Below are 88,122 nucleotides of genomic sequence, written 5' to 3' on the forward strand. Positions count from 1 at the left end.
GTAAGTCAGCAGTACCGGCATTACCCGACAACGGGCAATAAATCTCTGGAAAACAGCAGTACCTGTCACGGCCTTCAAGAATAAAAAACGCTAGCAAGCCCTTCCTGGCCGGGATGGATACCTCAAGGACCACCAACATGAACATGAAAATCACTCTCGCTGCGGTCAGCCTGCTCTCAGCCGTCAGTTTCGGTGCCAGCGCCGCTACGCTGGTGGACAATGCACAAGCCAGCAACATGCAGACCATCGGTACCATTACTGCCAGCGGTGTGACCGGCTCCCCTTCCGACATTCGTCAGGCGCTGTCTGACAAAGCCGACAAGCAAGGCGCCAAAGCCTATCGCGTTATCGAAGCCTACGAAAATGGCAACTGGCACGCGACGGCCGAAATTTACAAATAACAATTCAGAGAACGCGTTACCGAACTGATTACCCTCGTCACTGCCACTGCCGAGTTTGACGTCAACGCGAATTCTTTGAAGAAACCCCTCGTCGTCCTATCCGACGAACCCCATTGCCCCCGCTCGCGGGGGCTTTTTTATGGGTGTAAAAAAGGGCCGCAAGCGGCCCTGTCATTACGATCGTCGGGGTGACGGCGCCCCCCGATTGTCTGTCAGTAACCTTGCGGTGCGGCCGGCTTGTTGGCCAGTGCCGTCAACAGCTTGTCGTGAATACCGCCGAAACCGCCGTTGCTCATCACCAGAATATGGTCGCCCGGCTGTGCCGTTTTCACCACCATCTCTACCAGCGTATCCACATCGGCGCTCCAATGGGCCGGCTGTACACAGGCTTCGGCCACTTCCGCCACCTGCCAGGGAATATGGTGTGGCTGGAACAGGAACACTTCGTCGGCCCGCCCCAGCGACGGCGCCAGTTCGTTCTTGTTGATACCCATTTTCATGGTGTTGGAGCGCGGTTCCAGCACCGCCAGGATGCGTGCGGTACCGCCGACCTTGCCGCGCAACGCCGCCAGCGTTGCCAGGATCGCCGTCGGGTGATGGGCGAAATCGTCATACACCGTGACGCCATTGGCTTCGCCGCGCAGTTCCAGACGGCGACGCGCGTTGATAAAATCATTCAACGCGCGGCAGGCGTCTGCCGGCAGCACACCAACGTGACGCGCCGCAGCGATGGCCATCAGGCCATTATGCATATTGTGTTCACCCACCAGCGTCCAGTTGACCTCGCCCACCGTTTCGCCGTTGAGCTGCACCTCATAACGGCTGGCATCGGCGGTCAGTTTATTGGCGCGCCAGACGCCTTCTTCGCCTACCAGCTCCTGTTCGCTCCAGCATCCCATCGCCATCACCTGTTTGAGGTGCGGATCGTTGTCCGGCAGAATGATCTTGCCTTTGCCCGGTACCAGGCGTACCAGATGGTGGAACTGCTTCTGAATCGCCTTCAGATCGTCAAAGATATCGGCGTGATCGAACTCCAGATTGTTCATGATCAGCGTTCGCGGACTGTAGTGCACGAACTTCGAGCGCTTGTCAAAGAAGGCGCAGTCGTATTCATCCGCTTCAATCACGAAGAACGGGCTGCCGCCCAGGCGAGCAGACACCTCAAAGTTGCCCGGTACGCCGCCGATGACGAAGCCCGGTTGATAACCACAGGCTTCAAGGATCCAGGTGGCCATACCGGCGGTGGTGGTCTTGCCATGGGTGCCAGCGACGGCCAGTACCCAGCGATCGCGCAGCACATGATCGTGCAGCCACTGCGGGCCGGATACATAGGGGATCCCCTGTTCCAGCACCGCTTCCACGCACGGGTTGCCGCGCGTCATGGCATTGCCGATGATCACCATGTCCGGCGCCGGATCCAACTGTGCCGGATCGTACCCCTGGATCAAATCGATCCCCTGGTTTTCCAACAGCGTGCTCATCGGAGGATAGACATTAGCATCGGAACCGGTAACCTCGTGTCCAAGCGACCGAGCCAACATGGCCAGCCCACCCATAAAGGTGCCGCAGATGCCAAGAATGTGAATGCGCATAGGTTTCTCATTTGAGTACGTCGAATGTGCGCTTATTCTAACGCTCAGAATCGTCCAGAAGAAATGGATTTGCCTATGAATGGCGCAATGCTTTGGGCTACACTGCTGAGCGAAAACGTTGGCGGTTTGTTAACAAACCGCTATCCATCCGTAGATTCAGGGATTGTGTCATGAAAACGTTAGGCGAATTTATCGTCGAGAAACAGCACGACTTCTCTCACGCCACCGGCGAACTGACTGCATTGCTTTCCGCAATCAAGCTGGGCGCTAAAATCATCCACCGCGACATCAATAAAGCGGGTCTGGTGGATATTCTAGGCACCAGCGGCGTTTCCAACGTACAGGGCGAAGTTCAGATGAAACTGGACCTGTACGCGAACGAAAAACTGAAAGCCGCATTGAAAGCGCGCGGTGAAGTTGCCGGGATTGCGTCCGAAGAAGAAGACGAAATCGTGATTTTCGACGGCGAGCGTGCTGAAAATGCCAAATATGTGGTGCTGATGGATCCGTTGGACGGTTCGTCCAACATTGATGTCAACGTCTCTGTCGGTACTATTTTCTCTATCTATCGTCGCATCACCCCCGTCGGTACGCCTGTTACCGAAGAAGATTTCCTGCAACCGGGCAGCGCCCAGGTCGCAGCCGGTTATGTGGTTTATGGCTCCTCCACCATGCTGGTGTACACCACCGGTTATGGCGTACACGCCTTTACCTACGATCCGTCTCTCGGCGTATTCTGCCTTTCTCACGAGAAAGTGTGCTTCCCGGAATCCGGCAATATGTATTCGATCAACGAAGGTAACTACATCAAGTTCCCGCTCGGAGTGAAGAAGTACATCAAATACTGCCAGGAGCAGGATGAAGCCACTCAGCGCCCGTATACCTCACGCTATATCGGTTCACTGGTTGCCGACTTCCACCGCAACCTGCTGAAAGGCGGCATTTATATCTACCCAAGCACCGCCAGTCACCCGCAAGGCAAACTGCGCCTGCTGTATGAATGCAACCCGATGGCGTTCCTGGCCGAGCAGGCCGGCGGTAAAGCCAGCGACGGTAAAAACCGTATTCTGGATATTACCCCGCAGAAACTGCACCAGCGCGCACCATTCTTCGTCGGCACCAAATCCATGGTGGAAGACGCGGAACGCTTTATCGCCGAATACCCGGACGAATAAAGCCCCATTCAGGGCCGGCTCGTCCGGCCCGATATTCTCCCTGACGATCATGTCAAGCCGCGCTACCGCACGCCGCCGTCAACGCCGAACGGCCCTGCGCGAATGCCCAATTACACCTTGAACACCGACATGCTCTGCGCCAGCGCCTGCGCCTGTTCTTCCAGTGAACGCGTTGCCGCGGCGGATTCCTCCACCAGTGCAGCATTCTGTTGCGCCACCTGATCCATCTGCGCCACCGCGACGTTGACCTGCTCGATACCGCTGCTCTGCTCGCGGGTCGCCGCTGAAATCTCGCGCATCAAGGCCGTAACCCGTCCGACCTCATCGGCAATGCCGTTCATGGTTTTTGCGGCAGACTCGGCCATTTGCTCGCCTTCCTGCACCCGATTTTGCGATGCTTCAATCAGCCCCTTGATCTCTTTGGCCGACTGCGCGCTGCGCTGCGCCAGGCTGCGCACTTCGCCGGCCACCACGGCAAAACCACGGCCCTGCTCGCCGGCACGCGCGGCTTCCACCGCCGCATTCAGCGCCAGGATATTGGTCTGAAACGCGATACCGTCCATCACACTGATGATATCGGCAATGCGGCGCGAACTGTCGGTAATCGCCTGCATTTTATCTTTGACCTGACCGACCACCTGGCTGCCGCGATCGGCAATGTCAGACACGCTCAGCGCCAACTGGTTAGCCTGCTGGGCATTTTCAGCGTTCATTCTGACCGTCGAGGTCAGCTGTTCCATACTGGCGGCGGTTTCCTCCAGCGACGCGGCAGACTCTTCGGTACGTTGCGCCAAATGCACGTTACCGGCAGCCAATTCACGCGATCCAATATCAATCTGACTACTGGCGTCACGCACTTTGCTCACCGACAGCGCCAGCGATTGCTGCATGCGCTGCATGGCATGCGCCAGGCGCCCCATTTCAGTGGTGCCGCCGCCGTGAATGTTGCGAGTCAGATCGCCATTGGCAATCTGTTCCAGCTCGGCGATCGACACATCCAGCGGCCGCAGAATGATCACCCGCAGGGCGAACCAGGCCACTATTGCCAGCAGTACGCTGAGTACGCCGGCCGCCACGATCAACACAATTTGCGTACTGGCATTGCCTTCTGCCTCGTCCACCCGCTGCTGGCCGACCTGCATGGCAAAGCTGCGAAACTCGCCAAGATCGTTTTCAAACGCAATGCTCAACGTTGAGATGCGCGTTTCCTGAATGGCATAATAACCGGCGATATCACCGGCCTTGATGGCGTCTGCCATTGGCCTCACGCCCTGTTCCTGATAGGCCTGATAGCTGGCCTGCAGGCGTTTGGATAACGCTTTACCCCGTTCGGTCACCGTACCAACGCGGATAAAGCGCGCCATCTCCTGCTGCGACTGGTTCAGATAACCGTAGATACGGCCTACCGTAGCGTCAGACACCTCAATCTGGCCGGTTTCGCGCTGGCGCACCGCCAACGATGCTGCGGTACGTGCACGCAGCGTCAGGTTGGAACTGTTGGCCAGCGACCCCAGCTCTTCCCCCAGGATCTGGTTCAGCGTATGCAATGAACGCGAGCCCTGATTAATGGCGTTTACGCCGATCACGCTGACCATAATCAGCAATACCGTCATCAGTCCCAGCAAGGCAATCAGCCCGGCCTTGACCGTAATCTTGTTTAACATGTGTTCTTCCCGGCTTTAGACAATAGGTGTGGTAGAGGCAGAGGCAAGACACGGCGCACGCACCGTTATTATTTATTGGTTTTATCGGCGCCAAAGGGAAAAACTTGACGGCAACGGCGGATTATTCTGGAAATTCATGCTAGAGGAGGCGCGCGCGGTTACGCTGATGAAAAGGGCAGGAAATCGCAAAAGAGTCCGCTATAATACCCGGCACTCCATTTCTGGTTTGATTAAAGGAAACCGACATGAGCTTGAATCTGGTCCCTGCTGGCAAAGACCTGCCGGAAGACATCTACGTTGTTATCGAAATCCCGGCCAACGCCGATCCGATCAAATATGAAATCGACAAGGAAACCGGCGCACTGTTCGTTGACCGTTTCATGTCTACCGCGATGTTCTATCCGTGCAACTACGGTTACATCAACCACACTCTGTCACTGGACGGCGATCCGGTTGACGTCCTGGTGCCAACCCCGTACCCGCTGCAGCCTGGTTCCGTGATCCGCTGCCGTCCGGTTGGCGTGCTGAAGATGACCGACGAAGCCGGTGAAGATGCCAAACTGGTTGCGGTACCGCACAGCAAGTTGACCAAGGAATACGATCACGTAAAAGACGTGAACGACCTGCCAGAACTGCTGAAAGCCCAGATCGCTCACTTCTTCGAGCACTACAAGGATCTGGAAAAAGGCAAATGGGTGAAAGTGGAAGGCTGGGCCGATGCCGCCGCCGCCAAAGCCGAGATCGTTGCCTCCTTCGAGCGTGCCAAGAAGTAATTCTTCGCCCTGCCGATAGATGAAAAAACACCGCTCAATGAGCGGTGTTTTTTTATTACGCTTCGTCGTGACGCTTCAGCCAGTCACCGCTTTCAATCAGCGGATATCCCTCTACGCTGTGTCGATACAGGTAGATCCACGCAGTGCCATAAGGCGTCTGAATCAGCTCGCGCTTATAGTCCTTGGTGTTGCTTTTCAGTTCGTCAAGCTCTGCCAGAATCGATGAGTTGATACGATACACCTCACAATGTATCGTGCCCTCTCCAGGGATCGCCGCCGGGTAATGGCCCAGATTATAAATCTGATAACCGTCGAGCTCATGCTCGCCTAACCATTGGGCGTTAGTCATCCAATGGCTGTTTCCCTGTTTGCGTCGTAAACTGCCGTAGACAATTATTCGCATCGCTAAAACTCAAACTGATAGAGCAAATCTAGTGCCTGGTCGAGACCGGACACCGCTTCCAGATACAACTTAGGCATCAGGCGGTAACGCAACGTCAGCGTGGCCAGCGAATCGAAAATGCCCACCCCATATTTTACTTGTAAGCCAGGGAGGACATAGCCGCTCACGACAACCTGGGAGCTATCACCCACTCCCGCAGTATCAAGGGCCAAATTACTTACGCCAAACGCCTCGCCGATTTTACCCACAAGTTGACCACTTTGTGCAACCCCCAGACCCACTAACATTGACGTCATGGCGTTGCCGTCGGCACCGGAACTGCTCAAACCCTGGCCGCGCAGCAGATAAGACAATGCTTCCTGTTGCGATTTGGCCGGATCGGAGAATACCTCCAGCTTGGGCGCATCCGCCAGCCCGGTGACGCGCACGCCGGCGGTAACGCCGTCTTCGGTGGCTTCCGGGTTACGAATCGCTTCCATGTTGAGCAGCGGCTGGTCCGGGGGCCCGGAGAACATCAGTTGCCCTTTGCGGATGATCAGATCCTGACCATAAGCATGGAAGCGGCCTGCCGGGATGTCAATCTGGCCATTCAGCCCCAGCCCGCGCTTGTCCTGCACCACTTTCAAATCGCCTTTCAGCCGCGCTTTCAGGCCAAAGGCGTCCAACCGAACATCATCACCGACGTGAATCATCAGGTTGCTGTTAATCGGTATCGACGCGGTTTTCGGCTGAATCGGCTTCAGCTGCCGATCCAGCATCACTTCGTCAGACGAAACGCCCACCGCGCTTTCCGGCAGTTCCTGCACCGTAATGCGCGCCCAGGGAATATCGACGTTGCCGTTGAGCGAGAACAATTGCGGCGTCGCTTCGAACACCAGATCGGGAGACACGTCGAGACGGACCATCGGCGGTACCGTCACCCGTAACTTGTTGCCCTTGGCGGCAATGCGTGCGCGCCAGGCGTTGATATCGCTCCAGTCGGCATCGCCGGTCATGTTCAACTGGCCCTGAGTGGTGGTGATCAAGCCGTCTAGCGTCGAATTCATGCCGTTAAAGTTGATCGCCAGGCGGCCGTCAGTCATGTCGAACGGCATCCAGCTACCGTCAATATCCACCTTGTCCAGCGCCAACCGGCCAAACACCAGCGGTTTTTGCGCATTGCCACCCAGCCGCAGATTGGCGTTCAACATACCGGCGGCTTTCTCGCCCTGCATCAGCGCCGGGTTAATCAGCGCCAACGAGATATTGGTGATATTGACGTTGCCACTGAGATTGCGTCGCGTCTGCGGGTCGGTGACCTGCACATTGCCGTCAAACTGGCCGTTATTGTTCAACTTGATGCGCCAGTCGGCCTGCGCCCGGCCATTGGTGATGCCAGCATTAAGATTGAGCGTATCAAAGGCGATCGGCAGCGGGTTACCCTGCACCTGCTGCACCACTTTCACCCCGTTGCCCACCAGCGCCACCTTGGCCTGTGGCAGCGCAGCGCCCGGCTGCCAGCTAACGTCGGCGCGGCCGGTAAACACGCCGCTCAGCGCGGTGTCCGGGCCGAGGAACGGTTTGATCATTTTCAGATCGAACCGGTTGAGCACCACGCTGGCCTGGCCACTGGCGCCGGCCTCAATGGTTTTCGGCACGCACAGCTCGGCATCCGGATTTTGCCAGCAGTGTGGCCCGACGCTGATTTTTTGCTGCGTATTGAGGTAGTCGAGCGCAATAGCCCGCGTCAGACGCCATTCACCAACCGGCGTATCAAAGCGGGTATTGTTCATGGTGCCACGCCAGCGTTGCTGCTGGCGATCAAAACTGCCGGAAAGTGCCAGTTGGCCAGATACCGGTTTGCCGTCGATCTTCAACTGCAACGCATGCTGTTTTTCGCTGCCTTTGGCATCCAGCGTCAGCAGGTTTACTTCCAGCGCGTCCTGCTTGAGCTGCTCTACCCGCACCGCCAGCTGCCCCTGGATCTGATCGGTGGAACGCACATCGCCGTCCACCTTCACCCGCCGGATATGCAGTGCCTGCCATTGCAGGCCGGAGGCGGTCAAATCCGCCAATAGCTGTGGCGCCTGCAGATTACCACGCAGTTTCAGCTGGCCTTTTGCGGTACCACCGAGCCCCGGCAGCGCGCCGTCCAACTGAGGTGCGTCAATATCGGCATCCAGATTCCAGCTTTTCTCATCCAGTTGCCCTTTCACATTCAGTCTGTTACGCCCTAACGCCAGATCGACTGCGGGGATTTTCCATTGCCCGGCGGCGTTGCCGCTGAGTGAGCCGCGTGCCGATACCTTGTTTTGCTTGACGTTGCCGTCCAGTTGCAACGTCGGCACCTGCAGTTGCCAACTGCCGCCGTACAGGCTACCGCGAGTGGTGATTTTGCCGTCGAGCTTCGCCGGCCACTCCGGCCACTGCTTGGCGGTATTGATGCCGCTCAACTGCAACTGTGACGTCCAGCTGATGGCCTTGCTCCAGTCCACCAGCGCGGTCAGATCGGCATGGCCCTGCAACGCCGCCAGTCGCAGACGTTGTAGTTTGAACTGCTCGACGTTACCTTTACCGTCCAGTGTCAGCACTGCCGGTGGCAGATCCTGGCCTTTGATATTGGCACGCGTCGACAGTGCATAATCGGTGGCCTTGCCGTTGAAACGCAGGCGTAAACCATCAACCTGGTACTGCGCTTCACCGCTAAGCGGCCATCTCAGCCGTTTGCCTTCCAGCGTCAGCGCCAGCGGTAAACCGGCCTCCGCCAGTTGCGTTTGCAGATCCAGCTGCGCCCCCACCGGTCCGGACAGATTCATCGCCACGCTTAACGCCTCACGCAACGCGCCACTGACGTTCAGCTTCACTTTTTCGCCCTTAAGCGGCTCCACGTTTAGCGTGCCGTTGGCGACCATCTCCACCGGCCACTGGTCTTTCAACGTCGCCTGCCCGTGGGCGAACAGCGTGCCCTGCGGGGATTTGACGTCGAACTTATCCAGTTGCAAATGGTGATCCAGCGTGCTGGCCTGCAACAGCAGGCTGGTGATCAGCACGTCGGTATCGCCGGTCAGGCGCAGCTGCTCGCCGCGGATCTCCTTCACCGTGATATCCAGCGGCAGGCGAACCTCCGGCAAATCCGGCAACAGCGGCTTGGCAAACAGCGCCTTCAGCGTTTCCCCCAGCGGGGTTTCCTCTGGCTTTGGTGCCGGTTTCTCTGTCTCAAGCGCACGATCGCCGACCTGCCTGGCTACCTCAACCGCCGGTTGCATCGCCTCCGGCAACGGGTTTTGCGGCGTTTTTGGCAGCGCGATCAGCAAGGCACCGATCCGGGTCGGCATCAGGGTCAATGCGCGCTCCTGCCATTGCGCACCGGTGCTGAATTCACCCAGCGAAATGGCGGTGTCGTCAACGCTGACCTTGACATTGTTCAGCGCCAGTTTGCGCAGGGTAATCGGGTACGGCGTACTGAGATTGGCGGCCGGCTCGTCACTGTCGGCGACCGGCTCCGATGGCGTCATTTCGCTGGTCTTCACCACCACGTCAACGTCGTCGGCGGTCAGCGCATTAACGCACAGCGAGCTACGCTTGAAACAGGACAGATCGAGCGAAAGGTGGAATTGACCGACGTTGACCGTCACCCCAGGCATCTGATACTTGACGCCCTTCAGCGTCAGATCGCGCCAGCCGCCGGTGACGCTGGCAATGTCCAGCCCCGGCACCCAGCGCGCCGCCGCGTTCAGGGTCATATGCAAACCGCTGGTGGTGCCCAACAGGAACGCCACGCCACCCACCAGCAACAGCAGCACAATCAGAAATCCAAGACAGATCTTTTTTACCAGGCTCATAGTTCAGGCCCCAAACCGATATAAAACTGCATCCCGTGGGTTTCCTTATCCCCGACCGGGGCGGCAATATCCAGTTTCACCGGGCCAACCGGCGATTGCCAACGTACGCCGACGCCAGCGCCGGTTTTGAAGTTGCTCTGTTTGATGTCGTTCACCGCTTCGCCGGAGTCTACGAACACCGCGCCCCACCACTTGCCGGTAACGTTATATTGATATTCCACCGAGCCGGTCAGCATTTTTGACGCGCCGGAGAGTTTGCCGTCCTCGTCACGCGGGGAGATGTTCTTGTATTTGTAGCCGCGAATGCTGCGGTCGCCACCGGCGAAGAAACGCAGATCGGGCGGGACCTTGTCAAAGTCGTTGGTTTCGATCCAACCGACCTGGCCGCGCAGTACAAAGCGATGCTTGTCAGCCAGCGTGCGGATCCATACGTTTTGCGCCTGCATCAGCGCAAAATCGACGCCCGATCCCCAGGTGGTGTCGGAAACGTCGATCGAGTAACGCTGTGAATCTCCCCAGGTCGGCATCAGGCCGCCGCGCGAGCGGGTGCGGCTGACGCTGACGCCCGGATAAAGCAGCGCAGTGGTGTTGGTGACGTTACCCTGGGTAAAGTGGTCGAGCCGCCCGGTCAGGTTAATGGCATGCTGCCAGCCGCTGGACAGATCCCAGTTGCGCGATACCACGACCTTGGTACTGTCGGATTTGGTGTCGTTCCAGTCTTCGTGCTTATAACCGCCCTGTAACAGGTAATACTGTTCCAGCGGATTTTTCAGCAACGGGATTTTGTACGACAGATCCAGCTGCTGCTCCGGGCCGGACAGATACAGGCTGGTTTCCAGGCTGTGGCCGCGATCGTTGAGCCAGGGCTTCTTCCAGGTACCTTTAATACGTGGCCCGACGTCGGTGGAATAACCGACGCCGGCTTCGATGATATTGCGTTTGCGCGGCGTGACCAGCGCATCTAGCGGCAAAATCTTGTTCTCTTTGGCGTTGTCGAAATCTGGGGAAACCACCACCGAATTAAACCAGTTGGTCGCCGACAAACGGCGGTTCAGCTCGGCCAGATCCTGCGAACTGTAATAGTCTCCCTGATGAAAGGGCACCAGATTTTGCAGATAGTCTTCGCGGATTTGCGCGCCCTGAAAGCTCACTTTGCCAAAGCGATAGCGTTCGCCGCTGTTAAAATCAATGTCCCAAAACGCTTTATGCAGCTCTTCAGAAACGCCGAGCTGGCTTTTGGTCAATTCCGCGTCGAAGTAGCCCTTGCGCAGGGCCAGGCCGGTAAGCGAACCTTTGAAGCCGTCATACTTGCCGTGGTTAAGAATTTCACCGATGGTCGGCCGGCCTTTTTTGACCAACGCCAGATAGTCTTCGTCTTCCCTGGCGCCGCCTTGCAACGTGATGTCGGCACCGGCGATGCGCACCGGTTCGCCCGGGCTTACCTTGGCGTGCAGCACCGGGCGCGAAAGTTTGGGGTTGTTGTCGAGGGTAAAATCAATGGTCGGTTCATAATAGCCGAGCGCACGCAGCCCCTGCTTGATGGCATCCGCCACGCGAGCGCGGAAACGCCCGCCGTCGCTCACCTCTTCCGGGGTGATCGATGACAAACGAACGCGAACGTTTTTTTCCAGCTCCCCACTAAGGCCTTCCACCTGCAACCGGATATTGGCCGACAACGCCGCTGGTGCGACAAACAGCGCGCATAAAACGCAAAGGGCACGATATCGTGGCACGCGTTCTCCTTAATTATTTTACTTTCCTGTCAATGTCGCCGTGCTGACGCCGACGCATTATTGGCTTTTTGCGCTCAAAATACTGCGTTAAGCTTATACATAATCGCAACATGGGGCTTATTGTGAGCAAAGAAGCGGCGAGTTACAACTCACACAGCCCGTGTTGGGTAAATTCTTACTGTGACAATAGGAGTCAACCGTGGTGCCTTATACCGATCAATCCAATATCCTCAATAAAGCCGATGCGCTGCCTGGCCGCACCACACCGATGCCGGTGGCCCCGCTCAATATTGTTACCCAGCACTCGATGACCCAGGTGCCGGAAGGCATGGAAGTGGCCATTTTCGCCATGGGCTGCTTCTGGGGCGTCGAGCGCCTGTTCTGGCAGCAACCCGGTGTTTACAGCACCGCAGCCGGCTACAGCGGCGGATATACCCCCAATCCAACCTACCGCGAAGTGTGCAGCGGCCAGACCGGCCATGCCGAAGTGGTGCGGGTGGTGTTCGATCCCGCCGTTGTCAGCTACCGCCAATTATTGCAGGTATTCTGGGAAAACCACGATCCGGCACAGGGAATGCGTCAGGGTGGTGATATCGGCACCCAATACCGTTCGGCGATCTACACCCTGTCGCCAGAACAGCAGGCACAGGCGGAAAGCAGCATGGTGCGCTTCCAGCAGGCGATGGACGCCAGCGGCGACCGGCGCACCATCACCACGGAAATTACGCCGGCGCTGCCGTTCTACTATGCAGAAGACGATCACCAGCAGTATCTAGAAAAGAATCCAGGCGGTTACTGCGGGCTGGGCGGCATCGGCGTCTGCCTGCCGCCACAGGGCTAAAGCGTTAATTTTTAACCGCTGGCGGGCTTCATCGGGCTACTGCTATACTATCCAGGCCGCGCTTGCGGCCTGTTTTTTCGCGAGGCATAACAGATAGCCGATGCGGTTGAACCGGCGCAGCATGCCGCGCTGCAACAATTCTTTTGACAATGTATTACCCTTCCTCAAGAGCGCCGTCATCCCGTCGGCACGTATGGATAGATTATGTTAAACAGTATTTTACTGATTCTTTTTCTGATCGCCGTGAGCGCATTTTTCTCACTGTCGGAAATTTCTCTGGCTGCGTCGCGCAAGATCAAACTCAAGTTGATGGCCGACGAAGGTAATATCAATGCCGCCAAGGTGCTCAAGCTGCAAGAAACGCCGGGGCTGTTCTTTACCGTGGTACAAATTGGCCTGAATGCGGTCGCCATTCTCGGCGGTATCGTCGGCGATGCGGCGTTTTCACCGTCCTTCCAGGTGCTGTTCGATCGTTTCCTGCCGCCAGAGATGTCTGAGCAGGTCAGCTTTATCTGCTCGTTCGTCCTGGTCACCAGCCTGTTTATTCTTTTCGCGGATCTCACCCCGAAGCGCATCGGTATGATTGCACCAGAGACGGTTGCCGTCCGGATCATCAACCCGATGCGTTTCTCCATCGCCATTTTCCGACCGCTGGTATGGTTCTTCAACGGCATGGCGAACCTGATCTTCCGCCTGTTCAAACTGCCAATGGTGCGTAAAGACGACATCACTTCTGACGACATCTATGCCGTGGTTGAGGCCGGCGCACTGGCCGGCGTATTGCGTAAACAGGAACACGAGCTGATAGAAAACGTGTTCGAGCTGGAATCGCGTACCGTGCCGTCATCAATGACTTCGCGTGAAAGCGTGGTCTACTTCGATCTGCGCGAAAGCGAAGAAAGCATCATCGCGAAAGTGTCGACGCATCCGCATTCCAAGTTCCTGGTATGTGACGGCCACATCGATCAGGTGGTGGGCTATGTGGATTCGAAGGACCTGCTGAACCGTGTACTGGGTAATCAAAGCCTGGTATTGAGCAGCGGCGTACAGATTCGTTCGGCGCTGATCGTGCCGGATACGCTGACGCTGTCCGAAGCGCTGGAAAGCTTCAAGGCCGCCGGCGAAGACTTCGCGGTGATCCTCAACGAATACGCGCTGGTGGTGGGTATCATCACGCTTAATGACGTCATGACCACGCTGATGGGCGATCTGGTCGGCCAGGGGCAGGAAGAGCAGATCGTGGCGCGCGACGAGAGTTCATGGCTGATTGAAGGCGGTACGCCGATCGACGACGTGATGCGCGTGCTGGATATCGACGAGTTCCCACAGGCCGGCAACTACGAAACCATCGGCGGCTTTATGATGTATATGCTGCGCAAGATCCCGAAACGCACCGATTTCGTCAAATACGCCGGCTACAAGTTTGAAGTGGTGGATATCGACAGTTACAAGATTGACCAGCTGCTGGTCACCAAGTTGAGTGATAAGCCGGCGGCGGTACTGCCGAAGGCGCCGGACGAAAACCTGACGGCCTGAGTCGGACGGAAACATCAGCGGCCCCGTTGGGGGCCGCAATTACATCTGTTTTTACTGCAACTTACCGCAACGACTGGCGTTTCAACCCATTTCAGATTGCAGCAACAATACCTGTCGGTTAACTTCGGACATCACGCTGAGATGGCGTTTGTCGCGAACCTTCGGCACCAGGATTTTACCCTTGTCGAACTCAAATGCGCCGACATCCTTGATATACAGCCTTCCGCGGAACAGGGTTTTCACGTACTTTGCAACTTTCAATGGGTTATAACGCTGGAAGATTCTCATTCTTTTACTCTCCTCCCGTTGGACCATGCGCTCCGCGAGCCGCTAAAGTGGCAGCCTCTAACCAGAGAGCGCAACATGATTGCATGGGTGTAGACCTAGTTAAGACCATTTTGTTCACTTTCGCTTGGGCATCTTCACTGGATTTACACTTTTTGACAGAATTGTATATGATAATTTATAACCTTTTCAGAATATCCCTTCAAAATACAGGCATTAAGCGTCTGAAGGGAAAACTGAGAACCCGCTAACAGGACAGACCTCCGATCACCACCTATGCTTTAGGCTCTGGAGACTGTCTTCATCGTTCCCCCTACAAGGAGAAAGCATGAAAAAAAGTAACATGCTAATTGTATCCCTGCTGTTTGCTCCCTTATTGGCCTGCGCGCACAACTTTCAAATCCAGCAGCGCGTTGCGCCAGTCGGCGTCAGCGATCGGGGAGAGTTAAACTACGCCAATGATGATTTTAGCTACAAAAACTGGAATAGCGGGCAGCTCAGTGGAAAAGTGCGAGTGATCCAGCATATTGCCGGCCGCAGCTCCGCCAAGGAAATGAACGATCCGCTGATTGAAGCCATCAAGCAGGCTAAGCTACCACGCGATCGTTACCAAACGACGACAATCGTCAATACCGATGACGCCATGGTCGGCACCGCGATGTTTGTGCGCAGCAGCATTGAAGACAACAAGAAAGAATTCCCGTGGTCGCAGTTCATCGTCGACAGTAACGGCAACGTACGTAAAGCCTGGGATCTGCAAGCGGGCGGTTCAGCGATTATCGTGCTGGATAAACAAGGCAAGATTCAATTTGCCAAAGACGGCAAACTGACGGCAGAAGAAGTGCAGCAAGTGATGAACAAGCTGCACCAACTGTTGGCTGACTGATCAGAACAGCGAAACCCGGAAGCCGGGGTTGAGGAATGATTCACGCGGGGTATAAAGCAACGGCTTGCCCTGCCAATCATGAATCTGCGCCCCGGCGGCCACCGCCACCGCATGCCCGGCCGCGGTGTCCCAGATATTGGTCGGCCCGAAACGCGGGTAGAGCTGCGCCTTCCCTTCAGCCACCAGGCAGAACTTCAGCGAGGAGCCGACCGCCACCGTCTGGTGCACGCCGAGCTGCTTTAAATAATCCTTCAGCTCGTTGTCGCTGTGCGAACGGCTGACCACCACCAGCGGCGGCGTCCCCTCTTTGACGCGAATGGCCTGGCGTTGCCCGTTCTCTTCCTTCCACGCCTTGCCGCGTTCGGCCAGGTACAGTACCTCCAGCGCCGGCGCGTAGACCACGCCCATCACCGCCTGGCCATCTTCGATCAACGCAATATTGACGGTGAACTCGCCGTTGCGCTGTAAAAACTCCTTGGTGCCATCGAGCGGGTCAACCAGCCAGTAACGCGTCCAGCTTTGCCGCTGTTCCCAAGCGGGAGGATCTTCTTCCGACAACAGCGGAATGTCCGGCGTCAGCGCCGCAAGGCCGCTCTTGATGATATGATGCGCCGCCAAATCGGCTGCCGTCACCGGTGAGTCGTCTTTTTTCTGGGCGACATCAAGCGGTTGCTCGCCGTTATACACCGCCATGATCGCCGCGCCCGCATCGCGGGATAGCTGGCAAATTTGCTCTAACATCATGCACCTCTGTTTATACTTCCGTGGGAAATTTTCCCCTGTCATAGCTAGCAGACTAGTTTTTTTTACGTGGAATATCCATCCCCACCGCTTAACCCACGGTAATTCCTCGCATCTTGTTCCGCCCAACTGTGAACTTCCCCGCGTTACTGCCGTTGATTTTCTGCCACACTTCACAGTTTATTGAGAACACCTAACGTGATTGCATCAACCTCTGCGATAACAAACTAAAAATGGCATGGAGAACCGTCATCATGATCAAGCGACCACTGTCGTTGTCCGCCCTCGCCCTGTTGGTCTGCGCCTCGGCGCAGGCGGCTACGGTCGATTTGCGCGTGCTGGAAACCAGTGACCTGCACAGCAATATGATGGACTTTGATTACTACAAGGATAAACCCACCGAGAAATTCGGCCTGGTTCGCACCGCCAGCCTGATCCAACAGGCGCGTCAGCAGGTCACCAACAGCGTGCTGGTCGACAACGGCGACATTATTCAAGGCAGTCCGCTGGGGGATTACATGGCGGCCAAGGGGCTGAAGGCCGGCGACGTTCATCCGGTCTATAAGGCGATGAATACGCTGGACTACGCGGTAGGCAATATCGGCAATCACGAATTCAACTACGGCCTGGATTATCTGAAAACCGCCATCGCCGGCGCCAGATTCCCGTACGTCAATGCCAACGTCATCGATGCAACAACTCAAAAGCCGCTGTTCACCCCGTACATCATCGTCGATACGCCGGTGACCGACCGCGATGGCCAAAACCATACCCTGCGCATCGGCTATATCGGTTTTGTACCGCCGCAGATCCTGGTGTGGGACAAAGCCAATCTGCAAGGCAAGGTGACGGTTAACGACATTACCGAAACCGCCAGGCGCTACGTGCCGGAAATGCGCCGACAAGGGGCCGATCTGGTGATCGCCATTGCGCACTCCGGTCTGTCCAGCGAGCCGTACAAAGCCATGGCGGAAAACTCGGTATATTATCTCAGCCAGGTGCAAGGCATCGACGCCATTATGTTCGGCCATGCGCACGCGGTGTTTCCTAGCCAGGACTTTGCCGCCATCAAAGGTGCCGACATTGAGAAAGGCCTGCTGAACGGCGTACCGGCGGTCATGCCCGGCCAGTGGGGCGATCACCTCGGCGTGGTCGATTTACAGCTGAATAACCACGGCGGCGCCTGGAAAGTGACGCAGGCCAGCGCGCAGGCCCGGCCGATTTACGACAATCAGGCTAAAAAATCGCTGGCGGCGGAAGACAGCACACTGTTGAAAGTACTGGCACAGGATCATCAGGGCACCCGCGAGTTCGTCAGTCAGCCGATCGGCAACGCCGACGGCAATATGTACAGCTATCTGGCATTGGTACAAGACGATCCGACGGTTCAGATCGTCAATAACGCGCAGAAGGCCTATGTCGAGCACTACATTCAAGGCGATCCGGATCTGGCAGACTTACCGGTGCTCTCCGCAGCGGCACCGTTCAAGGTCGGCGGACGCAAGAACGATCCGGCCAGTTTCGTTGAAGTGGAACAAGGCCGGCTGACCTTCCGCAACGCCGCCGATCTGTACCTGTATCCGAATACGCTGGTGGTGGTCAAGGCCAGCGGAAAAGAGGTCAAGGAATGGCTGGAATGTTCTGCCGGACAGTTTAACCGCATTGACGTCAACAACCGCCAACCGCAGTCGTTAATCAACTGGGACGGCTTTCGCAGCTACAACTTCGACGTTATCGACGGCGTTGACTATCAGATCGATGTCAGCCAACCGGCGCGCTACGACGGCGAATGTCAACCGATCAATCCGCAGGCCGAACGCATCAAACAGCTGACGTTTAACGGCAAGCCAATCGATCCGAACGCCATGTTCCTGGTGGCGACCAACAATTACCGTGCCTACGGCGGCAAGTTTGCCGGCACCGGTGACCGGCACATCGCCTTTGCCTCACCGGATGAGAATCGTTCGGTGCTGGCAGCCTATATCAGCGCCGAAAGCCAAAAGCACGGAGCGGTGCATCCACAGGCCGATCACAACTGGCGACTGGCCGCGTTCAGCAGCCCTCACCCGCTGGATATTCGCTTCGAAACCTCGCCGAGCGACAAGGCCGCCGCGTTTATCAAACAAAATGCCCAGTACCCGATGCGACAGGTTGGCAGCGACAGCATTGGCTTTGCGCTTTATCAGATTGATTTAACAACGAAGTAATCAAATTATCAGGGCGTGGATCAGCGCGCCCTGCACCACTACCTCCATTTAGCCATGGCGCGCCCTTTAAATTGTATTTAAAATGCATGTTATAAGAATTATTCATTTCAGAGGACGTCATCATGGATTACCACAATCACACTCTCGGTGCGTTGGCCATTGCCATTCCCGGTGCCAGCAAGCTGTTTCGCGATCATGATTTAGATTTCTGCTGCGGCGGTAAACGGACGCTGCAACACGCCGCGCAACGCAAATCGCTGGATCTGCAGCAACTGCAATCGCAGTTGGCGGCGTTGGCCACCGGCGAATCGAACGCACGTGACTGGCGTCAGGCGCCGCTGGCGGAGATTATCGATTACATTCTGCCGCGCTTTCATCAGCGTCATCGGGAACAGTTGCCGGAGCTGGTGCTGATGGCGGAAAAAGTCGAGCGGGTACACGGCGATAAACCGGCCTGCCCACGCGGTCTGGCCAAGCAGCTAATGCTGATCCGCCAGGATCTGGACAATCACATGATGAAAGAGGAACAGATCCTGTTCCCGATGATCGTCAACGGCATGGGTCGGCAGGCGATGGGGCCAATTGCGGTGATGGAGCATGAACACGCCGAAGCCGGCGAGCAGTTGGAGGTATTGAAGTTTCTGACCAATAATCTGACGCCGCCGGCAAACGCATGCACCACCTGGCAAGCGCTGTATCGGGGCATCGATCAATTTATTGCCGATCTGATGGAGCATATCCACCTGGAAAATAATCTGCTGTTTCCGCGGGCGCTCGGTGGCGAATAAAAACAGGGCGCCGCTGGGGCGCCCTGGAGAGGAAACCGTGTGTCTTACAGGATTTCCAGCAGTTCGACCTCGAACACCAAGGCGCTGAATGGCGGGATCGAGGCGCCGGCACCGCGTTCACCGTAAGCCAGGTGATGCGGGATGTACAACTGCCATTTGGAGCCGACCGGCATCAGGGTCAACGCTTCGATCCAGCCTGGGATAACGCCGCTGACCGGGAATTCTGCCGGTTGGCCGCGCTCTACCGAGCTGTCGAACACATCGCCGTTGATCAGGCGGCCGGTATAATGCACACGCACGCGGTCCTGACGGGACGGGATTGGGCCATTACCCTGCTCCAGTACCGAGAACTGCAGGCCGGATTCGGTCAGCGACACGCCGTCACGCTTGGCGTTTTCTTCCAGGAACTGCTGGCCTTCTACCGCCATCGCCTGCTGACGCTCGCGGCGCACCGCATCCGCACGTTCGTGGATTTCACGCAGCGCACGATGCACCACATCAACGGGAACCGCTGGCGCATTCCCTTCCAGCGCGTCACGCAAACCCGCCAGCAACGCTTCCGGTTGTAAACCTTCCAGACCGGATTCCTGCAATTGCTGGCCGACCTGTAAACCAATCCCGTAGCTTGCTTGCGCTTCAACGCTGTCAAATGAAGGGGTTGTCATGGGTTTTCCTTTAGTCTGTAAAAAGTCGAAGGCGCAGCATAACAGTGCCAGAAAGCCGGGTAAAATCTTGTGTTGATAATGATGACTTTTGTCGTGGAAAAAGAAACAATGGCAATCTGTTAACGCCCGTTGCCACACGCGCCGCTGCCGATCGCCGCTGCCTGTCACATCAAGCAGTTAGCGGTCTATACTGAAGGTGTCGTCGGTTTGGCGGTACGCCATCAGTACCGTGGCATTTTTACGCAGTCTGAAGAGAGGTCACCATGGGCAGAATCGCGCCCAGGAGAAGGAAAACCACCCGCGTCTACCAGCCGTTGCTGCGTACCTGGCTGAACTTCAGCCAGCGTCTGAAGCCCGGCACAGCCCCACGGACGCCCGAGGATCCGGATTCGGAGCAACTACCTGAACACGGTAAAGGACATGGAATCAAAGCGCTGTTGCTGAAAATCTGGCATTTGCCGGACGGTTTCCGCTGGCTGGAACCCCTGCCTTACTTTCACCGCCGCTGGGTGATTATCTTTGGCATTATACTGTTGCTGGCCCTGCTGTGGCCCTATTCACCGCAAAACAGCGGTCATCCCTATCCGGTGAGCACCCCGCAGAATGCGTCGTCGCCAATGCAGGCCGATCTGCAAGGAGAAGCCGGCAACGACGCCGCAGTGCCGCAGGAAACGCCAGCAGGCAACTGGCAGCGTTATCAGATCCAGCCGGGGCAAACGCTGGCGCAGCTGTTCCGCGACAATAACCTGCCGGTGAATGAGGTGTTCGCCATGGCGCAGGTCGAAGGCAACGACAAGCCGTTAAGCAACCTGCAAGCCGGCCAGGAAGTGCGCATTGAGCGCGACGCCAACGGCGTGATAACCGCGCTGTCGGTCACCGCCGCGGATAACAGCCAGGCACTGTTCCGTCGTCAGGCCGACGGTAGCTATCGACGTCAGCGCTAGTTCCCGAGCTGCTGATACAGGAAGTCGCGCAGTACCACCCCCTGGTTGTGCTGCGTATCCTTGCTGCCATACAGCAGGGTCAAGCTCTCGCCCTGGCGCAATAACGCCGCCAGCGGCTGCCAGGCGCTGTTTTCGGCCAATTGCCGACGGTAGCGCGTGACAAACTCTTGCCATTGGTCGGTGTGCTGGTGAAACCACTGGCGCAATGCATTGTCCGGTGCCACTTCCTTCAGCCATTCCACGCCGGCAAGACGTTGTCGGCTAATGCCGCGCGGCCAGAGTCGATCGATCAGAAAGCAGTACTGTGGCGCCGGGCCGTTAAAATCATACACTCGCTGTAATACGATATTCATGCTGTCCCTCCTGGCTGATGCATCAGAGGCAGGGTAGCGCGTTTTTGCCGCCGCAGAAAAGCAAAACGCCAGCACGAGGCTGGCGTTTTAACCGGATTGACAGAGGCTTTAATTAAGCTTCTGCAACCACAACTACATTCAGCTGTGCGAACACGTCGCTGTGTACCTGGAAGTGCACTTCGTGCTCACCAGTGGTACGCAGAACGCCGTTCGGCAGGCGAACTTCGCTCTTGGCAACTTCAACGCCAGCCGCAGTAACTGCGTCAGCGATGTCGCGGGTGCCGATAGAGCCGAACAGTTTACCTTCGTCGCCTGCTTTAGACGCGATGGTTACTGAAGCCAGTTCGTTGATCTTGGTTGCGCGCGCTTCGGCAGCGGCCAGAACGTCAGCCAGTTTGGCTTCCAGTTCAGCACGGCGTGCTTCGAAGAACTCAACGTTTTTCTTGGTAGCAGGAACAGCTTTGCCCTGTGGTACCAGGAAGTTACGAGCGTAGCCCGCTTTAACGTTAACTTGATCACCCAGGCTGCCCAGGTTTGCTACTTTATCAAGCAGAATAACTTGCATTACCTTATCCTCTCAAAGTCGTTAATGGACAGTGGCCGATTACTGATGACGATCAGTGTACGGCAACAAAGACAGGTAGCGCGCGCGCTTGATAGCACGGGCGAGCTGGCGCTGATATTTTGCACGAGTACCGGTAATACGGCTCGGGACAATTTTACCACTTTCAGTGATGTAGTTTTTCAGCGTAGCGATGTCTTTATAGTCAATCTCTTGAACGCCTTCCGCGGTGAAACGGCAGAACTTGCGACGACGGAAATAACGTGCCATTTGGCTAGTCTCCAGAATCTATCAATTCAATCTGCTCGGCATGCAGTACCAGTTTGTTCAGCCCGTTGCGCCCTTGATGGCAACTGACGAAGCCTTGCACGGTAATCTGACTGCCGACCGTTAATCTTTGAGTTAGTGCTTGTGACTGTTGTCCGCTGACAACCACGGGCATACGGCACCATGCCTGTCTGCTGAATCCGGCTTCCACCTGCGTTGATTTGTGCTCAAGCACAAACTGGCAATGGGGGATCCCGGAAGGACTCACTTTTCGAACCGGCGGCTTGCACACTGTGCCAGACAACACCAGACGATTAGCCGTCACGGCGGCAATTACTCTTCAGAATCCCCAGCATCTGCATCATCTGCGGTTTCGTTAGCGAAGTCTTCGCGGCGATCGCCACGACGTTCGTCTTTCGCTTTAACCATCGGAGATGCTTCGGTTACCGCGTGCTTAACGCGCATAACCATGCTGCGGATAACGGCGTCGTTGAAGCGGAAGTTAGTTTCCAGCTCATCGATCGCTTCCTGCGGGGCTTCAACGTTCAGCAGAACGTAGTGAGCCTTGTGCAGTTTGTTGATCGGGTAAGCCAGTTGACGGCGGCCCCAGTCTTCCAGACGGTGAATCTGACCTTGCGCGTTAGTGATGGTAGCACTGTAACGCTCGATCATGCCCGGAACCTGTTCGCTTTGGTCAGGATGGACCATAAAAACGATTTCGTAATGACGCATCGAATTGCTCCTTACGGATTATTCAGCCTCCTGTCAGGGTCAGCCGTGGCCCATGGAAGCAAGGAACGTGATTTTTGTACGGCTGAAAAATGACGCGTAATCATACTGGCGAAGGGGGGGAAACTCAAGGACCCGGTGGGATTTATTCGCAGTTATTGGCGCTCGAAGGCAAAAGCGCACGATTTGCTATCGGCCGAATATATGGATACGGATCCACTAGTTTTGAAAATCCTTCAACAAAATCATCATCGCCAACGCCATGTCGTTCATTTTTTTTGAAAGTTGTCATCAAATCCCTGCGCTTTTCTATCTGGCAGAAGCCACTAGAATTAACCATATCCGCCGCCAAACAAGCGACGAAAAGGATTTGAAGTCATTCAACAGAGACAAATAACTTCTTGCCATCCGGGCCGCCGTCGTCTGGCGCTCCGGGCAAGTCAAGAGAGGCACTTATGAAACGCATTACCCTCGCCACCGCCGTGGCCTTGCTGCTTTCCGCCAACGCCATGGCCGCCACTGAAATCACCGCGCACCAGGCAGATCAGCGCCAAAGCATCGGTTTCGTTACGCTGAACCATAATGTGGTATCACCGGATGATGCTTCTTCCCAGGTCAATGATATCGCCGAACAGCGCGGCGCCAGCGCCTATCGCATTATCGCCCTGCATCAACCGGGCAGTACCGCGTCGATTCACGTCAGCGCCGAACTGTATCGCTAACAGAAAAGTGCCGTACCAGGGAACCAAGCCGCACTGAAAAGCGGCAGCTTAACGACAGTAACACGCTCTCACGCCCCCTGTTCGCAGGGGGCTTTTTTACAGGTTATGCGTGAAGAATGCGACGGTCGCGGCCAGCGCCGCTGGCGTGATGCGGTGCGCCACCCCAGGCTCGGTGTCCAGCGTCAGGCGCTGATCCCAACCGCGTTCGCGCAGCGCCTGCGCCAAGCGCAGGCTTTGTGACGCTGGCACCAGATCGTCCGCTTCGCCATGCCATAGCAACAACGGCCGCCCGGACAGCGTTTCCAATTGATGTTCAACGCCGTAATCCGCCAATGGCGCCACCCGCTCGGCATGCCGCGTCGGCGACAATACCTGTCCACGCTCATCCAACGGCGGGAACAGGGTTTGCGACAGCGAGGTGAAATAGCCGGCGCCCATCAGGCTGGCCGCAGCGGCAATCCAGGGATAACGCGTCAGCGCGCCCAGGGTGGTCATGCCCCCCATCGACGCGCCCGCCACGCCAATGCGCGTACCGTCGATCACGCCACGCTCGGCAAAATGCGCCTTTAACGCCGGCAGTTCATCAATGTTACGCCGCAGAATTTCCCAAAAATGCGCCAGCCGTTGCGCGGCATCGCCGTGATAACGTTCGCCGTGCAGATCGGCATCCGGCAATATCACGCGAAAGCCGGCCTTGGCCAACGCATAACCAAAATAGGCATAGACCTCTTTCGACGAGGTATAGCCGTGGTAGAAAAATACCGTCGGTAATGGCTGTTGGTATTGCCCGGCCGGCACCGCGTGGATCAGCGCAATATCGCCCACGCGTTCGTCATACAGTTCAATCATGCTTTGCCCCTTCCCACCCCATGCCCCATAGTCTACATAATGCTATCCGCGCTGCGCAGTCGGATCGCACACCGCTCTATGATGGCAAAAAAACGTCATACGCATTAGCTCATTATGTTCCACTATATACTTAAGCATTACACTGACGACTTTCCGCTGCGCATTCTGAGGTCACGATGAACATAGCACGCTGTGCCGCCATGCTGCTGTTGCTTGGGCTGTTGTCCGGCTGCGGCATCCTCACCACCACGCCGAAGCCACCGCCGCCGCCGATTGCCGGACAAGCGCAAGAAATTACCCGGGCGCAAACTGCCGGGCTGGAAAAGATCACTACCGTCAGCGCGCTGGTTTATGGCAGCCCGATGAATGTGGAAGACGAGATTCAGCGCAAGGCCACCGCCGCCGGGGCGCGCTATTACATGATCATCATGAATAGCGAAACCGTGGTGCCGGGACAGTGGTATTCACAGGCAATTATTTATCGCTAGGCGCAGAGGGGCAGCGAGTTAATAGGTCATGCAGGCGGCGTTCAATACCCCGCCGCTGACCGAGACGCCGCCCAGGAAAATACCGGCTGCGGTATGGTTCGCTTCGATTTTCTCGCTGATGCGCGGCATATACAACTTAACCGCGGTAAAGATCAGCAATTGCACCACCAGCGCCACCCCCCCCCATAACAGGTAGTCCAACAGGCTGATCGAGTTGATCGCCGCACTGGCCAGCGGGATAACATAGCCCAGACAGGCGCCGATAAAACCCAATGCCGCCGCCTGATTATCCTGTTTGATCAACGCCCATTCATCATGCGCGGTGATGCGGGTATAAATAAACAGGAACACCAGCACCATGGCGACCCCGCTGAAAAAGTACGAGGCAAACGCCGCTAATAAGTTGATTATTTCCATATTTTTACCCGTTGGTTATGGTGGTTTGAGGATCCGAAGCCTACTTATGCCTAGCCGCCCACCGCTCTGTCAAGCAGCGACTCGCACAATGTGTCGGGTAACGCCCGCTGCCCGCGTTCGTCCAGCATCGACTGGCACCAGGCTTCGGCTATCGGCGGCGACGCATAACGCAACAACTGCGCTGCAGCGAACAGAGTAAACAGTCGGCCAGTCAGGGCACGAGCCTGCGTTTCCTGCAGTTTTCCAGTCTGCTGCAACAGCTGTCGCCATTGACGATCGTAATGACGATTCTGTCCTTTCACCTCTGCCAGCTCCTGGTGCACCGCCTCCTGCACCAACGGACTTTTTGCCCAGGCGCGCAGCACGTCCAGGCACATGATATTACCCGAGCCTTCCCAGATGCTGTTGACCGGCATCTCGCGGTACAGACGCGGCAATTCGCTGTCCTCGCAGTAACCGATGCCGCCAAGCACTTCCATCGCTTCGGCAACAAACGGTATGCCTTGTCGGCAAACGTCAAACTTGGCCGCCGAGGTCATGATACGGCATAGCCCCTGCGACAGCGGCTCCTGCTGACTGCCGTAGGCGCGCGCCAGGCGCATCAGCGCTGCCGTTTGCCCCTCCAGCCGCAGCGCCATGCCCGCCATCACCTGACGCATCAGCGGCTGCTGGATCAACGTCTTGCCGAACGCCTGGCGCTGATGGGCGTGATAGAGCGCCACCGACAGCGCGCGGCGCATTAAGCCGTGGCTGCCGAGCGCGCAGTCAAAGCGTGTCTGGCTGCCCATCTTGAGTATTTGGCGTACACCATCGCCTTCATCGCCCAGCAGCCAGGCAGTAGCATCCTGAAACTCCACCTCGCTGCTGGCGTTGGCACGGTTGCCCAACTTGTCTTTCAGCCGCTCCAGACGCACCGCGTTGCGGGTGCCGTCCGGCAGGATACGTGGCAGGAAGAAGCATGACAGCCCGCCTTCGGTCTGCGCCAAAACCAGATGCGCGTCGCTTTGCGGCACCGAGAAAAACCATTTATGCCCTACCAGGCGATATGCTTCGCCATCGCCGCGTCCGGCCAGCGGCGTCGCGCTGGTGGTATTGCTCAATACGTCCGAACCGCCCTGTTTTTCAGTCATACCCATGCCAATCAGCAGCCCGCGTTTTTGTCCGCCGGGCAGCAGATGGGCGTCGTACCGATCGGAAAGCAGCGGCGGCAGCCAGTCCCGAAACGGCGCTGGCAGGCTGCGTTGCAGCAGCGGAATGGCACCATAGGTCATGGTTATCGGACACAGCGTGCCAGCCTCCACCTGCGCATGCAGTATGAAACGCGCAGCGCGCGCCGCCACCGAGCCAATGCGCGCCTGCTCCTCCCAAGGCAGATTATGTACGCGGTTGGCCACCAGTCCCTGCATCAGAATGTGCCAGGCGGGGTGGAAACGCAGGTCGTCCAACCGTTGCCCACTGGCGTCATAGCGCAACAGTTCCGGCGGATTGGCATTGGCCAGTCTCCCCAGCTCCAGCGACTCCTGGGTGCCAAGCTGCTGCCCCAGCGAGGCTAATACGTCGGCATCCCAACCGGCGTGCTCACGTTGTACCGCTTCACGCAGCGGGGTATCGGACAGAAACAGATTGCTGTTGCCCAGCGGTTTGGGCTGGTTAAAAACCGTATGTGTAGTCCAGACCATTGGCGTGCTCCCTTGTAAGGCATCAGGAGTCATTATGGTCGATGGCACGATTTCTGCCGCAGGCGAGATCACAAGATGGGGGGTAAAACCAGGGCCCGGCCACCGTCGGCGCCGGGCCCGAAGATTAACTGCGCTGACGCACCGCTTCGAACAGACAGATGCCGGTGGCCACCGACACGTTGAGCGAGGAAACACTGCCAGCCATCGGGATGCCGATCAGTTCGTCGCAATGTTCACGGGTCAGACGACGCATACCTTCGCCTTCCGTGCCCATCACCAGCGCCATCGGGCCGGTCATTTTGCTTTGGTACAGCGTGTGATCGGCTTCGCCGGCGGTGCCGACCACCCAAACGTTCAGTTCTTGCAGCAAACGCAGGGTCCGCGCCAGATTGGTCACACGGATCAGCGGCACGTTTTCCGCCGCCCCGCAGGCAACTTTCTTCGCGGTGGCATTCAACTGGGCGGATCGGTCACGCGGAACGATCACCGCATGTACGCCGGCGGCATCGGCGCTGCGCAGACAGGCACCGAGATTATGCGGGTCGGTCACGCCGTCCAGCACCAGCAGAAACGGGGTATCGACGCTTTCCAACAGCCCCGGCAGATCGTTTTCCTGATACTGGCGCCCTTCGCGCACCCGGGCAACAATCCCCTGGTGCACCGCCCCTTCCACCTTGTCGTCCAGCCACTGGCGATTGGCCACCTGAATGACGATGCCGGTAGCTTCCAGCTCGGCGATCAGCGGTTGTAAACGGCGGTCGTCGCGGCCTTTAAGGATAAACACTTCCAGGAAGCGTTGCGGATCGCGCTCTAACAGGGCTTTGACGGCGTGAATGCCGTAGATAATTTCGCTCATGATGCTCTTTTAACTGTGCGGCCGACATACGCCGGCCGGTGATAATAATGTACGACAGGTGAGCGGGCTATGCCCGTAAGCTGCAATCAGCCTTCACTCTGCTGCGCACCTTTCTTCTTCACGGCGCGCTTGGCTTTGGTGGCCGCCGCTATCTTTTTGGTTTTGTCGGACACTTTTTTGGCCTTGGCCTTTTTGTCCTTCTTCACCTTGTCGGCCGGTTTGGCGCCGTCTTTGCGAAACGCGCTATCCGGCTCAAAATTGGCCGGTGGCTTGCCACCACGGCGTTTACGGCCGTTACCGTTGCCACCACCGTCACGCAGCGTGCGTGGTGCGCCCTTCTTGGCGCGTTCGCGTTCGGTCTTGCCTTCACCGCGCGGCTTGCGGGTGCTGGAAACCAGAGCAAAATCGATTTTACGCTCGTCCATATGCACCGCTTCAACGCGGATCTCCACGGTATCGCCCAGGCGATACACCATACCGGACGATTCGCCGATCAGACGCTGGCCGATATTATCGTAGCGATAGTAATCATTATCCAGCGTTGATACATGCACCAGGCCATCAATAAACAGATCGTTCAGGCGCACGAAGAAGCCGAAGCCAGTGACGCTGGCGATAATGCCGGTAAACACTTCTCCGACGTGATCCTGCATGAAGTCGCACTTCAGCCAGTCGGCAACGTTGCGCGTGGCTTCGTCGGCACGACGTTCGGTCATCGAACAGTGCAGGCCCAGTTGCAACATCTCTTCGAGATCGCTATGCCAGCCGCCGGTCGGCGTCCAGCGGTGTGGCGGTTCGCCGTGCTCTTTGGCTAACAGATACTTGATAGCGCGGTGCAACGACAGATCCGGGTAACGACGAATCGGCGAGGTAAAGTGGCCATACGACGCCAACGCCAGCCCAAAGTGACCTCGGTTTTCCGGATCGTAAATCGCCTGTTTCATCGAACGCAGCAGCATGGTCTGCAGCATTTCGTGATCGGGGCGCTCGGATACGATATCCATCAGTTGCGCATAGTCTTTCGGCTGCGGCTTGTTGCCACCGCCCAGGGTCAGGCTCAGCTCGCCAAGCACGCTGCGCAGCGACTTGATATGATCGTCGCTTGGACGATCGTGCACGCGGAACAGCGCCGGCTCGTTGTGTTTTTCAACAAAGCGCGCCGCCGCAACGTTCGCCATGATCATGCATTCTTCAATCAGCTTGTGCGCATCGTTACGCACCGTCGGCTCCACGCGTTCGATACGGCGTTCAGCGTTGAAGATGAACTTGGCTTCTTCGGTTTCAAAGGCAATGCCACCACGTTCGGCGCGCGCCCGGTCCAGCACCTTGTACATGGCATGCAACTCTTCCAGGTGCTTGACCAGCGGATGGTATTGCTCGCGCAGCTCCTGGTCGCCCTGCAGCATATGCCACACTTTGGTGTAGGTCAGGCGAGCGTGGGAGCTCATCACCGCTTCGTAGAACTTGGCCGTCGACAGCCGCCCCTGGGCAGAAATGGTCATTTCGCACACCATACACAGGCGATCCACCTGCGGGTTCAGCGAGCAGAGGCCGTTGGACAGGACTTCCGGCAGCATCGGTACCACCTGCGACGGGAAGTACACCGAGGTACCACGGCTACGGGCTTCGTCGTCCAGCGCCGTGCCGGGGCGTACGTAGTAGCTGACGTCGGCAATGGCAACCCACAGGCGCCAGCCGCCGCCACGTTTCTTCTCACAGTAAACCGCATCATCGAAGTCGCGTGCGTCTTCGCCGTCAATGGTGACCAACGGCAGGTTACGCAAATCAACGCGCCCGACCTTGGCCTCTTCCGGTACCTCTTCGCTGAGGGAGGCGACCTGCTTTTCCACCTGCGGCGGCCAGGTGTGCGGGATTTCATGGGTACGCAGCGCGATATCGACCGCCATGCTGGTGCCCATTTTATCGCCAAGGATCTCGACGATTTTACCAATAGCCTTGGTGCGGCGGGTCGGACGCTGGGTCAGTTCCACCACCACCATAAAGCCCATGCGCGCGCCGCTGACCGCCTCGTTCGGGATCAGGATATCAAAGCTCAGACGGCTATCGTCCGGCACCACAAAGCCGACACCGGCGTCGGTAAAGTAACGGCCGACGATCTGGCTGGTTTTTGGCACCAGAACGCGCACAATGCGCGCTTCGCGACGCCCCTTGCGATCGGCGCCCAACGCCTGCGCCAGCACCACGTCGCCGTGAATGGCCATTTTCATCTGTTCGGCCGACAGGTACAAATCGTCCTTGCTGCCCTCAATGCGCAGGAAACCATAACCATCGCGGTGGCCGATCACCGTGCCGCGCAACAGATCCAGCCGTTCCGGCAGGGCGTAGCATTGACGGCGGGTAAATATCAGTTGCCCATCGCGTTCCATGGCGCGCAGGCGGCGGCGCAGCGCTTCCTGATGTTCTTCGCTGGTCAAATCCAGCTCTTTCGCCAGCTCTTCACGGCTGGCCGGCGTTTCACGCTTGGCCAAATGGGCAAGAATGAATTCGCGGCTCGGGATGGGGGATTCGTATTTTTCTGCTTCTCGTTCCAGGAAAGGATCTTGTGACATTGCGGTTCCTCCGTTGTCATCAGCAGGGTGTCGCGAGAATAGGCCAACGGGCTCGATTGTCGCAGACTGTCTGGGGCGAACAGCGCGTAAACCGGAGCATGCACCGGGCACCTGCGGTTTTTGAACGCTGTCTCGCCGCAAAATGGCAAGTAAACTGGCTTATGGGGCCACTTCTCAGCCCTGTTTTCTTGTCGATGCTTATTCGACAAGCAATAGCTTATAGAGCGGGGCGTTGTCTTCGACCATATCGGCCAAGGTATAATTATCCAGCTCTGCAAGGAAATTCTGTACTCCCTGCTGCAACACCTGCTTCAGGCGGCAAGCGGGGGTGATATGGCAAAAATCGCCGCTGCAGTTAACCAGCGATAGCGGCTCCAGTGCGCGCACCACGTCGCCGATGCGTATCGAGGCGGCAGGTTGCCCCAAGCGGATACCGCCATTTTTACCACGCACGGCAGTCACCAGTCCGATACGACTCAACTGGTTGATTATTTTCACCATATGGTTGCGGGACACGCCATACACTTCGGTCACTTCCGAAATGCTGGTCATTTTATCCTTCGGCAATGAGGCCATGTAGATCAGCGCCCGCAGGCCATAATCAGTAAAACTTGTTAACTGCACGTCTACCTCTGGGTAGGATTTACCCGTCTGACACGCCGCTTTTCGGCATTTATCAAAAGATTACTTATAGGATAATAAACCAGGCTGAGAGTTCGTCGTTAATTATTTATACCCTAGGGTACACGACAGACAGGGCAATGAAATCATTAAGCCGGGATAACGAAAGGATTTTTGCTGGGCAACCGCGTTTGGCGAGGTGAACATCCTAAAAACAAACCGGGACGGCGCCCGGTTTGCTGGTGACAGAAAAACGGCTTATGCGTCGAACGGATCGCGCAGAACCATGGTTTCGCTGCGATCTGGGCCGGTGGAGATAATGTCTACCGGTACGCCAGTCAGTTCTTCAATGCGCTTGATGTAGTTCAGCGCGGCCTGTGGCAGTTGGTGGTGTTCCTTCACGCCGAAGGTGGTTTCGCTCCAGCCCGGCATGGTTTCGTAGATTGGCTCGATGCCTTCCCAGCCTTCTGCTGCCAGCGGCGTCGTGGTCATTTCGCGGCCGTCAGGCATGCGGTAACCCACGCAGATTTTCACTTCTTTCAGGCCGTCCAGAACGTCCAGCTTGGTCAGACAGAAGCCGGACAGCGAGTTGATCTGCACCGCGCGGCGTACCGCAACCGCATCCAGCCAACCGGTACGACGACGGCGACCGGTGGTCGCGCCGAACTCGTTACCCTGCTTGCACAGGAACTCGCCGGTGTCGTCGAACAGTTCGGTTGGGAACGGGCCAGCGCCAACGCGGGTTGAGTAGGCTTTCACGATACCGAGCACGTAGTCCACGTAACGCGGACCAATGCCGGAACCGGTCGCTACGCCACCGGCAGTGGTGTTGGACGAGGTAACGTACGGATAGGTACCGTGGTCGATATCCAGCAGCGTACCCTGTGCGCCTTCAAACATGATCAGATCGCCACGCTTGCGCGCGCCGTCCAGCAGTTCGGAAACGTCAACCACCATCGAAGTCAGGATGTCGGCAATCGACATGACGTAGTCCAGCGTCGCCTGGTAATCCACCGCGTCAACTTTGTAGTAGTTAACCAGTTGGAAGTTGTGGTAATCGATGATTTCTTTCAGCTTGATAGCGAAAGTTTCTTTGTCGAACAGGTCGCCAACGCGTAGACCGCGACGTGCGACTTTATCTTCGTAGGCCGGACCGATACCGCGACCGGTGGTGCCGATGGCTTTCGCGCCACGTGCTTTTTCGCGCGCGATATCCAGCGCAACGTGATAAGGCAGGATCAGCGGACAAGCTTCAGACAGTAACAGACGTTCGCGTACCGGGATGCCGCGCGCTTCGAGTTCACCCATTTCTTTCATCAATGCGTCAGGCGCCAGTACCACACCGTTGCCGATGATGCTGGTTACGTTTTCACGCAGGATGCCAGAGGGAATTAAATGAAGAACGGTTTTTTCACCGTTAATAACCAGAGTGTGGCCAGCGTTATGGCCACCTTGGTAGCGCACAACATATTGAGCCCGTTCAGTCAGCAGGTCTACGACCTTGCCCTTACCTTCGTCACCCCATTGGGTGCCCAGTACGACGACGTTCTTACCCATTTTCAAAATCACCGGTTGCTTAAAAATGGATTCTACCACCGTAATTTTAGAGTTTCAGCACTTTTAGCATACGATTGCGTATTTTTTCGGCTACACTTCAGCCACCAAGGCGCGTGCTCAACATATAGTAGATAACGATGCCGGCAACCACTATTCCGCCGCCAAAACGGCGCAGCGTGGCGTCGGGCAATTGCGTCATTGCCAGGATCATTTTGCGCCAGGCCTGTGGAAACAGCATCGGCCCCAGCCCTTCCAGCACCAAAACCAGCCCAAGCGCCAGCCAGATCGTCGAATTCATGCTTCCCCCCCGCAAAAGAAAAAGGCCCGCGATTAAACGGGCCCTGATAACTAGGATGCCTTTGGCATTACTTACGCGTCGAATCCGGCGACTTCATGTAGCGGAAGAAATCGCTGTCCGGGCTGAGTACCATCACGTCCTGGTTGTTTTTGAAGCTGGCTTCATAAGCACGCAGGCTACGGATAAAGGCATAGAAGTCCGGATCCTGACTGAACGCGTTGGCGAACAGTTTGGCAGCTTCGGCATCGCCTTCACCACGGGTGATACGAGCCTGACGCTCGGCTTCCGCCAGGGTACGGGTCACCTCGTAATCCGCGCTGGCGCGCAGCTTCTCGGCTTCTTCCTGACCCTGTGAGCGCAGACGACGAGCGACCGCTTCACGTTCGGCGCGCATACGCTGGTAAATCGCATCGGACACTTCCGCCGGCAGGTTGATCTGCTTAATACGGACGTCGATAACTTCAATACCCAATGCGGCCATGCTGTTCGGGTTGACCTGCGGCTGCTTGCCGGTAGTTTCCCGCTCAACGCGCGCTGCTGCAGAGGCGATAGCGTCGTCGGCTTCGGTGGTGGCAACTTCTTCGCCATCGCCGACGGTGCCGGTGTTCAGCGCATCACGCACGTCGGACATCAGCTTGCCGCGCGAGTCGGTAACGATATCCTTCACGTCCAGACGACCGATTTCGGAACGCAGACGGTCACTGAATTTACGTTTCAGCAGCACTTCGGCCTGGGAGACGTCGCCGCCGCCGGTTGCCAGATAGTAACGGCTGAAATCGCTGATGCGCCACTTCAGATAGGAGTCAACGATCAGGTCTTTCTTCTCGCTGGTCACAAAGCGATCGGCCTGGTTGTCCATGGTCTGGATACGCGCATCCAGGTTCTTCACGGTCTCAATGAACGGGATCTTGAAGTGCAGACCCGGCTCATACACCAGCGGTTTATTTTCGCCGTCACGCAGTACCTTGCCGAAGCGCAGGACGATGCCACGCTGGCCTTCCTGCACCACGAACAGTGAAGCAAAAAGCGCCACCAGCACCACAATGACGATAACTACAAAAGACTTACGCATTGATTATTCTCTCCCTACGCGAGTGGTATCGTCACGCTGCGCATTTGCCCGGCGTTGGTCCATGATCGTACCGCTGTTCTGCGGTCTGTTGCCGGCATTGCCGCTGGCAGACGGAGCGGGGTTGAGACGAATCAGGCTGGTGTCCTTATTGCCGCTGTCTGCCGCTGCGCCGGTCTGGCCGCGCAGCATCTGATCCAGCGGTAACACCATCAGATTGTTGCCTTTGTCACTCACCAGCACCTTGCGGGTATGGCTCAGGACTTTTTCCATGGTTTCGATATACAAACGCTCGCGGGTAATTTCCGGCGCAGACTTGTATTCCGGCAGCAGCTTGGCAAAGCGCGCGACTTCACCCTGTGCTTCCAGAACCGTACGGTCTTTATACGCCTTTGAATCTTCCAGCAGACGCTGCGCCTGGCCGTTGGCACGAGGTTGAACTTCGTTGGCATAAGCTTCTGCTTCACGAATGTACTGCTGTTCGTTTTCACGTGCGGCAATCGCATCATCGAACGACGCCTTGACCTCTTCCGGTGGACGCGCCGCCTGGAAGTTGACGTCCAGCAGCGTGATCCCCATGTTGTAAGGACGAATAGTCTCTTCCAGCATGCGTTGCGTATCGTTACGCACCACGGTACGGCCTTCGGTCAGAATACGGTCCATCGAATACTTGCCGATCACCCCGCGCAGCGCGCTGTCGGTAGCCTGACTCAGGCTGTCGTCCGCATTCACCACGCTGAACAGATAGGCTTCCGGGTTGGTCACGCGGTACTGCACGTTCATTTCCACCCGCACCACGTTTTCATCGGAAGTCAGCATCACGCCGGACGCCGCCAGTTCACGAACCGACTCCACGTTAACCGGGCGTACCTCATCAATGAAGGTCGGCTTCCAGTTCAGGCCCGGTTGCACCAGGTGGCTGAACTTGCCAAAACGCGTCACAACGCCACGCTCGGCTTCCTTGATGGTGTAGAAGCCACTGGCTGCCCAGATAACCACTACCGCCACTGCCGCGATACCGATGATACGGCCGCTGAAACGCGGGCCGGATGAACCGGTACCGCCACTATTATTGCCGTTGGAGCCTTTGCCGCCGCCCAAACCACTCAGCTTCTTGCTCAGTTTGCGGAAGATGTCATCCAAATCAGGTGGCCCTTGTTCACGACCGCCTTTGTTACCGCCAGAGTTGCCGCCATTATTATTGCTGCTCCCCCACGGGTCGCGGTCCTGTCCGTTATTACCGGGCTGATTCCACGCCATGTTTTAGCTCCATTATTCTGTGATTGGGTACTTCAGGCTTATACGCCGGCCGCCGCAACGCTGCGACGCCGATCGTGCCTACAGACCGAGCGTACAAATGTAACAGGATATGATCATACGATAAAGTTAATCAGTTCCTGTTCCTGTTTACAAAGGCGACGCCACTCGACGATCGGCATGCGCACAACCATGCCAATACTGCCGTCCTCTTCGATCCACTCTTTCTCTATCGCCTGAAGCTGGTAAAAACGGCTACGAAGACGGCCTGCCTCTGGCGGTAAGCGCAGTTCATGTTGCGCGATTTCCCCCGATAAGCGCTCCGTCAACGCCTGAAACAGCAACGGGATACCTTCTCCGCTGGCGGCAGACAGCCACACCCGGATCGGTAAATTTTCTTCGTTGCGGTCGATACGCGGCACAAAATCGTCCAGCATATCTATTTTGTTCATCACTAACAGTGTAGGGATCTCATCCGAGTCAATCTCTGCCAGCACGGTATTCACCGCTTCAATGTTTTCATCCACGCGGGTATCCGCAGCGTCGATAACATGTAACAACAGAGAGGCCTGACGCGTTTCTTGCAGCGTCGCCTTAAAGGCAGCAACCAGATCGTGCGGCAAGTGCCTGATGAACCCTACGGTATCCGCCAGCACCGTATCGCCCACATCCGCCACGTCAATGCGGCGCAGCGTTGGATCCAGGGTGGCAAATAGTTGATCCGCCGCATACACGTCGGCAGAGGTAATTCGATTAAACAGGGTAGATTTACCGGCATTGGTGTACCCCACCAAAGATACGGTGGGTACATCGGCGCGGGTACGCGCACGGCGGCCTTGTTCACGCTGCTTTTCCACCCGCTCCAGGCGGCGCAGAATCAGGCTGATGCGATCGCGCAGCAAACGACGGTCGGTCTCCAACTGGGTTTCCCCTGGCCCGCGCAGGCCGATCCCCCCTTTCTGGCGCTCAAGGTGAGTCCAGCCACGCACCAAACGCGTCGCAATATGGCGCAGCTGCGCCAGTTCTACCTGCAGCTTGCCTTCGTGGGTACGGGCTCGCTGGGCAAAGATATCTAGAATCAACCCGGTGCGATCGATCACGCGGCATTCACATAGGCGCTCGAGATTTCTCTCCTGCGCCGGGGAAAGGGAATGATCAAACAGGACAACAGATGCGCCACTGGCTTTAACTGCATCTGCAATTTCTTCGGCCTTTCCTTCACCGACAAAGTACTTGGGATGTGGGGCTTTGCGGCTACCAGTAACCACTTGCAAAGCGTCTACACCCGCGGAAGAGACCAGCGATTCGAATTCACTGAGGTCTTCGGTGTCTTTGTCCTGCGAGAAATAGATATGAACCAGTACGGCCTGCTCACCGGCTTCATAACGGTCAAACAAGCGTGCAACCTCTCAAACGGACACAAACCGTGAGTTTGGGGAACACAGGCAGCACTTTACTGCCCATGTTCCCCGACATGGTTGTCTTGCAACGCGCTTTACTCAGCGTCATCGCTTTCCTGCTGCGGCTGTTGCGGCGCAGACGGATTATTACCATGGTGATAGTTACTGGTGCCGCCGCTCGGATTATTGCTATGGTGCGAAACCGGGCGTGACGGGACAACGGTAGAGATAGCGTGCTTATAAACCATTTGACTCACTGTGTTTTTCAACAGGATGACAAACTGATCAAAAGACTCAATCTGGCCTTGCAGCTTAATACCATTCACCAAATAAATAGAAACCGGAACACGTTCACGACGCAATGCGTTCAGGAACGGATCTTGCAAAGATTGCCCCTTAGCCATTCTATCTTTTCCTTATTTGCTTGTTGTTTGTAACTAAGAACCTGTCGGCTCTAAAATAAACGACGTAAAAAATTTGCGCGCTGAATACTCATCAATTGTACACAATCACTCAACCTATGCACTATATCCTTCATCTTTCAAGCCTGTAACGGCGTTGGCTGTCCGCATTACCCCCTCACTCAATGCTTCGAGCTGCTGGGTTTCCTACGTTAGCCTGCTGACTACAACCTGAAATCAACGGGATAAAACCACCTGTGTTACCGAGTCCAAAGCCTCTCCCGGCTTTTCACTGTCCAGCCAATGGACCGACTCCCAACCTCGTAACCAGGTCATTTGGCGTTTGGCCAACTGACGTGTTGCGCAAATACCACGATAAACCATCTCATCGTAACTAATCTCGCCAGAAAGATATGACCACATCTGGCGGTAACCGACACAGCGAATGGAAGGCAAATCCGTATGCAAATCACCCCGCGCAAAAAGTGCGCGCGCTTCCGTTTCAAAACCTGCCGCCAACATTAGATGGAACCGCTGCTCAATGCGTTGATGTATCAACTCACGGCTGGTCGGCGCTATCGCAAATTGGTGAACATGATACGGCAACGATTCACCCGAAATTTTAGTCAGTTCCGTTAAAGTTTTACCCGAAATAAAAAAAACTTCCAGTGCTCTGGACAGTCTCTGCGGATCATTCGGATGAATTCTCAGTGCGGCGACCGGGTCAATGGCCTGTAACTGACGGTGCAAAGCTTGCCAACCTTCGGCTTGCGCCTGCCGTTCAATGCGCTCGCGCACTGCCGCATCGGCAGCCGGCAACGGCGACAGGCCATCCAGCAACGCCTTGAAATACAACATGGTTCCACCCACTAGCAGCGGGATACGCCCGGCGGCGGTGATGTCGGCCATTTCCTTCAGGGCATCGGCACGAAAATCGGCGGCGGAGTAAACCTCGGCGGGATCGCGAATATCAATCAGCCGGTGCGGTGCCTGCGCCAATTCTTCTGCGCTGGGCTTGGCGGTGCCGATATCCATGCCACGATAAATCAGCGCGGAATCCACGCTGATCAGTTCTACCGGCCAACGTGCGCGCAACGCCATTGCCAGCGCGGTCTTGCCCGATGCCGTAGGCCCCATGACGAAAATCGCCGGGGGACGTGATGCTATTTCAGTTTCAGTCATGCGTAAGGGCTGCCAGTGCAGCCTGTAAATCAACAGGTTGTAAAAGTCCGGCCGGTGGCGATTTGACCAGCTGCGGGCAAAGTCGTTCAACGTCGGTCAATAATTGTATCGCTTGCGAGCTGTTCCACTGTTGATGTTCGCTGCCTATGTGGCGGGCGATCCAGGTGGCCAGCACCGTCGGCGACATCTCGTGATGTTCGGCCAGATAGCCTAACAGTTCCGGTATCAGTTTTTGTAAATTTTGTTGGCGTAATGGTAAAGGCACTGCGCGCAGCGTCACACGCCCGTGATCAACCTGCAGCTCCAGCCCCATTTTCACCAGCAACGCCTGGTGCCTGGTACAGGCCGACGCCTCGTTGTTGCGCAGCGTCAGCTTGAGCGGGATCAGCAGCGGCTGCGGCCGCAGCCCCTCTTCCGGCGGGTTCAGCTGCGCCTGACGCAGCCAGCGTTCGGCCACCGGTAAATTGAGTAACGCCAGCTGCTGGCGCTGCTCCAGCAAGGCGTAGCACGGCGGATAGACCATCAGCACACGGCCAAAGCCATGCTGACTGCCGGCCAGCGGCATTTCCTGCGCGGCCTTCGGCGCGGGGAACAACGGGACCTTCGCCGTCTCGACCGCTGGCGTAGCTGCCGGCTCGGTCGTCGCCTGCATCAAACGGCCGTACAGCTCCCCTTCGCGCTTTTGATAGCCGGAAGCGCCGCCGTGGTACGGCTGCGGCGTACGTTCACGCGCCGCCGTCGGACTTGCCGCAGACGGTTCGCGGCGCGGGGCCGGCTGGGAAAAATGATTGCCACCGGCCGCAACGCGGTTTTCCGGCTGCCATGCCGGCGCGGGGTCTGGCGCATCGGTTGCTTCTGCCAGCGGTAGCGGCGCGCTGCCGAGCTGTTGCAATACCGTGGTCACCGCCTGATAGATAAAATCATGCACCAGCCGCGCCTGATGGAAGCGCACTTCATGCTTGGCGGGATGCACGTTAACGTCCACCTGATGCGGATCCACCTCGAGATACAGCACATAGGCCGGCTGCTGGTCGTCTTTCAGCTGATCCTGATAGGCCTGGCGGATCGCGTGGTTGATCAGGCGATCGCGCATCATGCGGCTGTTGACGTAACAGTATTGCAGCTCGCCCAGTTGCCGCGCGCCGGCCGGATCGGCCACCCAGCCGCGAATGGTCAAATCGCCGTGTTGCCAGGAAATCGCCAGCGCATGCTGCAAAAACGCCGGCCCGCAAATACTGCCAAGACGGCGCTCATGCTGGCTTTCTTCCTTCGCCGCACGGTACTGACGCATCAGCTTGCCGTTATGACTGAGGTTGATCGCCACATCGAAACGCGCCAGCGCAATGCGCCGCACCACCTCATCAATATGACCGAATTCGGTTTTTTCGGTGCGCATGAACTTGCGCCGCGCCGGGGTATTGTAGAACAGGTCGAGCACTTCAACCGTGCTGCCCACCGGATGCGCCGCCGGTTTGACCATCACCGCCTGATCGCGCCCTTCGGCGTAGGCCTGCCAGGCCTCCGGCTGTTCGGCGGTGCGTGACGTCAGCGTCAAACGTGACACCGAGCTGATACTGGCCAACGCTTCGCCGCGGAACCCCAGGCTGACAATGGCTTCCAGATCGTCAAGCGTGCTGATTTTACTGGTGGCATGACGCGCCAGCGCCAATGCCAGATCGGCCTTGCCGATGCCACTGCCGTTGTCGCGGATACGGATCAGCTTGGCGCCACCGCGCTCAATATCAATATCAATACGCGTCGCGCCGGCATCCAGGCTGTTTTCCACCAGTTCCTTCACTACCGACGCAGGCCGCTCCACCACTTCTCCGGCGGCGATCTGGTTGGCAAGCTGTGGTGGCAACACCTGGATTGGCATACTGGTTCCTCGAGAGTGGCGTTACGCCTGTGGAATGGTCAATGTCCGATCCAGCGGCGCAACGTCCGATTTCAGTTTATTGGCGCTTTTTAATTCACGGACGCTCACGCCATAACGACTCGCAATTGATGACAGCGTATCACCGCGCACCACTTTATGTCTGGACGGTTTCTTGCTGACCGGTTTCGCCTTGGCAACGCTCTGACTGCCGGCGGCGTGGCCCGCCGGCACTTTCAGGCGCTGGCCAACCCAAACGCCGTCTTTCTTCAGATGGTTCAGGTCGCGCAGCGCCGCCATACTGGTGCCGTAACGACCCGCGATGCCAGAGAGCGTTTCCGCCCGTTTCACCACGTGGATCTGGGTCTTACCCCGGTAACTGCTGTTGCCGACGGAGCGGGTAGTCACCGGCTCCGGTTGGCTGACGTCTGGTGTAGATTCATTAACCGCCGCTGCGACGTCCAGCGGTCGGTTTTCCACCTTTGGGTCGGCTTGTAGCGGATGCGACAGGAAATAGCTGCGCAGGCCGCGATGGATCGCCTTGGCTATTTTCTCCTGATACGCGCTACTGCCCAGCAGTCGCTCCTCCGAAGGGTTACTGATAAAGCCGGTTTCCACCAGCAGGGACGGAATGTCCGGTGAACGCAGCACGCCAAGGCTGGCTGGCTGCGGACGGCTCTTGTGCAATACGCCGATGGTTTGCATTTCACGCAGTACTTTGGTCGCTACGTCATAGCCGACGCGCTGTGAATGGCCGAACTGCAGATCCAGTACCGCCTGGCTGAGATAAGGATCAGCCTGGCTATTGGCCAGCAGATCGCCCGCACCGCCCAGCAGTTCGGATTGCTTTTCATGCTGTTCCAGCCAGTTGGCCATTTCGCTGTTGGCGCGACGGTTGTTCAATACCCAGACCGAGGCGCCGGTGGCGCTGCGGTTTGGTGCCGAGTCGGCGTGAATTGATACCAGTACGTTAGCACCATGCTTGCGCGCCACGTCCGAGCGGCCCATGACCGAAATAAAATAGTCGCCGTTGCGCGTCAGTACCGGCTTGAACATCGGATCGTCGTCCAGCAACGTCTGCAAGCGGCGCGCGACGGCGATGGTGACGTTCTTTTCACGCAGGCCGTTCGGCCCGATGGCGCCGGGATCCTGCCCGCCGTGGCCGGCGTCAATCGCCACCACCACGCGGTTGCCGGAACCGGCTGACACCCGGCTGCTGCGCGGCGTATCCGCCGTTGCCGTACCAGACACCACCGCCGGTTTGTTGTTGAACGGATTGGACGCCGAGGAGCTGGTCGGCGCACGCCGTACCGGCTCGGCCGGTTCCTCGATAAGCACCGGTTGGCGAACCGCCGGCTTGCTGACAATCGGCTTGCTGACCGTCGGCGCCGGAGCCTGACGAGTGGTGGTCGACGCTCCGCCTTCCGCCGCGATGGTAAAGACCACGGTATACAGGTTACCGTTTTGCCGCGTTACCGCCCGCGTTTTGGCCCGCTGGGTCAGATCGAACACCAAGCGCACGCTTTGCGCATCTTTCGGCGTGCTGGAACGAATGCTCTTCACCAGGTTTTGACCGCTGAAGTTCAACGGCAGGCCGTTGACCTTACCGCTCTGGTTGACGTCCAGCACTACGCGCTCAGGCCCGTGCAGCGGGAAGAATGCGTACGCCGGCGGGCCGTTGAAGCTCACCGAAACGGTAGCCTCACGCTGCGCATTGGTCACCTTGATGTCCGCCAACGATGAGGCCGCGGCTAGCGCATTGCCGGCGCCAGACAGCCCCAGGCTCGCCAGCAGCGTCACCAGCAGGATTCGTTTTAATCCATACATCATGTTGGCGTCATCCCTGTTGCCCGTGGATTCGGTCGATGAGTTGGTGGCCATGGGCAGAAAGCGGCACAATGCGCGCTTCTCGGCCCCGATCGTGGTAGCTCAGGTGCAATGCCAGATCCGGCTCCGGCAATACGCCAGTGCCCTGCTGCGGCCATTCCACCAGGCAGATGGCATCCTGCGCGAAATAATCGCGGATGCCCATAAATTCGAGTTCTTCCGGATCGGCCAGGCGATACAGATCGAAGTGATACACCGCCAGCGGTTGCAGCGCATAAGGCTCAACCAGCGTATAAGTCGGGCTTTTAACATTGCCCTGATGACCCAAGGCCTGCAAAAAACCGCGGCTGAAGGTGGTCTTCCCCGCCCCCAGATCGCCATAAAGGTAAATGACGCTGGCGCGATCGCACGCCTTCGCCAACGCGGCACCCAATGCAACAGTCGCTGCCTCATCCGGCAGAGGTAATACGAGTTCTTTCATTCGATAATATCTATTATGCCAACTGAGGATTAACGTAATGAGGGATTTCGAGCAACAGATCGGTTGCCAGCAATCCTCTTGTTCCTTGTCTGTCTGCCACTCTATCGGCGGCGGCGCCATGCACCACACAACCTGCGCAGGCGGCATCATACAGCGAGAGCTTTTGTGCCAGCAAACCGCCGATAATGCCGGCAAGCACGTCTCCCATACCGCCGGACGCCATACCGGCATTGCCGACGTCGGCAATCGCCATTTCGCCATGTTCGCCAGCAATCACCGTACCCGCCCCTTTTAATACCACCACGCCGCCATAGTTTGCCACCAGGCGCCGTGCGGCAAGTAAGCGATCACTTTCAATTTCTGCCGTGCGGCAGCCCAATAACCGCGCCGCTTCACCGGGATGTGGCGTTATCACGCGATTCTGACGCTTCTCGGGATTTATTGCCAGCAGGTTAAGTGCATCGGCATCCCATAATGCTGGTTTATTACTGCGCTGAAGGATTTTCAGCGCATTCTTACCCCAGTCTGCCTGGCCCAAGCCGGGGCCGACCACCAGCACATCGGCCCATTCCAGCGCCTGTTGCAGACTGTCGTCAGTCAAACGCTGCGCCATCAGCTCTGGCCGTGCGGCCATCAATGGCGCCAGGTGTTCCGTGTGAGTAAGCACTCGCACCAATCCGGCACCGCTGCGCAGCGCAGCTTCTGCCGCCATGCGTATCGCACCACCGAAACCGAGATCGCCGCCAACCACCAGCAGGCGCCCGTGTTCTCCCTTGTGCGAGCATGGCCGGCGTGGTCGCAGCCAGCCCGACAGATTCGCCGCCGACAAACGCTGTATCGGCGCCGGTTGCTGCGCCAGCCAGTCAGATAATCCTAGCGTAGTCTGATGAAGTTGCCCGACCCAATCACGCGCCTGTCCGGTTAACAACCCCGGTTTCAGGGCGATAAACGTCAGGGTATGGGCGGCGCGTATCACCGCCCCCGGTGCCGCGCCACTCTGTGCCAGCAAACCGGAAGGGATGTCCAGCGCGACAATCGGCAGGCCGGTACGGTTGGCGGCTTCAATCAGCGCATCCATCGGCGCACGCGGCGCGCTGCCCAGCCCGGTCCCCAACAGACCATCGATAATCAGGTCAATATCGTTCGGCCAGCGGCTGTCGGCCGGTTGAATTTCTCCACCGCCGTCGAGCCAGGACTGTCGTGCCTGCGCGGCCTCTGGCGGCAGCGGTCGCGCCCCTTGGCAGGCGATCAGCGTCACCCTGATACCGGCGGCGGCGGCCAGCCCCGCCACCACGTAACCGTCACCGCCATTATTACCGTGACCGCACAGCACCAGCCAGTGACTGCTGGCCGGATAGCTGTCTCGCGCCAGCTGGTAAGCCGCAGCGCCGGCTCGCTGCATCAATGCATACAGAGAGAGGCCGAGCGAAGCGGCAGCGGCCGGTTCGGCCTGGCGGATCCAGTCCGCAGACCAGACAGAGTGTGGTAAACTGGAGCTGTATTGTTTCTCACTATGGCTCGTCATGACACACCCTCTCGATCTCAATCAACTCGCCCAACATATCAAGCAATGGGGGCAATCGCTAGGATTCCAGCAGGTTGGCATCTGCGATACCGATCTGAGCATGGAAGAGCCAAAGTTACAGGCATGGCTGGACAAGCAGTATCACGGCGAAATGGAATGGATGGCACGCCACGGCATGCTGCGTGCACGGCCGCATGAGCTGTTGCCTGGTACGCTGCGGGTTATCAGCGTGCGTATGAATTACCTGCCGGCCAAAGCGGCTTTTGCCACGACCTTGAACAATCCACAACTGGGGTACGTCAGCCGTTATGCGCTGGGCCGCGACTATCACAAACTGCTGCGCCAGCGGTTGAAAAAACTCGGCGAACAGATCCAGGACTACTGCGGTGAACTGAATTTCCGGCCGTTTGTCGATTCCGCGCCGGTAATGGAGCGCGCCCTGGCGTCAAAAGCCGGTATTGGCTGGGTTGGCAAGCACTCACTTATTCTTAACCGCGAAGCCGGTTCCTGGTTCTTTCTCGGTGAGTTGCTGATCGATTTGCCACTGCCGGTGGACCAACCGCAGGAAGAACAATGCGGCCGCTGCGTTGCCTGTATTACCACCTGCCCAACCGGCGCGATTGTCGCGCCCTATACCGTTGATGCCCGACGCTGCATTTCGTATCTGACCATCGAACTGGAAGGCGCGATACCGGAAGAGTTCCGCCCGCTGTTGGGCAACCGTATCTACGGCTGCGACGACTGCCAGCTTATCTGCCCGTGGAACCGTTTCTCACAGTTGACCGATGAGGACGACTTTAGCCCCCGTGCTGCGCTGCATGCGCCGCAGTTGATTGATCTGTTTGGCTGGAGCGAAGAAAAGTTTTTGCGCATTACCGAAGGCTCTGCCATTCGGCGCATTGGCCACCTGCGTTGGTTGCGCAATATTGCCGTGGCGCTGGGTAACGCGCCCTATCAGGACAGCGTGGTGCTGGCGCTGCGCTCGCGGGTGGGTGAACACCCGCTGCTGGATGAACATATTCACTGGGCGCTGGAACAGCAACTGGCGCGGCGCGCTCAACAGGGCGTCGAGGTACAAGGCAGCCAGAAAAAACGATTGATTCGTGCGGTGCAAAAGGGATTACCGAGGGATGCGTGATAGCAATAACCAATCCGCAGAACAACGCGACAACTCGCCCTGTGGACTTGTGCATAAAAATAAAAATGCTTTGTCTTTCAAACGTAACAAAAAGAGCAAGTGATCGGTATAACGTTTTTGAATATTTAAATATGATTTAAAATCAACAAGATAAATATTTCATTTGTATGGCGTTGCTTTTTTGCTCAGATGATATTATGCACAGCTTCTGTGGATAACTCTGTTTACAGAATTTTTTCCGCCGCTTGCAAACGAGGCAGGAAAGCGCACCGGCTGGGGATGAGTGAATATTTAAGGGGGGAGAAAATTGGAGCGGGAAACGAGGCTCGAACTCGCGACCTCAACCTTGGCAAGGTTGCGCTCTACCAACTGAGCTATTCCCGCACACAAGAGATGCTTTTGGCATCCGGCCAAAAAATTGGCCTTTGAAATTTTGGAGCGGGAAACGAGGCTCGAACTCGCGACCTCAACCTTGGCAAGGTTGCGCTCTACCAACTGAGCTATTCCCGCGTCGCATGGTAACTACTGGTACTGCTTTTTATTCATCATGCCGCACATGGCAACATTGTTGAATTTGGAGCGGGAAACGAGGCTCGAACTCGCGACCTCAACCTTGGCAAGGTTGCGCTCTACCAACTGAGCTATTCCCGCGTCGTATCGATAGCCGAACTTTTTCAAATTCTTCATCGGTACGGGGTGCGCATTATACGAGAAATCCTTTTTGCCGCAAGCCCCTAAAAGCAAAAAAACGTTTTTTTTGTTTGATTGCCGATTAATACGCCAAGATGGTGAAATAAACGGCGCGACCTGCGCATTTAACATTCAGTCATAACGAAAACGGCCGGTTATCGGCCGCGATCCACCGACTAGAGCTGAATAAAATGTTCACGATAGTAGGCCAGTTCGGCGACCGATTCGCGAATGTCATCCAGCGCCTGATGCGTACCCTGCTTTTTAAAACCGACCAGTATTTCCGGTTTCCAGCGACGCGCCAGCTCCTTGAGGGTACTGACATCCAGATAGCGATAATGGAAGTAGGCTTCCAACTGCGGCATATAACGGAACAGGAAACGGCGATCCTGTCCGACGCTGTTGCCGCAGATCGGTGATTTACCGGCCGGCACCCATTGCTGCAGGAAGGTAATGGTAGCCAGTTCGGCGGCTTGGGCATCGTACGGACTGTCTTTAACCCGCTGCACCAGCCCGCTGCCGGTATGGGTGCGCACGTTCCAGTCATCCATCAGCGCCAACTGCTCATCCGGCTGATGTACCGCGATCACCGGCCCCTCCGCCAGGATGTTCAGGTTGGCGTCGGTCACCAGCGTGGCGATTTCGATAATGCGATCGCGTTCAGGATCCAGACCGGTCATTTCCAGATCGATCCAAATCAGATTGTTTTCGTTTCCTGTCATGTGATGTCCTGCTTATCAGTCCTGGCGGCGACCACCGTCGCCCACCGATTGCCGTAGTACGGTCAACAACGGTTATTTAATATAAAATAGCGTGTATCATAGTCTTTTTGGTCGTAACGAGCGATATACTCGTGGTATCTATTCCCCGCAGCGGCGTTGGCTTGGCCCGTTTGCCCTGGCGCCACGGGTTTGTTGCCTTGTCGCCGCATGAATGATGCCGAGTATCCCGCCGAGAGAGGTGCAGTGAGCAAGAACAAACTGTCGAAAGGTCAGCAACGCCGCGTGCAGGCGAACCATCAGCGTCGCCTGAAGCGCACTGATAACAAACCGGAACTGGACGATTCCCAACTGGGCGAGCCGCAAGACGGGATCGTAATCAGCCGCTTTGGCATGCACGCCGATGTTGAAGCGGCAGATGGTAGTCAGCATCGCTGCAACATCCGCCGCACGCTGCGTTCGCTGGTCACCGGCGATCGCGTGGTGTGGCGTCCGGGACTGGGCAGCCATGAAGGGGTAAAAGGCATCGTCGAGGCGGTTCACGAACGAACCTCGGTGCTCACCCGCCCGGATCTTTACGACGGCGTTAAGCCGATCGCGGCCAACATCGATCAGATCGTCATCGTTTCGGCGATCTTGCCTGAACTGTCGCTGAACATCATCGATCGCTATCTGGTGGCCTGCGAAACGCTGGAGGTTGAACCGCTGATCGTACTGAACAAGATCGATCTGCTGGATGCCGAAGCCCGCAAGCTGGTCGATGGCATGATGAACATCTATCGCAACATCGGTTATGGCGTGCTGGAAGTCTCCAGCCGAACCCGTGAGGGGATGGACGCGTTTGAAAAAGCCCTTGCCGGGCGCATCAGCATCTTTGCCGGCCAGTCCGGCGTCGGCAAGTCCAGCCTGTTGAATGCCCTGCTGCCGCCGTCCAAACAGCAAATTCTGGTAAATGAGGTTTCCGATGTCTCCGGCCTCGGGCAACATACCACCACCGCGGCGCGTCTGTATCACTTTCAGCATGGCGGTGATGTGATTGATTCGCCGGGGGTGCGTGAATTTGGCCTGTGGCATTTGGAGCCGGAACAAATCACCCGCGGTTTTGTCGAATTCCGTGACTATCTGGGCAGTTGCAAGTTCCGTGATTGCACCCATGACAACGATCCCGGCTGTGCCATTCGCGCGGCGGTCGAGCGTGGCGATATCGCGGAAGAACGTTTCGACAACTACCACCGCATCCTGGAAAGCATGGCGCAGGTCAAGGTTCGCAAGAACTTCCCCGACGCCAACGGCTAAGTCTATCGGGCGAGCGTTGACAGCGGCCAAACCACCGCTACAATGCGCGCCCTTTACCCTTTCAAGAGGTTAACGTGCTGGATAGCATTAAAATTACATTGCAGTACTGGCTGCCAAAGCTGGCGCTGACGCGTCTTGCCGGCTGGGGCGCCGATAAAAAGGCCGGTTGGCTGACTCAACTGGTGGTAAAGGCATTTGCCCGCTTTTACCGCGTCGACATGCAGGAAGCACAAAACCCGGATCTGGCTTCCTACCCGACGTTCAACGACTTCTTTGTGCGCCCGCTGCGCGACGGCGCGCGCCCGATCGTCGACGATGCCAACGTATTGGCGCTGCCTGCCGATGGCGCAATCAGCCAGCTCGGCCCAATCCGCGACGATCAGATTTTCCAGGCCAAGGGCCACAACTACAGCCTGGAAGCGCTGCTGGCCGGTAATTATCTGCTGGCGGAGCCGTTCCGCAACGGGCTGTTTGCCACCATTTATCTGGCGCCGCGCGACTATCACCGCGTCCATATGCCGTGTGACGGCGTGCTGCGTGAAATGATCTACGTGCCGGGCGATCTGTTCTCGGTCAATCCGCTGACCGCCGCCAACGTGCCAAACCTGTTTGCCCGTAACGAACGCGTCATCTGCGTATTTGATACTGCCTTTGGGCCGATGGTGCAGATTCTGGTCGGCGCGACCATCGTCGGCAGCATTGAAACCGTCTGGGCCGGCACCGTCACGCCGCCACGCGAAGGCATCATCAAACGCTGGACCTATCCGGCAGAAGGCATGGAAGGAGCCATTCAACTGCTCAAAGGTGAAGAGATGGGTCGCTTCAAGCTCGGCTCGACGGTGATCAACCTGTTTACGCCAGGCAGCGTGCACTTCGAACCGCGCCTGAACAACGGCACCGTCACCCGTATGGGCGAAGCGTTTGCCGAAGCGTCTGCGGCAGCTGCAACCGCAGAATCCCCACAGACCTAAAGGAACTGCTGCTGTGCGCCTGATTATTACCACCTTGTTGCTCGGTTGTTTGTTGACTCAATCGGCGCTGGCTGCGCCGCTGCCGGATGAGTCACAGCTCCAACAGGAGCTGAAGCAGGCCGAAAGCAATAAAAACGCGCCTAATCAGGCGGAAACGGTGGAGGCGCTGCAAAGCGCCATTAACCGACTGGCCGAACGCAAGGAATCCATCACGCGTTCGGAGCAGTACCAGAAGGTGATCGACGAATTTCCCCGGATGACGCAGGAGTTGCGTCGTCAACTGACGATTGAAGACGCCAAAATCCTGCCCAATGGCGACAATCTGCCCGCCAGCGATCTGGAACAGCAAATCCTGCAAACCAGCAGCCAATTGCTGGAACAGGCGCGTTTACTGCAACAGGAACAGGATCGCACGCGAGAAATCAGCGATTCCCTTGGCCAACTGCCACAGCAGCAAGCCGAGGCCCGTCGTGCGTTAACCGAAACGCAACGACGTCTGCAAGCTCAGCCGGCCAATCCGACTACGCCAAACGCGCTGGCACAGCTGTCGCTGCTGCAGGCCGAGGCCGCAGCGCGTAAAGCCAAGGTTGACGAGCTGGAACTGGCGCAGCTTTCCGCCAACAACCGCCAGGAGCTGGCGCGAATGCGCGCCGAGGTGCATAAAAAACGCCACGAAAAGCTTGATGTTCAGCTTCAGGCGCTGCGCAATAATCTCAATAGCCAGCGTCAGCGCGAGGCCGAGCTGGCGCTCGAAAAAACCGAACTGTTGGCCGAACAGAGCGGCGAACTGCCTAAAAGCATTAGTCAGCAGTTGCAAATCAACCGAGAGCTGTCCACCGCGCTGAACAATCAGGCTCAGCGTATGGATTTGATTTCATCGCAACAACGCCAGGCCGCCTCACAGACCTTACAGGTGCGTCAGGCGCTCAGTACCATCATCGAACAGGCTCAATGGCTGGGGTCGTCGTCGGTACTGGGTGAAACCCTGCGTGCTCAGGTTGCCACGTTGCCGGAAATGCCGAAGCCGCAACAGTTGGACAGTGACATGGCGCAGCTGCGCGTACAGCGACTGCAGTTCGAAAGCCAGTTGGAAAAACTGCCGCAACGGGCGCAGAGCATCAAACAGGACGACGGCTCCGATCTGACGCCGGCGCAGCAACGCATTATCGACGCGCAGATCCGCACCCAGCGTGAGCTGCTCAACTCGCTGCTGTCCGGCTGCGATACGCAAATTCTTGAACTGACCAAACTGAAGGTCGCCAACACTCAACTGGTGGATGCGCTAAATGAAATCAAGGACGCCACCCACCGCTATCTGTTCTGGGTGCCGGACGTCAGCCCGATCAACCTGTCCTACCCGATCAACGTCGCACATGACCTGACCAGACTGCTGTCGCTCGATACCCTGGCTCAGTTGAGCGGCGCGTTCATGATGATGGTGACCAGCCGCAGCACGCTGATCCCGATTTTCGGTGCCCTGCTGCTGGTAATTTTCAGTATCAGTTCACGCAAGCATTACCACGCCTTCCTGGCCCGCTCAAGCAGTAAGGTCGGCAAGGTAACCCAGGATCAGTTCTATCTGACGCTGCGCACCGTCTTCTGGTCGATTCTGGTGGCACTGCCGCTGCCGGTACTGTGGGCTGCGCTGGGATACGGTCTGCAAAATGCCTGGCCATATCCGGTCGCGGTGGCGATCGGTGACGGCGTTACCGCCACGCTGCCGATCCTGTGGGTGTGTATGATCAGCGCCGCCTTCGCCCATCCGCAGGGGCTGTTTATCGTCCACTTCCGCTGGCCGGTGCAACAGGTTTCACGCGCCATGCGTTACTACAAAATGTCGATCTGGCTGATTGTACCGCTGATCATGGCGCTGATTACCTTCGATAACCTGAACGACCGCGAGTTTTCCAATACGCTGGGGCGTCTGTGCTTCATTTTACTGTGTGTAGCGCTCAGCCTGGTGACCAACAGCCTGAAGCGCGCCGGCATCCCGCTGTATCTGGATAAGAAAGGTTCCGGCGAGAATATGCTTAACACCGCGCTGTGGGGGCTGCTGCTGTCGGCACCGCTGCTGGCAGCTCTGGCGTCGGCCATCGGCTATCTGACCACCGCGCAGGCGCTGTTGGCACGCCTGGAAACCTCGGTCGCCATCTGGTTCTTCCTGCTGGTGGTATATCACATCATTCGCCGCTGGATGCTGATCCAACGCCGTCGAATTGCCTTCGATCGCGCCAAACAACGGCGCGCCGACATCCTGGCCCAGCGCGCACGCGGCGAAGAGGAGACACCGAATACCCCGGTCGTCAGCAGTAACGAAGGATCGATGGACGTCGATGAGTCCGAAATCGATCTGGACGCGATCAGCGCCCAGTCGCTGCGGCTGGTTCGGTCGATCCTGACGATGATCGCGCTGGTGTCGGTGATCTTCCTGTGGTCGGAGATCCATTCCGCCTTCGCCTTCCTGGAAAACATCACCCTGTGGGATGTGACGTCCAAGGTGAACGGCGTCGACACCGTACAGCCGATCACCCTCGGTGCGGTACTGATCGCCATTCTGGTGTTGATCGTCACCATGCAACTGGTGCGTAACCTACCGGCACTGCTGGAGTTGGCAGTATTGCAGCACCTGGATCTGACCCCCGGCACCGGCTATGCCATTACCACCATCACCAAGTACCTGTTACTGCTGTTTGGCGCGATCCTCAGCTTTGCCTGGATCGGCATCGAATGGTCGAAACTGCAATGGGTCGTCACCGCGCTCAGCGTCGGTTTGGGCTTCGGCATGCAGGAGATCTTTTCCAACTTTATCTCCGGCCTGATCATTCTGTTTGAAAAACCGATCCGCATCGGCGATACCGTGACGATCCGCAACCTGACCGGCAGCATCACTAAGATCAATACGCGCGCTACCACCATTTCGGACTGGGACCGCAAAGAGATCATCGTGCCGAACAAGGCGTTCATCACCGAACAGTTCATTAACTGGTCGCTGTCCGATTCGGTAACCCGCGTGGTACTGACCGTGCCTGCGCCAGCGGAAGCCAACAGCGAAGAAGTCACCAAGATCCTCACCGATGCTTCCGAACGCTGCTCGCTGGTACTGGATAACCCGCCACCAGAGGTGTATCTGGTCGATCTGCAGCAAGGTATCCAGATTTTCGAGCTGCGTATCTATGCCGCAGAAATGGGTCATCGCATGCCGCTGCGCCACGAGATCCACCAGCTGATTCTGGCCGGCTATCGCGAACACGGCATTACCCTGCCGTACCCGCCGTTCCAGGTACGCACCGAAACGCTGTCGCGCATCAACAACAATGGCCGGGCGGTATCATCTACCCCGGCACCAAACACCAAACGCGAGTCGGGCGGTTTGTAGATCGCAGACAAAAAAAGGGCCGGCAGAGATGCTGCCGGCCCTTTTTTACGCCCAACCGATAGCGGGTTATGCCCGAGTCACCGGGAAGGCAATAACCTCACTCAGGCTTTCGGCCCCCAGCGCCAGCATCACCAGGCGATCCACGCCCAGCGCCACCCCGGCGCAGTCCGGCATGCCATGGCGCAGTGCATCCAGCAAGTTGTGGTCAATCGGCTGCTCTGGCAAACCGCGAGCGGCACGTTTCCGATTATCCTGCTCAAAACGCTGGCGTTGTTCGTTACCGTCGGTTAGCTCACGGAACCCGTTCGCCAGCTCCAACCCCTTGAAGTACACCTCGAAGCGCTCCGCTACCCGATGATCTTCGGTACTGATTTCCGCCAATGCCGCTTGCGAGGCCGGGAAATGATAGACAAACGCCGGCTTTTCGCGGCCAATATGCGGCTCGACGCCGACGGTGAACAGCAATTGCAACAGCGTGTCACGGTCTTCTTCCGTGTCGGCAATATTGCCGAGATCCAACTTGGTCGCCGCTTCACGCAGTTGGGCTTTTTCCGCCGACAGTGGATCGATATCCAGATGGCGCAAAAACGCCTGTTGGTACGACAGGGTTTCCGCGCTGTCGCAATCCAGCACCTGTTGCAGCAGATCGTCCACTTCATTCATCAGCCGGTACATGTCGTAATGCGGGCGATACCATTCCAACATGGTGAATTCAGGGTTGTGGTGGCGCCCCGCCTCTTCATTGCGGAACGCACGTCCCATCTGATAGATCGGGCCACTGCCGGCCGCCAGCAGGCGCTTCATGTGATATTCCGGGCTGGTCATCATGTACAGCGTCATCCCTTCAGCCGCTCCCGGGCCAACAAAGCGCGTTTCGAACGGGAACAGGTGAACGTCGGTCACCGTCGCCTGGCTCATCGCCGGCGTTTCAACCTCCAATACGCCGCGATCGGCAAAAAAACGCCGGATCTCAGCCAGGATCGCTGCGCGCTTCAACAAATTGGCGATGGGTGCACTAGGCTGCCAGCTTGCCGTTTCGCTCATGGTAATTACTCCGAAATCAAACAGGGGATGCAGTCTACTCGTATCCTGCCCGGCAAACAAATTCTCGGCTGAAAACCGCACCGCCTGCGGACAAATCCCTTGGTTTCCTGTGGCCAAATCTCTCTTCTGTCCTACGCTTGACCATTGACTTGCCGCGCCGCGCTCATCGCGCCGTCGATGCTTGCGGCAACGCAAGTGGCAAACACCGATACCACCATGATTAAGACGGTTAAAAAGCGCGAAATGGAAGACAACCGCTTCTTTTACAGGACAGCCTCTCGCCAAATGAATAAAAGACAAAACAATCGATCATATCAAATTTCTACTACTTAACTTTAGGTATAGTGAAAACCCTATAGTTGGTAAGCGTTATTTATCCTTAGTATTTATTGCCAACGGCAGATTTTAGTTAGCACCCGAATTATTTACCTGAATTTTAAGTATAGATAATCAATCAGCTATTTTTGACAAGTTTACTGGAGGAATGCAGTGCAAACCTTTAATGCCGATCTCGCCATCATTGGCGCTGGAGGAGCCGGTCTACGCGCAGCAATCGCCGCCGCGGAGGCCAACCCTCAATTAAAAATCGCGCTGATCTCGAAGGTCTATCCGATGCGCAGCCACACGGTTGCCGCAGAAGGCGGATCTGCCGCCGTCACACAGGATCATGATGCCTTTGATTACCATTTCAATGACACCGTCGCCGGCGGCGACTGGCTGTGCGAGCAGGACGTGGTCGATCACTTCGTTCACAGCTGCCCGCGTGAAATGGCTCAATTGGAGCAATGGGGCTGCCCGTGGAGCCGCAAGCCGGACGGCTCGGTTAACGTGCGTCGTTTCGGCGGCATGAAGATCGAACGCACCTGGTTTGCCGCTGACAAAACCGGCTTCCACATGCTGCATACCCTGTTCCAGACCTCGCTGAAATACCCGCAAATCCAGCGTTTTGACGAACACTTCGTGCTCGATATCATGGTGGACGACGGTCAGGCACGCGGCCTGATCGCCATCAACATGATGGAAGGCACCCGAGTGCAGATCCGTGCCAATGCGGTGGTGATGGCCACCGGCGGCGCCGGGCGCGTTTACCGCTATAACACCAACGGCGGCATCGTCACCGGTGACGGCATGGGCATGGCGTTCCGTCATGGCGTGCCGCTGCGCGATATGGAATTTGTCCAGTATCACCCTACCGGCCTGCCGGGTTCCGGTATCCTGATGACCGAAGGCTGCCGCGGCGAAGGCGGCATTCTGGTCAACAAGGACGGCTACCGCTATTTACAAGATTACGGCATGGGCCCGGAAACGCCGCTCGGCGAGCCGAAGAACAAATACATGGAACTCGGTCCGCGTGACAAGGTGTCACAGGCGTTCTGGCACGAATGGCGTGCCGGCCGCACCGTGGCGACGCCTCGCGGCGACGTGGTATACCTGGATCTGCGTCATCTGGGCGAAAAGAAACTGCTGGAACGCCTGCCGTTCATTTGTGAACTGGCCAAAGCCTACGTGGGCGTCGATCCGGTCAAGGAGCCGATCCCGGTGCGCCCTACTGCGCATTACACCATGGGCGGTATTGAAACCGATCAACACTGTGAAACCCGCATCAAGGGGCTGTTTGCCGTCGGCGAATGTTCTTCGGTCGGCCTGCACGGTGCCAACCGCCTCGGTTCCAACTCGCTGGCAGAGCTGGTGGTCTTTGGCCGCGTCGCCGGTGAGCATGCCGCGCGCCGCGCGCTGGAAAGCGGCCCGGCTAACGGCAGCGCGCTGGACGCACAGGGTCGCGATGTGGAAACCGCACTGAGCAACCTGATGAAACAGGAAGGCAGCGAAAACTGGTCGAAGATCCGCGATGAAATGGGGCTGTCAATGGAAGAAGGCTGTGGCATCTACCGCACGCCGGAGCTGATGCAGAAAACCATCGACAAGCTGGCTGAGCTCAAGGAGCGTTTCAAACGCGTCAAGATCACCGACACCTCCAGCGTGTTCAATACCGATTTGCTTTACACCATTGAACTCGGCCATGGTCTGGACGTCGCCGAATGCATGGCGCATTCCGCCTTCAACCGCAAAGAATCACGCGGCGCGCACCAGCGTCTGGATCCAGGCTGTACCGAGCGTGACGACGTCAACTTCCTGAAGCATACGCTGGCGTTCCATAACCCGCATGGCGTACCGCGCCTGGAGTACAGCGACGTGAAAATCACCAAACTGCCACCGGCCAAACGTGTCTACGGCGCTGAAGCCGATGCACAGGAGAAAAAGGATAAGGAGCAGGCGAATGGCTGAGATGAAAACCCTGAAAATCGAGGTCATGCGTTATAACCCGGAAAGCGATGCGCAACCGCATTTCGAAACCTATAACGTACCTTACGATGAGCAAACCTCGCTGCTTGATGCATTGGGTTATATCAAGGACAACCTGGCGCCGGATCTATCCTACCGCTGGTCATGCCGTATGGCGATTTGCGGTTCCTGCGGCATGATGGTCAACCGTGTGCCGAAGCTGGCATGCAAGACTTTCCTGCGCGAATACACCGGCGGCATGAAGGTCGAGGCGTTGGGCAACTTCCCGATCGAGCGCGATTTAGTGGTCGACATGACCCACTTTATCGAAAGTCTGGAAGCGATCAAACCGTACATCATCGGCAACGATCGCAAACCGGAAGACGGCCCGAACCTGCAAACGCCGGCGCAAATGGCCAAATATCACCAGTTCTCCGGCTGTATCAACTGTGGGTTGTGCTATGCCGCCTGCCCGCAGTTCGGCCTGAATCCGGAGTTTATCGGTCCGGCGGCGATCACTCTGGCGCATCGCTACAATCTGGATAACCGCGACCATGGCAAGAAACAGCGCATGCCGCAGCTTAACGGCCAGAACGGCGTCTGGAGCTGTACGTTTGTTGGCTATTGTTCTGAAGTCTGTCCAAAACACGTCGATCCGGCCGCTGCCATCCAGCAGGGCAAGGTAGAGAGTGCCAAAGACTTCATGATCGCAATGCTGAAACCGCAATAAGGGAGAGGAGACGGCAATGACAACACAACGTAAGCCGTATGTGCGTACCATGACGCCAACCTGGTGGCAAAAACTGGGATTCTATCGCTTCTATATGCTGCGAGAAGGCACCTCGGTACCGGCGGTATGGTTCAGCATCGTGCTGATCTACGGCGTATTTGCGCTAAAAGGCGGTCCGGATAGCTGGGTTGGATTTATCGGCTTTCTGCAAAACCCGCTGGTGCTGCTGATTAACATCGTCGCGCTGCTGGCGGCGCTGCTGCACACCAAAACCTGGTTCGATCTGGCGCCGAAAGCCGCCAATATCGTGGTCAGCGGTGAAAAAATGGGCCCTGGCCCGATAGTCAAGGCCCTGTGGGCAGTGACTATCGTGGTGAGCGTGATCATACTCGCCGTCGCGCTACTGTAATCCGGAGGAAACATGATAAATCTTGCACCTAAACGTTCCGACGAGCCGGTATTCTGGGGATTGTTCGGCGCCGGCGGCATGTGGGGAGCCATCGTTGCACCGGCGATAGTATTATTGATGGGTATTTTGCTGCCACTCGGCCTGTACCCTGGGGATGCGCTGAGCTATGAGCGCGTACTGGCCTTCAGCCAAAGCCTGATCGGCCGGTTGTTCCTGCTGCTGATGATCATCCTGCCGCTGTGGTGTGGCCTGCACCGTATTCACCACGCCATGCACGATCTGAAAATCCACGTGCCGGCCGGAAAATGGGTGTTTTACGGCCTGGCGGCGATCCTGAGCGTGGTCACGCTGATTGGCGTCGTCACGCTGTAATCCCCTCGGCGGCCAGCACTGGTTGGCCGCCAACCCCACATTTCCGCTACACTGTTTATCTCACCGGTAAACAGGAGTTACCTATGCGTTTATGGTCAAAACTGTGCATGATGCTTCCCGCGCTGCTTTCTGTCGCCTGCAGCGTGTCCCCGCCAAAGGACGTCAAGGTAGTGGATAACTTCGACGCTAAACGCTATCTCGGCACCTGGTACGAAATCGCCCGGCTCGATCACCGCTTCGAACGCGGCCTGGAACAGGTTACCGCGCAATACAGCCCGCGTGAAGACGGCGGCCTGAAGGTGATCAATAAAGGGTTTAATCGACAAAAACTGCAGTGGCAGCAAAGCGAAGGTAAAGCCTACTTTATCGGATCGCCACAGCAGGCGTCGCTAAAAGTGTCGTTCTTCGGGCCGTTTTACGGCGGTTATAACGTCATTGAACTGGATGCTGACTATCGCTATGCGCTGGTCTGCGGGCCAAACCGCGACTATCTGTGGATCCTGTCACGCACGCCGACGCTGGATGCCAACGTACGCGACAAACTGCTGCAAACCGCACGAGGCTACGGTTTCGAGGTCGACAAACTGATCTGGGTGAAACAGCAAGACAATTAATGGCTGCTGAATTTCAACCCGAGAATACCGACAATAATCAGGCACAGGCTTAAAACGCGCATGATATTGGTCGACTCGCCGAGCAGCACCATGCCCATAATCGCCGCCCCGACGGCGCCAATGCCGGTCCACACCGCATAGGCGGTGCCAGCGGGCAGCGTTTTCATTGCATTTGCCAATAGCACCATACTGACGACCATTGCCACAATGGTAATGATGCTGGGCGTTAAACGGGTAAATCCGTGGGTATATTTCAGGCCGATGGCCCAGACAACTTCCAGTAAACCGGCAATAACAAGAATGATCCACGCCATGGAACAGGCTCCAGGATATATGGGGTCGTCCCCTGATCAACGACGCGCAGGAAGGTCGTCCAACCTGGCTTAATGAACGGTAAAATTATAACGCACAGTCGGCGACAAAGTCGCGCCAAAGAATCACGCCAGACACGGTCAAGCAGGGTATTCCACGACGGCAAAACTGATTAACACCGATTATCGCACGTGGAATACCACAAACAACATCAGTGAGCGTTATTGTGCGCTGCGTTGGATCGCCTCGCCACCGGCTTGAACGTCCTTGCCGACGCCTTCGGTGGTATTGCACGCAGTCAGTGAAGACAGAACCAGCACAGAGAAAATCGCAATAATACTTTTCTTCAACATAAGAAAATCCTTATTTGTAAGTGACGAAAAGATACAGCTCTCTAAGCGTAGTCAAAATTGGTAGGCGTTGCCGTTATAAACAGACTTTTCTCTCTCCATCCATTAATAACGCTTAACGTTTTAGTCTGCACCGCGAGAAATAGCGCCGCCAAGATGCTGCACGTCTTCGCCAAAACCACGGAAGGTATTACAGCCGCTAAGGGACAGCAATAATGCGAGAGAAATAATGGCTAACAGCGTTTTTTTCATCATGCCAATTCTGCCAAGGTTCTAAAAAGGACGCTAAAACGCGGGAGCCGCGCTGGCTCCCCCGCATAAATACTTATTTAACGCGTGATACGTATTCGCCAGAGCGGGTGTCAACTTTGATCACTTCGCCGATCTGCACGAACAATGGCACCTTAACCACTGCGCCAGTGGACAGTGTCGCTGGCTTGCCGCCGGTACCGGCAGTATCGCCTTTCAGGCCTGGATCGGTATCGGTGATTTCCGCTTCGATAAAGTTCGGCGGCTGCACGGCGATAGGACGACCGTCCCACAGCGTAACGATACACTCCGCATTATCCTGCAGCCATTTGGCCACGTCGGAAACGGTTTTTTCTTCAACCTGGTGCTGCTCAAAGGTCTCTGGGTGCATGAAGTGGTAGAACTCACCGTCGTTGTACAGGTAGTTCATGTTGGTATCAACCACGTCAGCGCCTTCGCAGGAGTCGGTAGATTTGAAGGTTTTCTCAACGCGGCTGCCGGTCAGCAGACGACGCATTTTAACACGAGCAAAAGCCTGGCCTTTACCTGGCTTGACGAACTCGCTGGATTCAACGGCGTAAGGCTCGCCCTCGAACATGATTTTAAGACCCGGACGGAAATCGTTGCTAGAATAAGTCGCCATGATGGCCCTCTGAATATTTAAACTGGTAGCTTAGCCAAAAAAATGGCACACATTATAACCCAAAACATCGCGGATAGAGAAGAATGGTTGCATCAACTCGCCGATGTTATTACCGACCCCGATGAATTACTGCAGCTGCTGTCACTGAACGCGCATCCGCTGTTGCCGCAGGGGCGTGAAGCGCGTCGGCTGTTCCCGCTGCGCGTACCACGCGCCTTTGCTGCTCGCATGCGTCCTGGCGATGCCAATGACCCTTTGCTGCGACAGGTACTGACCGCCAGCGAAGAGTTCGTTATCGCCCCCGGCTTTACCACCGACCCGCTTGACGAACAGCGCAGCGTAGTGCCAGGACTGTTGCATAAATACCGCAACCGCGCGCTGCTGCTGGTGAAAGGCGGCTGTGCGGTCAACTGCCGCTACTGTTTCCGCCGCCACTTCCCTTATCAGGATAACCAGGGCAACAAGGCCAACTGGCGTCTTGCGCTGGAGTATATCCGCCATCACCCGGAACTGGATGAAATAATTTTCTCCGGCGGCGATCCGCTGATGGCGAAAGATCACGAACTTGATTGGCTGATCGGCGAACTGGAGGCTATTCCACACCTGAAACGACTGCGCATTCACAGCCGTTTGCCGGTGGTGATCCCTGCACGCGTCACCGAGGCCTTGTGCCAACGGCTGGCTGCGTCACGTCTGCAGGTGCTGATGGTTACGCATATCAACCACGCCAATGAAATCGATGCCGCACTAAGCACCAGTATGGCGCAACTGCGCCGAGCCGGGGTTACGCTACTCAACCAGAGCGTGCTGTTGCGTCACATCAATGATGATGCCGACACGCTGGCGGCGCTGAGCAATGCGCTGTTCGATGCCGGGATCCTGCCGTATTACATTCATGTGCTGGATAAGGTACAGGGAGCGGCGCACTTTATGGTCAGCGACGACCAGGCTCGCGAGATCATGAAAGCGCTGCTGAGCAAGGTTTCCGGCTATCTGGTACCGCGCCTGACGCGTGAAATTGGCGGCGAGCCAAGTAAAACGCCGCTGGATCTGCGCCTCACTCAGCAATAGATCGCACCGTCAGATGCAAAAAGAGGAATGCCTGAGCATTCCTCTTTTGTTTTAAACCGTAGACCGTATCAAGGGCACTTATACACCTGGCCGATCATTTTGCTGTCCAGTGGCGCGAAGCTGGAAAGCAGATTCTGGCTTGGGCTGGTTGCGCCGTAAATCACGTTGCCGCCCATTGCCGCCGCCTTATTGCGCAGATCGTTGGCCGCGCCGCGCAGGCCGCCGCTTTCAGCATTGCTGCCAGACAGCCAATTGCTCTGGGTGCCGGTCACTTCACCCACCAGTTGGCATTCTGCCGCCGGTTTGGTGTCGGTGAATTTAACTTGCTGACCTGCGCTGGTCAGTTCATTGGTCGTGCTGCATCCTGCCAGCAGCAACGCTGCTGAAAGTCCCAGTAAGGCTTTAATCCGCATCTTGTTCCCCATATGATGTTGAGAATTACGCAAAAGCTTATCAGAAAGCGATGCTATCTCTTAAGCTTCCGTTGCCACATGTGCCTGGTCAACGCCTTGAGCGACAGCTGATGATGTACCAGTTTACACGCTAAATCAGCCCGGTCTGCAAAAATATCATCAAATACCGTGCGCGAACGCGCGCATTATTCGCCGACCGTGCTTGCATAACCAATGGCAGACGCGGCGGCATACGCCAACTGCGCCCAAGATCCCCAATGAAATCGTTATGGCACCAGGTCGTTGCCGGATCCCGCGCATAAAAAAACCCCGGCTATCGCCGGGGTTTATCACACTACGGTGTGGGGGATGATTACATCATGCCGCCCATGCCACCCATGCCGCCCATACCGCCAGCGCCACCCATGTCAGGTGCGTCAGCTTTAGGCAGATCGGTAACCATGCACTCGGTGGTGATCATCAGACCAGCCACGGATGCTGCGTACTGCAGAGCAGAACGCGTTACTTTGGTTGGGTCCAGGATACCCATGGCGATCATGTCGCCGTACTCTTCAGAGTAAGCGTTGTAGCCGTAGCTGCCTTCGCCTGCCTTCACGTTGTTGGCGATGACAGAGGCTTCTTCACCGGCGTTGATCACGATCTGGCGCAGAGGCGCTTCCATCGCACGCAGTGCAACCTTGATGCCCACGTTCTGATCTTCGTTGGCACCTTTCAGTTCGGCAATTTTGCTGGCTACGCGTACCAATGCTACGCCACCGCCGGCAACCACGCCTTCTTCAACCGCAGCACGGGTTGCGTGCAGGGCATCTTCAACGCGGGCTTTCTTCTCTTTCATTTCAACTTCAGTTGCAGCGCCAACCTTGATAACGGCAACGCCACCAGCCAGTTTGGCCACGCGCTCTTGCAGTTTTTCACGATCGTAGTCAGAGGTCGCTTCTTCAATCTGCTGACGGATCTGGCTAACACGGCCCTGAATAGTCGCTTCGTCGCCCACGCCATCAATGATGATGGTGGTGTCTTTGCTGATGACAACGCGTTTTGCCTGACCCAGGTCTTCCAGGGTGGCTTTTTCCAGCTCCATACCGATCTCTTCAGAGATAACGGTACCGGCAGTCAGGGTGGCGATGTCTTGCAGCATGGCCTTACGACGGTCGCCGAAGCCTGGTGCTTTAACCGCTGCAACTTTAACGATGCCACGCATGGTGTTGACCACCAGGGTCGCCAGCGCTTCGCCTTCCACGTCTTCAGCAACGATCAGCAATGGCTTGCCGGCTTTCGCCACGGCTTCCAGTACTGGCAGCATTTCGCGGATGTTGGAGATTTTCTTGTCAGCCAGCAGGATGAACGGGCTTTCCAGCTCAACAGAACCGGTTTCCGGCTTGTTGATGAAGTAAGGAGACAGGTAACCACGGTCGAACTGCATACCTTCAACCACGTCCAGCTCGTCTTGCAGGCCGGTACCTTCTTCAACGGTGATAACGCCTTCTTTGCCGACTTTTTCCATCGCTTCTGCAATCAGTTTACCCACGGTTTCGTCGGAGTTTGCAGAGATGGTGCCTACCTGGGCAATTGCCTTGGAGTCAGAGCAAGGTACGGACAGATTCTTCAGCTCTTCAACTGCAGCAATAACGGCTTTGTCGATACCGCGCTTCAGATCCATCGGGTTCATGCCCGCGGCCACGGCTTTCAGACCTTCGTTGATGATCGCCTGCGCCAATACGGTGGCGGTGGTGGTACCGTCGCCCGCAGCGTCGTTCGCTTTAGAGGCGACTTCTTTCACCATCTGCGCGCCCATGTTTTCGAACTTGTCTTCCAGTTCGATTTCACGTGCTACGGAAACGCCGTCTTTGGTGATGGTAGGAGCGCCGAAGGATTTATCCAGCACTACGTTACGGCCTTTCGGGCCCAGGGTCACTTTCACTGCATCAGCGAGAACATTCACGCCGCGTTGCATTTTTACGCGAGCGTCATTGCCGAATTTTACGTCTTTAGCTGCCATTGGTATTTCCCTTCAACTCTTTTCAGTTCAGAAGATAAAGCGTAATTACGCTTCAACAATTGCCAGAATGTCGCTTTCGGACATGATCAACACTTCTTCATTGTCGATCTTCTCTGCTTTCACGCCGTAACCGTCGTTGAAAATCACGATGTCGCCTACTTTCACATCCAGCGGTTGAACATTACCGCTTTCCAGAACGCGCCCTTTGCCGACGGCTACTACTTCACCACGGGTGGATTTACCCGCCGCAGAGCCAGTCAGTACGATGCCGCCAGCAGATTTTGATTCAACTTCTTTACGCTTGACGATAACGCGGTCATGCAATGGACGAATACTCATTGAACGCTCTCCTGTAAGAAGGTCTGTATCAGATTTAGGGTTATTCACCGGATTATCATATTTACCGGCCTCGTGGGTTTGAAATGGGGGCATTCCATCCCCCTTCAAGGGGGCCGAGTAAAAATTTTTTGCTTTTATGTCTGACGGCACCCTGCCGCCAGCCACGCACGGCCCGCAGGCCGCATTGACGCGCCATGTCTGCCGGTTTGTCGGCCGACACGGCGCGAAAACGGTTTTAGCGATCGTCGCGTTTGTGGCTGTCGTCCGGGCGGTGCTCGATCACATTGCGATCGTCGTCCTTACGCTGGAACTCGCCGTCAAACGTGTTGCCGTCGGCAGCGCCGCCGCCCTGCCCCCAACCGCCGGGACGATACACCGACAGATGCGGCATCAGCTTCAGCGTCAGGGATTTCTGCACCGGCGGCAGCAACAGCAGCAGGCCGAGAAAATCGGTAAAGAAGCCCGGCACCAGCAGCAAAAAGCCCGCCAGCACCAGCGAAACGCTCTTCACCATTTCCGCCGCCGGACTTTCGCCAGCCGCCAGCTTCTGCTGCATCTGTACGAAGGTTTTCATGCCCTGGTTACGCACCAGCGAAACGCCAACGCACGAGGTAAAGATCACCAGCAGCAGGGTGACTGCGACGCCCAGCACGGCGGCGACTTTAATAAACAGCGATATTTCGATGTAAACCAGCAAAAATATCAGCAAAAACGGTAACCAGCGCACCGCGTTCTCCTATCAGATGGCTTCGCGTACCCGCGCGGTGGCGCATACGTGAAAAAGAGGGCCAGATTCAGGCCGATTTGATAACAATGGGGGCGGCCTGCAGACATTTCAACCAGACGGCATTTTTTATTGCTAGAGTTAACAAACGTGAATGAGATCACAGAATGCAAAAGCTGTGGTTTTTGAAGCGTCAGATAGTGATCTGGGTTCATTCATTTATTCCAAAGCAGCATATGATCTGGGCTGCAACAATTGCCACGGTCAATACTTCGGCAGTTGAAGCTCACGGCGACATAAATTAGTTAACAAGCAAATAATTAATTCGGCAGCAACATAGAGAAGGTTCTCATGTCAAACAACATTCGTATCGAAGAAGACCTGCTAGGAACACGTGAAGTACCCGCAGAAGCCTATTACGGTGTTCATACTCTGCGTGCGATTGAAAACTTTTATATTAGTAACAGCAAGATAAGTGACGTTCCTGAGTTTGTCCGTGGCATGGTTATGGTGAAGAAAGCCGCTGCGCTGGCTAACAAAGAGCTCAAAACCATTCCGCGTAAAATCGCCGATACAATCATCCAGGCTTGCGATGAAGTGCTGGATAAAGGCAAGTGCATGGATCAATTCCCGGTGGATGTGTTCCAGGGCGGTGCAGGCACCTCTTTGAACATGAACACCAACGAAGTGCTGGCGAATATCGGCCTGGAGCTGATGGGACATCAAAAAGGGGAATATCAGTACCTGAACCCGAACGATCACCTCAACAAGAGCCAGTCCACCAACGACGCCTACCCAACCGGTTTCCGCATCGCAGTGTACGCGTCGATCATCAAACTGAATGACGCCATCAACCAGCTGCGCGAAGGCTTCGACCGCAAAGCCAAAGAATTTGAAACCATCCTGAAAATGGGACGCACCCAGTTACAGGATGCGGTACCGATGACCCTCGGCCAGGAATTCCACGCCTTCAGCGTGCTGCTGAGCGAAGAAATCCGCAGCCTGCAACGCACCTCGGAGCTGCTGCTGGAAGTGAACCTGGGCGCGACCGCCATCGGCACCGCGCTGAATACGCCAGAAGGCTACCAGCAATTGGCGGTACAGAAACTGGCGGAAGTCAGCAACCTGCCGGTGGTACCGGCGGAAGACCTGATCGAAGCCACCTCCGACTGCGGTGCCTATGTCATGGTGCACAGTGCGTTGAAACGCCTGGCGGTGAAACTGTCCAAAATCTGTAATGACCTGCGCTTGCTGTCTTCCGGCCCACGCGCTGGCCTCAATGAAATCAACCTGCCAGAACTGCAGGCGGGCTCATCGATCATGCCGGCCAAGGTAAACCCGGTGATCCCGGAAGTGGTGAACCAGGTATGCTTTAAGGTGATTGGCAACGACACTTGCGTTACTATGGCCGCCGAAGCAGGTCAGTTGCAGTTGAACGTGATGGAGCCGGTGATTGGCCAGGCGATGTTCGAGTCAATTCACATCCTGACCAACGCATGCTACAACCTGCTGGAAAAATGCATCAACGGCATTACTGCCAACAAAGAAGTGTGCGAGCACTACGTCTTCAACTCTATCGGTATCGTGACCTATCTGAACCCGTTCATTGGCCACCACAACGGTGACATCGTCGGCAAGATCTGCGCGGAAACCGGTAAGAGCGTACGTGAAGTAGTGTTGGAGCGCGGCCTGTTGACCGAAGCCGAACTGGATGACATTTTCTCGGTTGAGAACCTGATGCACCCGGCCTATAAAGCGAAACGCTACACTGATGAAAACGAACAATAACAACGACATCCGTTAGCCCGAAAGGCACGCTAAATCCTCTGGATAGCGTGCCTTTTTACTTTCTGGCGCCCACAAAATTTTAACGTTTCATTTTCATAATGTTTTCTATTGAGGAGTAACACACTATGTTAGCGGTGGAATTGATTATCGTTCTACTGGCCATTTTTTTGGGGGCCAGATTGGGCGGTATCGGCATTGGCTTTGCAGGGGGCCTTGGGGTTTTAGTCTTGGCAATGATCGGCGTTAAGCCGGGCAATATTCCCTTTGACGTTATTTCAATCATCATGGCGGTTATCGCTGCCATCTCCGCAATGCAGGTCGCGGGCGGCATGGATTACCTGGTACAGCAAACTGAAAAATTGCTGCGTAAGAACCCAAAACACATCACTATTCTGGCGCCCGTTGTCACCTATTTCCTGACCATTTTTGCCGGCACCGGCAATATTTCGCTCTCCGCGCTGCCGGTGATCGCCGAAGTGGCCAAAGAGCAGGGCATCAAACCGTGTCGGCCGCTGTCGACCGCCGTGGTGTCCGCCCAGATAGCCATTACCGCCTCACCGATTTCCGCTGCGGTCGTGTATATGTCGTCGGTAATGGAAGGCCACGGCGTCAGCTACTTGCATATGCTGATGGTGGTGATCCCGTCGACCTTCTGTGCGGTGTTGCTGATGTCGCTGCTGGTCAGCTGGATCTTCGACTCAAAACTGTCTAACGACCCGGTTTACCTGAAGCGATTCGAGGAAGGCCTGGTCACACTGCGCGGCAATAACGTGGTCACCATCAAGCCACGCGCCAAAATGTCGGTGATGCTGTTCCTGCTGGGCGTACTGTGCGTAGTGGCCTACGCCATTATCAACAGCCCTGGCCTGGGGCTGGTGGCTACGCCGTTGATGAACACCACCAACGCCATCCTGATCATCATGTTGAGCGTAGCTACCCTGACCACGCTACTGTGCCGCGTCGATACCGATCTGGTGTTGAATTCCAGCACCTTCAAGGCCGGCATGAGCGCCTGTATCTGTATTCTTGGCGTAGCCTGGCTGGGCGATACCTTTGTTCAGGCCAACATCGGCTGGATCAAGGAAACCGCGGGCAACGTCATTCAGGCGCACCCGTGGCTGCTGGCGGTGATTTTCTTCTTCTGTTCGGCGTTGCTCTATTCGCAGGCGGCAACCGCCAAGGCGCTGATGCCAATGGCGCTGGCGCTGAACGTCAGCCCACTGACTGCCATTGCCTCCTTCGCTGCGGTATCCGGCCTGTTTATTTTGCCTACCTACCCGACGCTGGTGGCTGCGGTGCAGATGGACGATACCGGCACCACCCGCATCGGCCGCTTCGTGTTTAACCATCCGTTCTTTATTCCGGGTACCATCGGCGTCGTCTTCGCCGTGCTGTTCGGCTTCCTGCTGGGCAGCGTCATCTTGTAACACCACCATCGGGGTTGCCACGCAGCCCCGATTTCCTCCTGCTTTTCTCCGGTCGTGATAAACTCGCCTTCTGGCCCAACGGCCTTCAAGGTATAGTGCCTGCCTGCCCCTAACGGTTGAGAGGAGTAAACATGTCTGATTGCAATGCCGTCGTCATACTCTGTACCGCACCGGATGAAGCCACAGCGCAAGAACTGGCGGCGCGCGTATTGGGCGAAAAACTGGCGGCCTGCGTCACGTTGCTGCCCGGCGCCTCATCGCTCTATTACTGGGAAGGGAAACTGGAACAGGAATACGAAGTGCAAATGCTGTTCAAAAGCGATAAACAGCATCAGCACGCCCTGCTCAGCCACCTGAAACAACATCACCCGTATCAAACGCCCGAGTTGTTGGTGCTGCCGGTGATGACTGGAGATAAAGACTACCTGTCATGGATCAACGCATCGTTAAACTGATTTTCCTGCTTTGCGGCCTGTGGTTACTGCCGCTAAGCGCACAAGCCTCACTGTTTGGCGGCAACGGCGGTAGCCAGTTTGTGCCCGTCGATCGGGCATTTGCCTTCGATTTTCAGCAAAAAGACCACCAACTGACGCTAAGCTGGCAAATACGCCCCGGTTATTATCTGTATCGCCAGCAAATCAAGCTGGTGCCGCAGCAGGCCCAATTGGGAGCCGTTACGCTACCCAGCGGCTTGAGCCATAAAGATGAGTTCTTCGGCGAGGTAGAGATTTACCAGCAGCAATTGACGTTGCCGCTGACGCTACAGCAGGCCGGTGACAACGCCAGCCTCAGCGTCACCTATCAGGGCTGTGCCGAAGCCGGTTTTTGCTATCCGCCGGAAACCCGCGTGGTCCCGCTGAATGCCGTGATCGCCGCCGCAACGCCGAGCCCAACGCCGGCTGCTGCGCCGCAGCCGCCCCCGACGGTATCGGCGCCACCGGCCGAACTGCCGTTCTCACCGCTGTGGGCGCTGTTGATTGGCATCGGTATCGCCTTTACCCCGTGCGTATTGCCGATGTATCCATTGATTTCCGGCATTATTCTTGGCCGTGAACGCCCGCACAGCAGCGGCCGCATCCTGTTGCTGGCGGTGGTGTATGTGCAAGGTATGGCGCTGACCTATACCCTGCTTGGGCTGGTGGTGGCCGCCGCCGGGCTGCAATTCCAGGCGGCGCTGCAACACCCTTACGTACTGATTGGCCTGTCGCTGCTGTTTATTGCGCTGGCGTTGTCGATGTTCGGCCTCTACTCGCTGCAATTGCCGTCATCACTGCAAACCCGGCTGGCCACGTGGAGCAACACCCAGCGCGGCGGCTCGCTGGCCGGGGTGTTCGCCATGGGCGCGCTGGCCGGGCTGATCTGCTCGCCATGCACTACCGCACCGCTCAGCGCCATCCTGTTGTATATCGCGCAGAGCGGCAACCTGTGGGCCGGTGGCGGTACGCTGTATCTGTATGCCTTGGGCATGGGCATCCCGCTGGTGCTGGTCACCCTGTTCGGCAACCGACTGCTGCCGCGCAGCGGGCCGTGGATGCAATACGTGAAAGAAGCGTTCGGCTTCGTCATTCTGGCGCTGCCGGTATTCCTGCTTGAGCGGGTGATTGGCGACGTCTGGGGTCTGCGACTATGGAGCCTGCTGGGTCTGGCGTTCTTTGGCTGGGCCTTTGCACTCAGCCTAACCGCCACGCGTCGCTGGGCGCGTCTGGCACAATTGCTGCTGCTGGCCGCCGCGGTGATCGTCGCCCGGCCGTTGCAAGACTGGGCTTTCGGCTCCAATGCCACACAGCAGGCAGCGCAGCCGCACCTCAATTTTACCCGGGTCGATAACGTGGCGCAGCTCGAACAGGCGCTGCAGCAGGCGCAGGGCAAGCCGGTGATGCTGGATCTGTACGCCGACTGGTGCGTCGCCTGCAAAGAGTTCGAAAAATATACCTTCAGCGACCGCGCAGTACAGGCCCGTCTGGCCAATACCGTCCTGTTGCAGGCTGACGTGACCGCCAACAGCAGCGAACAGGCTGCGCTGCTCAAGCAGCTCAAGGTGCTGGGGTTACCGACTATCCTGTTCTTTGATGCTCAAGGGCAAGAGCTGCCGGCCGCCCGCGTTACCGGCTTCATGGACGCGCAGACCTTTGATGCGCATTTGCAGAAAACAGTGCCATAAACGACACTGAGGTTCATAACAAGAGTTTGGAGGGGTTACACGTGCAACGCGAACTTGTTCTTGATACGGCGCTGGGACTATTGGAACAAAAGGGTCTGGCGACCACCACGCTGGAAATGCTGGCGGAAAAACTCGGCATGCAGCCCAGCGATTTCAAGCCGTTCTGGGCGGATCGCGAAGCCCTGCTGTACGACTGTCTGCGTCATCACGGGCAGCAGATCGATGCCTGGCGCCGCCAGCTATTACTGGACGAATCCCTTAGCCCGCAGCAAAAACTGCTGGCGCGCTACGACGTGCTGGCCGAGTACGTGAAAAACGATCGTTATCCCGGCTGCCTGTTTATCGCCGCCTGCAGCGTGTTCCCCGAAGACGACCATCCGATCCACCAGTTGGCGGAGCAGCAAAAGATGACCTCCCTCGAGCTGACCCGCGACCTGCTACGCGAAATGGATGCGGATGACGCCGACATGGTGGCTCAGCAAATGGAGCTGGTGCAGGAAGGGTGTTTGAGCAAACTGCTGATCAAACGGCAGCTTCAGGATGTATCGGTTGCCAAACGGCTGGCAGAGGATATTCTGCAGGTAGCACAATGCCGTAAACACGGTGCGTTAAGCTAGAATTGTGCCCCCACTGACGCCGGCATGAGCCTGATTTATCACGCCAAGGACAAACTTCAGGCAGTTTGTTTGAAAAGTCAGCGAGCGCGCCGGTTTTTTGGCGTTTATGACATAAAGCGATTGACGCCATCGGGCCTTTAGGGTTTAATGCGGCGCGTTGCCCGGATAGCTCAGTCGGTAGAGCAGGGGATTGAAAATCCCCGTGTCCTTGGTTCGATTCCGAGTCCGGGCACCATATTTAGAAGAACCCGCCTATGGCGGGTTTTTTGCTTTCTGGGGTATGGACTCTCCATCGAACTACGTTCGATTATTCGGCCTGGCGGCCTCACCCTGCGGGCCAACGCCAAGCGTTGTTCAACCCGTCGCCAGCGACGGTTGTCCGAGTCCGGGCACCCTATTTAGAAGAACCCGCCTATGGCGGGTTTTTTGCTTTCTGGGGTATGGACTCTCCATCGAACTACGTTCGATTATTCGGCCTGACGGCCTCACCCTCAGGAATAATATTTCCCCACCAGCAGGTTTAGAAAAATCCGGCGGCCCTGAGTCAAACATAACCACGTTGGCAATCCGGACCAGAACGTCATTCACCGCCTCGTCTCTTGCCCGTCATGAATCTATCGGTCATTAACGGCTCCATTGTGCCCGCATTGAGCATAACAATGCACAAATTAACTTTTTCCTGCGGAAAATGGACTTGGTACAGTAGCTGGTTGCGATTTATCTGCCCTTTTTTATCCGTTAAAGTGATTTAATCGTCCGTCGGGTTTACACAATCGACAGCATAACCGACGCTTAAAAGCTTTTTAATCGGGGAAATGGACATGAAGAGTAATGACCTGGCGCATATTTATTACAATACCAATCAGCAAACCATGAAAGAGTGGCGCAATCATCCGCATATTGGAGACGTCAAGCCAGGGTATTACGACTACATCAAACTTGCTGTTACCAGCGGCATAAAACCGCCGCTCACCGGACCGATCGCACAGCTTTTTAACGATATCGAAGAACAACTGAAAAATGATCCACTCGCCGACCTCTTGCCAAGGGCGGGATTTCACTTCACCTTTTTACCCCTGACTTTACCACTGTACACAGAAAACCAAAGGTTACCCGGCAAGGCTAGACGGTTATTGGATATTTGGCATGATTATGATGCAAAAAACCTTCACCTCCGAGAGCTAAGACTCATCGCCTTGCCCAGTCAGTTATTGCTAGCAGGAATACCTGATGATTCCAACGTGGTCATGCGTCGGACATTATGTGAAAAGGTTTTAGACTCACCATGGCGGGACGAGCTGCTTGCACGTCATTCCAGCACCCCGTTACCCGCGCCGTTCTGGCACAGTACCTTGTTACGTTATAATGCAGCGTTTTTGCCCGAGATAATGAGGACGTTTTTCCGCAACAATCGATCGCGACGTTTTGGCGATGTGTCAGGAGAGCTACAATTGGCCATGGTTAATTATAACTGGACTCGGGGCACTTCAATTGATAACGCCATAGTTTATCAATAAACTGAATATCTGATTCAACGGCGCGTTCTATGTCCGCCAGGTACGGCTGTAGCGCATGATAGATTACGCGAGTTTAACGCCGAAAGCCCCTTCCCCCTCTACCACTTAATACGCTCATTACCTGATTACCGTCACCATCAGGCCAGGGTGGCTGTTGCGCGCCGACAGCGACCATTCATGCGCCAGCGCGATTTCCCGGCAAATCGCCAGCCCCAGCCCGGCTCCCACATCCCGCCGGTGCTCGCCTCGCCAAAAGCGTGAAAACATCACCGACAGCTGTTCTGGCTCTACGCCAGGCCCCCAGTCGCGCACGCTGATGCTGTCGGCGTTGATGTCGATCGCGATCTCCGTAGCGGCAGGTGCGTGTTGTATGGCGTTTTCGATCAGATTTTTCAGCAAGGTAAACAGCGCGCCGCGATCGGCTTGCCATATGATTTTTTCATGCATATCGCTGGCGATCAGCTTTACATTGGCATCGTCGGCAATTTTTTGTAAAAAGAACAGCACATTACGCGCAACTTCGCAGGCATCAACCGGTTGAAAACGGTAGCTGAGCGGCTCGCTGGCCTCGGCCAGCAACAGGATCTGTTGCACATGCCGCGCGAGGTGTGCCACATGCATCAGTAACGGCTCTCGAGGAACCAAATCGCCTTCCATGGTTTCAACTTCGGCCCGAATCAAAGTCAGGGGGGTTTTTAATTCATGCGCCGCTTTGGCCAGGAAATCCTGCTGCACCCGATAGCCGTTTTCAAGCCGCTCCAGCGCGTGATTAAAACTGCCGATCAGCGGAACGATTTCAGCGGCCACGCATTGGGTTGGCACGCGGTCACTGAGTGATTGCGGGGTGATCGCCGCCGCGGCACGCGAGGCCTGACGCAAGGGCCTGAGGGCATACTTCAGGCTCACATAGGCACAAAGCGTAAAAACAAAAAGCAGCACCACGCTGAACACCATGATACCGAGACGGATAAAAGGCAGGGCAAATTCCTGGTGCAGAAAACTGACGATGCGGGAACTGACCGTCAATTGCATAAACCAGGTTTTACCATGATGTTCAAAGGGTTCTGTCGCACCATCGTAGAAGACACCATGCGTTGTAAACTCAAAGCGACGCCGCTGCAGTTCGGCGATCGATGCCAGATGCGGCCAGTTTCTGACGCCGGGCGACATCAGCACCACCTTGCCGCGAGCATCCATGACTCGAAACGCGGTTTCCTCGCTCAGGCTATCGTACAACCAGTGTGGGTGCTCCGCATCGCCGCTAAAACCGACCGGGTTGCCGCTGCCGTCGTACTCCAGCTTTTGTGCCAGATGCAGGGTACGTTCCGACAGGTTCATTCCCGGCAAACGGTCTTTGACGATTGCGCCAAACAGCAGCAGAAAACCGATGCTCAGCAGAATACCGCCGACCAGGGTCAGCAAAATCCTCAGCGATAGGCTATTGATCCACAGCGTTTTTTCTAAGCGCATAGCCATGCCCCCTGACATTGACGATCTGTAGGCTAGAGCCGACGGCAGTGAGCTTGCGCCGTAAACGATGTAACGCCACATCCAGCGCATTGGGAGTAATGGCTACGCTTAATCCCCATCCCGCCGCTTCCATAGCGCTGCGGCGCAGCACCTCACCCTGACGGTGGATCAGAGCCGACATGATTTGCATCTCGGCTGGCGCCAGCGTAATACTTTTATCACCGCATTGCATCGCGCCGGCTTCCAGCGACAACACCACATCCTGGTAGCCGGGCTGAAGCGGCTGACGGGTCGCCGGGCGACGCAGCAGCGCCCGCACGCGCGCCACCAGCTCCGCCATCGCAAAAGGCTTCGGCAGGTAGTCATCCGCCCCCGCTTCCAACCCTTCAACGCGATCGTGCAAGGCATCTCTGGCGGTAAGAATCAGACAGGGAACCGGTGAACTGGCCTGACGCAGGCGCCGCAGCAGCGACAATCCATCACCGTCGGGTAATCCACGATCAATAATCAATCCCTGGTAGGCTATTTGCCGGGTTGCGCTCCACGCCTGTTCGCTACGTTCTACCTGGTCGGTGGCAATCCCCGCAGCGGCCAACCCCTTGCCGATCAACTTCGCAAGTTGCTGATGATCTTCGACTAACAATATTCTGCTCATTAGAAGTAGTAGGCATATCCCAGGAAAAAGCGGTTTTCAGTGGTTCGCTCCGTTATCGGGCTATCGCCAATCTCTGTCGACAGACGCGTCGCCTGGACGTCGAACATAACGGCATGGTGCGGGTTAAACGCGTAAATCGCTCGCATGCCGATTTCAACGTCAATCCCCGCCTCGCCCTGATAAGCAGGGCGCCCGGCGCGCGCTTCCTCCGCACGTATGCCGTAATAATAATCAGTGTATTTATCATCGTGCCAGGTTAGGCCGAAACGTGGAGTGAGGGTAACGCTGTCGCCGATGCGCCAGGATCTGTCAGCCGCCAGGGCAATCTGCTGCCCTTTGCTATTCCCCGAAACGTCATGCGTCCAGTCGGCATGCAGGTTCACCAACGCGGTCTGCCATTCGATCCGCACGCCGCCCCATAGCCCCCCTTTGCGCTCTGCCATTCCGTCAAGCACCGGTGAATCATCTGCGTGATACCCTGCCCCGTCATAGCGTCCAATTAGACCGAAATTAAGCCGCTGAGTTTCACTCAACGCCAAGCCGGGCAGTTTGAGCTCCAGGCCGGTGCCGAAGAAATGGAAATAGCGGTTATCCACGTGGAGTAATGGCATCACGCTGGTGTCACGATCGATAGATTTATAGGCTTTTTGACTACTGACGACGCCAACGCCCAATCCCCAGACGCTTTCCTGCTCGACGGTGGCCGGTTGCGCCAAAGTGGAAAAAGACCAACATAACAATAGGGAACAAGCCGTGGCCGTAGCGTGAGGTGGGATAGGGGTACGGCTGCCGAACAACGGGCGATAAAGAGCATTCATGGCGGTCCTCCAGGATGATGAATGCGTCCATCATCAGGAGGTTTTTCTTACTGGTTGCTTACTGAACCCAGCCAACGGCAAAAAAGAGTCATAACCATCTTCAATGCAGCCGCGATTATTTATAAATTCTACTCATCACTATATTCAGCTGATGGCTATTAAAAAATAAAACGCGCTCTGTTAAAACTGAGCACGTATTATTCTGGCCTTGATCGGGGGTAAATAGCGGAATGTTCTGCCTGGCCGGTCAGGCGTCGCTCGGGCGTTAGCCAGAGCAAAGTATGTCGAACACCACCCACCATCAGGATACGCCGATGAAATTGAATATTATCATTGATGGCTATGCCCGTACGGCCACGCTTAATCACAGCCAGGCCAGTAAAGATTTTGTCGCCTTGCTGCCGCTCACGCTGACCTTGCAGGACTATGCCGCAACGGAAAAAATCAGCGTTCTGCCCTCTCGCCTGACCGTCTCGGACTCCCCAGCCGGCACCGCCGCACGGAAAGGCGACATTACATTTTATGCCCCGTGGGGAAATCTGGCGCTGTTTTATCAAGATCATGGTTACGCCTCCGGGCTGGTAAAAACTCGGTCAGTTTGACGAACCCGGCGCCGTTCCCAGCCAACAAAAATCCTGCACGGCAAGGTTCGAACTCGCCCAGTAATTCAGAGGCTCTCACCAGGCAATCGACGCGCTTTGCATGGATGCAAAAGTAACCTCTCCACAATTATCGTCAACGCATCTGCAGAATGATAACGTTGCTGCTGGCCGGATCCGTACGTTCACGCAGTTGCTTGACCTCGGCTTCCTGCACCGCGCCACCGTGGTTACCCCACGACGTCCTGACAAACGACAATACCTCGGCAATCTCCCGATCTGAGAGCTGATTGCGGAACGGCGGCATGCGATAGGCATCAGGTACCCCATTGGCAACAATCCGCATCGAACCGTTCAGCGTAATGTTGATAGAGGACGCATTTTCCTTGGCGAGCGAAGAAGCCGAGCCGGCAAGCGGCGGGATCCATTGTCCCTGACCACGCCCATCCTGGCCATGGCAGGCACTGCATTTCGCCGCGAAGGTTTGCGCCCCCGGCACCTTCAACCTCTGCGCTGGCGACAGCCTGTTGTGAGCGCTGGCATCATACTGCCAAGGCTCACCGTCACGCTCTGCATCACCCGGCAGCGATTTGAGGTAGTGCGCGACCGCCTTGAGGTCATAGTCCGTCATAAACTGCGTCGAATTGTTGAAAGCCTCGGTCATCGAACCGAATACCACGGCATGCTTGTTGCGACCGGTTTTAAGCAGTTGCACGATCTCCTCCTCGCTCCAGCGGCCGAGTCCGGTATTGTGATCGCCGCGCAGACTTGGCGCATACCAGCCATCCAATAGCGCCCCGGAAAGGTAGAGCGGACTGCGTTCGGTCAGCGCTTTCTCATTCATCGCGACACTGCGCGGCGTGTGACAACTGCCACAGTGACCGGCACCTTGAACGATATAGGCGCCGCGATTCCACAATGCTTCCTCTTCGCCGGTATTGGTAAGGTTTTTCGCCTGGTAAGGCTCCGATTCGGTGAACAGGGCATTCCACAATGCCAACGGCCAGCGCATATTTAACGGCCAGGGGATCTCGCTGGGTCTGTTCTGCTCACTGACCGGAGAAACGCCATGCAGGAAGAAGGCATACAGCGCCTGTACGTCTTCGTCGCTGAGCTTGGCATAAGAAGGATATGGCATCGCGGGATAGAGCCGGTGGCCATCGGCGGCAACGCCCTGTCGTAATGCCCGGTCAAAGTCCGCCAGACGGTAGCTGCCGATGCCGGTTTGCTTGTCAGGCGTAATGTTGGTGGCAAAGATTGCCCCCATCGGGGTCGCCATTTCAAGGCCGCCGGCAAACGGCTTACTGTCCGGTGTGCTATGACATGCCACACAATCGCTGAGTCGAGCGACATACTCACCACGCTGGATCAACTCAGCCGTCGGCGTCGATATGGCGGTTGCCTCGTCAAAGGGGGATGCCGGCGTGCGTGTGACAAACCACGCTATAGCCAGCGCCGCGACCACACCGATGAGCAATAGCATGAGCAGGGCCTTTTTCAATCTGGATCGCCTCATTTGTCGCTCTCCCTCATAACGTTTTCTCGCTATCGAAATGGTAATTCGAGAGTGGCATGCTGCGAATACGCTGCCCCGTCAAGCGGGAAACGGCATTCGCCACCGCCGGGGGAACCGCCGGCAAGGGCGGCTCGCCAATGCCGCCCATCTTTGCCCCGCTCTCGATAATACGCACATGCACGCGAGCCATGCGATGAGCTGGCAGGATCGGATACAGGTCGTAATTTCGCCCCACCGGCATACCGTTTTTATAAACCGCCTCTTCAAGCAGTACCTGCGAAAGCCCCAATGCGACGGCACCGTTTACCTGTGCTTCCACCAGTGCCGGATTGACGATGCTACCGGGATCGATTGCCTGCCAGATGTCATGGACCTTGACCTGACCATGCTCAATAGAGACTTCGGCAATCACCGCAACTTCGGTGCCAAATGGCGAGGCCATCGCGATACCTCGAGCACGACGAGATCCATCTTCTGCCGTGAAGGGGCCTCTTTTCCAACCGCCAGATAGCGCCTCAACGGCCTGCAACAGGTTGCTCAGGCGCGAGTTTCCCTTCAGCAGATGCATCCTCAGTGCAAAAGGATCCTGCCCCCCTTTATCCGCCAGCTCATCAAGAAACGTCTCATATAAAAAGTCGTTCATTGAGTTACCAACCGAACGCCAGTAACCCAGCATCACCGGGTTTTTCACATACAACTGGGCCACGCGTTTATTCGGTATCGCATAAGCCTTGCCAGACAAGCCTTCAAGCGCCGTGGGATCCAGGGCGTCCCCCTGTTTGTTGGCCACCCCTTCGGTGGGGCCTTCGGTGGCACTGATCGCTTCCAGTGCGACAGGCAAACCCTGCTCATCAAGGCCGCCACGAAACCGAACCGCCGCCATTGGACGCAGTACATCACGCAGAAACTCTTCTTCACGACTCCAGATCAGTTTTACCGGCTTTCCGACCGCTTTAGCCAACTGAATGGCCTGCGGGTACGGCGTAGCCGTGGGGTACAGAAAGTGACGGCCAAAGAAGCCGCCGAGCAATGGCGAGTGGATATGGATCTGTTCCAGACCAAGCCCGGTTATTTTTGCGACGTCAGCCTGGAACATTCCCGGCGCCTGATTAGGCAGCCACAGATCCAATGAGCCATCGGGATTGAAGCGCGCCAGTGTAGAAGGCGGTTCCAACTGGGCGTGATTGAGGTACTGGCTGCGGTAAGTTGCACTGACCACCTGATGCGCATTGGTCAGCGCTTGATGTATATCCCCTTCGGTCTCCGCGTCCTGGCCCGCGCCGGTCTCATTCGCCAGACGGTCATTAAAGGCCGCGCTAGAAAAATCGGCCGGCATATAGCGCACCGAGGTTTCGGCTCCCGGATCGTTCCAGTCTACCTGTAAGGATTCGGCCGCACGTTTAGCTGTCCACCATCGTTGCGCCACCACCGCCACCGCCCCTTCCAGACGATGTACCGAATGTACCCCCTTCATGCTGGTGACCTGCTGTTCGTTGCGAATGCTGCCAACGGTCAGACCAAGTCGTGGCGCATGCTGCACCGCCGCGTGCAACATGCCCTCAACCTGAACATCAATGGTGTAAATTGCCTTGCCGGTCGATTTATCGTAACCGTCCAGACGTGGTACCGGTTTCCCTATCCAGCGGAACTGGCTCGGCTCCTTGAGCGTCACGCTGGCAGCATCTGGCACCGGCAGTTCCATTGCCCGCGGCGCGAGTTGCCCATAGCGCAGAGACCGGCCGGAAGCCTGATGAATGACCCTCCCAGGTTCGGTCGTCAGGGTATCCAGCGGCACGCCGAGCTGGCTGGCTGCCGCTTGCAGCAACATATGGCGCGCCAGGGCGCCCAGTCGACGCATGGTCGAATAGCTCATACGTACCGACATGCTGCCACCGGTAATACGCAGGCCGTTTTCCATGACCGTGTACTCGGCGTCTGGCGGGGCGTTTTCAACAATAAAGCTCATCGGTTCGGCGTCGAGCTCTTCACCCACGATTTGCGCCATTCCGGTAAAGATCCCCTGGCCCCCCTCAATAAAGGGACTTTGTAAACGAATGGTATTGTCAGGGCGAATTTCCAAAAATGCCGGAACGCGAGTGCCCGGCGCAGCATGGTTGCCCGGCGTTTGAGCGCGAACTTGGCGCACCGGCAGCCCAAAACCGAGCACCAGCGCGCCGGCCATGGTCCCCGCCGCGCCCAACAGAAAACGGCGTCTGGAAATATTCACCGGCTCGCCCGTCGGGAAGGCCTCGCGGTCATGGCTATCGCTCACTTTTGTCATACCCCGCTCTCCTCATCGTTCGCGCGCACGGACTGTGGTTGTCGGTGGAACACATCATTCCCCGCCAACGCCAGCGCACTGGTCGCGACAGCCGCGCCGCTATGCGTCGGCGTCCATGTCTGTTCCGCCCCCTTGCCAACGGCGCTGTCTGGTGTCGTTACCGCAGTTGCTGCCTCATGCACCGCTGCGTTGATGGCGTTATAAGTACCGCAGCGGCACAGGTTGATCATCGCTGCCGCAATTTGCTCATCCGAAGGGTGCGGGGTCTGTTTAAGCAACGCGGCCGCCGCCATCACCTGCCCGGATTGGCAGTAGCCGCACTGGGGAACCTGGTGACTGATCCAGGCCTGAACCAGCCGTTTGCCCACCTCGTCGGTCTCTATCGCCTCGATAGTGGTAATAGCACGACCCGCTACGCCCTCAATTGGCGTTACGCAGGAACGTACCGCGACGCCATCAACCAACACGGTACAGGCACCGCACTGCGCCAGCCCACAACCGTATTTTGTGCCGGTGAGGCCAAGATCGTCGCGGATCACCCACAACAGCGGCGTATCCGCCTCGGCATCTACCTCATAACTCGTTTCATTAATCTGAAGTTTCATTACTGTCCCCTGCCTGAGGCGGTCGGTTTTACTTATTAATGAGAATTTATTGCCCGTTGGCCGTGCAATCGACGGGTGGCAGTTCTCCCCTACCGATGACGAGAATCCAGCCCAATGTTGCCGTGATAGGCATAGTGCAAAGCTCGACCCACCTGCGGTCGCAACGGGCAGCAGGCAGGAAGCCGCGAGCTTTTTTGTCAAACGCGTTAATGCGGGCGGTAAATTTTCCGCCGAGGGTGGCAAGAGGCTGCATCGCCCCGGAAGACCACATCACTTGAGTGAGTATAGACGCGGGAATACACCCCGTTGCCCGAAGCGCATGTAGTGCTAAATCCCCTAGCGCGGGGGCAACGCCGCCTGAGCCTCATCGGGCTGGCTGTCGATTTGCGTGCTGGCTAGGCGAGGTTCTCGCTGTCGTTATTGATGTGCTTAATCATCGCTCAGCCAGGCCCCGGCGACTAGTTTATGAATACTTATAATGTTTATAAGTCTGGCTAATCAATAATCGTCGTCGGAGAGCGGCAGAACGTTACAATTCCAACGAGGATTGGGGGTTGTGACCGATAAATTGGCTGGGGGATCCATGCCGGCGTCGATTCGGCATGAAACCGGCTAGCGCCATAGCCTAGCTTGCCTGGCGCGGCGTGGCGTGGCGTTCGCCTCAGCCTTACGCCGATTTCTTTTTATCTGCCGCCACCGCCAGCATCGCGTCCCCGATCGGATGCTCGCCCCGCGCTTTCAATGCGCTGCCAGCCCCGTCAATATCCCGGATTTCCTTGTTCTGGCTCAGTTTGAATTTCCCCACCAGTTGGGTTATTTCAATTTCTATGCCGACGATCGCCGTCAGCATCGCGTCAATGTAGTCTTTTGGCCCATCGGCCATTTTCCAGGGCTCGGCCTGAAAGGCTTCGTGCTTGCGGGTCAGGCGTGCCACCAGCCCGCGCACATAACGCAAGTCATCATGAAGCGTCACCCGCCCGACCGCATGGACCACCCGGTAATTCCAACTGGGCACCTGTTTATGGGTCTCATGCTTGCTGGGAAGCCATTGCGGGGAAATGTAGGCATCGTCAGCCCGGAATACCACCAGCACTTCCTGGCCATTACTCAACGCCTGCCACAACGGATTTTTGCGGGCGATATGGCAATGCAGCACGCCAAATTCACCGTCTGCGGCGTTTAATTCAAAAGGAATATGATTGGCATCGAGACTGTTATCGCTGTTGGTAATTAAAATACCCAATGGGTTTTGTTCAATTAATTGATGCAACAGCGCAACGCGGGTTTCTGCAAAATGCTCGGGTAAATACATTGCCGATCCTCCTAAAGGAAAATTAAATTTCAACCATGGCAAATTCTGCCTTGCCGGCCCCGCAATCGGGGCATACCCATGCCTCCGGCACCTCTGCCCAGCGCGTGCCGGGGGCGATGCCATCTGTCGGCCAGCCGTCATTTTCGTGATACTCCAAGCCACACAGCGCACATCGCCAGCTTTTCAATACTGTCGTTTCCAAACTACGGTTATTCATCACGTCTCCAGCCGCATTAATCATCGGTAGTGCTATTTTTCGTCCAATGCGGTGTATTATGAAGGTCCAGTTTGCGCTTGTTTTAATGGACCAGAATTATGGCGAGAAAAGCAAAAGTGATGGATATTCCGTCGATTGGACTGTTGGACAGAACGCAGGGCAACCTGGTCCGTCAGCTGACTCAGACCTTGCGGAATGCGGTACAACGTGGAGATTTGCAACCGGGAGAGCTGCTGCCGTCATCACGTTCGCTGGCCAGATCGTTGGGCATCGCCAGAGGTACTGTCATCGACGCTTTTGAACAATTGCAGGCCGAGGGGGTGCTGGAAACCAAACCGGCGTCGGGGACCTGCGTTTCTTCGTCACTGACGCATCAGACCACAACCGCTCCCCAGCAGGTTGTTACCGACGCTGGGCAGACGCTCGCTCCCACTGCCCGAGCTGCCGCGTTTGCCAAACTCTATGACCAGTTCTTGCCGTTGCCTGCCGTGCCTTTCGCGGTTTCCGTACCGCAAGGGTTGGCACTGCCGGATGAGAGCTGGCGCAAACTGGGCAATCGGATCCGCGCTCGCGGCCCCGGATCGCCATCAGGCTATGACGATCCACGCGGTGCGCAGGTATTGCGAGAAGCGATAGCCGAATACGTCAGGCGATCGCGCTCGGTACGCTGTGAACCACAGCAGGTGATTATCACCAGCGGCATTCAGCAGGCCCTTTACCTGTGCTGTCAGCTTTTGCTGGAAAACGGCGATCGGGTGTGGGTGGAGGATCCCGCCTATCGCGGCATCACGGCGATCCTGGAAAATGCCGCCAACGCGGCCACGATGGTCCGCGTGCCGGTCGATGCCGAAGGGATCCAGGTCGACGTCGGCATCGCGCAGGCAGCCAATGCCCGCGCGGCGTTTGTCACACCGTCGCATCAATACCCACTAGGGATGCCGATGAGCATGGCCCGCCGCAATGCCCTGCTGGCCTGGGCAAAAAGCGAACATGCCTGGATTGTTGAAGATGACTACGACAGCGAGCTGCGCTACGCCGGCCATCCGTTCCCCTCACTGCAGGGGCTGGATCCGTCCCGCGTCATTTATCTCGGCACCTTCAGCAAAATTCTGTTTCCCTCGTTGCGTCTGGGATATGCCATCGTGCCCCCCGGCTTGGAACGCGCGTTTTGCGGCGCTCGCATCCTGATGGATCGCCATCCTCCCAGCGCCGATCAGCATGTGCTTGCGGCATTTATTCAGGAAGGGCATCTGGAGCGCCATATTCGCCGGATTCGCAGCGTCTACGCGGAACGGCGCGCCCAGTTGGTCACGCTGCTTGAGCATCATATTCCCGCCTCGTTGGGCTGGTTACAGCCGAGTGACCAGGGCATGCACCTGGTGCTGTGGCTGGCGAGGCACATTGACGATCGCCAGTTGGCCGCCAGCGCGTTGGCGGCAGGTGTCGCAGTCAGGCCGGTTTCCTCGACCTTTACCCTCGGGCGGAGCCGGCCGGGACTGATTCTGGGGCTGGGGGATTTTGACGCCGAGGCGACGCTGGCAGCGGTGCGCACCCTGGCGACGCTGATTATCGCTGCACCCGGTTGAACACTCTGCGTCATCAGTAACCGGACATGGGTTGGTACAGTGTTCAACTGCACAATATGGCGGTTAAAAAGTCGTAGAGATGACAACAACATGATATCTGTGCATGATGGATACCCGCGTATTGCTGGCGGTGTTGCCCGGCGATGCGCTCAACGTCAAGCTGCCGTCAGGCAACCAAATGGATGAAGCATGGTTAAGATCGTCAGTTGGCTATTGCTCACGCTGATTTCCAGCGCTGGACTGGCCACCTATTTTCTCCAGCAGCAGTATGAAGAGAAAAGCGCCGATTTCCGCATTCTTTACCGTGAGATCACCGTCAAGCTGTCCCAGCATGACGCGATTATCCCGCTATTGCCGGAAAATCAGGACGCGCAGGAGGTACAGAAAATCCTGCCGCAAATCGTTCGCTGGCGGCAACACACCAACCTCGAACCGCGTCGGCCGATCGTGTTGGAAGGACGGGGGCGCTACTGGCTCAACTTCGCTCAACTGTCGTTACTGATCGATCTAAAAACACTGCTCAATACCTTGCCGGAAACCAAGCCGTTCAAACACCTCACCCTACGCTGGAATAACGAGCCCCTGTTTGAACAGGGTGAAGCGGGTTCGCACTATTGGCGCTGGGACAAGACCATCTCCAGCCCGTCACAGCCGTTTGTACTGGCGGTCGGCGACGATCCGCACTGGGCCGTACTCCCTTGGCTAACCATTCTGGCTCCCGCTCCCTGCTGGGCCCTGCTGCTTTACCTGATGAGCCAATATCAAATAAACAAGCGCCGGCGCGATATTGCCGACCTGCGCGCGCACTATTCCGAACTGACCCGGCTGAATACCATGGGAGAGCTGGCGGCTGGCATTGTGCATGAGTTGAATCAGCCGCTGACGGCGATCCTCAGCTATAACCAAACCGCAATCCGCCTGATGAAACAGGATCAAGGCTCGCAGGTACCGGCATTGCTGGATGCCGCCGTGGTGCAAATCAAACGTATCGATACCTTGCTGCGTCAGTTTCGTCAAAGGCTGGACAGTGAGCAGACAGACTACCAGCCGGTTGACTTGCGTTCGCTGTGGTCACGAATCATCACCCTACTGGACAATGAACTTCACAGCCAGAAAGTGCGAGTGAGCAGTCATATCCCTGATAATTTACCACCGCTGTTTGCCCCACCGTTATGGATAGAGCAGATCCTGCATAACATTGTCAGTAACGCGATCCAGGCACAGTGCGAGAACGCGCCCGGTAGCGCCTGGATCACCCTGCATGCCACCAGCGATGACGTCGGCATGACGTTGACCCTGGCAGACGGTGGGCCAGGGCTGACGCCACAGGCACTACAGCAGGTCTTTATGCCGTTCTTCACCACCCGCGCCCATGGCATTGGCCTGGGCATGGCGTTGGCGGATACGCTGGTACAGCGGCTCAACGGCAAAATCGAGGTCGCAAACGTGGCGGGACAGGGTGCCCGTTTCACGCTGTGGTTTCCGCTGACAACCCAGGTGGAATAATGGAACAACGCATTTATCTCATCGATGACGATCAGGCCATTCGCAGCTCATTAAGCCTGCTGCTGGCTACCGTCGGCTGGCAAACCGACGCTTACGGCAGCGCCCAGCTGTTTCAGCAAGCGGCCGATGACCTATCCGCGCTGGCCGGCTGCATGCTGCTGGATATCCGCATGCCGGGCAAAACCGGGCTGACGCTGCTGGATGAATGGCGGCAGCAGGGATTAACCATCCCGGTGATCATCATGACCGGCCATGCGAATATCGATCTATGCCGTCGCGCCTTCAAGAATGGCGCGTTTGAATTTCTCACCAAACCGATTGACGCCGATCTGTTGTTCGAAGCGATCGGCGCCGCCATGGAACAGCAGAAAACCGGCCATGAACAACAGAAAAAACGACTGCTGCTGCAAGCCAGGCTCGCCACACTCACCGCTCGCGAAAATGCTATTTTTGAAATCATCATGAAAGGATATTCGAACAAGGAGATTGCCCGTCAGTTCTCTCTGTCGCCACGCACCGTTGAAGCGCACCGCGCCAATATTTTTGCCAAACTCGAGGTTAATTCCCTGCCGAAACTGTTAAATACCTATGGCGAGATAACGCTGCTCAAAAATGATTAATCACCCGCGCCCACTGCCCTTGCGCATCGATGCTAGGTAAAAATACCTAGATAGTTAGGTATTCACATCAATAGTCTGCTTGCTCCCCGCCTTTTATTATTCCGTCATCAACGGTGTAAACCATGGAGCAAACTACGATGAAACACATTATTTTAAGCACGATCGCCCTCGGCAGCGTCATTTCCTTTAGCAGTGCGGCAGCCGGCATTCTCAATGAAAAAAACCTGTCACTCGAACTGGCCGATAAATTGGCCCAGCGTGCCATACAATCCTGCAGCGCCGACCGCTACAACGTGGCGGTTACCGTTGTCGATCGCGCCGGCACCCCGCTGGTAATCAAACGCATGGATAACGCCGGCCCACACACGGTTGAAGCCAGCCGCATGAAGGCCTTCACCGCCCTGACCACTAAAAACGCCACCGACGACGTGATGAAAAGCGCCCAGGCCAATGCCGGCGCGGCAAATCTGCGCGACATTCCCGGCTTCCTGCTGCTGGCCGGCGGCGTGCCGGTAAAAGTTGGCGAACAGACCATTGGCGCCATTGGCATTGGCGGCGCACCTGGCGGTCATCTGGATCAAAAATGTGCGCTTGACGCGCTGAAAGGCAGTCAGGCCGAACTCAGCGCCGGTTGATAGCGGTCACACAGCATTTTCCGGGAGGGAATCCATGACCATCAAACCCATGTTTGTCATTTTGCCACTGATGCTGACCTCAGGCGCCACACTGGCCAACGAGAGTGCGGAAGGCTATTACGGTTCAGCGAAATACCTGCAGGTTGAACAACGCGCCAAAGACCAGGACACCAGTAGTCGTCCGGGCGTGGGGCAGTTCGTCGGCGGCAAAGAGAAAGAACATCTGGGCGGCGCGGCCATTGCGCTGGGCTACCAGTATGGCAATGGCTGGCGAACCGAAGGGGAATACACCTTCAAGCAAAAAACGGAATACACCAGCGGATCCAGCACCTTTGCCAGTAGCTACAACCACCTGCAGACTCACGTCGAACGCCTGATGTTGAACGTCTACCGCGACTATGCGTTAGGTTATGGCTTTTCTGTTTTCGCCACCGCCGGGGTTGGGATCAGCAAAATCAAGGCTGGTGGTTGGCAGGGAGTCCCTTCCCGCGAATATGACTCGACCAGCCAAAACAACTTTACCTACTCTATCGGCGGCGGCGTCAGCTATGCGCCCATCGAACGACTCAGCGTTGACTTAGGCTACCGTTACGTCGATATGGGGAAAATAGAAAGTGGCTACAACAGATTCGCTAATGCCCGTGGCCTGAAAGATGAACAAATGAAGGCCCATCTGGTATCCAACGAATTTACCCTGGGCGTGCGTTATCTGTTCTAAGCGTAACGCGCAAATTTCTGGCCAACCCGATACTGTCAAATAGCCCCCATCCGCCTGCGCGTATGGGGGCTATTGGCTATATCTGGACCGGCCAGCGGTTTAAGGTAATCCCCCGGGTCGCCGCACTGGCGCCGAAGTCAGCCAGCATGGCGCGAACGTCCGGATCGATGTATTCGGCATTGTCATGCTCGGCAATCACTACGCAGTTGTCCGGGATCTGCGCCAACAACAGCTGTAAACGTGGATTATGCAGGAAAGTCAGGTTCTGGTGAAAACGCACCACGTAATGGTCGTCATAACGCGTCAGTTGCAACGCATTGTGGTGACTCTTATAGGTGCTGCACAGCAGCTGCGCCATCAGCCCCACCGCGATCCCCGCCAGCATGCCAAATACGATAATACCGCCGACGGTAACGATAAACGGTACGAACTGCGGTAATCCCATTCGCCACTGGGTAACGAAAAGTGCCGGTGAAGCCAGCTTATAGCCGGTATACAACAGTACCGCCGCCAGGCTGGCCAATGGAATGGTGTTCAACAGATCGCTGAAGAACAGCCCACACAGCAGCAGCAGCACACCATGCAGCAGAATCGACACCTTACTGCGCGCGCCGGCGTTGACGTTCACCGAGCTGCGTACAATAACCGCAGTAATCGGTAAACCACCAAGAAAACCGCTCAACATATTACCCACGCCCTGCGCACGCATTTCTTTGTCCGGCGATGGAACCGGCGTTTGCGATTTCAATTTCTTCAGCGCTTCCTGACTGAGCAGCGTTTCCAGGCTTGCCACCAACGCCAGGGTCACGGCAATCAGATATACCGACGGATTACGCCATGCGCCTTGCCAATCAGGGCGGCTCAACTGCGCGCCCAGCTCATCGACGCTGTCAAACTGGGGCAATGCAATGCGCGGCATGCTGCCCATGCCTTCCGGCAACAGGCGATCGCCAAAAATGACCGCCAGACTGCCCCACAGAACAGCCACCAGCGGGCCGGGCACATAGCTCATCATTTTGATACGCTTAATCGGCGCCGTGGTCCACAGCCACATGATAAACAAGGCGACCAACGCCACCAATGCCGATGCTGGCGACAAGAGATCCGTGCCTGCCGACAGTATCGCGCTCAGGCTTTCTTCTCCCTGATAGCCCAGAGCCACCGGCACTTGCTGCATAATCAGCAAAATACCGATTGCCGCCAGCATGCCCTGGATCACCGTTCCCGGCACCAGCGAAATCCAGCGCCCGGCACGCAACAGACCAAAAATCAGCTGTAACGCGCCGGCCATGATCAACGCCACCAACAGCAAGGAAAACGAGCCGAGGGTTTCCATCGCGCCGACCACAATGGTGACCAGGCCGGCAGCCGGGCCGCTGACCGCATAGCGCGACGGGCTGAGCATCGTCACCACAATACCGCCAATCACCCCGGTCAGCAGGCCAACAAACGGTGGCAGCCCACTGGCCTGCGCAATGCCCAGACTCAGCGGCAGCGCCACCAGAAAGACCACCACCCCGGCGGGAATGTCATTACGCAGAGTGCTTAAGTTCATGGCGCGCCTCCATACTGTCCTGATGAACCAATTCCTTCAAATGACCGTCTTGCAAATCATAAACACAACCGAAAACGTCCAACGTCTTGCCCTGTTCCCACGCCTGTCGTACCGGTTGGCTGGCGATCAGATGGCCAACTTGCGTGACCACATGGGCTTCAATCAGACGATTCAACCGCGCCGTCTCATCGTCCTCTGCCTGCTGATAATGCTGCAGTTCGTTGGCCAGCGAGCGTCGTAAATGCACCAGCCGACGCGCCAGCGCGCTGTCTTCCTGCGACAACGGCATATTCGGCAGATTCACCGCCGCCTGCACGCCGCCGCAGCCGTAATGGCCGCACAGCACGATGGCGGAAACGTGTAGATAGTCCAACGCGTATTGCAATACGCTCATCAGACTATCGTCATCCTCCAAAACCATATTGGCGATATTACGATGAACGAAAAGTTCGCCGGGGTGAGCGCCGGTCAGCACTTCCGCGGGTACACGGCTGTCAGAGCAGCCAATCCATAACGCCTGCGGCTGCTGGCCGGCAACATGCTTGCGAAAGTAATGAGGGTTACGCTGACGCTGCTGTAGCGCCCAGCTTCGGTTTCTGGCTAAAAGGGGTTTGAGTATCGTCACAACGTGCTTCTCTCTGTTGGGGGACAAACAGGTTTATACCTACCCGCCCAGGGCCAATAACATTAGTAAAACTGATGATGTTGATGAAGGCTTGAAGCTGATACACGGTTTCTTCACCCCGTGCAGGATCGCTCCTGCACCAGGAAAGTCCTTTATTAAAAATAGAGGCGATAGCCATTAAGGCAAGTAAAAAAATGCGGGAACTTTTATCAACTCGATGGAATACAGTTGATTTAAAAGGAAAATAAAATGATACGCGAGTATTAAAAAAGTAAAGTAATCGCTCACTGAAGAAACTTTACACTGCAGATTTTCCGCTAGTGAATTATGCTGTCAAACCTTCTCTCGATAGCGGATATTGAAATAATTAACAGAGATTAATATTAAGTTTGCCTTTCTGTTTTAACATCATCAGGCAGAAGTTCCTTTGTATAGAAATGTGTGACGCCGATCTCTGCGGGGATCCCCTGCCAGACCAGGGGGAAACTGGCGCAGTCAACGGAGGATGATAAGCCAGCCTGTACTTTCATCTTGGACAGCAGCAGGATGGTACGGTGATAGGGTAAACATCAGGAGCAGCCATTTCGGCCATTTCGGCCATTTCGGCCATTTCGGCCATTTCGGCCATTTCGGCCATTTCGGCCATTTCGGCCATTTCGGCCATTTCGGCCATTTCGGCCATTTCGGCCATTTCGGCCATTTCGGCCATTTCGG

General features: G+C 56.6%; 85 protein-coding genes, 4 tRNA genes and 1 pseudogene (1 of these 90 cut by a window edge). 36 read left to right on the forward strand and 54 right to left on the reverse strand.

The window, feature by feature from the left end; translation table 11 throughout:
* A protein-coding gene (gene yhcN, locus AC2AXP_RS19655) for a peroxide/acid stress response protein YhcN (RefSeq protein ID WP_039991273.1) crosses the window boundary here: on the forward strand, window positions 1-4 show its 3' end. It extends 260 nt beyond the left edge of the window; only the last 4 of its 264 coding nucleotides appear in the window; its start codon lies off the left edge, out of view; its stop codon occupies window positions 2-4.
* A 133-nt stretch (window positions 5-137) separates the two neighbouring features.
* On the forward strand, window positions 138-401 hold the full coding sequence (gene yhcN / locus AC2AXP_RS19660; RefSeq protein WP_039991274.1) for a peroxide/acid stress response protein YhcN: 264 nt from the start codon (window positions 138-140) through the stop codon (window positions 399-401).
* Window positions 402-613: 212 nt separating this feature from the next.
* On the opposite strand, the gene mpl is transcribed toward yhcN (AC2AXP_RS19660), so the two are convergent.
* Complete coding sequence (gene mpl, locus AC2AXP_RS19665) at window positions 614-1,993, reverse strand: UDP-N-acetylmuramate:L-alanyl-gamma-D-glutamyl-meso-diaminopimelate ligase (RefSeq protein ID WP_004955939.1); 1,380 nt, start codon at window positions 1,991-1,993, stop codon at window positions 614-616.
* A 170-nt stretch (window positions 1,994-2,163) separates the two neighbouring features.
* Between mpl and fbp the strand changes: the two genes are divergently transcribed.
* On the forward strand, window positions 2,164-3,168 hold the full coding sequence (gene fbp, locus AC2AXP_RS19670; protein WP_004955940.1) for a class 1 fructose-bisphosphatase: 1,005 nt from the start codon (window positions 2,164-2,166) through the stop codon (window positions 3,166-3,168).
* Between the two features lie 110 nt (window positions 3,169-3,278).
* Here fbp and AC2AXP_RS19675 read toward each other — a convergent pair whose 3' ends face one another.
* Complete coding sequence (locus tag AC2AXP_RS19675; RefSeq protein WP_004955941.1) at window positions 3,279-4,832, reverse strand: methyl-accepting chemotaxis protein; 1,554 nt, start codon at window positions 4,830-4,832, stop codon at window positions 3,279-3,281.
* Between the two features lie 245 nt (window positions 4,833-5,077).
* Between AC2AXP_RS19675 and ppa the strand changes: the two genes are divergently transcribed.
* Complete coding sequence (gene ppa / locus AC2AXP_RS19680; RefSeq protein ID WP_004955942.1) at window positions 5,078-5,605, forward strand: inorganic diphosphatase; 528 nt, start codon at window positions 5,078-5,080, stop codon at window positions 5,603-5,605.
* Window positions 5,606-5,660: 55 nt separating this feature from the next.
* On the opposite strand, the gene AC2AXP_RS19685 is transcribed toward ppa, so the two are convergent.
* The 3 genes from AC2AXP_RS19685 to tamA are packed head-to-tail and all read right to left on the reverse strand — an operon-like array spanning window position 5,661 to window position 11,562.
* On the reverse strand, window positions 5,661-6,008 hold the full coding sequence (locus tag AC2AXP_RS19685; RefSeq protein ID WP_050763093.1) for a gamma-glutamylcyclotransferase family protein: 348 nt from the start codon (window positions 6,006-6,008) through the stop codon (window positions 5,661-5,663).
* Between the two features lie 2 nt (window positions 6,009-6,010).
* Window positions 6,011-9,829 (reverse strand): autotransporter assembly complex protein TamB, encoded by a 3,819-nt coding sequence (gene tamB, locus AC2AXP_RS19690; RefSeq protein ID WP_430299325.1) that lies wholly within the window; start codon window positions 9,827-9,829, stop codon window positions 6,011-6,013.
* Window positions 9,826-11,562 (reverse strand): autotransporter assembly complex protein TamA, encoded by a 1,737-nt coding sequence (gene tamA, locus AC2AXP_RS19695; RefSeq protein ID WP_039991275.1) that lies wholly within the window; start codon window positions 11,560-11,562, stop codon window positions 9,826-9,828. The genes tamB and tamA overlap by 4 nt, the downstream gene beginning before the upstream one ends.
* A gap of 202 nt (window positions 11,563-11,764) precedes the next feature.
* On the opposite strand from tamA, the gene msrA reads away from it, so the two are divergent.
* Together msrA and paeA are read left to right on the forward strand one after the other, a co-directional pair.
* Complete coding sequence (msrA, locus tag AC2AXP_RS19700; RefSeq protein WP_088499941.1) at window positions 11,765-12,403, forward strand: peptide-methionine (S)-S-oxide reductase MsrA; 639 nt, start codon at window positions 11,765-11,767, stop codon at window positions 12,401-12,403.
* A 204-nt stretch (window positions 12,404-12,607) separates the two neighbouring features.
* On the forward strand, window positions 12,608-13,939 hold the full coding sequence (gene paeA, locus AC2AXP_RS19705) for a polyamine export protein PaeA (protein ID WP_004955953.1): 1,332 nt from the start codon (window positions 12,608-12,610) through the stop codon (window positions 13,937-13,939).
* A gap of 81 nt (window positions 13,940-14,020) precedes the next feature.
* Here paeA and AC2AXP_RS19710 read toward each other — a convergent pair whose 3' ends face one another.
* Window positions 14,021-14,227, reverse strand: coding sequence for a DUF1107 domain-containing protein (locus tag AC2AXP_RS19710; protein ID WP_039991278.1), 207 nt, complete (start codon window positions 14,225-14,227; stop codon window positions 14,021-14,023).
* A 325-nt stretch (window positions 14,228-14,552) separates the two neighbouring features.
* Here AC2AXP_RS19710 and AC2AXP_RS19715 point away from each other — a divergent pair, with 325 nt between their 5' ends.
* A complete protein-coding gene (locus tag AC2AXP_RS19715) occupies window positions 14,553-15,110 on the forward strand; it encodes a YtfJ family protein (RefSeq protein ID WP_004955955.1) in 558 nt (185 codons plus the stop codon).
* Here the strand turns inward: AC2AXP_RS19715 and cysQ are convergent, their stop codons facing one another.
* Window positions 15,111-15,851 carry a 3'(2'),5'-bisphosphate nucleotidase CysQ gene (gene cysQ, locus AC2AXP_RS19720; protein ID WP_039992448.1) on the reverse strand — a complete coding sequence of 247 codons (741 nt, stop codon included), beginning with the start codon at window positions 15,849-15,851 and terminating at the stop codon, window positions 15,111-15,113.
* Window positions 15,852-16,105: 254 nt separating this feature from the next.
* On the opposite strand from cysQ, the gene AC2AXP_RS19725 reads away from it, so the two are divergent.
* Window positions 16,106-18,058, forward strand: coding sequence for a bifunctional 2',3'-cyclic-nucleotide 2'-phosphodiesterase/3'-nucleotidase (locus tag AC2AXP_RS19725; protein ID WP_039991279.1), 1,953 nt, complete (start codon window positions 16,106-16,108; stop codon window positions 18,056-18,058).
* A 122-nt stretch (window positions 18,059-18,180) separates the two neighbouring features.
* Window positions 18,181-18,846, forward strand: coding sequence for an iron-sulfur cluster repair protein YtfE (gene ytfE, locus AC2AXP_RS19730; protein WP_004955959.1), 666 nt, complete (start codon window positions 18,181-18,183; stop codon window positions 18,844-18,846).
* A gap of 44 nt (window positions 18,847-18,890) precedes the next feature.
* On the opposite strand, the gene bamJ is transcribed toward ytfE, so the two are convergent.
* Window positions 18,891-19,511 carry a BamJ family beta-barrel-assembly machinery protein gene (gene bamJ / locus AC2AXP_RS19735; RefSeq protein ID WP_004955960.1) on the reverse strand — a complete coding sequence of 207 codons (621 nt, stop codon included), beginning with the start codon at window positions 19,509-19,511 and terminating at the stop codon, window positions 18,891-18,893.
* 263 nt (window positions 19,512-19,774) lie between these two features.
* Between bamJ and AC2AXP_RS19740 the strand changes: the two genes are divergently transcribed.
* Window positions 19,775-20,455, forward strand: a complete 681-nt coding sequence (locus AC2AXP_RS19740; RefSeq protein WP_004955961.1) for an OapA family protein — start codon at window positions 19,775-19,777, stop codon at window positions 20,453-20,455.
* On the opposite strand, the gene AC2AXP_RS19745 is transcribed toward AC2AXP_RS19740, so the two are convergent.
* The 5 genes from AC2AXP_RS19745 to rpsF all read right to left on the reverse strand — a co-directional run bounded on the left by AC2AXP_RS19745 (window position 20,452) and on the right by rpsF (window position 22,369).
* Window positions 20,452-20,808 carry a DUF488 domain-containing protein gene (locus tag AC2AXP_RS19745; RefSeq protein ID WP_004955962.1) on the reverse strand — a complete coding sequence of 119 codons (357 nt, stop codon included), beginning with the start codon at window positions 20,806-20,808 and terminating at the stop codon, window positions 20,452-20,454. The genes AC2AXP_RS19740 and AC2AXP_RS19745 overlap by 4 nt on opposite strands.
* Before the next feature lie 112 nt (window positions 20,809-20,920).
* Window positions 20,921-21,373: a 50S ribosomal protein L9 gene (gene rplI / locus AC2AXP_RS19750; RefSeq protein ID WP_004955963.1), complete on the reverse strand. Its 453-nt coding sequence runs from the start codon at window positions 21,371-21,373 to the stop codon at window positions 20,921-20,923.
* 39 nt (window positions 21,374-21,412) lie between these two features.
* The gene (rpsR, locus tag AC2AXP_RS19755; RefSeq protein WP_000135199.1) at window positions 21,413-21,640 is read right to left on the reverse strand and encodes a 30S ribosomal protein S18; all 228 of its coding nucleotides are present in this window, start codon (window positions 21,638-21,640) and stop codon (window positions 21,413-21,415) included.
* 4 nt (window positions 21,641-21,644) lie between these two features.
* A complete protein-coding gene (gene priB, locus AC2AXP_RS19760) occupies window positions 21,645-21,962 on the reverse strand; it encodes a primosomal replication protein N (protein ID WP_039991282.1) in 318 nt (105 codons plus the stop codon).
* Window positions 21,963-21,970: 8 nt separating this feature from the next.
* Window positions 21,971-22,369 (reverse strand): 30S ribosomal protein S6, encoded by a 399-nt coding sequence (gene rpsF / locus AC2AXP_RS19765; RefSeq protein WP_004933634.1) that lies wholly within the window; start codon window positions 22,367-22,369, stop codon window positions 21,971-21,973.
* 452 nt (window positions 22,370-22,821) lie between these two features.
* Between rpsF and AC2AXP_RS19770 the strand changes: the two genes are divergently transcribed.
* Complete coding sequence (locus tag AC2AXP_RS19770) at window positions 22,822-23,088, forward strand: YdgH/BhsA/McbA family protein (protein WP_004955970.1); 267 nt, start codon at window positions 22,822-22,824, stop codon at window positions 23,086-23,088.
* 96 nt (window positions 23,089-23,184) lie between these two features.
* Here the strand turns inward: AC2AXP_RS19770 and yjfP are convergent, their stop codons facing one another.
* Window positions 23,185-23,937 carry an esterase gene (yjfP, locus tag AC2AXP_RS19775; RefSeq protein ID WP_198773931.1) on the reverse strand — a complete coding sequence of 251 codons (753 nt, stop codon included), beginning with the start codon at window positions 23,935-23,937 and terminating at the stop codon, window positions 23,185-23,187.
* Window positions 23,938-24,113: 176 nt separating this feature from the next.
* Here yjfP and bsmA point away from each other — a divergent pair, with 176 nt between their 5' ends.
* Window positions 24,114-24,425: a biofilm peroxide resistance protein BsmA gene (gene bsmA / locus AC2AXP_RS19780; RefSeq protein WP_004955972.1), complete on the forward strand. Its 312-nt coding sequence runs from the start codon at window positions 24,114-24,116 to the stop codon at window positions 24,423-24,425.
* 18 nt (window positions 24,426-24,443) lie between these two features.
* Here the strand turns inward: bsmA and AC2AXP_RS19785 are convergent, their stop codons facing one another.
* The 16 genes from AC2AXP_RS19785 to nnr form a co-directional block, all read right to left on the reverse strand.
* Complete coding sequence (locus AC2AXP_RS19785) at window positions 24,444-24,842, reverse strand: DUF350 domain-containing protein (RefSeq protein ID WP_484381890.1); 399 nt, start codon at window positions 24,840-24,842, stop codon at window positions 24,444-24,446.
* Window positions 24,843-24,892: 50 nt separating this feature from the next.
* Window positions 24,893-26,521 carry an isovaleryl-CoA dehydrogenase gene (locus AC2AXP_RS19790; RefSeq protein ID WP_004955974.1) on the reverse strand — a complete coding sequence of 543 codons (1,629 nt, stop codon included), beginning with the start codon at window positions 26,519-26,521 and terminating at the stop codon, window positions 24,893-24,895.
* Between the two features lie 124 nt (window positions 26,522-26,645).
* Window positions 26,646-27,377, reverse strand: a complete 732-nt coding sequence (gene rlmB, locus AC2AXP_RS19795) for a 23S rRNA (guanosine(2251)-2'-O)-methyltransferase RlmB (protein WP_484381891.1) — start codon at window positions 27,375-27,377, stop codon at window positions 26,646-26,648.
* A gap of 86 nt (window positions 27,378-27,463) precedes the next feature.
* Window positions 27,464-29,947 (reverse strand): ribonuclease R, encoded by a 2,484-nt coding sequence (gene rnr, locus AC2AXP_RS19800; protein ID WP_004955976.1) that lies wholly within the window; start codon window positions 29,945-29,947, stop codon window positions 27,464-27,466.
* A 198-nt stretch (window positions 29,948-30,145) separates the two neighbouring features.
* On the reverse strand, window positions 30,146-30,571 hold the full coding sequence (gene nsrR, locus AC2AXP_RS19805; RefSeq protein WP_004955978.1) for a nitric oxide-sensing transcriptional repressor NsrR: 426 nt from the start codon (window positions 30,569-30,571) through the stop codon (window positions 30,146-30,148).
* Between the two features lie 255 nt (window positions 30,572-30,826).
* Window positions 30,827-32,125, reverse strand: coding sequence for an adenylosuccinate synthase (locus tag AC2AXP_RS19810; protein WP_039992449.1), 1,299 nt, complete (start codon window positions 32,123-32,125; stop codon window positions 30,827-30,829).
* A 97-nt stretch (window positions 32,126-32,222) separates the two neighbouring features.
* Complete coding sequence (locus tag AC2AXP_RS19815) at window positions 32,223-32,423, reverse strand: DUF2065 domain-containing protein (RefSeq protein WP_004955982.1); 201 nt, start codon at window positions 32,421-32,423, stop codon at window positions 32,223-32,225.
* Window positions 32,424-32,490: 67 nt separating this feature from the next.
* Window positions 32,491-33,495 (reverse strand): protease modulator HflC, encoded by a 1,005-nt coding sequence (gene hflC / locus AC2AXP_RS19820; protein WP_004955984.1) that lies wholly within the window; start codon window positions 33,493-33,495, stop codon window positions 32,491-32,493.
* 3 nt (window positions 33,496-33,498) lie between these two features.
* Entirely contained in the window at window positions 33,499-34,752 is a 1,254-nt protein-coding gene (hflK, locus tag AC2AXP_RS19825) for an FtsH protease activity modulator HflK (protein ID WP_004955985.1), read from the reverse strand.
* A gap of 113 nt (window positions 34,753-34,865) precedes the next feature.
* The gene (hflX, locus tag AC2AXP_RS19830) at window positions 34,866-36,146 is read right to left on the reverse strand and encodes a ribosome rescue GTPase HflX (protein WP_004955986.1); all 1,281 of its coding nucleotides are present in this window, start codon (window positions 36,144-36,146) and stop codon (window positions 34,866-34,868) included.
* Between the two features lie 98 nt (window positions 36,147-36,244).
* Window positions 36,245-36,553, reverse strand: a complete 309-nt coding sequence (gene hfq / locus AC2AXP_RS19835; RefSeq protein ID WP_004955988.1) for an RNA chaperone Hfq — start codon at window positions 36,551-36,553, stop codon at window positions 36,245-36,247.
* A 234-nt stretch (window positions 36,554-36,787) separates the two neighbouring features.
* Entirely contained in the window at window positions 36,788-37,732 is a 945-nt protein-coding gene (gene miaA / locus AC2AXP_RS19840; protein ID WP_484381892.1) for a tRNA (adenosine(37)-N6)-dimethylallyltransferase MiaA, read from the reverse strand.
* Window positions 37,725-39,608, reverse strand: a complete 1,884-nt coding sequence (mutL, locus tag AC2AXP_RS19845) for a DNA mismatch repair endonuclease MutL (protein WP_004955993.1) — start codon at window positions 39,606-39,608, stop codon at window positions 37,725-37,727. The genes miaA and mutL overlap by 8 nt, the downstream gene beginning before the upstream one ends.
* 21 nt (window positions 39,609-39,629) lie before the next feature.
* Complete coding sequence (gene amiB / locus AC2AXP_RS19850) at window positions 39,630-41,435, reverse strand: N-acetylmuramoyl-L-alanine amidase AmiB (protein ID WP_004955994.1); 1,806 nt, start codon at window positions 41,433-41,435, stop codon at window positions 39,630-39,632.
* 7 nt (window positions 41,436-41,442) lie between these two features.
* A complete protein-coding gene (gene tsaE / locus AC2AXP_RS19855; protein WP_039991288.1) occupies window positions 41,443-41,913 on the reverse strand; it encodes a tRNA (adenosine(37)-N6)-threonylcarbamoyltransferase complex ATPase subunit type 1 TsaE in 471 nt (156 codons plus the stop codon).
* A 13-nt stretch (window positions 41,914-41,926) separates the two neighbouring features.
* Complete coding sequence (gene nnr, locus AC2AXP_RS19860) at window positions 41,927-43,438, reverse strand: bifunctional ADP-dependent NAD(P)H-hydrate dehydratase/NAD(P)H-hydrate epimerase (RefSeq protein ID WP_004955997.1); 1,512 nt, start codon at window positions 43,436-43,438, stop codon at window positions 41,927-41,929.
* On the opposite strand from nnr, the gene queG reads away from it, so the two are divergent.
* Window positions 43,437-44,576, forward strand: coding sequence for a tRNA epoxyqueuosine(34) reductase QueG (gene queG / locus AC2AXP_RS19865; protein ID WP_088499847.1), 1,140 nt, complete (start codon window positions 43,437-43,439; stop codon window positions 44,574-44,576). The two genes, nnr and queG, sit on opposite strands and share 2 nt — an antisense overlap.
* A gap of 308 nt (window positions 44,577-44,884) precedes the next feature.
* On the opposite strand, the gene AC2AXP_RS19870 is transcribed toward queG, so the two are convergent.
* The 4 genes from AC2AXP_RS19870 to orn form a co-directional block, all read right to left on the reverse strand.
* Window positions 44,885-44,960: transfer RNA gene (locus AC2AXP_RS19870), tRNA-Gly, on the reverse strand.
* Window positions 44,961-45,010: 50 nt separating this feature from the next.
* A tRNA-Gly gene (locus AC2AXP_RS19875) sits at window positions 45,011-45,086 on the reverse strand.
* Window positions 45,087-45,151: 65 nt separating this feature from the next.
* Window positions 45,152-45,227, reverse strand: a tRNA-Gly gene (locus AC2AXP_RS19880).
* A gap of 215 nt (window positions 45,228-45,442) precedes the next feature.
* Window positions 45,443-45,988 carry an oligoribonuclease gene (gene orn, locus AC2AXP_RS19885; protein ID WP_004956002.1) on the reverse strand — a complete coding sequence of 182 codons (546 nt, stop codon included), beginning with the start codon at window positions 45,986-45,988 and terminating at the stop codon, window positions 45,443-45,445.
* 243 nt (window positions 45,989-46,231) lie between these two features.
* On the opposite strand from orn, the gene rsgA reads away from it, so the two are divergent.
* From rsgA to mscM, 3 genes are all read left to right on the forward strand, one after another.
* Window positions 46,232-47,281 carry a small ribosomal subunit biogenesis GTPase RsgA gene (gene rsgA / locus AC2AXP_RS19890; protein WP_039991290.1) on the forward strand — a complete coding sequence of 350 codons (1,050 nt, stop codon included), beginning with the start codon at window positions 46,232-46,234 and terminating at the stop codon, window positions 47,279-47,281.
* A gap of 74 nt (window positions 47,282-47,355) precedes the next feature.
* Window positions 47,356-48,252 (forward strand): archaetidylserine decarboxylase, encoded by an 897-nt coding sequence (gene asd, locus AC2AXP_RS19895; protein WP_004956008.1) that lies wholly within the window; start codon window positions 47,356-47,358, stop codon window positions 48,250-48,252.
* 13 nt (window positions 48,253-48,265) lie between these two features.
* The gene (gene mscM / locus AC2AXP_RS19900) at window positions 48,266-51,628 is read left to right on the forward strand and encodes a miniconductance mechanosensitive channel MscM (protein ID WP_004956010.1); all 3,363 of its coding nucleotides are present in this window, start codon (window positions 48,266-48,268) and stop codon (window positions 51,626-51,628) included.
* Between the two features lie 66 nt (window positions 51,629-51,694).
* Here the strand turns inward: mscM and epmA are convergent, their stop codons facing one another.
* Window positions 51,695-52,672 (reverse strand): elongation factor P--(R)-beta-lysine ligase, encoded by a 978-nt coding sequence (epmA, locus tag AC2AXP_RS19905; protein WP_039991292.1) that lies wholly within the window; start codon window positions 52,670-52,672, stop codon window positions 51,695-51,697.
* 489 nt (window positions 52,673-53,161) lie between these two features.
* Between epmA and frdA the strand changes: the two genes are divergently transcribed.
* From frdA to blc, 5 genes are all read left to right on the forward strand, one after another.
* Window positions 53,162-54,958 carry a fumarate reductase (quinol) flavoprotein subunit gene (frdA, locus tag AC2AXP_RS19910; RefSeq protein WP_004956017.1) on the forward strand — a complete coding sequence of 599 codons (1,797 nt, stop codon included), beginning with the start codon at window positions 53,162-53,164 and terminating at the stop codon, window positions 54,956-54,958.
* Window positions 54,951-55,685, forward strand: a complete 735-nt coding sequence (locus AC2AXP_RS19915; protein ID WP_004956020.1) for a succinate dehydrogenase/fumarate reductase iron-sulfur subunit — start codon at window positions 54,951-54,953, stop codon at window positions 55,683-55,685. Before frdA ends, AC2AXP_RS19915 begins: the two co-directional genes overlap by 8 nt.
* A gap of 16 nt (window positions 55,686-55,701) precedes the next feature.
* A complete protein-coding gene (gene frdC, locus AC2AXP_RS19920; RefSeq protein ID WP_039991293.1) occupies window positions 55,702-56,094 on the forward strand; it encodes a fumarate reductase subunit FrdC in 393 nt (130 codons plus the stop codon).
* A gap of 12 nt (window positions 56,095-56,106) precedes the next feature.
* Window positions 56,107-56,466 carry a fumarate reductase subunit FrdD gene (gene frdD, locus AC2AXP_RS19925; protein WP_004956026.1) on the forward strand — a complete coding sequence of 120 codons (360 nt, stop codon included), beginning with the start codon at window positions 56,107-56,109 and terminating at the stop codon, window positions 56,464-56,466.
* An 83-nt stretch (window positions 56,467-56,549) separates the two neighbouring features.
* A complete protein-coding gene (gene blc / locus AC2AXP_RS19930; protein ID WP_039991294.1) occupies window positions 56,550-57,080 on the forward strand; it encodes an outer membrane lipoprotein Blc in 531 nt (176 codons plus the stop codon).
* Here the strand turns inward: blc and sugE are convergent.
* The 4 genes from sugE to efp form a co-directional block, all read right to left on the reverse strand.
* Window positions 57,077-57,394, reverse strand: coding sequence for a quaternary ammonium compound efflux SMR transporter SugE (gene sugE / locus AC2AXP_RS19935; RefSeq protein WP_198773936.1), 318 nt, complete (start codon window positions 57,392-57,394; stop codon window positions 57,077-57,079). The genes blc and sugE overlap by 4 nt on opposite strands.
* A 219-nt stretch (window positions 57,395-57,613) precedes the next feature.
* Window positions 57,614-57,745 carry an entericidin A/B family lipoprotein gene (locus AC2AXP_RS19940; RefSeq protein WP_004956032.1) on the reverse strand — a complete coding sequence of 44 codons (132 nt, stop codon included), beginning with the start codon at window positions 57,743-57,745 and terminating at the stop codon, window positions 57,614-57,616.
* Window positions 57,746-57,865: 120 nt separating this feature from the next.
* The gene (locus AC2AXP_RS19945) at window positions 57,866-57,997 is read right to left on the reverse strand and encodes an entericidin A/B family lipoprotein (RefSeq protein ID WP_004956035.1); all 132 of its coding nucleotides are present in this window, start codon (window positions 57,995-57,997) and stop codon (window positions 57,866-57,868) included.
* A gap of 70 nt (window positions 57,998-58,067) precedes the next feature.
* Window positions 58,068-58,634 (reverse strand): elongation factor P, encoded by a 567-nt coding sequence (gene efp, locus AC2AXP_RS19950; protein WP_004956037.1) that lies wholly within the window; start codon window positions 58,632-58,634, stop codon window positions 58,068-58,070.
* Window positions 58,635-58,676: 42 nt separating this feature from the next.
* On the opposite strand from efp, the gene epmB reads away from it, so the two are divergent.
* On the forward strand, window positions 58,677-59,705 hold the full coding sequence (epmB, locus tag AC2AXP_RS19955; RefSeq protein WP_039991296.1) for an EF-P beta-lysylation protein EpmB: 1,029 nt from the start codon (window positions 58,677-58,679) through the stop codon (window positions 59,703-59,705).
* A 68-nt stretch (window positions 59,706-59,773) separates the two neighbouring features.
* Here epmB and AC2AXP_RS19960 read toward each other — a convergent pair whose 3' ends face one another.
* From AC2AXP_RS19960 to AC2AXP_RS19975, 4 genes are all read right to left on the reverse strand, one after another.
* On the reverse strand, window positions 59,774-60,118 hold the full coding sequence (locus AC2AXP_RS19960; protein ID WP_039991297.1) for a DUF4156 domain-containing protein: 345 nt from the start codon (window positions 60,116-60,118) through the stop codon (window positions 59,774-59,776).
* A gap of 352 nt (window positions 60,119-60,470) precedes the next feature.
* Entirely contained in the window at window positions 60,471-62,117 is a 1,647-nt protein-coding gene (gene groL / locus AC2AXP_RS19965; RefSeq protein ID WP_004956042.1) for a chaperonin GroEL, read from the reverse strand.
* A gap of 45 nt (window positions 62,118-62,162) precedes the next feature.
* Entirely contained in the window at window positions 62,163-62,456 is a 294-nt protein-coding gene (locus AC2AXP_RS19970) for a co-chaperone GroES (RefSeq protein ID WP_025123790.1), read from the reverse strand.
* Between the two features lie 235 nt (window positions 62,457-62,691).
* On the reverse strand, window positions 62,692-63,183 hold the full coding sequence (locus AC2AXP_RS19975; protein WP_039991300.1) for an FxsA family protein: 492 nt from the start codon (window positions 63,181-63,183) through the stop codon (window positions 62,692-62,694).
* 348 nt (window positions 63,184-63,531) lie between these two features.
* Between AC2AXP_RS19975 and aspA the strand changes: the two genes are divergently transcribed.
* The 7 genes from aspA to AC2AXP_RS20010 all read left to right on the forward strand — a co-directional run bounded on the left by aspA (window position 63,532) and on the right by AC2AXP_RS20010 (window position 70,690).
* The gene (aspA, locus tag AC2AXP_RS19980) at window positions 63,532-64,968 is read left to right on the forward strand and encodes an aspartate ammonia-lyase (RefSeq protein WP_004956055.1); all 1,437 of its coding nucleotides are present in this window, start codon (window positions 63,532-63,534) and stop codon (window positions 64,966-64,968) included.
* 125 nt (window positions 64,969-65,093) lie between these two features.
* Window positions 65,094-66,395 (forward strand): anaerobic C4-dicarboxylate transporter, encoded by a 1,302-nt coding sequence (locus tag AC2AXP_RS19985; RefSeq protein WP_004956057.1) that lies wholly within the window; start codon window positions 65,094-65,096, stop codon window positions 66,393-66,395.
* Between the two features lie 131 nt (window positions 66,396-66,526).
* Window positions 66,527-66,850, forward strand: coding sequence for a divalent cation tolerance protein CutA (cutA, locus tag AC2AXP_RS19990; protein ID WP_484381893.1), 324 nt, complete (start codon window positions 66,527-66,529; stop codon window positions 66,848-66,850).
* A complete protein-coding gene (locus tag AC2AXP_RS19995) occupies window positions 66,826-68,556 on the forward strand; it encodes a protein-disulfide reductase DsbD (protein WP_484381894.1) in 1,731 nt (576 codons plus the stop codon). The genes cutA and AC2AXP_RS19995 overlap by 25 nt, the downstream gene beginning before the upstream one ends.
* Before the next feature lie 41 nt (window positions 68,557-68,597).
* A complete protein-coding gene (gene dicD, locus AC2AXP_RS20000; RefSeq protein ID WP_039991301.1) occupies window positions 68,598-69,173 on the forward strand; it encodes a division control transcriptional repressor DicD in 576 nt (191 codons plus the stop codon).
* A 159-nt stretch (window positions 69,174-69,332) separates the two neighbouring features.
* Window positions 69,333-69,408: transfer RNA gene (locus AC2AXP_RS20005), tRNA-Phe, on the forward strand.
* A 586-nt stretch (window positions 69,409-69,994) separates the two neighbouring features.
* The gene (locus AC2AXP_RS20010; protein WP_039991302.1) at window positions 69,995-70,690 is read left to right on the forward strand and encodes a hypothetical protein; all 696 of its coding nucleotides are present in this window, start codon (window positions 69,995-69,997) and stop codon (window positions 70,688-70,690) included.
* A gap of 117 nt (window positions 70,691-70,807) precedes the next feature.
* Here AC2AXP_RS20010 and AC2AXP_RS20015 read toward each other — a convergent pair whose 3' ends face one another.
* From AC2AXP_RS20015 to AC2AXP_RS20025, 3 genes are read right to left on the reverse strand one after another with little or no spacing between them, the layout of a single operon-like run.
* The gene (locus AC2AXP_RS20015) at window positions 70,808-72,160 is read right to left on the reverse strand and encodes an ATP-binding protein (protein WP_484381895.1); all 1,353 of its coding nucleotides are present in this window, start codon (window positions 72,158-72,160) and stop codon (window positions 70,808-70,810) included.
* Window positions 72,129-72,803, reverse strand: coding sequence for a response regulator transcription factor (locus AC2AXP_RS20020; protein WP_233092429.1), 675 nt, complete (start codon window positions 72,801-72,803; stop codon window positions 72,129-72,131). Before AC2AXP_RS20020 ends, AC2AXP_RS20015 begins: the two co-directional genes overlap by 32 nt.
* 11 nt (window positions 72,804-72,814) lie before the next feature.
* Window positions 72,815-73,633 (reverse strand): MipA/OmpV family protein, encoded by an 819-nt coding sequence (locus AC2AXP_RS20025; protein ID WP_233092430.1) that lies wholly within the window; start codon window positions 73,631-73,633, stop codon window positions 72,815-72,817.
* 314 nt (window positions 73,634-73,947) lie between these two features.
* Here AC2AXP_RS20025 and AC2AXP_RS20030 point away from each other — a divergent pair, with 314 nt between their 5' ends.
* Window positions 73,948-74,235 carry a cyclophilin-like fold protein gene (locus AC2AXP_RS20030; protein WP_449145805.1) on the forward strand — a complete coding sequence of 96 codons (288 nt, stop codon included), beginning with the start codon at window positions 73,948-73,950 and terminating at the stop codon, window positions 74,233-74,235.
* 133 nt (window positions 74,236-74,368) lie between these two features.
* Here AC2AXP_RS20030 and AC2AXP_RS20035 read toward each other — a convergent pair whose 3' ends face one another.
* The 5 genes and pseudogenes from AC2AXP_RS20035 to AC2AXP_RS20055 form a co-directional block, all read right to left on the reverse strand.
* Window positions 74,369-75,715 (reverse strand): c-type cytochrome, encoded by a 1,347-nt coding sequence (locus AC2AXP_RS20035; protein WP_227745714.1) that lies wholly within the window; start codon window positions 75,713-75,715, stop codon window positions 74,369-74,371.
* A 46-nt stretch (window positions 75,716-75,761) separates the two neighbouring features.
* The gene (locus AC2AXP_RS20040) at window positions 75,762-78,029 is read right to left on the reverse strand and encodes a xanthine dehydrogenase family protein molybdopterin-binding subunit (RefSeq protein WP_430299329.1); all 2,268 of its coding nucleotides are present in this window, start codon (window positions 78,027-78,029) and stop codon (window positions 75,762-75,764) included.
* Between the two features lie 158 nt (window positions 78,030-78,187).
* A pseudogene (locus AC2AXP_RS20045) lies at window positions 78,188-78,634 on the reverse strand ((2Fe-2S)-binding protein); the annotation flags it as partial.
* Between the two features lie 667 nt (window positions 78,635-79,301).
* Window positions 79,302-79,946 carry an FMN-binding negative transcriptional regulator gene (locus tag AC2AXP_RS20050; RefSeq protein ID WP_004956086.1) on the reverse strand — a complete coding sequence of 215 codons (645 nt, stop codon included), beginning with the start codon at window positions 79,944-79,946 and terminating at the stop codon, window positions 79,302-79,304.
* Window positions 79,947-79,968: 22 nt separating this feature from the next.
* The gene (locus AC2AXP_RS20055; RefSeq protein ID WP_197718874.1) at window positions 79,969-80,163 is read right to left on the reverse strand and encodes a rubredoxin; all 195 of its coding nucleotides are present in this window, start codon (window positions 80,161-80,163) and stop codon (window positions 79,969-79,971) included.
* Between the two features lie 98 nt (window positions 80,164-80,261).
* Here AC2AXP_RS20055 and pdxR point away from each other — a divergent pair, with 98 nt between their 5' ends.
* From pdxR to AC2AXP_RS20085, 6 genes are all read left to right on the forward strand, one after another.
* Complete coding sequence (pdxR, locus tag AC2AXP_RS20060) at window positions 80,262-81,749, forward strand: MocR-like pyridoxine biosynthesis transcription factor PdxR (RefSeq protein ID WP_371902364.1); 1,488 nt, start codon at window positions 80,262-80,264, stop codon at window positions 81,747-81,749.
* A 103-nt stretch (window positions 81,750-81,852) separates the two neighbouring features.
* The gene (locus AC2AXP_RS20065) at window positions 81,853-81,975 is read left to right on the forward strand and encodes a hypothetical protein (RefSeq protein WP_273872471.1); all 123 of its coding nucleotides are present in this window, start codon (window positions 81,853-81,855) and stop codon (window positions 81,973-81,975) included.
* On the forward strand, window positions 81,939-83,255 hold the full coding sequence (locus AC2AXP_RS20070; protein ID WP_004956092.1) for a sensor histidine kinase: 1,317 nt from the start codon (window positions 81,939-81,941) through the stop codon (window positions 83,253-83,255). The genes AC2AXP_RS20065 and AC2AXP_RS20070 overlap by 37 nt, the downstream gene beginning before the upstream one ends.
* Entirely contained in the window at window positions 83,255-83,875 is a 621-nt protein-coding gene (locus tag AC2AXP_RS20075; RefSeq protein WP_004956095.1) for a response regulator transcription factor, read from the forward strand. Before AC2AXP_RS20070 ends, AC2AXP_RS20075 begins: the two co-directional genes overlap by 1 nt.
* 137 nt (window positions 83,876-84,012) lie before the next feature.
* Complete coding sequence (locus AC2AXP_RS20080; RefSeq protein ID WP_039991306.1) at window positions 84,013-84,510, forward strand: GlcG/HbpS family heme-binding protein; 498 nt, start codon at window positions 84,013-84,015, stop codon at window positions 84,508-84,510.
* 34 nt (window positions 84,511-84,544) lie between these two features.
* Window positions 84,545-85,228, forward strand: coding sequence for an outer membrane protein (locus AC2AXP_RS20085; RefSeq protein ID WP_484381896.1), 684 nt, complete (start codon window positions 84,545-84,547; stop codon window positions 85,226-85,228).
* A gap of 76 nt (window positions 85,229-85,304) precedes the next feature.
* On the opposite strand, the gene AC2AXP_RS20090 is transcribed toward AC2AXP_RS20085, so the two are convergent.
* From AC2AXP_RS20090 to AC2AXP_RS20100, 3 genes are all read right to left on the reverse strand, one after another.
* Window positions 85,305-86,783, reverse strand: a complete 1,479-nt coding sequence (locus AC2AXP_RS20090; protein ID WP_004956103.1) for a SulP family inorganic anion transporter — start codon at window positions 86,781-86,783, stop codon at window positions 85,305-85,307.
* Complete coding sequence (locus AC2AXP_RS20095; RefSeq protein WP_039991307.1) at window positions 86,761-87,408, reverse strand: carbonic anhydrase; 648 nt, start codon at window positions 87,406-87,408, stop codon at window positions 86,761-86,763. Before AC2AXP_RS20095 ends, AC2AXP_RS20090 begins: the two co-directional genes overlap by 23 nt.
* Before the next feature lie 526 nt (window positions 87,409-87,934).
* On the reverse strand, window positions 87,935-88,122 hold a 188-nt coding region (locus tag AC2AXP_RS20100), incomplete at its 5' end, for a hypothetical protein (protein ID WP_484381897.1).

This window comes from Serratia sp. Sp408, from assembly GCF_057180665.1.

Coding starts and splice junctions, on each gene's coding strand:
- AC2AXP_RS19995 (WP_484381894.1), top strand. CDS start 66,826: ATGGATCAACGCATCGTTAAACTGATTTTCCTGCTTTGCGGCCTGTGG.
- epmA (WP_039991292.1), bottom strand. CDS start 52,672: ATGAGCGAAACGGCAAGCTGGCAGCCTAGTGCACCCATCGCCAATTTG.
- AC2AXP_RS19715 (WP_004955955.1), top strand. CDS start 14,553: ATGAAAAAAAGTAACATGCTAATTGTATCCCTGCTGTTTGCTCCCTTA.
- bamJ (WP_004955960.1), bottom strand. CDS start 19,511: ATGACAACCCCTTCATTTGACAGCGTTGAAGCGCAAGCAAGCTACGGG.
- aspA (WP_004956055.1), top strand. CDS start 63,532: ATGTCAAACAACATTCGTATCGAAGAAGACCTGCTAGGAACACGTGAA.
- rnr (WP_004955976.1), bottom strand. CDS start 29,947: ATGTCACAAGATCCTTTCCTGGAACGAGAAGCAGAAAAATACGAATCC.
- bsmA (WP_004955972.1), top strand. CDS start 24,114: ATGAACATAGCACGCTGTGCCGCCATGCTGCTGTTGCTTGGGCTGTTG.
- AC2AXP_RS19710 (WP_039991278.1), bottom strand. CDS start 14,227: ATGAGAATCTTCCAGCGTTATAACCCATTGAAAGTTGCAAAGTACGTG.
- ppa (WP_004955942.1), top strand. CDS start 5,078: ATGAGCTTGAATCTGGTCCCTGCTGGCAAAGACCTGCCGGAAGACATC.
- fbp (WP_004955940.1), top strand. CDS start 2,164: ATGAAAACGTTAGGCGAATTTATCGTCGAGAAACAGCACGACTTCTCT.
- AC2AXP_RS19770 (WP_004955970.1), top strand. CDS start 22,822: ATGAAACGCATTACCCTCGCCACCGCCGTGGCCTTGCTGCTTTCCGCC.
- AC2AXP_RS19675 (WP_004955941.1), bottom strand. CDS start 4,832: ATGTTAAACAAGATTACGGTCAAGGCCGGGCTGATTGCCTTGCTGGGA.
- paeA (WP_004955953.1), top strand. CDS start 12,608: ATGTTAAACAGTATTTTACTGATTCTTTTTCTGATCGCCGTGAGCGCA.
- AC2AXP_RS20085 (WP_484381896.1), top strand. CDS start 84,545: ATGACCATCAAACCCATGTTTGTCATTTTGCCACTGATGCTGACCTCA.
- blc (WP_039991294.1), top strand. CDS start 56,550: ATGCGTTTATGGTCAAAACTGTGCATGATGCTTCCCGCGCTGCTTTCT.
- AC2AXP_RS20090 (WP_004956103.1), bottom strand. CDS start 86,783: ATGAACTTAAGCACTCTGCGTAATGACATTCCCGCCGGGGTGGTGGTC.
- AC2AXP_RS20010 (WP_039991302.1), top strand. CDS start 69,995: ATGAAGAGTAATGACCTGGCGCATATTTATTACAATACCAATCAGCAA.
- queG (WP_088499847.1), top strand. CDS start 43,437: ATGACACACCCTCTCGATCTCAATCAACTCGCCCAACATATCAAGCAA.
- AC2AXP_RS19945 (WP_004956035.1), bottom strand. CDS start 57,997: ATGATGAAAAAAACGCTGTTAGCCATTATTTCTCTCGCATTATTGCTG.
- AC2AXP_RS20080 (WP_039991306.1), top strand. CDS start 84,013: ATGAAACACATTATTTTAAGCACGATCGCCCTCGGCAGCGTCATTTCC.
- amiB (WP_004955994.1), bottom strand. CDS start 41,435: ATGATGTATGGATTAAAACGAATCCTGCTGGTGACGCTGCTGGCGAGC.
- AC2AXP_RS20030 (WP_449145805.1), top strand. CDS start 73,948: ATGAAATTGAATATTATCATTGATGGCTATGCCCGTACGGCCACGCTT.
- AC2AXP_RS19815 (WP_004955982.1), bottom strand. CDS start 32,423: ATGAATTCGACGATCTGGCTGGCGCTTGGGCTGGTTTTGGTGCTGGAA.
- rlmB (WP_484381891.1), bottom strand. CDS start 27,377: ATGAGCGAAATTATCTACGGCATTCACGCCGTCAAAGCCCTGTTAGAG.
- cysQ (WP_039992448.1), bottom strand. CDS start 15,851: ATGTTAGAGCAAATTTGCCAGCTATCCCGCGATGCGGGCGCGGCGATC.
- pdxR (WP_371902364.1), top strand. CDS start 80,262: ATGGCGAGAAAAGCAAAAGTGATGGATATTCCGTCGATTGGACTGTTG.
- groL (WP_004956042.1), bottom strand. CDS start 62,117: ATGGCAGCTAAAGACGTAAAATTCGGCAATGACGCTCGCGTAAAAATG.
- mpl (WP_004955939.1), bottom strand. CDS start 1,993: ATGCGCATTCACATTCTTGGCATCTGCGGCACCTTTATGGGTGGGCTG.
- AC2AXP_RS19985 (WP_004956057.1), top strand. CDS start 65,094: ATGTTAGCGGTGGAATTGATTATCGTTCTACTGGCCATTTTTTTGGGG.
- AC2AXP_RS19960 (WP_039991297.1), bottom strand. CDS start 60,118: ATGCGGATTAAAGCCTTACTGGGACTTTCAGCAGCGTTGCTGCTGGCA.
- AC2AXP_RS20075 (WP_004956095.1), top strand. CDS start 83,255: ATGGAACAACGCATTTATCTCATCGATGACGATCAGGCCATTCGCAGC.
- AC2AXP_RS19790 (WP_004955974.1), bottom strand. CDS start 26,521: ATGGTCTGGACTACACATACGGTTTTTAACCAGCCCAAACCGCTGGGC.
- frdD (WP_004956026.1), top strand. CDS start 56,107: ATGATAAATCTTGCACCTAAACGTTCCGACGAGCCGGTATTCTGGGGA.
- AC2AXP_RS19740 (WP_004955961.1), top strand. CDS start 19,775: ATGGGCAGAATCGCGCCCAGGAGAAGGAAAACCACCCGCGTCTACCAG.
- epmB (WP_039991296.1), top strand. CDS start 58,677: ATGGCACACATTATAACCCAAAACATCGCGGATAGAGAAGAATGGTTG.
- AC2AXP_RS20015 (WP_484381895.1), bottom strand. CDS start 72,160: ATGCGCTTAGAAAAAACGCTGTGGATCAATAGCCTATCGCTGAGGATT.
- AC2AXP_RS19970 (WP_025123790.1), bottom strand. CDS start 62,456: ATGAGTATTCGTCCATTGCATGACCGCGTTATCGTCAAGCGTAAAGAA.
- AC2AXP_RS19745 (WP_004955962.1), bottom strand. CDS start 20,808: ATGAATATCGTATTACAGCGAGTGTATGATTTTAACGGCCCGGCGCCA.
- AC2AXP_RS20050 (WP_004956086.1), bottom strand. CDS start 79,946: ATGTATTTACCCGAGCATTTTGCAGAAACCCGCGTTGCGCTGTTGCAT.
- AC2AXP_RS19725 (WP_039991279.1), top strand. CDS start 16,106: ATGATCAAGCGACCACTGTCGTTGTCCGCCCTCGCCCTGTTGGTCTGC.
- AC2AXP_RS19685 (WP_050763093.1), bottom strand. CDS start 6,008: ATGCGAATAATTGTCTACGGCAGTTTACGACGCAAACAGGGAAACAGC.
- hflC (WP_004955984.1), bottom strand. CDS start 33,495: ATGCGTAAGTCTTTTGTAGTTATCGTCATTGTGGTGCTGGTGGCGCTT.
- tamB (WP_430299325.1), bottom strand. CDS start 9,829: ATGAGCCTGGTAAAAAAGATCTGTCTTGGATTTCTGATTGTGCTGCTG.
- mutL (WP_004955993.1), bottom strand. CDS start 39,608: ATGCCAATCCAGGTGTTGCCACCACAGCTTGCCAACCAGATCGCCGCC.
- ytfE (WP_004955959.1), top strand. CDS start 18,181: ATGGATTACCACAATCACACTCTCGGTGCGTTGGCCATTGCCATTCCC.
- AC2AXP_RS20070 (WP_004956092.1), top strand. CDS start 81,939: ATGGTTAAGATCGTCAGTTGGCTATTGCTCACGCTGATTTCCAGCGCT.
- AC2AXP_RS19940 (WP_004956032.1), bottom strand. CDS start 57,745: ATGTTGAAGAAAAGTATTATTGCGATTTTCTCTGTGCTGGTTCTGTCT.
- rpsF (WP_004933634.1), bottom strand. CDS start 22,369: ATGCGTCATTACGAAATCGTTTTTATGGTCCATCCTGACCAAAGCGAA.
- frdC (WP_039991293.1), top strand. CDS start 55,702: ATGACAACACAACGTAAGCCGTATGTGCGTACCATGACGCCAACCTGG.
- yjfP (WP_198773931.1), bottom strand. CDS start 23,937: ATGATTGAACTGTATGACGAACGCGTGGGCGATATTGCGCTGATCCAC.
- nnr (WP_004955997.1), bottom strand. CDS start 43,438: ATGACGAGCCATAGTGAGAAACAATACAGCTCCAGTTTACCACACTCT.
- orn (WP_004956002.1), bottom strand. CDS start 45,988: ATGACAGGAAACGAAAACAATCTGATTTGGATCGATCTGGAAATGACC.
- AC2AXP_RS19810 (WP_039992449.1), bottom strand. CDS start 32,125: ATGGGTAAGAACGTCGTCGTACTGGGCACCCAATGGGGTGACGAAGGT.
- efp (WP_004956037.1), bottom strand. CDS start 58,634: ATGGCGACTTATTCTAGCAACGATTTCCGTCCGGGTCTTAAAATCATG.
- AC2AXP_RS20035 (WP_227745714.1), bottom strand. CDS start 75,715: ATGCTATTGCTCATCGGTGTGGTCGCGGCGCTGGCTATAGCGTGGTTT.
- rplI (WP_004955963.1), bottom strand. CDS start 21,373: ATGCAAGTTATTCTGCTTGATAAAGTAGCAAACCTGGGCAGCCTGGGT.
- hflK (WP_004955985.1), bottom strand. CDS start 34,752: ATGGCGTGGAATCAGCCCGGTAATAACGGACAGGACCGCGACCCGTGG.
- AC2AXP_RS20065 (WP_273872471.1), top strand. CDS start 81,853: ATGATGGATACCCGCGTATTGCTGGCGGTGTTGCCCGGCGATGCGCTC.
- sugE (WP_198773936.1), bottom strand. CDS start 57,394: ATGGCGTGGATCATTCTTGTTATTGCCGGTTTACTGGAAGTTGTCTGG.
- yhcN (WP_039991274.1), top strand. CDS start 138: ATGAACATGAAAATCACTCTCGCTGCGGTCAGCCTGCTCTCAGCCGTC.
- tsaE (WP_039991288.1), bottom strand. CDS start 41,913: ATGAAAGAACTCGTATTACCTCTGCCGGATGAGGCAGCGACTGTTGCA.
- AC2AXP_RS20025 (WP_233092430.1), bottom strand. CDS start 73,633: ATGAATGCTCTTTATCGCCCGTTGTTCGGCAGCCGTACCCCTATCCCA.
- AC2AXP_RS19785 (WP_484381890.1), bottom strand. CDS start 24,842: ATGGAAATAATCAACTTATTAGCGGCGTTTGCCTCGTACTTTTTCAGC.
- cutA (WP_484381893.1), top strand. CDS start 66,527: ATGTCTGATTGCAATGCCGTCGTCATACTCTGTACCGCACCGGATGAA.
- AC2AXP_RS20040 (WP_430299329.1), bottom strand. CDS start 78,029: ATGACAAAAGTGAGCGATAGCCATGACCGCGAGGCCTTCCCGACGGGC.
- AC2AXP_RS20055 (WP_197718874.1), bottom strand. CDS start 80,163: ATGAATAACCGTAGTTTGGAAACGACAGTATTGAAAAGCTGGCGATGT.
- AC2AXP_RS19915 (WP_004956020.1), top strand. CDS start 54,951: ATGGCTGAGATGAAAACCCTGAAAATCGAGGTCATGCGTTATAACCCG.
- hfq (WP_004955988.1), bottom strand. CDS start 36,553: ATGGCTAAGGGGCAATCTTTGCAAGATCCGTTCCTGAACGCATTGCGT.
- rpsR (WP_000135199.1), bottom strand. CDS start 21,640: ATGGCACGTTATTTCCGTCGTCGCAAGTTCTGCCGTTTCACCGCGGAA.
- miaA (WP_484381892.1), bottom strand. CDS start 37,732: ATGACTGAAACTGAAATAGCATCACGTCCCCCGGCGATTTTCGTCATG.